The 115,343-nt window shown below is 58.7% G+C and carries 58 protein-coding genes (1 of these 58 running past the window's edge); 49 read left to right on the top strand and 9 right to left on the bottom strand.

The genetic code is table 11. The annotated features are described in order from the left end of the window. The 4 genes from Q6A51_RS08625 to Q6A51_RS08610 form a co-directional block, all read left to right on the top strand. Positions 1-8,221: the 3' portion of a non-ribosomal peptide synthetase gene (locus Q6A51_RS08625; RefSeq protein ID WP_304574562.1), read on the top strand. Its footprint begins 1,277 nt before the window's first position; 8,221 of the gene's 9,498 nt are visible here — the last part of the coding sequence; its start codon lies beyond the left edge, outside the window; the stop codon is at positions 8,219-8,221. Continuing rightward, positions 8,218-25,956 carry a non-ribosomal peptide synthetase gene (locus Q6A51_RS08620; RefSeq protein ID WP_304574561.1) on the top strand — a complete coding sequence of 5,913 codons (17,739 nt, stop codon included), beginning with the start codon at positions 8,218-8,220 and terminating at the stop codon, positions 25,954-25,956. The genes Q6A51_RS08625 and Q6A51_RS08620 overlap by 4 nt, the downstream gene beginning before the upstream one ends. A gap of 118 nt (positions 25,957-26,074) precedes the next feature. Next, a complete protein-coding gene (gene macA / locus Q6A51_RS08615) occupies positions 26,075-27,226 on the top strand; it encodes a macrolide transporter subunit MacA (RefSeq protein WP_201017069.1) in 1,152 nt (383 codons plus the stop codon). Positions 27,227-27,228: 2 nt separating this feature from the next. Next, complete coding sequence (locus tag Q6A51_RS08610; protein ID WP_201000536.1) at positions 27,229-29,235, top strand: MacB family efflux pump subunit; 2,007 nt, start codon at positions 27,229-27,231, stop codon at positions 29,233-29,235. A gap of 29 nt (positions 29,236-29,264) precedes the next feature. Here Q6A51_RS08610 and Q6A51_RS08605 read toward each other — a convergent pair whose 3' ends face one another. Together Q6A51_RS08605 and Q6A51_RS08600 are read right to left on the bottom strand one after the other, a co-directional pair. Then, on the bottom strand, positions 29,265-29,933 hold the full coding sequence (locus Q6A51_RS08605) for a LuxR C-terminal-related transcriptional regulator (RefSeq protein ID WP_304574560.1): 669 nt from the start codon (positions 29,931-29,933) through the stop codon (positions 29,265-29,267). 476 nt (positions 29,934-30,409) lie between these two features. After that, positions 30,410-30,997 carry a TetR/AcrR family transcriptional regulator gene (locus Q6A51_RS08600; RefSeq protein WP_201017071.1) on the bottom strand — a complete coding sequence of 196 codons (588 nt, stop codon included), beginning with the start codon at positions 30,995-30,997 and terminating at the stop codon, positions 30,410-30,412. Between the two features lie 96 nt (positions 30,998-31,093). Here Q6A51_RS08600 and Q6A51_RS08595 point away from each other — a divergent pair, with 96 nt between their 5' ends. Both Q6A51_RS08595 and Q6A51_RS08590 read left to right on the top strand, forming a co-directional pair. Continuing rightward, a complete protein-coding gene (locus Q6A51_RS08595) occupies positions 31,094-31,852 on the top strand; it encodes an SDR family oxidoreductase (protein WP_201017072.1) in 759 nt (252 codons plus the stop codon). Between the two features lie 175 nt (positions 31,853-32,027). Beyond that, positions 32,028-33,170 (top strand): alpha/beta hydrolase, encoded by a 1,143-nt coding sequence (locus Q6A51_RS08590; RefSeq protein ID WP_236250127.1) that lies wholly within the window; start codon positions 32,028-32,030, stop codon positions 33,168-33,170. Between the two features lie 136 nt (positions 33,171-33,306). On the opposite strand, the gene Q6A51_RS08585 is transcribed toward Q6A51_RS08590, so the two are convergent. Beyond that, positions 33,307-35,523 carry a TonB-dependent siderophore receptor gene (locus tag Q6A51_RS08585; RefSeq protein WP_304574559.1) on the bottom strand — a complete coding sequence of 739 codons (2,217 nt, stop codon included), beginning with the start codon at positions 35,521-35,523 and terminating at the stop codon, positions 33,307-33,309. A gap of 281 nt (positions 35,524-35,804) precedes the next feature. Between Q6A51_RS08585 and Q6A51_RS08580 the strand changes: the two genes are divergently transcribed. The 10 genes from Q6A51_RS08580 (at position 35,805) to Q6A51_RS08535 (ending at position 69,570) form a co-directional block, all read left to right on the top strand. After that, positions 35,805-36,608, top strand: coding sequence for an ABC transporter ATP-binding protein (locus Q6A51_RS08580; RefSeq protein WP_201000585.1), 804 nt, complete (start codon positions 35,805-35,807; stop codon positions 36,606-36,608). Continuing rightward, positions 36,605-37,588, top strand: coding sequence for a FecCD family ABC transporter permease (locus tag Q6A51_RS08575; protein WP_201017074.1), 984 nt, complete (start codon positions 36,605-36,607; stop codon positions 37,586-37,588). Before Q6A51_RS08580 ends, Q6A51_RS08575 begins: the two co-directional genes overlap by 4 nt. Beyond that, positions 37,585-38,634: a FecCD family ABC transporter permease gene (locus Q6A51_RS08570; RefSeq protein WP_304574558.1), complete on the top strand. Its 1,050-nt coding sequence runs from the start codon at positions 37,585-37,587 to the stop codon at positions 38,632-38,634. Before Q6A51_RS08575 ends, Q6A51_RS08570 begins: the two co-directional genes overlap by 4 nt. Positions 38,635-38,661: 27 nt before the next feature. Further along, the gene (locus Q6A51_RS08565; protein ID WP_304574557.1) at positions 38,662-39,600 is read left to right on the top strand and encodes an ABC transporter substrate-binding protein; all 939 of its coding nucleotides are present in this window, start codon (positions 38,662-38,664) and stop codon (positions 39,598-39,600) included. Positions 39,601-39,756: 156 nt separating this feature from the next. Next, on the top strand, positions 39,757-40,710 hold the full coding sequence (locus tag Q6A51_RS08560; RefSeq protein ID WP_374063357.1) for a TauD/TfdA family dioxygenase: 954 nt from the start codon (positions 39,757-39,759) through the stop codon (positions 40,708-40,710). Between the two features lie 66 nt (positions 40,711-40,776). Further along, positions 40,777-45,591, top strand: coding sequence for a non-ribosomal peptide synthetase (locus Q6A51_RS08555; protein WP_304574556.1), 4,815 nt, complete (start codon positions 40,777-40,779; stop codon positions 45,589-45,591). Between the two features lie 42 nt (positions 45,592-45,633). After that, positions 45,634-55,098, top strand: a complete 9,465-nt coding sequence (locus Q6A51_RS08550) for a non-ribosomal peptide synthetase (protein ID WP_304574555.1) — start codon at positions 45,634-45,636, stop codon at positions 55,096-55,098. A gap of 2 nt (positions 55,099-55,100) precedes the next feature. Continuing rightward, a complete protein-coding gene (locus Q6A51_RS08545) occupies positions 55,101-64,148 on the top strand; it encodes a non-ribosomal peptide synthetase (RefSeq protein ID WP_304574554.1) in 9,048 nt (3,015 codons plus the stop codon). Continuing rightward, positions 64,145-67,930: a non-ribosomal peptide synthetase gene (locus Q6A51_RS08540; RefSeq protein WP_304574553.1), complete on the top strand. Its 3,786-nt coding sequence runs from the start codon at positions 64,145-64,147 to the stop codon at positions 67,928-67,930. Before Q6A51_RS08545 ends, Q6A51_RS08540 begins: the two co-directional genes overlap by 4 nt. Then, positions 67,927-69,570, top strand: coding sequence for a cyclic peptide export ABC transporter (locus Q6A51_RS08535; protein WP_201017081.1), 1,644 nt, complete (start codon positions 67,927-67,929; stop codon positions 69,568-69,570). Before Q6A51_RS08540 ends, Q6A51_RS08535 begins: the two co-directional genes overlap by 4 nt. A gap of 9 nt (positions 69,571-69,579) precedes the next feature. Here Q6A51_RS08535 and fhuF read toward each other — a convergent pair whose 3' ends face one another. Further along, on the bottom strand, positions 69,580-70,308 hold the full coding sequence (fhuF, locus tag Q6A51_RS08530) for a siderophore-iron reductase FhuF (protein ID WP_304574552.1): 729 nt from the start codon (positions 70,306-70,308) through the stop codon (positions 69,580-69,582). Between the two features lie 204 nt (positions 70,309-70,512). Here fhuF and Q6A51_RS08525 point away from each other — a divergent pair, with 204 nt between their 5' ends. Both Q6A51_RS08525 and Q6A51_RS08520 read left to right on the top strand, forming a co-directional pair. Further along, positions 70,513-70,728: an MbtH family protein gene (locus Q6A51_RS08525; protein WP_201000603.1), complete on the top strand. Its 216-nt coding sequence runs from the start codon at positions 70,513-70,515 to the stop codon at positions 70,726-70,728. Positions 70,729-70,765: 37 nt separating this feature from the next. Next, positions 70,766-72,196, top strand: a complete 1,431-nt coding sequence (locus Q6A51_RS08520) for a diaminobutyrate--2-oxoglutarate transaminase (protein ID WP_304574551.1) — start codon at positions 70,766-70,768, stop codon at positions 72,194-72,196. Positions 72,197-72,208: 12 nt separating this feature from the next. On the opposite strand, the gene Q6A51_RS08515 is transcribed toward Q6A51_RS08520, so the two are convergent. Both Q6A51_RS08515 and Q6A51_RS08510 read right to left on the bottom strand, forming a co-directional pair. After that, complete coding sequence (locus tag Q6A51_RS08515; protein ID WP_304574550.1) at positions 72,209-73,519, bottom strand: ATP-binding protein; 1,311 nt, start codon at positions 73,517-73,519, stop codon at positions 72,209-72,211. A gap of 53 nt (positions 73,520-73,572) precedes the next feature. Then, positions 73,573-74,274 (bottom strand): response regulator, encoded by a 702-nt coding sequence (locus Q6A51_RS08510; RefSeq protein ID WP_304574549.1) that lies wholly within the window; start codon positions 74,272-74,274, stop codon positions 73,573-73,575. Between the two features lie 152 nt (positions 74,275-74,426). Between Q6A51_RS08510 and Q6A51_RS08505 the strand changes: the two genes are divergently transcribed. From Q6A51_RS08505 to Q6A51_RS08450, 12 genes are all read left to right on the top strand, one after another. After that, positions 74,427-75,590 carry an efflux RND transporter periplasmic adaptor subunit gene (locus Q6A51_RS08505; protein ID WP_304574548.1) on the top strand — a complete coding sequence of 388 codons (1,164 nt, stop codon included), beginning with the start codon at positions 74,427-74,429 and terminating at the stop codon, positions 75,588-75,590. Then, entirely contained in the window at positions 75,590-78,700 is a 3,111-nt protein-coding gene (locus Q6A51_RS08500) for an efflux RND transporter permease subunit (RefSeq protein ID WP_304574547.1), read from the top strand. The genes Q6A51_RS08505 and Q6A51_RS08500 overlap by 1 nt, the downstream gene beginning before the upstream one ends. Before the next feature lie 53 nt (positions 78,701-78,753). Further along, a complete protein-coding gene (locus Q6A51_RS08495; RefSeq protein WP_322791245.1) occupies positions 78,754-80,250 on the top strand; it encodes an MFS transporter in 1,497 nt (498 codons plus the stop codon). Between the two features lie 72 nt (positions 80,251-80,322). Next, positions 80,323-81,327, top strand: coding sequence for an SMP-30/gluconolactonase/LRE family protein (locus Q6A51_RS08490; protein ID WP_304574546.1), 1,005 nt, complete (start codon positions 80,323-80,325; stop codon positions 81,325-81,327). Positions 81,328-82,120: 793 nt separating this feature from the next. Beyond that, positions 82,121-83,677 carry a type VI secretion system protein TssA gene (gene tssA / locus Q6A51_RS08485; protein ID WP_304574545.1) on the top strand — a complete coding sequence of 519 codons (1,557 nt, stop codon included), beginning with the start codon at positions 82,121-82,123 and terminating at the stop codon, positions 83,675-83,677. Positions 83,678-83,709: 32 nt separating this feature from the next. Then, positions 83,710-84,213 (top strand): type VI secretion system contractile sheath small subunit, encoded by a 504-nt coding sequence (gene tssB / locus Q6A51_RS08480; protein WP_008073455.1) that lies wholly within the window; start codon positions 83,710-83,712, stop codon positions 84,211-84,213. Between the two features lie 28 nt (positions 84,214-84,241). Further along, positions 84,242-85,717: a type VI secretion system contractile sheath large subunit gene (gene tssC / locus Q6A51_RS08475; RefSeq protein ID WP_007934527.1), complete on the top strand. Its 1,476-nt coding sequence runs from the start codon at positions 84,242-84,244 to the stop codon at positions 85,715-85,717. 10 nt (positions 85,718-85,727) lie between these two features. Then, entirely contained in the window at positions 85,728-86,135 is a 408-nt protein-coding gene (gene tssE, locus Q6A51_RS08470) for a type VI secretion system baseplate subunit TssE (RefSeq protein WP_304574544.1), read from the top strand. A 10-nt stretch (positions 86,136-86,145) separates the two neighbouring features. Further along, positions 86,146-86,646, top strand: coding sequence for a PAAR domain-containing protein (locus Q6A51_RS08465; RefSeq protein ID WP_304574543.1), 501 nt, complete (start codon positions 86,146-86,148; stop codon positions 86,644-86,646). Between the two features lie 5 nt (positions 86,647-86,651). Then, a complete protein-coding gene (locus Q6A51_RS08460; RefSeq protein ID WP_304574542.1) occupies positions 86,652-87,401 on the top strand; it encodes an alpha/beta hydrolase family protein in 750 nt (249 codons plus the stop codon). Next, positions 87,401-87,844, top strand: coding sequence for a hypothetical protein (locus Q6A51_RS08455; RefSeq protein WP_304574541.1), 444 nt, complete (start codon positions 87,401-87,403; stop codon positions 87,842-87,844). The genes Q6A51_RS08460 and Q6A51_RS08455 overlap by 1 nt, the downstream gene beginning before the upstream one ends. Next, the gene (locus Q6A51_RS08450; protein ID WP_304574540.1) at positions 87,832-88,281 is read left to right on the top strand and encodes a hypothetical protein; all 450 of its coding nucleotides are present in this window, start codon (positions 87,832-87,834) and stop codon (positions 88,279-88,281) included. Before Q6A51_RS08455 ends, Q6A51_RS08450 begins: the two co-directional genes overlap by 13 nt. Positions 88,282-88,376: 95 nt before the next feature. Here Q6A51_RS08450 and Q6A51_RS08445 read toward each other — a convergent pair whose 3' ends face one another. Beyond that, positions 88,377-88,631: a hypothetical protein gene (locus tag Q6A51_RS08445; RefSeq protein ID WP_304574539.1), complete on the bottom strand. Its 255-nt coding sequence runs from the start codon at positions 88,629-88,631 to the stop codon at positions 88,377-88,379. A 26-nt stretch (positions 88,632-88,657) separates the two neighbouring features. Between Q6A51_RS08445 and tssF the strand changes: the two genes are divergently transcribed. The 19 genes from tssF (at position 88,658) to Q6A51_RS08350 (ending at position 114,643) form a co-directional block, all read left to right on the top strand. Continuing rightward, positions 88,658-90,445 (top strand): type VI secretion system baseplate subunit TssF, encoded by a 1,788-nt coding sequence (gene tssF / locus Q6A51_RS08440; RefSeq protein WP_304574538.1) that lies wholly within the window; start codon positions 88,658-88,660, stop codon positions 90,443-90,445. Continuing rightward, positions 90,409-91,416, top strand: a complete 1,008-nt coding sequence (gene tssG, locus Q6A51_RS08435) for a type VI secretion system baseplate subunit TssG (RefSeq protein WP_201000623.1) — start codon at positions 90,409-90,411, stop codon at positions 91,414-91,416. The genes tssF and tssG overlap by 37 nt, the downstream gene beginning before the upstream one ends. A gap of 13 nt (positions 91,417-91,429) precedes the next feature. Continuing rightward, positions 91,430-94,084: a type VI secretion system ATPase TssH gene (gene tssH, locus Q6A51_RS08430; protein WP_304574537.1), complete on the top strand. Its 2,655-nt coding sequence runs from the start codon at positions 91,430-91,432 to the stop codon at positions 94,082-94,084. Positions 94,085-94,094: 10 nt separating this feature from the next. Further along, positions 94,095-95,612, top strand: a complete 1,518-nt coding sequence (locus tag Q6A51_RS08425) for a sigma-54 interaction domain-containing protein (RefSeq protein WP_201017093.1) — start codon at positions 94,095-94,097, stop codon at positions 95,610-95,612. A gap of 87 nt (positions 95,613-95,699) precedes the next feature. After that, positions 95,700-95,840, top strand: a complete 141-nt coding sequence (locus tag Q6A51_RS08420; RefSeq protein ID WP_025260177.1) for a hypothetical protein — start codon at positions 95,700-95,702, stop codon at positions 95,838-95,840. Positions 95,841-95,857: 17 nt separating this feature from the next. Next, positions 95,858-97,054: a type VI secretion system-associated FHA domain protein TagH gene (gene tagH / locus Q6A51_RS08415; RefSeq protein ID WP_201000630.1), complete on the top strand. Its 1,197-nt coding sequence runs from the start codon at positions 95,858-95,860 to the stop codon at positions 97,052-97,054. A gap of 5 nt (positions 97,055-97,059) precedes the next feature. Then, positions 97,060-97,560: a type VI secretion system lipoprotein TssJ gene (gene tssJ, locus Q6A51_RS08410; protein WP_201017094.1), complete on the top strand. Its 501-nt coding sequence runs from the start codon at positions 97,060-97,062 to the stop codon at positions 97,558-97,560. A 2-nt stretch (positions 97,561-97,562) separates the two neighbouring features. Next, positions 97,563-98,894 (top strand): type VI secretion system baseplate subunit TssK, encoded by a 1,332-nt coding sequence (gene tssK / locus Q6A51_RS08405; protein ID WP_201000632.1) that lies wholly within the window; start codon positions 97,563-97,565, stop codon positions 98,892-98,894. Positions 98,895-98,899: 5 nt separating this feature from the next. After that, complete coding sequence (gene icmH, locus Q6A51_RS08400; protein WP_201000633.1) at positions 98,900-99,775, top strand: type IVB secretion system protein IcmH/DotU; 876 nt, start codon at positions 98,900-98,902, stop codon at positions 99,773-99,775. Between the two features lie 13 nt (positions 99,776-99,788). Then, complete coding sequence (gene tssM, locus Q6A51_RS08395) at positions 99,789-103,316, top strand: type VI secretion system membrane subunit TssM (RefSeq protein WP_304574536.1); 3,528 nt, start codon at positions 99,789-99,791, stop codon at positions 103,314-103,316. Then, positions 103,316-104,044 carry a PP2C family protein-serine/threonine phosphatase gene (locus Q6A51_RS08390; RefSeq protein ID WP_201017096.1) on the top strand — a complete coding sequence of 243 codons (729 nt, stop codon included), beginning with the start codon at positions 103,316-103,318 and terminating at the stop codon, positions 104,042-104,044. The genes tssM and Q6A51_RS08390 overlap by 1 nt, the downstream gene beginning before the upstream one ends. Continuing rightward, positions 104,041-105,048, top strand: a complete 1,008-nt coding sequence (locus Q6A51_RS08385) for a serine/threonine-protein kinase (RefSeq protein ID WP_201017097.1) — start codon at positions 104,041-104,043, stop codon at positions 105,046-105,048. Before Q6A51_RS08390 ends, Q6A51_RS08385 begins: the two co-directional genes overlap by 4 nt. A 21-nt stretch (positions 105,049-105,069) precedes the next feature. After that, positions 105,070-107,106: a type VI secretion system Vgr family protein gene (gene tssI, locus Q6A51_RS08380; protein ID WP_201017098.1), complete on the top strand. Its 2,037-nt coding sequence runs from the start codon at positions 105,070-105,072 to the stop codon at positions 107,104-107,106. A gap of 9 nt (positions 107,107-107,115) precedes the next feature. Next, a complete protein-coding gene (locus tag Q6A51_RS08375) occupies positions 107,116-107,586 on the top strand; it encodes a hypothetical protein (RefSeq protein ID WP_304574535.1) in 471 nt (156 codons plus the stop codon). Next, the gene (locus tag Q6A51_RS08370) at positions 107,579-110,680 is read left to right on the top strand and encodes an N-acetylmuramidase domain-containing protein (protein ID WP_304574534.1); all 3,102 of its coding nucleotides are present in this window, start codon (positions 107,579-107,581) and stop codon (positions 110,678-110,680) included. The genes Q6A51_RS08375 and Q6A51_RS08370 overlap by 8 nt, the downstream gene beginning before the upstream one ends. Continuing rightward, the gene (locus Q6A51_RS08365; protein WP_200992238.1) at positions 110,680-111,411 is read left to right on the top strand and encodes an SH3 domain-containing protein; all 732 of its coding nucleotides are present in this window, start codon (positions 110,680-110,682) and stop codon (positions 111,409-111,411) included. The genes Q6A51_RS08370 and Q6A51_RS08365 overlap by 1 nt, the downstream gene beginning before the upstream one ends. A gap of 207 nt (positions 111,412-111,618) precedes the next feature. Continuing rightward, positions 111,619-112,389: a hypothetical protein gene (locus Q6A51_RS08360; RefSeq protein WP_200992239.1), complete on the top strand. Its 771-nt coding sequence runs from the start codon at positions 111,619-111,621 to the stop codon at positions 112,387-112,389. Positions 112,390-112,460: 71 nt separating this feature from the next. Beyond that, positions 112,461-113,480: a tetratricopeptide repeat protein gene (locus Q6A51_RS08355; protein WP_304574533.1), complete on the top strand. Its 1,020-nt coding sequence runs from the start codon at positions 112,461-112,463 to the stop codon at positions 113,478-113,480. Continuing rightward, the gene (locus tag Q6A51_RS08350; protein ID WP_304574532.1) at positions 113,423-114,643 is read left to right on the top strand and encodes a lysozyme inhibitor LprI family protein; all 1,221 of its coding nucleotides are present in this window, start codon (positions 113,423-113,425) and stop codon (positions 114,641-114,643) included. The genes Q6A51_RS08355 and Q6A51_RS08350 overlap by 58 nt, the downstream gene beginning before the upstream one ends. A gap of 91 nt (positions 114,644-114,734) precedes the next feature. Here the strand turns inward: Q6A51_RS08350 and Q6A51_RS08345 are convergent, their stop codons facing one another. Both Q6A51_RS08345 and Q6A51_RS08340 read right to left on the bottom strand, forming a co-directional pair. After that, positions 114,735-114,944, bottom strand: a complete 210-nt coding sequence (locus tag Q6A51_RS08345; RefSeq protein WP_304574531.1) for a hypothetical protein — start codon at positions 114,942-114,944, stop codon at positions 114,735-114,737. Positions 114,945-115,234: 290 nt separating this feature from the next. Next, positions 115,235-115,343 (bottom strand): IS3 family transposase (locus Q6A51_RS08340; protein ID WP_304574666.1); only part of this gene is annotated, 109 nt, incomplete at its 5' end.

Below are 115,343 nucleotides of genomic sequence, written 5' to 3'. Positions count from 1 at the left end.
GGCCCTGGAAAACCCTGAGTTGCGGGTCGAGGATTTTGACCTGCTGACGCCTGGCGAACACCAGCAATTACAGCGCTGGAATGCTACCGATGCGGTGTCCAGCAGCGAGAAACTGATCCACAAGCGCATTGAAAATCAGGCCCGGACTCGTCCGGATGCAGTGGCAGCGGTCCATCAGGGACAACACCTGACTTACGCTCAGCTCAACCGCAAGGCCAATGGCCTGGCCCACCGCCTGATCGAACTGGGCGTGCGCCCGGATGATCGTGTCGCGGTGGTTGCCCGTCGCGGTCTGGAAACGTTGGTGGGCATGCTGGCGATTCTCAAGGCCGGCGCCGCCTATGTCCCCGTCGACCCGGCGCATCCACGCGAGCGCCTGTCCTACCTGTTGAGCGACAGCCAGCCGGTGGTGGTGCTGACCCAATCGAATCTGCTCGACCGCCTGCCAGTACTGAGCCTGCCGCTGATCGAGCTGGATGGTAGCGACTGGGGCCATGGCGCCCACGCCAACCCGCGGATCGCCAACCTGAGCAGCGACAATCTGGTCTATGTGATCTACACCTCGGGTTCCACCGGCCAGCCGAAAGGGGTCATGGTGGAGCATCGTACGCTCTCTCATCTGGTGGACTGGCACTGCGAGGCTTTCTCGCTGGGTGAGGGCGGACACGCTTCCAGTCTGGCCGGTTTCGGTTTCGATGCCATGGCCTGGGAAATCTGGCCGACGCTGTGCTCCGGTGCGACCTTGCACGTGGCTCCCAATCAGGATGGAGGCGAAGACATCGACGCCTTGCTGCAATGGTGGCGCGCCCAGCCGCTGGACGTCAGCTTCCTGCCTACACCCATTGCCGAATACGCCTTCAGCCAGAACGAAGATCATCCGACTCTGCGCACCCTGTTGATCGGCGGCGACCGCCTGCGTCAATTCAATCGCGATCCGGGTTTCGCCGTGATCAACAACTATGGCCCGACTGAAACCACCGTGGTTGCCACTTCCGGCCGGGTACTGGTCGGTGAAACACTGCACATCGGCGGCCCAATCGCCAATACCCGTACTTATGTGCTGGATGAGCGCTTGCAGCAGGTACCAATAGGCGTGACCGGTGAGCTGTACATCGGCGGCGCAGGTGTTGCCCGGGGTTACCTGAACCGTCCTGAAATGACCGAGGAACGCTTTATCGCCGACCCGTTCAGCCACGTTGCCCATGCGCGCATGTACCGCAGCGGCGACCTGGTGCGCTGGAACAGCGACGGCACTCTGGACTATCAGGGCCGCAACGACGATCAGGTGAAGATTCGCGGCATGCGTATCGAACTGGGCGAAATCGAAGCGGTTCTGGCCAGTCAGCCTGGTATAAAAGACGCCGTGGTGCTGGTGCGCGATCAGCAACTGCTGGCCTGGTTCACCGAAGCGTCGCCAGTGGACCCCGAAGCATTGCGTCAGGCCTTGCGTGCCCGCTTGCCGGGTTACATGGTGCCTCGCGCCTTCACTTATCTGGCAGCCTTGCCACTGACCAGCAACGGCAAGCTCGACCGCCGCGCCTTGCCGGACCCCGATCCTGCGGCCTTGCTCGGTCAGGCCTACGAGGCGCCGGTAGGTGCAGTCGAAGTCGCCATGGCCGACATCTGGGCGCAGGTTCTGGAGGTGGAGCGAGTAGGGCGTCATGATAACTTCTTCGAGCTGGGCGGCCATTCGCTGCTGGCCATCACTCTGGTGGATCGCCTGCGCAAGGCCGGGCTCAAGGCCGATGTGCATGTCTTGCTGGCCCAGCCGACCATTGCGGCCCTGGCGGCAGCCGACAGCAATCAACAACAAGCGATTACGGTGCCGGACAACCTTGTTCCGGAAGGTTGCACGCAGATCACGCCAGAGCTGTTGAGCCTGACCGATCTTGACCAGTCGGCTATCGACCGGATTGTCGCCACCGTGCCAGGTGGCGCCGCCAACGTGCAGGAAATCTACCCGCTCGCGCCTTTGCAGGAAGGCATTCTTTATCACCACATCACTGCCGAACAGGGCGACCCGTATCTGTTGCAATGGCGTCTGGCTTTCGACAGCCTGGATCGCTTGCAAGCCTGGGCCGGCGCTTTGCAGCAAGTGATTGATCGCCACGATATCCTGCGCACATCCGTGGTCTGGGAAGGACTGGAAAGCCCGCAGCAAGTGGTCTGGCGCAAGGCTGAACTGACAGTGCAGCCGGTCAGCTTCGATACCCCGGCCACAGACGTCAGCATCATTGAACGTCTGCAGCAGCAATTCGACGCCCGTCACCATCGCCTGGAACTGTCCCAGGCACCGCTGATGCGTCTGGTCCATGCCCATGATCCGGTCAATAACCAGGTCGTGGCGATCCTGTTGTTCCACCATCTGGTGCTGGACAACGCTGCGATGGAAGTGGTCAGCAACGAGATGCAGGCACTGCTATCCGGTCAGTTGGCGGATATGGCACCGCCAGTGCCTTACCGCAACTATGTGGCTCAGGTGCGCATCGGCAGTGACGACACCCGGCACGAGGCATTTTTCAGCGAAATGCTCGGTGATATCGAAGAGCCGACTCTGCCTTTCGGCTTGCAGGACGTGCGCACCGACGGCAGCGGCATCGAAGAGTCCCGTCTGGTACTCGACAATGCTCTTTCCCTGCGTCTGCGCGAGCAGGCTCGCCAACAGGGCGTCAGCGCCGCCAGCCTGATGCACCTGGCCTGGGCGCGAGTCCTGAGTGTGCTCGCCAACCGTCGCGATGTGGTATTCGGCACTGTATTGCTGGGCCGCATGCAGAGCGGTGAGGGCGCCGATCGGGCGCTCGGCGTATTCATCAACACCTTGCCGTTGCGTGTCGATACAGCCACGGGTGCGGGCGAAGCCTTGAAGAGCGTGCATTCGCGCCTGTCTGCCTTGCTCGCCCACGAACATGCCTCGCTGGTTCTTGCCCAGCGTTGCAGTGGCGTTGCGGCGGGCTCTCCGCTGTTCAGCGCCTTGCTCAACTACCGTCACAGCGCCAACGTGAAGCCCCTCGACGGCGAAGGTGCATGGCAGGGCGTGCGCGTGCTCGGCGGTGACGTACGCAGCAACTACCCGCTGACCTTGAGCGTCGACGACATGGGCGACAGTTTCGACCTGCATGTGCTGGCGCTGGAAGGCATTGGTGCCGAGCGCGTGGTCGGCTGGATGCATAACACGGTGGAGCAACTGGTTCAGGCTCTGGAGCAGGCATCGCCAGTGCCGCTGGATACGCTGTCGATCCTTGAGAGCGAGGAGCGTCGCAAACTGCTGGTCGACTTCAATGCCAGCGCGCAAGACTTCCCGCAAGGCCTGACCGTGCATGCACTGGTTGAAGCTCAGGCCTTCAACAGGCCGGACGCGCCTGCCGTGGTTCAGGGCGATGAAGTCTTGAGCTACGCCGAACTCAACCGTCGCGCCAACAGCCTGGCCCATCATCTGATCGGGCTTGGCGTGAAGCCGGACGAGCGTGTCGCCCTGTGCCTGCGCCGCAGCCCTGATCGTCTGGTCGGTCTGCTGGCCATTCTCAAGGCCGGTGCCGCCTATGTGCCGGTTGACCCGGCTTACCCTGCCGAGCGCATCAGCTACCTGCTGGAAGACAGCGCGCCACGAGTGGTACTGGTCGATGCTTCGACCCGTGATCTGGTCGGTGAGGTCGCGCAAGTGGATCTGGGCCAGGGAGCCAGGGATCAGGAGTTCCGCAACAACCCGCAAGTGGTGGGGCTGAGCGATGCAAACCTGGCCTACGTGATCTATACCTCTGGCTCAACCGGGCAGCCCAAAGGCGTGATGGTCGAGCACCGCACCTTGAACAACCTGGTTCACTGGCATTGCCAGGCCTTCAACCTGAATGCAGGCAGCCATACCGCCAGCGTTGCCGGTTTCGGCTTCGACGCCATGGTCTGGGAAATCTGGCCTGCGCTCTGTGTCGGTGCCGTGCTGCACCTGCCACCGGCTCATGTCGGCAACGAGCATGTGGATGAACTGCTCGACTGGTGGCTGGAGCAACCGCTGCAAGTGGGCTTCCTGCCGACTCCTGTGGCCGAGCAGGCTTTCCGCCGTCCCCGTCAGCACCAGACCCTGCGCACCTTGCTGATTGGTGGCGACCGCCTGCGTCAGTTCGACCGCGATCCGGGTTTCGCCGTGATCAACAACTACGGCCCGACCGAAACCACCGTGGTTGCCACTTCGGGTCAGGTACGGGTGGGCGAGTCGCTGCACATCGGCGGCCCGATCTCCAATACCAGCATTTATGTGCTGGATGAACAGCTTCAGCCAGTGCCGGTGGGCGTGAGCGGCGAGCTTTACATCGGTGGTTCGGGCGTTGCCCGTGGCTACCTGAACCGGCCTGACCTGACCGAAGAGCGCTTTATCGCCGACCCGTTCAGCGACGCGGCCCATGCCCGCATGTATCGCAGTGGTGACCTGGTGCGCTGGAATGCCAACGGCACTCTGGACTACCTGGGCCGCAACGACGATCAGGTGAAGATTCGCGGCATGCGCATCGAGCTGGGTGAGATCGAAGCGGTTCTTGCTGCTCAGCCAGGCGTGAAAGATTCTGTGGTCCTGGTGCGCGGTGAGCGTCTGCTGGCGTGGTTCACCGAAACCTCACCGGTGGAGACGGACGCACTGCGTCAGGCCTTGCAGGCCAGTCTGCCTGGCTACATGGTGCCGCTGGCCTTTATACGGCTGGAAGCCTTGCCACTGACCAGCCACGGCAAGCTCGACCGCCGTGCTCTGCCAGACCCGGACCATGCCGATCTGGCTGCAAAGGCCTACGAAGCGCCGCAAGGCGAAGTGGAAGTCGCGATTGCCGAACTCTGGGCCCAGGTGCTGGGTGTCGACCGGGTAGGGCGTCACGATAACTTCTTTGAACTGGGCGGCCATTCATTGCTGGCGGTCAGCCTGGTGGAGCGCATGCGCAACGCCGGTCTGAGTGCCGATGTGCGTGTCTTGCTGGGCCAGCCAACTGTGGCCGCATTGGCAGCTTCGGTTGGCAATGGCCGCGAAATCACTGTACCGGCCAATCTGGTACCGGCAGGCGCCACACGAATCACGCCGGACATGCTGAGCCTGTCGCGTCTGGATCAGCCGACCATCGACCGCATTGTCGAAACCGTTCCCGGTGGTGCTGCCAACGTGCAGGAAATCTACCCGCTGGCACCGTTGCAGGAAGGCATTCTCTATCACTACCTGACCGCCGATCAGGGCGATCCCTACTTGCTGCAATTGCGCATCAGCTTTGACAGTCTGGAACGCCTGCAGACAGTTGCCGATGGCCTGCGCAAGGTCATTGCCCGTCACGACAGCCTGCGTACCGCGATTGTCTGGGAAGGGCTGGAGGTGCCGCAGCAGGTGGTCTGGCGTCATGCCGATCTGCCGGTCGATGAAGTGCCTCTGGCGCAGATCGAAACCCAGGACAGCTCGGCACGGATCGACCTCAGTCAGGCCCCGCTGATCCGTCTGGTCTACAGCCACGACCCGGCCAGCTCGCGTTTGCAGGCCACGCTGTTGTTCCATCACATCGTGGTCGATGCCACGGCCTTGCAAGTGATGCGCGAGGAAATTCTTGCCCATCTGCGCGGCGAGCCACAACCCGCCGAGCCTTCGGTGCCGTACCGCAACTATGTGGCCCAGGCGCGCCTGGGTGTCAGCGAAGCGGAGCACGAAGCGTATTTCCGCGGGCAACTGGGCGATATCGACGAGCCGACCCTGCCGTTCGGCCTGCACGATGTTCAAGGTGATGGCAGCTCCATCGAAGAAGCTCAACAGACACTGCCCGATGATCTGACCCTGCGCCTGCGCAATCAGGCCCGGCAGATGGGCGTCAGCGTCGCCAGCCTGTTCCACCTGGCCTGGGGCCGGGTGCTGGCCACCGCTACGGGCAAGGACCGTGTGGTGTTCGGCACTGTGCTGCTCGGTCGTCTGCAAGGCGGTGCCGGTGCCGACCGTGGCATGGGCATGTTCATCAATACCTTGCCGTTGCGGATCGATCTGGCCGATATCGGCGTGAGTGAAGGGGCGCGTGACACTCACGCCCGTCTTGCCGCATTGCTGGGGCATGAGCACGCTTCCCTGGCTCAGGCCCAGCGCTGGAGCGGTGTTGCTGCGCCATTGCCGCTGTTCAGCGCGATTCTCAACTACCGCCATAGCGCCGGTCAGGCTAAACAGGATGCCCAGCGCGAAGCGTGGCGCGGCCTGGAAATCCTGGCCAGCGAGAAAAACACCAACTATCCGTTGAGCCTCAACGTCGACGACCTGGGCGACAGCCTGCGTCTGTCGGTCACTGTCACGCCTGACGTGGGTGCCCGCCGTATCTGCGGCTACGTGCAGCAGGCATTGACCGGTGTGGTCGAGGCCCTTGAGTCTCAGCCTGATCTGCCATTGCAACACCTGTCGGTACTGGACGCCGAGGAGCGTCAGCGTCTGGTGGTCGACTTCAACCAGACTGAGGTCGACTACGATCTGGAGCATACCCTTCACGGTCTGTTCGAGAGCCAGGTTGTCCGCAAACCACAGGCCATTGCGCTGCGTGGCGAAGGCGTACAACTGAGCTATCAGGCGCTCAACGAACAAGCCAACCGCCTGGCGCACCACCTGATCAGCCTGGGTGTGAAAACCGATGATCGAGTAGCCATCTGTCTTGAACGTGGCGTATCCATGGTGGTTGGTCTGCTGGCCATCCTCAAGACCGGTGCCGCCTATGTGCCGCTGGACCCGAGCTATCCGCGTGAGCGCATTCATTACATGCTCGAAGACAGCTCGCCGGCCGTGGTACTGGTCCAGACTGCCACCCGCAAGCTGCTGGACGAAGAGCGTACGTTGCGTGTCGACCTCGACAACAACATCTGGGGTGCCCAGAGCATCGACAATCCGCAAATCGTCGGCATGAACCCGGACCACCTGGCCTATGTGATCTACACCTCCGGTTCCACCGGTACGCCGAAGGGTGTGATGGTCGAGCACCGCAGCGTGGGTAACCTGGTTCACTGGAGTTCGCAGGTTATTCCGTTGAAACCCGAGACGGCGCTGCTGCACAAGACGCCCATCAGCTTCGATGCTTCGGTATGGGAACTGTTCTGGCCGCTGTGCGCCGGCTTGCCGCTGGTACTGGCGCGTCCTGATGGCCATCGCGATCCGGCTTACCTGATGCGCTTGATCCGCGATCAGAAGGCCAGCGTGGTCCAATTCGTACCGGCCTTGCTTCAGCAGTTCCTTGAACTGGAAGAAATCAGCCAGTGCACTTCACTGACCAACATCGTCTGCGGCGGTGGCGAACTGACCATCGCTCTGGCCGAGCGTGTACGCCAACGCCTGCCGTGGGCGCGTCTGCACAACGTCTATGGCCCGACCGAGACCACGGTGGATTCCAGCGCCTGGACCCTTGAGCCGCACGAGCCTGTACCGGACAGCGCCTTGCCGATCGGGCGACCGATCAGCAACACCCGCATGTATGTATTGGACGAATACGACCAACTGGTTCCACAGGGCGTGATCGGTCAGTTGCACATCGGTGGCTCAGGCGTCACCCGTGGTTACCTGAACCTGCCGCAGTTCCAGGCCGAGCGTTTCATCGACAGCCCGTTCGTGGCCGGCGACCGCCTGTATCGCACCGGCGACCTGGTGTCCCAGCGTGCGGACGGCAACCTCGACTTCCTGGGTCGTAACGACGATCAGGTCAAGCTGTATGGCCTGCGTATCGAACTGGGTGAAATCCAGGCGTGCCTGACCCGTTATCCGGGCATTCAACAGGCCGTGGTGCTGGCTCGCGACGAGCAACCGGGCGGTCAGCGACTGGTGGCTTATTACACCGGCACGCTGCTGCCGGTGGAAACCCTGCGCGAAGTGCTGCGTGCGCAATTGCCGGATTACATGGTGCCTGCGCTCTATGTACATCTGGATGCATTCCCTCTGACCCCTAACGGCAAAGTGGACCAGAAGGCCTTGCCTGCGCCGGGTGCCGATGCAGTACTGACCCGTCCCTACGAAGCGCCGGAGGGCGAAACCGAAGTCCTGCTGGCCGAGCTCTGGGCCGAACTGCTCGGCGTCGAGCGGGTGGGGCGACACGACAACTTCTTTGAACTGGGCGGTCACTCGCTCCTGGCGGTCAGTCTGACCGCGCGTCTGAGGCAGGAAGGCATTGAAGCCGATGTCCGGGCGTTGTTCGAACAACCTACGCTGGCCGGCTATGCAGCCATCACAGAGAGCATGGAGATTATCCTGTGAGCATCAACGAACTCCTGGCGACACTGAAGGCCAATGACATCAATCTGTCGGTCAAGGATGGACAACTGGTGGTGCAGGGCAATCGCCGTGCACTGACCGACAAGGGCCTGGTGGAACACCTGCGCGAGCACAAGCCGGCATTGATCGAGCTGATCGAACAGGGCGAGTATCTGGCAACCAAACGTGGTGCTCCGACCTTGCCGGAAAACGGCATTCCTGCGGGCTGCACCCATATCACTCCCGAAATGCTGACCCTGATCTCTCTGGATCAGGACAGCATCGACAGGCTGGTCGCGCATGTCCCTGGCGGCGCCGCGAATGTGCAGGACATCTACCCGCTGGCGCCCTTGCAGCAGGGCATTCTTTATCACCATGTTACCGCCAGCCACGGCGACCCCTATGTCATGCACGTGGAGTTCGCCTTTGCCGACCGTGCTCGTCTGGATGCCTTTGCCCTGGCCTTGCAGACAGTGATCGAACGGCACGACATCTTGCGCACTTCGATCCACTGGGACGGGCTGGAAACCCCGGTTCAGGTGGTCTGGCGTCACGCGGACCTCACGGTCGGTGCCTTGTCGGCGCAAGCCCAGACCATCATGGATCTCGGCCAGGCGCCACTGATTCGTCTGGTCTACGACGAGGCCGAGCACGGCCAGGGCGTGAAGGCAGCCTTGCAGTTCCATCACATCGCCATGGACCACAGCGCTCTGGAAGTGGTGCGCCATGAAATTCAGGCCTGCCTGAGTGGCCAGGCTGGTTTGCTGGGTACGCCGGTTCCGTTCCGCAACTATGTGGGTCAGGCCCTGTTGGGCGTCAGCGAGAAAGAACACGAGACGTTCTTCCGCGAGATGCTGGGCGACCTCGATGAGCCGACTCTGGCCTATGACCTGCAGGACCTCAGCGGCGACGGTGGCGACATCACCGAATACACCCTGTCTCTGGACCTCGAACTCTGCCGCCGCCTGCGCACTCAGGCGCGTACTCTGGGCATCAGCGTCGCCAGCCTGTTTCACCTGGGCTGGGCGCGGGTGCTGTCAGGCCTGACCGGCCGCCAGCGCGTGGTATTCGGCACCGTACTCATGGGCCGCCTTCTTGGCGCCGAGGCGACCGAACGTGCTTTGGGTATCTTCATCAACACCTTGCCGATCCGTATCAATCTGGATGCGCAGGACGTTCGCACAGCGGTCAAGGCCACCCATCAGCGCCTGACCACCCTGATGCGCCACGAACATGCGCCGCTGGCTCTGGCCCAGCGTTGCAGCGGCGTGGCCGCGCCGACGCCACTGTTCAATGCCTTGCTCAATTATCGACACAGCTCGGCACAGACCACAGGCGAAACCTGGCAGGGCATCGAAGTCCTGCATGCAGAGGAGCGCAGCAACTATCCGCTGGTGGTGAGCGTCGACGATCTGGGCGACGCCTTCAGCTTCACCGCACAAACCACGACCGGCATCGACCCGCAGCGCACCTGTGCTTATCTTGAACGTGCCATGGAGCATTTGCTGGAGGCTCTGGAACAGGCGCCGCAGACGCCGGTCGAGCGTGTGGAAATTCTGCCTGCCGATGAGCGCAAGCGGCTGCTGGAAAGTTTCAATGCCTATCATCTCGACAAGGAAACAGCGCTGACGATCCACCAGCGCATCGAGCGTCAGGCCCTCGATCAACCAGATGCCATCGCTTCGCAAGTGGGCGATCAGCACCTGAGCTACAGCGAACTGAACAGCAAGGCCAATGCCTTGGCTCATCACCTGATCAGCCAAGGTGTTCGCCCGGATGATCGTGTGGCCGTGGTCGCTCGTCGCGGGCTGGAAACACTGGTCGGCCTGCTGGCCGTGCTCAAGGCCGGCGCGGGTTATGTGCCGGTGGACCCGGCGCACCCGGATGAGCGTATCGCTTATCTATTGAGCGACAGCGCGCCAGTAGCGGTGCTGACTCAGCACGGTTTGCTGGCAGGCTTGCCGCCATTGTCTGTGCCGGTCATTGCTCTTGATCGTCCAGACTGGGCCGATCAGCAAGACAATCCGCTGGTGCAAGGCCTCACTGCTGCCAATCTGGCTTACGTCATCTACACCTCAGGTTCGACGGGTCAGCCAAAAGGCGTGATGGTTGAACACCGCACCCTGAGCAATCTGGTGCATTGGCATTGCGAAGCCTTTGATCTGCAAGCCGGCAGCCATACTGCCAGCGTTGCCGGTTTTGGTTTCGACGCCATGGCCTGGGAAGTCTGGCCGGCGCTGTGTGCCGGTGCGACCTTGCATGTGCCGCCTGCCGATGTAAGCAACGAACAGCTTGATTCGTTGCTCGACTGGTGGCTGGCTCAGCCGCTGCAAGTGTCGTTCCTGTCGACGCCAGTGGCCGAGTACGCTTTCAGCCGTGACCTGCGTCACCCGACCTTGCGCACCTTGCTGATCGGTGGCGACCGCTTGCGTCAGTTCCATCGTGATCCGGGCTTTGCGGTGATCAACAACTACGGCCCGACCGAGGCCACTGTTGTCGCCACCTCGGGTCAGTTGTTCCCCGACGGCAGCCTGGATATCGGCAAGCCAATTGCCAACACCCAGGTTTATCTGCTGGACGAACATCAACAACTGGTACCGTTTGGCGTGGCGGGTGAGTTGTATGTGGCAGGCGACGGCGTAGCCCGTGGTTACCTGAACCGCCCGGAAATGACTGCCGAGCGCTTCCTCGACGATCCATTCAGCGAGCAGCCGGGCGCGCGTATGTACCGCACGGGTGACCTTGCGCGCTGGAATGCTGATGGCACGCTGGAATATCTGGGTCGTAACGACGATCAGGTGAAGATCCGTGGCGTACGTATCGAGCTGGGCGAAATCGAAAGCCAGCTGGGCCAGTTGCCGGGCATCGAAGAAGCGTTGGTGCTGGCTCGCGAAGACGAACCGGGTCAGCCACGACTGGTGGGCTATTTCACCGAACGGGCTGACAGCACGCCACTGGTTGTGAATGACCTGCGTGCGGCCTTGCTGGAGCAGTTACCGGCCTACATGGTCCCCAGCGCGCTGGTGCGTCTGGACGCCTGGCCGCTGACGGCCAACGGCAAGGTCGACCGCCGCGCCTTGCCTGTCCCTGATCGCGATGCGCTGTTCACCGGCGAGTATCAGGCGCCGGAAGGCGAGCTGGAAATCGCTCTGGCGCAGATCTGGAGCGAATTGCTGCAAGTCGAGCGTGTCGGCCGTCATGACCGTTTCTTTGAACTGGGCGGTCACTCCCTGCTGGCGATGCGTATGGTTTCTCAGGTGCGTCAGCGCCTGTCGCTGGAGTTGTCGCTGGGCGACCTGTTCGCCGACAGCGCTCTGGCCGCTGTGGCGCAATGCCTGGGCAATGCCGACAAGAACGAACTGCCACCTATCGAAGTGCTGCCGCGCAGCGGGGCGGTTCCACTGTCTTTCGCCCAGCAGCGGATCTGGTTCCTGGCGCAGATGGAAGACGCCAACAGCGCCTATAACATCCCGTTGGGCCTGCAACTGACCGGGCAACTGGACACCCGTGCGTTGAAACGTGCGCTGGAGCGTATTGTTGCGCGCCACGACAGCCTGCGCAGTCGCTTCACTCAGGAAGAAGGCGAAGCCCGGGTACACGCTGCACCTGCAACCGTGGTTCCGGAGCTGAGCTGGCAGGACCTGCGCGGTCAGGATGATCAGGCCTTGCAGGACGTGGTCAAGGAGGAGGCGGAACAGGCTTTCGACCTGAATCACGAATTGCCGATCCGGGGTCGTCTGCTGTGTCTGGCCGAAGATCGCCATGTGTTGCTGCTGACCGTGCATCACATCGTTGCTGACGGCTGGTCGCTGGGAGTTCTGACCCGCGAACTCACCGCACTATACAAGGCGTTCAATCAGGGCCTGGATGACCCGTTGCCGCCACTGGCCTTGCAATACGCCGATTACGCCATCTGGCAACGCAACTGGCTGGACAGCGAAAGGTTGAGCAGCCAGGGCGATTACTGGCATCAGGCGCTTTCAGGCGCGCCAGTCTTGCTGACACTGCCGACCGACCGGCCTCGTCCGGCACGTCAGGACTACACGGGCGTCAGTCTTCCTGTGCGCTTCAACTCGCGTCTGAGCACCGAGATCAAAGCCTTCTGCCAGCGCCATGGTGTAACGCCGTTCATGCTGTTCATGGGAGCCTGGTCCGTGCTGCTGGCGCGCCTGTCCGGTCAGGACGAGGTGGTGATCGGTACGCCGGTTGCCAACCGCCGCCGCGCCGAAGTCGAGGGTTTGATCGGCCTGTTCGTCAACACTCTGGCCGTGCGTGTCGACACCTCGGGTGAGCCGGATGTCACTGAACTGCTGGCACGCATCAAGACTCGTGTACTGGAAGCCCAGGAGCATCAAGACCTGCCATTCGAGCAGGTTGTAGAGCGCTTGCGGCCGCCACGCAGCCTGGCCCATAGCCCGTTGTTCCAGACTTCGCTGGCCTGGGACGGCAGTCAGGGTCTGGAGCTTCATCTGGGTGATTTGCGCCTGGAGCCGCTGGGCGATCAACCGACCTTCGCCAAGTTCGACCTGACCTTGAGCATGGGCGAGACCGAGGAAGGCTTTGCCGGTGCTCTGGATTACGCAACGGCGCTGTTCGATGCAGCCACTGCCGAGCGTTATGTGTCCTATCTTGAGCCCTTGCTGTGGAGCATGGTCGGCAGCGACCAGTCTGTTCCGGCGCAGGTAGAACTGCTGGGCGCGCAGGAGCGCCGCCGTTTGCTGGTGGATTTCAACGCCAGCGAGCAGAGCTTTGTCCTCGACCAGCCTGTGCAGGCGTTGTTCGAGGCTCAGGTACTGCGCACTCCGGATGCCATTGCTCTGGAAAGCGAAGGTGTTCAGCTGAGTTATCGCCAGCTCAACGAGGCCGCCAACCGTCTGGCACATCACCTTATCGATCAAGGCGTGCAGGCCGACGATCGTGTGGCGGTGTGCCTGGAACGCGGCCCGAACCTGCTTGTCGGTTTGCTGGCTGTACTCAAGGCGGGTGGTGCCTACGTGCCGCTGGACCCAGGTTACCCGACCGAGCGTCTGGCCTACATGCTGGGGGACAGCGCAGCGCTGACCCTGCTGGTGGATGCCAGGACTCAGGACCGCTTCGCCGATAGCGCGCTGCAACTGTTGAACCTGGACGTCGGCACCTGGGCGGCACAATCCGCTGAAAACCCGGTGGTGCCTGGCCTGAGCGCAGACCATCTGGCTTACGTGATCTACACCTCCGGCTCCACCGGCACGCCAAAAGGCGTGATGGTCGAACACCGTGGCTTGTGCAACCTGGTGCAATGGAGTTCGCAGTTGTTTGTGCCGACTTCCCAAGGCGCTCTGTTGCACAAGACGCCAGTCAGTTTCGACGCTTCGGTATGGGAACTGTTCTGGCCGCTGTGTGCCGGCCTTCGCCTGGTACTGGCGCGTCCGGACGGACATCGCGACCCTGCCTATCTGGCGCAGTTGATCATCGAACGACAGGTCAGCGTGGTGCAGTTCGTACCGGCTTTGCTCCAGCAATTCCTGGAACTGGAAGAAAGCAGCCAGTGCGGCTCCCTGACCGATATCGTCTGTGGCGGTGGTGAGCTGACCGAGGCGCTGGCCCGTCAGGTACGCCAGCGTCTGCCAGGCGCACGCCTGCACAACGTTTATGGTCCGACCGAAACCACGGTGGATTGCAGCGTCTGGACCCTGGAACCTCAGGATGCAGTGCCAGACAGCGCATTGCCTATCGGCCGTCCTGTCAGCAACACCCGCCTGTATGTACTGGATGCCTACGATCAGCCTGTACCGCAAGGCGTGGTGGGCGAGTTGCACATCGGCGGTGCCGGTGTGGCCCGAGGCTACCTGAACCTGCCGCACATGCAGGCCGAGCGTTTCATCGACAGCCCGTTCGTTGCAGGTGACCGCCTGTACCGCAGTGGCGACCTGGTGCGTCAGCGTGCCGACGGTACTCTGGAGTTCCTGGGTCGTAATGACTTCCAGGTCAAACTGCATGGACTGCGTATCGAACTGGGCGAAATCGAAGCACGACTGGCCACCCATCCGGCCATTCGCGAAGCGGCAGTCCTGCTGCATAACGAACGTCTGGTGGCCTGGTTCAGTTGCCATGAAGGCCAGGAAACGCCGAGCATCGAAGTCCTGCGTGAATACGTGCTGGCCGGGTTGCCGGACTACATGGTGCCTTCGGCCTATGTCGCGCTGCCAACCTTGCCCCTGAGCCCCAACGGCAAGCTCGACCGCGCAGCCTTGCCGGAGCCGGGCGCGCAGGCGGTGTTGAGCCGCAACTACGAAGCACCGCAGGGCGAGACAGAAACACAGCTGGCCGCACTCTGGGCCGAGTTGCTGCACGTGGAAACAGTCGGTCGTCAGGACAACTTCTTTGAACTGGGCGGGCATTCGTTGCTGGCTGTGACCCTGATTGCCCGCATGCGCCGTCTGGGCATGACCGCCGATATCCGCGTGTTGTTCGCCCAGCCGACCCTGGCTGCGCTGGCCAACTCCGCCGACAACAGCATCGGCAGCGAACTGCAAGTGCCAGCCAACCGGATTGGTGCAGATTGCCAGCACATCACCCCGGATCTGCTGCCTCTGGTAGCGCTGGAGCAGGACGCCATCGACCGTATCGTCGCCAGCGTTCCCGGCGGCGCAGCCAACGTGCAGGACATCTACCCGCTGGGGCCGTTGCAGGCGGGGATTCTTTACCATCACCTGGCAGCAGGCGACAACGATCCGTATTTGCTGCAACCGCAGTTCGCCTTTGCTGACGAATCACGCCTCGAAGCGTTCAGCAATGCATTGCAGCGGGTCATCGAGCGTAACGACATCCTGCGCACGGCACTGCTCTGGGAAGGCTTGCAGGCACCGGTGCAAGTCGTCTGGCGCCAGGCTCGTCTGAAGGTCGAAGAGATTGCACTGCAAGACCTGGCGAATGCGCCACGCATGGACCTGACCCAGGCACCGCTGCTGCATCTGGTGCATGCCGTTGATCCGGCCACCCAGCGAATCTCTGCTGTATTACGCTTCCATCACGTGGTCATGGACCACGTGGCCCTTGAAGTGCTGGGCCACGAATTGCAGGCCATGCTCCTCGATGAAGAAGCACAGCTGGCGGCCCCTGTGCCGTATCGCAACTACGTCGCTCAGGTTCTGCAAGGTCCTGGCGATGACGCCCATGAAACCTTCTTCCGCGAACAACTGGGCGATATCGATGAGCCGACCTTGCCTTACGGTCTGCCTGTAGCGGCTGGCGAGGGCGAACTCAGCGAAGCGCGACTGCCACTGGACGTCGTCTTGTGCGGCAAGGTCCGCGATCAGGCCCGACAACTGGGTGTCAGTGCCGCAAGCCTGATGCACCTTGCCTGGGCTCAGGTGCTGGGCCAGTTGTCCGGTCGCGACAGCGTAGTGTTCGGCACGGTATTGCTCGGGCGTCTGCAAGGCGGTGAGGGCGTGGAACGTGCTCTTGGCGTCTTCATCAACACCTTGCCACTGCGTATCGATCTGGGCAGCCAGCCTGTACGCGATGCGGTACTGGATACCCATCGCCGCTTGACCGGCCTGCTTGCCCACGAGCATGCACAACTGGCCCTTGCCCAGCGTTGCAGTGCCTTGCCGGCTGGCGCGCCATTGTTCAGCACGCTGCTCAATTACCGCCACAGTGCGGCACCTCAGGTCAGAGACGAAGCGGCCAGCACTGCCTGGCAAGGCATCGACGTGCTGAATGCCGAAGAGCGCAGCAACTATCCGTTGACCCTGAGCATCGACGATCTGGGCGAAACCTTCAGCCTGACCGCCCAGGCGGCACAGGGCATCGATGCCCAGCGAGTCTGCGGTTACCTACAGGAAGCCGTGGCCAATCTGGTCGAGGCGCTGGAGCAGCAGCCTGAAAACGGCATGCAGCAGTTGTCGGTGCTGCCAGCGGCAGAGCGTCAGCGCCTGCTGGTCGGCTTCAATATCACCCGTCGCGATTACCCACGCGAGTTGCCGGTGCATCGTCTGTTCGAGCAGCGTGCGGCCGCTCATCCGCAAGCCGTGGCCGCCGTACATGGCAGCCTCTCGCTGAGCTATGGAGAACTGAACGAGCGCGCCAACCGCCTGGCTCATTATCTGATCGGGCAGGGCGTCAAGCCGAATGATCATGTGGCGATCCTGCTGCCACGCTCCATTGAACTGCTGGTCGGCCAACTGGCCATCGGCAAATGTGCTGCGACCTATGTGCCGCTGGACATCAATGCACCCGCCGAGCGTCAGGTCTACATGATCGAGGACTGCAAGGCTGTATTCGTGCTGGCCCAAAGTGCGGCTTCGATTGACTCTGCCACTCCGCGCATCGATCTGGATAAGCTCGTTCTGGACGATCAGCCAGCCCATGATCCGGCTCTGGTGCAGAACTCCAACAGCGTGGCGTACGTCATGTACACCTCCGGTTCCACGGGTGCACCGAAAGGCGTGTGCGTGCTGCACCGCGGTATTGCCCGTCTGGTGTTGAACAATGGCTTCGCCGACTTCAACGAACAGGACCGGGTGGCCTTCGCCTCCAACCCTGCGTTCGATGCCAGCACCATGGAAGTCTGGGGCGCCTTGCTCAATGGCGGGCAATTGCTGGTCATCGACCACCAGACCCTGATCGACCCGGCACGCCTCAGCGATGCCTTGCGCAATGTCAGCGTGCTGTTCCTCACCACCGCGCTGTTCAACCAGTATGTGCAACTGATCCCCGAAGCACTCAAGGGCCTGCGCTACCTGATGTCCGGCGGCGAGCGTGCCGATCCGGCCAGCTTCCGCGCCATGTTGGAACATGCGCCGGGCTTGCGTCTGGTGAACGGCTATGGCCCGACCGAAACCACCACCTTTGCGACCACCAACGAAGTGCGTGAAGTGGCCGAAGGTGCCGAGTCGGTATCGATTGGCCGACCTATCGGCAATACCAGCATCTATGTGCTGGATGCCCATCAGCGCCTGGTGCCGCAGGGTGTTATCGGCGAGCTGTACATTGGCGGCGACGGCGTGGCGCAGGGTTACCTGAACCGTCCGGACCTGACGGCCGAGAAATTCCTCACCGACCCGTTTAGCGATGAGCCGGGTGCCACGATGTACCGTACCGGCGACCTGGGTCGCTGGCTGGAAGATGGCCAGCTGGAATGCCTGGGCCGTAACGACGATCAGGTCAAGATCCGTGGCTTCCGTATCGAGCTGGGCGAAATCGTCAGCCGTCTCCACGAACTGCCCAGTGTCCGTGACGCCGTGGTACTGGCCCGTGAAGACGAGCCGGGACGTGTGCGTCTGGTTGCCTACTTCACCCAGCATCAGGACGTCGAAGCCCTCACGTCCGAGCAGATGCGTGCGGCCTTGCAGGCCAACCTGCCGGAATACATGGTTCCCGCCGCGTTCGTCGAGCTGGAAACCCTGCCGTTGACCGCCAACGGCAAGCTCGATAGCCGTGCGCTGCCCAAGCCGGATCGTTCGGCGCTGTTCGGCCAGACCTACGAAGCGCCGCAAGGCGAGATCGAAATCGCTCTGGCACAGATCTGGGCCGACGTGCTGCAGGTTGAGCAAGTGGGTCGCCACGATCACTTCTTCGATCTCGGCGGGCATTCCCTGTTGGCCATGCGCATGGTTTCCCAGGTTCGTCAGCAATTGGGGGTCGAGTTGCCATTGGGTGAACTCTTTGCCCTGGGCGAACTGGCTGCCGTGGCAGCGGCTGTGTCTGGCATCGGGCGTAGCGAGCAGACGCAGATTCTGCCGGCGGCTCGTGACCAGTCGCTGCCGTTGTCCTTTGCCCAGCAGCGCCTGTGGTTCCTGGCGCAGATGGAAGGTGGCAACGAGGCGTACAACATCCCCATGGCCCTGAGCCTGCAAGGCGCTCTTGATGTACCTGCGCTGTCCCGTGCCCTGGCTCGTGTCATCGAACGTCACGAAACCTTGCGCAGCCGCTTTATCGCTCTGGAAGACGGTGCAGAAGTGCTGTTTGCGCCAGTGTCCGGTGAAGTCGTGCTGCCGCTGGAAGACCTGCGCCATAACCCTGAAGCTTTGGCTGAGCGGGTTCGCACAGAAGCTGCGGCACCTTTCGACCTGACCCGTGGCCCGGTGATCCGTGGTCGCCTGTTGCAGGTGGCCGACGATAATCACGTGTTGTTGCTGACCGTGCACCATATCGTCGCCGACGGCTGGTCCATGGGCGTGCTGACCCGCGAACTGCTGGCCTTGTACCCGGCCTTGCGTGTGGGTGAGGCTGATCCTTTGCCGGCACTGGCGATCCAGTACGCCGACTATGCCGTCTGGCAGCGTCAATGGCTGACGGGCGAGCGTCTGCAACAGCAGTCCACCTACTGGCGTGAAGCACTGGGCGGCGCACCGACGCTGTTGATGTTGCCAACTGACCGTCCACGTCCGGCGCAGCAGGACTTCGCGGGCGGTAGCCTTGCGGTGCATCTGGACGCAAACCTGAGCACGGGTCTGCGGAATCTGGCTCAGCGTCAGGGCGTGACGCTGTACATGACACTGATGACGGCCTGGGCGAGTCTGCTGGCGCGCCTGTCCGGACAGAACGATGTGGTGATCGGCAGCCCGATGGCAGGCCGTGGTCGCACCGAACTGGAAGGGTTGGTCGGCCTGTTCGTCAACACCCTGGCCGTGCGTATCGATACCTCGGGCGCACCAACCGGCAAAGCCTTGCTGGCACAGGTCAAGAAACGTGTTCTGGAAGCTCAGGATCATCAGGACCTGCCATTCGAGCAGGTAGTGGAAATCGTGCGTCCGGAGCGCAGCCTGGCTCATGCTCCATTGTTCCAGACCACCCTGAACTGGCTGGCTGGCGAAGGCTCGGCCCCGCAACTGGACGGCCTTGTTGTCTCGCCGGTCGAGCAGGCCAGCCAGGTGTCCAAGTTCGACCTGTCGCTGAACCTGGGCGAGCAGGGCGAAACATTGGTCGGCACGCTGGACTATGCGCTGGCGCTGTTCGACGAAGCCACCGTGGGTCGTTACGTCCATTACTTCGAGCAACTGCTGCAAGCGCTGGTGGCCAACGAACAGGCGGTGCTGGATCAGGTCGCGCTGGTGGGCGAGCAAGAGCGTCAATACTTGCTGGAAGAACTCAACGCTACAGGTCTGGAGGTCCCGCAAGGTCAGACTATCCATGGCTTGATCGAAGCCCGGGCCGTTCAGCAACCCGATGCCATCGCTTCACAAGTGGGCGATCAGCGTCTGAGCTACAGCGAACTGAACAGCAAGGCCAATGCCTTGGCTCATCATTTGATCAGCCTGGGTGTTCGCCCGGATGATCGTGTGGCCGTGGTCGCTCGTCGTGGCCTGGAAACACTGGTCGGCCTGCTGGCCGTGCTCAAGGCGGGCGCGGGCTATGTGCCTGTAGACCCGGCTCACCCGGACGAGCGTATTGCTTACCTGCTGAGCGACAGCGCGCCAGTGGCCGTATTGACCCAGCACGCGCTGATTGCAGGCTTGCCGCCATTGTCTGTGCCGGTCATTGCCCTTGATCGTCCAGACTGGGCCGATCAACAAGACAATCCGCTGGTGCAAGGCCTCAGCGCCGCCAATCTGGCTTACGTGATCTACACCTCAGGTTCCACCGGCCAGCCGAAAGGCGTGATGGTCGAGCACCGCACCTTGAGCAATCTGGTTCACTGGCATTGCGAAGCTTTCGACCTGCGCGCCGGCAGCCACACCGCCAGCGTCGCCGGTTTTGGCTTCGATGCCATGGCCTGGGAAGTCTGGCCGGCGTTGTGTGCCGGTGCGACCTTGCATGTGCCACCTGCCGATGTAAGCAACGAACAGCTGGATTCGCTGCTGGACTGGTGGCTGGCTCAGCCGCTGCAAGTGTCGTTCCTGTCGACGCCCGTGGCTGAATACGCTTTCAGTCGTGAGTTGCGTCACCCGACCCTGCGTACCTTGCTGATCGGTGGCGACCGCCTGCGTCAGTTCCATCGTGATCCGGGCTTTGCCGTGATCAACAACTACGGCCCGACCGAGGCCACTGTTGTTGCTACGTCTGGTCAATTATTTCCCGACGGCAGCCTGGATATCGGCAAGCCGATTGCCAACACCCAGGTTTATCTGCTGGACGAACATCAGCAACTGGTGCCGTTTGGTGTGGCCGGTGAACTGTATGTGGCAGGCGACGGCGTGGCCCGTGGCTACCTCAACCGTCCGGAAATGACCGCCGAGCGCTTCCTCGACGATCCATTCAGCGAGCAGCCGGGCGCGCGGATGTATCGCACCGGCGACCTGGCGCGCTGGAATGCTGATGGCACGCTGGAATATCTGGGTCGTAACGACGATCAGGTGAAGATCCGTGGAGTACGTATCGAGCTGGGCGAAATCGAAAGCCAGCTGGGTCAGTTGCCGGGCATCGAAGAAGCGTTGGTGCTGGCTCGCGAAGACGAACCGGGCCAGACGCGACTGGTGGCCTATTTCATCCAGCAGGCCAATACAACGCCGACTTCTGTCACCGAATTGCGTGCCGAACTGTTGACTGTCTTGCCGGGCTATATGGTGCCCAGCGCCTTTGTGCGTCTGGACGCCTGGCCGCTGACGGCCAACGGCAAGGTCGACCGTCGCGCCTTGCCTGCGCCGGACCGCGAAGCGCTGCCGGGTCGTGACTACGAGGCACCGCAAGGTCAACTGGAAACCGATCTGGCCGAAATCTGGAGCGAGTTGCTGCAGGTTGACCGGGTAGGGCGTCACGACAACTTCTTTGAACTGGGCGGGCATTCGTTGCTGGCCGTCACCCTGGTGGCGCGCATTCGTCGTCTCGGTCTGGAAGCCGATATCCGCGTGCTGTTTGCCCAGCCGACGCTGGCCGCCTTGGCCTGCGGTATCGGCAGCAGCCATGGTGTGCAAGTGCCGGCCAACCTGATCACGGCGGATTGCTCACGCATCACGCCGGATCTGTTGCCGCTGGTGACGCTGGATCAGCCTGCCATCGACCGTATCGTCGCCAGCATTCCTGGCGGTGCTGCGAACGTGCAGGACATTTACTCGCTGGGGCCGTTGCAGGCCGGTATTTTCTACCATTACCTGACTTCGGTTGAGGACGACCCTTACCGCTTGCAGGCACGTTTCGCCTTTGCCGACCGCGAACGTCTGGACGCTTTCTGCTCGGCCTTGCAGCGTGTCATCGCCCGTAACGATGTGCTGCGCACTTCGCTGAGCTGGGAAGGTCTGGAAACGCCGGTTCAGGTGGTCTGGCGCAATGCCGAACTGCCGGTGGTCGAGGTGCCGCTGGCTGCCTTGACCGACGCAGAGCCGCTGAATCTGGACGCGGCACCGCTGCTGCGTCTGGTGCATGCCGATGACCCGGACAACCAGCGCATCGTCGCCGTACTGCTGTTCCATCACCTGATCATGGACCACATGGCGCTGGAGCTGTTGAGCCACGAGTTGCAAGCCGTGCTGCTGGGTCTTGAGGCGCAACTGCCTGAGCCTGTGCCGTATCGCAACTACATCGCCCAGGCTCTGCTGGGGCCGGGTGATGAGGCTCATGAAGCGTTCTTCCGCGAGCAACTGGGTGACCTCGACGAACCGACCTTGCCGTATGGTCAGGCAACTTTGCCGGGCGCGGATGTGCCAGGCGAAGCCCGTCAGCGTCTGGATGCGGCCTTGTCCCGTCGAGTCCGCGATCAGTCCCGTCAGTTGGGTGTCAGCGCCGCAAGCCTGATGCACCTGGCCTGGGCTCAGGTGCTGGGGCACTTGTCCGGTCGTGAAAAAGTAGTGTTCGGCACTGTTCTGCTTGGACGTTTGCAGGGCGGCGAAGGGGTTGAGCGTACTCTGGGAGTGTTCATCAACACCTTGCCGCTGCGTATCGACCTGGGCAATCAGCCCGTGCGCGATGTGGTTCTGCAAACCCATCGGCGTCTGACCGGGCTGTTTGCCCACGAACATGCGCCACTGGCACTGGCCCAGCGTTGCAGCGCCTTGCCAGCGGGTGCTCCGTTGTTCAGCGCGCTGTTCAACTATCGTCACAGCGCAGCACCGCAAGCCGCCGATGAAGCAGCCAGCACCGCCTGGCAGGGCATCGAGTTGTTGCAGGCCGATGAGCGCAGCAACTATCCGTTGACCCTGAGCGTCGATGATCTTGGCGAAGACTTCGAGCTGAGCGCACTGACTTCGGCAGGTATCGATGCGCGGCGTATCTGCGCGTACCTGATCAACGCCGTGGAAGGTTTGATGGTCGCTCTGGAGCAGGCGCCGCAGACGCCGGTCGAGGCGTTGGGCATCCTGCCGGTTGCCGAGCGTGTCGAATTGCTGGAAGGCTTCAACGACCATCTGGCCGAGCATGAAACCGCACTGACAGTTCATCAGCGCATCGAGCAGCAGGCTGTCCTGCAACCCGACGCCGTTGCTGCGCAAGTGGGTGGCCATCACTTGAGCTACAGCGAGTTGAATCGCCGTGCCAATGCGTTGGCCCATCACTTGATCGGCCAAGGCGTGCGTGCGGATGATCGGGTGGCAGTGGTTGCCCGTCGCGGCCTGGAAACGCTGGTCGGTTTGCTGGCTGTGCTCAAGGCTGGCGCAGGTTATGTGCCGGTAGATCCGGGGCATCCGGACGACCGCATCAGCTATCTGCTGGAAAACAGCGAGCCGGTGGTGGTGCTGACCCAGCTCGATCTGCTGGCGCGTCTGCCGGAACTGCCTGTGCCGGTGATCGCTCTGGATCGTCCGGACTGGGCGGCCAACCCGGAAAACCCAGTGGTTGCGGAGTTGACCTCGGCCAATCTGGCCTATGTGATCTACACCTCGGGCTCTACTGGCCTGCCAAAGGGCGTGATGGTCGAACACCACACCCTGAACAATCTGGTGGACTGGCATTGCCAGGCTTTCGACCTGCAAGCTGGCAGTCACACCGCCAGCGTGGCCGGCTTTGGCTTCGACGCCACGGCCTGGGAAATCTGGCCAGCCCTGTGCGCCGGTGCCGTGCTGCACATTCCGCCGGCCGAGGTGGAAAACGAGCAGCTCGATACGCTGCTGGACTGGTGGCTGGCTCAGCCGCTGCAAGTGTCCTTCCTGCCGACTCCGGTGGCCGAGTACGCTTTCAGCCGCGAGCTTCGTCATCCGACCCTGCGCACCTTGCTGATCGGTGGCGACCGTCTGCGTAACTTCAACCGCGATCCGGGCTTTGCCGTGGTCAACAACTACGGCCCGACTGAAGCCACGGTCGTGGCCAGTTCCGGGACCATGGAAGTGGGTGGCGTGCTGCATATCGGCAAGCCGGTGACCAATGCCCGTCTCTATGTCCTGAACGAACGTCAGCAGCCGGTGCCGCTGGGCGTGCCGGGCGAGTTGTACATCGGCGGTGCCGGTGTTGCCCGTGGCTACCTGAACCGTCCGGACCTGACGGCCGAGCGTTTCCTCGACGATCCGTTCACCGGGCAGCCGGGCGCACGTATGTACCGCACTGGCGACCTGGTGCGCTGGCTGGTCGACGGAACCCTGGAATACCTGGGCCGTAACGACGATCAGGTGAAGATCCGTGGTGTGCGTATCGAACTGGGCGAGATCGAGCAGCAACTGGCTCTGTGCCCAGGCATCGGCGAAGTGGTGGTCACGACTCAGCGTCTGGAACAGGGTGCGTTGCGTCTGGTGGCGTACTTCACCCGTCTGGACCCTGAACTCGACGGCAGCACCCTGCGCACCCATCTGTTGGGCCGCTTGCCGGAATACATGGTGCCAGCCGCTTATGTCGGCCTCGATGCACTGCCACTGACCCAGAACGGCAAGGTTGATCGCCGTGCGCTGCCGGTGCCGAGCCTGGATGCCATGGCGACTGCCACTTATCAGGCACCTGCCACGCCGCTGGAAGAGCGTCTGGCCGAGCTGTGGGCCGAAGTGCTGGAAGTCGAGCGAGTAGGGCGACACGACAGCTTCTTCGAGCTAGGCGGTCATTCCCTGTCGGCGATCCGTCTGGTCAGCCTGATCCAGAAGTCCGGTGTGCCGCTGACTCTGGCCGAGCTGTTCCAGCATTCCAGTATCACTGCGCTGGCCGGTCTGCTTGAGCAGCGTCCAGCCGGGCCGACAGAAGCTGAAGAGGTTATTACCGTGCGTGCGGACGGCAAACAGCCGCCGTTGTTCCTGGTCCATGACTTCACCGGCCTGGATGCCTACTTCCCGGTGCTGGGCCGTCATCTGGAAGGCGACTTCCCGATCTACGGATTACCGGGCATCGGCCTGGGGCAACCACAGCTGCGTACCATGGAATGCCTGGCGGCACGTCTGGTCGATCTGATTCGCGAAGTGCAGCCCCATGGCCCGTACCGTCTGGCTGGCTGGTCGTTCGGCGGGGTGCTCGCCTATGAAGTTGCCACGCAACTGCTGGGCATGGACGAGAAGGTCGGTTTCCTGGGCCTGATCGACACTTACGTGCCGCGTCTGACCGATCAGGGCAAGGCGCGCTGGCAAGGGCCGAACCTGCTGGAGCGGCAACTGCTGTCTCACTGCACCGCGCACTGGAAGGCCCAGGGCGAAGCGGGTGTTGCACCACTGGCGCGTCTGGCTTCGATTCTGGAGCAGCCGGCCATGCCGGGCTTCGAGGACCTGCTGTTGCTGTGCCGCGAAGAGCACCTGCTGCATCCGGAATTGGCTCAGGCCAGCGATCAGCAACTGCAGCACTTCCTTGAGCGGGAAGTGGCCCATGGTCACGCCCTGGCCCATTACCGACTGGAACCCATCAGCCTGCCGGTACACCAGTTCCGCGCCGAGGAGCGTCCGATGGTGCCGGCCGGAACCAGTGCGACCCTGGGTTGGGCCGAAGCCTTGCAGCCGGAGCAGTTGCACAGCATCGACGTGCCGGGTGATCACCAGAGCATGATGCAGGCACCTCATGTGCAGGTGCTCGGTCAGGCCATCGCTCAGGTGCTGGCGGCGGAACCGGCCAAGGCTCCGGCAGCGCCTGCCTATCAGGCCTTGCTGGCCATCCAGAGCGGCAAGAACGGCAAGGCTCCGCTGTTCTGTGTGCCGGGCGCCGGTGACAGCGTCACCAGCTTTATCGGCCTGGTCGAGGCGTTTGGCCCGGACTGGCCGATCTATGGCCTGCAACCGCGAGGGCTGGACGGACGCAGCGTTCCCCATAGCCGGGTCGAGGCGGCGGCAGAGCGTTACATGCAGGAGATCGAGGACTTCTATCCTCAGGGGCCGTTGCATCTGGTCGGCCATTCCTTTGGCGGCTGGGCGGCTCATGCCATGGCGATAAAGCTTCAGGAGCGCGGCCGCGAAGTGGCTTCCCTGACGCTGATCGACAGCGAAGCGCCTGGCGGTGAAGGCGTGCTCAGCAAGCCTTACACCACCACGGCGGCGTTGAAGGAACTGATCGAGGCGCTGCAGATTTCCAGTGGCAAGCGTCTTGATCTGGACCTGCAAAGCTTCACCGATGGTGATGACGCCACCCAGTTGCGCCTGTTGCAGGAAGCCATGGTCCGTGTCGGTCTGCTGCCGCCACGTCTGGCACCGCAGGCGCTGCACGGGATCTTCCGCACCTTCTCCAGTGCCTTGCGCACCGTGTACCGACCAGGCCAGGGCTACACCGGCCCGGCCAGTCTGGTGCGGGTGACGGACACGCGCCTGGACGCCGAAGCCAACCTGGTCGAACAGGCCGCCATGGCGGTCGGCTGGCAGCATCTGTTGCCACAACTGGCGATATGGGACGGGCCGGGTAACCACTTCAGCATCCTCAAGGCCCCAGACGTCTACAGCCTTGCGGCCTGGTGGTACGACAGGCTGACAGTCGGAGTCGAGGAAACGCTGTCATGAGGCCATGAAGAAAGCAGCTTCCCGCCGATGAACGCGGGAAGCTGCGCTGTACAGAACACCGAAAAGTCAGTTACCGCCCCGTTTGGTGGGCGCGATCTTCAAGTATCAGTGGGCATCTATGAACAAGTCGAAATTGCGTAAGGTTGGATTGGGTACTGCCCTGGTATTGGTCTTGGGTGCCGTGTTGTATGCCATCGAAGCCCCGGCCAAGCCGCCGACCTATATCACCGCCAGGGTCGAGCGAAGCGACATCGAAAACGCCGTGCTGGCCACAGGTGTACTGGAGGGCATCAAGCAGGTGGATGTTGGCGCCCAGGTTTCGGGGCAGTTGAAGTCGCTCAAGGTCAAGCTGGGCGATAAGGTCAAGAAGGGCCAGTGGCTGGCTGAAATCGACCCGTTAGTACTGCGTAACACCTTGCGTCAGGCCGAAGTGGACGAGGAAAAGCTACAGGCTGACCGGCTCTCGGCAAGGGCTCAGATGAAACAGGCCAAGCGCCTTTATGATCGCTACAAGGAATTACAGACCGATCAGTCTATTTCCCGTCAGGACTTCGAGAATGCCGAGTCCGACTATGAAGTTCAGCAGGCCAACGTCAGTGCGCTGGATGCACAGATCAAAAGCGCCCAGGTGCAGATCGACACGGCCAAGGTCAATCTGGGCTATACCCGCATCGTCGCGCCGATTGATGGCGACGTGGTAGGTATCGTGACCCAGGAAGGCCAGACCGTTATCGCCCAGCAACTTGCGCCGGTACTGCTCAAGCTGGCGGACCTTGACACCATGACCATCAAGGCCCAGGTGTCCGAGGCTGACGTGATTCATATCAGCACGGGTCAGGAGGTCTACTTCACGATTCTGGGTGAAGAGAAACGCTACTACGCCACGCTGCGCGGCACCGAGCCTGCGCCGCAGGACTACCTGGAAACCGAAGGCAGTGGTTCGTCATCCAAGCAGAACTCTGCGGTGTTCTATAACGCGCTGTTTGAAGTGCCGAACCTCGATCATCGCCTGCGCATCTCCATGACCGCCCAGGTGCGTATCGTCCTCGACACCGCCAAGAATGCCCTGAGCATGCCGGTGGCCGCGCTGGGCAATCGTGATGCCGAGGGTGCCTACACCGTGCGCGTTCTGGACAAGAGCGGCTTCGCCCAGGAGCGCAAGGTTCAGACCGGGATCAACAATAACGTTCAGGTGGAGATCAAGAACGGGCTCGCCGAAGGTGATCAGGTTGTCATCGCCGATCCGTCAGCGACCGTGGCGGGGTCTTGAGCATGAACCAGAAGGTAGAGGTTGCAGCTCTTCACGAGACGACGATCGATACGGGCAGCCCGATCCTGCACCTGCAAGGTGTGAGCCGCAGTTTCATGGCCGGAGACCGCGAGTTTCTGGCGCTCAAGCACATCGACCTGGCGATTCACGCTGGCGAACTGGTGGCGATCATCGGTGCATCGGGTTCGGGCAAGTCGACCCTGATGAATATCCTCGGCTGTCTGGACCATGCCAGTGGCGGCAGCTACAAGGTCAACGGTCAGGAAACCTGTGACCTCGACGACGAAGAACTGGCCGCGCTGCGCCGTGACCATTTCGGCTTCATTTTCCAGCGTTATCACTTGCTGCCGCACCTGGATGCCGTGCGCAACGTCGAGATTCCGGCTGTTTATGCCGGTAAATCCCAGATTCAACGGCACCAGCGCGCCGAAGAGTTGCTGACGCGCCTTGGGCTCGGCGGGCACCTGTCGCACAGGCCGAGCCAGATGTCCGGTGGTCAGCAGCAGCGGGTGAGTATTGCCCGGGCACTGATGAACGGTGGCCAGGTGATTCTGGCCGACGAACCGACCGGTGCTCTGGATACTGCCAGTGGCAAGGAGGTGATGAACATCCTTCTGGAGTTGCATGCCCTGGGCCATACGGTGATTCTGGTCACCCACGACCCCAAGGTCGCCGCCAACGCCGAGCGGATCATCGAAGTCAGTGACGGCGAGATCATCAGCGACCAGCGCACGGTGCAGAAAGCACAGGCGGCGCCTGAACCCGAGCCGCAATTGCAGCACGGTGCCGCGCCCCGGCGCCTGGGTGTCAGCCTCGGTCTGTTTCGCGAAGCCTTCAACATGGCCTGGATCGCTCTGATCTCGCACCGCATGCGTACCTTGCTGACCATGCTCGGGATCATCATCGGCATCACTTCGGTCGTGTCCATCTCGGCCATTGGCGAAGGGGCCAAGCGCTACGTGCTCAAGGACATCCAGGCCATCGGCAGCAACACCATCGATATCTATGCCGGCAGCAACTTCGGTGACAGCCGGGCCAAGTCCATCGAAACCCTGTTGCCGTCCGACGTCGCGGCGCTCAACCGGATGTATTACATCGACAGCGCTACGCCGGTGGTCGGTCGCAGCATGCTGGTGCGCTATCGCAACATTGACGTCGATGCCCAGCTCAACGGCGTCAGCAACCGGTACTTCCAGGTACGCAATATCCAGTTGGCGGCAGGCATCACCTTCAACGAACAGGATGCACGGCGTCAGGCCCAGGTGGTGGTGCTCGATCACAACACCGCGCAGCGGCTGTTCGGGCCGGGTGTGAATCCGTTGGGGAAGGTGATCCTGATCGGCAATCTGCCGTGCACAGTGATTGGCGTGACCAGCGACCACAAGAACCTGTTCATCGCCGGCAATACCCTCAATATCTGGATGCCTTACGAGACGGCAGCCGGTCGTGTGCTGGGCCAGCGCCATCTGGACAGCATCAGCGTGCGGGTCAAGGACGGCATGCCGAGCAAGCAGGTGGAAGAAGAGATCAAGGCTCTGATGCTACAGCGTCACGGCACCAAGGACTTCTTCACCAACAACCTGGACAGCGTCATGCAGACGGTTCAGAAGACCAGCCGCTCGCTGACCTTGCTGCTGTCGCTGATTGCGGTGATTTCCCTGGTGGTCGGTGGTATCGGGGTGATGAACATCATGCTGGTGTCGGTGACCGAGCGGACTCGTGAGATCGGTATCCGCATGGCCGTCGGCGCTCGCCAGTCGGATATCCGCCAGCAGTTTCTGGTGGAGGCTGTGATGGTTTGTCTGATTGGCGGGGTAATCGGTATCGCGTTGTCGTACGGGATCGGCTACCTGTTCACGCTGTTCGTCAAACAATGGGAAATGGTGTTCTCACCGGCCTCGATCGTCACCGCCTTTGCCTGTTCGACACTGATTGGCGTGCTGTTCGGCTTTGTACCGGCACGCAATGCGGCAAGGCTTGATCCTATCGAGGCGTTGGCGCGGGATTGATACCCGCGCCCCGGGGTGTTTCCAGGGCCTCAGTTGGCCATGGAAACACCCTCGGATGACGCATACATCCAGCGCATCAGGGAATTGCGTCCGCTGATCCCCAGCTTGACGGCGGCGCGGCGCTGATAGCTGCCCACGGTATTGACCTTGAGCGTCAAACGCTCGGCCTGCTCCAGAGCGGTATGCCCGGCCAGCAGTCCAAGACAGACCTGTGTTTCACGCTCGGAAAGCTTCAGGCCGGTTTCGCGCAGGCGTTCGTGGAAACGGTCTTCGAGGCTTTCAGTCTTGTTCGATTCTGCCCTGGAGATAGCGGTCTGCAAGGCATCCACATGCTTGTCCAGAATCGAGAACAGAAATGGCGAAATGTCCTTCAGTCGACGGCGCTCGGCAGCAGAGAAGCAAGGAGAGGGAGGTGCGCGAAAGACGGTGATTCTGCAGCAGTAGCCATCCGACTCCTGCGTTGGGTACAGGTGAACCGAATCGGTGAAAAGTGCGAGGTTTCGCGGTGCGGCTACCGTGTCGTTAAAAACGGCCCGGGTTGGAGAAGGCTGGGATTGCCAAGGTTGTGGCAGCGCGTGGAGATGCACGGCATCGACGGTGAGCTGGGTATTGATCAGTTCATGGAACGCGCTTGAGAAGTTGCGCGTGCCAATGCAGGCCATGACTCTGCCAATTTTCGGAAATAGTGTATGGGGCATTTTGTCATCCATGATGATGTAGCAGGGACCCGTTTTCGACGCCAATAAAGAGACCTTGGTCACGAATATGTACATGCGCGATTGCCTGTATATACATTTTCAGGTAGTGCCATGTCATTTTTTTCTGTTACACCAGATGTAATGAAATGGCTTAAATCGATGAACTCTATTCCTTTTAAATCAATGTTTTGAAGAAGATATCTAAGAGCGTATAGAGATTTTTACGAGCAGGCTTTAGGTTCTATTTTGTACGCATCCTGTTACATATTCTCGACTTTTGCAGGGTATACGTGAGGATATGCAGGCCGGATAAAAAACGGCGCACAAAGGGTTGGGCGCCGATTGCCAATTGGGTGACCAGCTTCAGATTTACAGCGATTCCCTGGTCAGATGGCGGGGATCTGGCCAATGCCTATGGTGCCCATGAAAAGGATCCAGGACAGGGCAAGCCATGTCCCCGGCAGGACCTTTATGCCTCAGATGTCCTGCTCGTTTGCGCGTCCGGCACGAAGGCCATCCATCACCAGGTCCATCAATCTTGCCAAGCGTACACGCCATTCGCCACGTGAATCGATTTGCCATATGCCGGCGATTGCTAAAAAGAAGTCATCGGTAGTCACGCCTGCCCGGATCGTACCGGCCTCTGTATTGGCGCGCAGCAGCAGGTCCGCTGCGGCTTCTACCGTGGCATACCCCGATTTTCCCTGACATGCCAAAGCTGCGGAGGCTTGCTGCAATGCTGTCGCCAGCCCGGCCTTGGTCATCGCATATTCGGCCAGGCAATCCATCCACTCTCTGAGAGCCTGTGCCGGAGGTTTTTCGGCAAGTAGCTGCTCAGCCAGAGAAGCTACTTGCTGCATTTCGTGCTGATACACCTCAAATACCAGGTCTTCTCTGGTGGGAAAGTGGCGATAAAAAGTGGCTTGCCCAACTCCGGCCTTTTTAGCGATGGCGGTAAGCGGAACAGTTGGGGAGAGCGTCAGCTCTACAACGGCAATCTTCAGTATGCGTTCTCGGTTTTGCTTCGCGTCGGCACGCTTGGGCAGTTCGGCTTCAGGGGCCACTGATTAATCCTTCATGTTGTTGCAAAGCGGACAACTGTCCGGTAGCTTGCATTAATCGGACAGTTGTCCGATTGCGTAATGACTCTGGAGCTTACTATGAATAGTACGGGTAACACGATTCTGATCACGGGCGGTACCTCTGGCATAGGCCTTGGCCTGGCTCTCGGGCTTCACAATGCAGGTAACAAAGTGATCATTGCCGGGCGGCGCAAGGAGTTGCTGGACGAGGTCGTGCTGCAAAACCCGGGGATCGAGGCCATTGTGCTGGATGTTACCGATCCGGACTCCATTTTAAGCGCAGCCGAAGCTCTGGCGACCAGCCATCCTGATCTTAATGTTCTTATCAACAACGCAGGGGTCATGTACTGGGAAGACATTACCAACCCGCAAGACCTGAGCATCGCTGAAAATATTGTCGTCACCAATTTGCTGGGCACCATCAGGATGGTGTACGCACTGCTTGCGCAACTGACCCAGCGACCTGAGGCGACTATCGTTAATGTCAGTTCAGCCCTGGCGTTTGTGCCACTGCCTGCAACACCTACTTATAGTGCGACAAAAGCTGCCATTCACTCATTCACCCAAAGTCTGCGGGTGCAACTGGCAGATACGGCAGTCGAAGTACTCGAACTGGCACCGCCAGGTGTACGGACCACATTGCTTGGGCAGGAAAACGATGAGCGCGCCATGCCGCTGGATGAGTTCCTGAACGAGGCATTCGATTTGCTTGGCAGAACCCCGACTCCCCCGGAAATCATTGTCGAGCGCGCCATGCCTCTGCGCCTTGCCGAAGCGAACGGCTCTTTCGATGACGTGCTGAAAATGCTCTCCCATATCAAATCACCGGCAGAATAAACTACCCGATTGAATGGAAGGGTGCGATGGCAGCCCTCGCTTGTGAGGAGGGCTGACTGTCGAGTCTATCGATCAGTTGAGAAGTGATGCGAAGGAATGATCGTTGATGTTTTCAGTACGGATCGGGGGTAGGACAGTGGTGCGGCAGTCAATCATGGTCAGGATCGTGGCAAGCATGGCGTTTCTGGCTCTGGCTACAGGATGCACCCGTCAGCCAGAGGCTGAAACGGCCATGACGCACCACGCGAGTTTTCAGGCGTATCTGCAAGACACCCGGCAGGAGATTAGCGAGCGGCGTCTCTTCCAGACCGAAAGCCGCGACAATGAACTGGTATGGAACGCGCCTTTCGAGATTCGCCCAGCTACACCGTCCGGCAAGGCGTTGCTTCTGCTGCACGGATTGGGTGATTCACCCTGGTCATTCGTGGATGTTGCCCAGGATTTCGCCGATCAGGGATATGTCGTGCGGGTTGCGTTGCTGCCCGGGCATGGCACCCGGCCTGAAGACCTGATCGATATTCATCTGGAAGAATGGCAGCAACTGGTGCAGGAACAGGTCGCATTGCTGCGACAGGAGTTCCCGGAAGTCTACCTGGGAGGGTTCTCGACCGGCGCCAATCTGGCACTCGCCTATGCCATGAAGGATCCCGGCATCAGTGGTCTGGTGCTGTTCTCACCGGCTATCCGCTCCAGTGCCACCTTCGATTGGGTGACGCCATGGCTGGCCCATGTCAGAACCTGGCTCGTCGCGCCTGACGAGACGCGCCCGCAGCAATCACCGGTACGCTATTACAACGTGCCCACCAACGGCTTCGCTCAGTTCTACCGCAGCAGCGTGGCGGTTCGCAGCCTTATAGAGCATGAAAACTTCGACCGGCCTGTTGCGATTGTCCTGACTGAAAAGGATTCGGTAGTCGATGTGCAGTATGTTCGAGAACTGTTCAGTAGCCGCTTTACAAACCCTGCCAGCCGGTTGATCTGGTATGGCCAGGAAAAGGCAGGCGCACCGGACTCATCACGCATCCTGACCCGCACGGACCGACTTGTAGATGAACGTATCAGCCAGTTTTCACACATGGGCATCCTGTTCTCGCCGCAAAACGCGCTTTACGGCCGATCAGGAAAACTGCGTTTCTGCTGGAACAGCCTGAATACCAGGGATGTTGCGCGCTGTGAGGCAGGAGAGGAGGTGTGGTATTCCGAGTGGGGCTATCGTGAGCCGGGCAAGGTGCATGCACGGCTGACTTACAACCCGTACTTTGCGTGGCAATCGCAGGTTATCCGAGGTGTGCTGGAGGCCGCGAAGCCGAAGGGGTAGGAGCTTGCCGGGTTAAGGTGCATACAATTCGTAGGAGGCAGCTTGCTGGCGAAAAGGCCTGAAACCGGCAGATATTCTGCGTCTGTACGCTGAAGTCGCCAGCAAGCTGCCTCCCACAAAGTGATTTATGGGTTTTTTACCACCTGAAATTGACGGAAGTCACCAGTTCGCGCTCATCGCCGTAGCGGCAAATCGCAAACTCGCAGTAGGTGTACTTTTTATTGGTCACGTTGTTTGCACTGAGGGAAACGTCCCAGTTCTTGTCGATCTGGTAGCTGGCCATGGCGTCGAACAGGAAGTAAGCCGGCATCTGCGATTCGATACCCGAAGCCTGGGTTGTGCCCTTGTAGCGCGCACCACCGCCAATCTTCAGTTGCGGAATGCCGAACAAGGCGAAGTTGTAGTCGGTCCACAATGCTGCCTGATGATAAGGCGTATCTTCGCTGCGCTGGCCAACTTCCCCCGGGACCGAGCTTTCGGTAATGCGTGCATCGGTGTAGGCATAGGTGGCAATGACGCTGAGTTGCGGCGTCACATCGGCCTTGGCTTCCAGCTCCAGTCCGCGGGAACGCTGTTCGCCCGTCTGCGAAGAAACGTTATTGACAGTCTTCAGCACGTTTTTCTGGGTCAGCTCATAAACAGCGGCACTCAACAGGATATTGCTGCCAGGGGGCTGATAGCGAATACCGATCTCATACTGCTTGCCTTCGGTCGGCTCGAAGCTCTGGGTAGGAGCATCCGCCACCGCTACCGGGAAGAACGACTCGCTGTAGCTGATGTATGGAGCCAGGCCGTTATCTGCCTGGTACACCAGGCCGGCGCGCCATGTGGTTGATTCGTCTGACTGGTGCCGTTTCTGGCCGTTGGCAAAAGCTTTCTGGTCCTGGTTGGCCCAGTCGTGGCGACCACCGAGTAGCAGCAGCCAGTGATCGTCAAACTTGATCTGGTCTTGCAGATAGACTCCGGTCTGCAGGGTATCGATCTGTGAGCCACGTTCAAGGGCCAGCGCCTTGTTCACTACCACCGGCTGCCCATAGTTGTAGGTGGCGAGATTCAAAGAGGGCGCGTTGCCCCTGAAGTTATGCGAGTCATAAGATGCATCATAGGTGTCGGCACCAATCAGAAAGGTGTTTTCCACACCGCCGATGTTCCAGCGTGCTTCGACGTTGGTATCGCTGGCCAAGGCTCTGGAGCGCTCGTGACGGTCGCTGTACTGGCGAGTCAGCAAGCCATTTCTGGCAGCAGAATTGACCGCCGCTATTGCTGCGGCGTTATTGTTCGGGACCTGCAAGTACTTCCACTTCATCTCCGCTTCGTAATAACGCAGCTTGTTGCTGATGCGGATGTTGTCGTTGAAGTTATGCTCGAACTCATAACCGATGGCGGACATTTCGCCATTCATGTCGTCGTAGCCGGGCTCGCCGATGAAGTCGTGACGGCCAATGGTAAAGGGGCCGTTGCCGAGGCCTTTGACGAGCTGGTAAGGCAGTGGCGCGGAGAAGCGCGTGTCGCTTTTCTGGTGGAAAGCCAGCAAGGTCAGCGACGTGTCTTCATTGGGACGCCAGGTCAGGGCCGGAGCAATGTAGAGCTTGTCGTCATTGATATGGTCCTGCTGAGTGCCACTGTCGCGTTGCAACAGGGTCAGGCGATAGCTGAGGGTATCGCTGTCGCCAAGCGGGCCGCTGAAGTCGGCTGTCAGTTGCTTGCGATCATTGTTGCCGTATTGCAGGCCCAACTCATGAAGCGGGGTATCGGTCGGGCGCTTGCTGACACCGTTGACGAATCCGCCTGGTGACAACTGGCCGTACAGGACCGAGGCCGCGCCACGGATCACTTCCACACGCTCAAGGCCGTAGGGTTCCTGGACGCCGTCGTAGGAGTTGTTCTGCAGGCGCATGCCGTCACGCAGCGAACCGCCAGTAGCAGACTCTACGTCGAAACCGCGAATACGGAAGCGGTCGGACGTGCGGTTGAAGCTCGATGGCTGGCTGGTGAACCCCGGCGTATAGCTCAGCACATCGGCCAGGGTGTCGGATTTGCGGTCGCGGATTTCATCGGCAGTCACCACGGACAACGACTGCGGTGTTTCGGTAATAGCCGCATTGGTCTTGGTGGCGCTGGTATTGCGCAGGGCAACCTTGCCGGCCAGCGGAGCCGTCGGGTTCTCCTGGGTGTCGGCGTTGATATTGATATTGGTGAGCTGAACTGCGTTGCTGTCGGAGGTTTCATCCGCCGCGATTGCCTGCGCCGAGATGACGCTGCTCAAAGCCAATGCCAGGGTAGTCAGGTGAAACACAGGAGGGCGTCGTGTGTAATGTTTTTCGGTGCTAGCTGTTGTTTTTCTTTCGAGCATCGAGAGAGTCCTTGGATTTGCAGTGTGGCTTGTGGAATAGCTATATATGCCCTGGATCCTGTGTTGTCAGGCGCTCAACCGGGCTGGTGTCAACTGGCCGTACTTTATCTGTAAATGATAAGGTTTTGCATTAAGATTGTTACAAAGACACAGATTTATTTCATTTTCGATACATTATGTGGCCCACTTATGCCCCTCATAGCCTGACGGGACAAAAAAACGATGCAGGGCATTGCTCGATGAGTGATTCGATTAGCCCTCTCCCGAGTGGAGGGAAGGCCATGCTGAAAGCCACCGGAGTGCGGTTGAGCTATGGTGAGCAGCAGATTCTCAACGGCGTCAGCCTGGACATCCCCGAAGGCCGTTTCACGGCGCTGATCGGTGCCAATGGATGTGGCAAGACCACCTTGCTCAATGTACTGGCGCATATGCTGCGCCCGAGCGCTGGCGAGGTTCAGGTGTCCGGCAAACCGCTGCGCCAGTACTCACGTCGGGCGCTGGCACAACAGATGGCATTGCTGCCCCAGCGTGCAACATCACCCGCGGGCATGAGTGTGCGTGAACTGGTCATGCAAGGCCGTTTCCCCTGGCAGAGCTGGTGGCGCCAATGGTCCGAGCAGGATCAGCAGGCCATTGACCGCGCCATTGAACTGACTGGTATCAAGCCTTTGCTTGATCGCTCGCTGGCAACCCTGTCGGGCGGACAGTTGCAGCGTTGCTGGATTGCCATGACCCTGGCCCAGGACACTCCGGTGATTCTGCTGGACGAGCCGACCACCTTCCTCGATATCGCGCACCAGATCACGCTGCTTGAGCTGCTGGTGGACCTTCGCGAGCAAGGCAAGACCATCGTGGCCGTGCTGCATGACCTGAACCAGGCTGCGCGTTACGCCGATCATCTGGTGATGATGCGTGAAGGTCACTTGCTGGCCCAGGGCGCGCCTGCCGAGGTGTTCACCCGGGAAAACCTCAAGGCGGTCTTCGATCTGGATGCACATATCATCACCGACCCTTATTCCGGTGACCTGTTGTGCGTTCCGCAATCGAGCCGAAGCAAGCCGCTGACTGTGCGGGAGGCGATGTGAGTCACGGCTTGCGATTGCCTGTCTGGCTGGGTTTGTTGATGGCAATTGCCCTTGCAGCGCTGCTTCATCTGGCGGTCGGCGCAAAAAGCATTCCCTGGCACGAGACCTGGCAGGCACTGGTTGCCTATGCGCCGGGCAACCCGGACCACAGCGTCATTCGTGGCAGCCGTCTGCCGCGTTTGCTGGTCGCGCTGTTGGTGGGCGCCAGTCTTGGACTTGCCGGCACCATCATGCAGGCGGTCGGCGATAACCCGTTGGCCGACCCCGGGATTCTCGGTATCAATAGCGGTGCTGCGCTGTTCGTGGTGTTCGGGCTGCTGGTGATGCCGGGCAACGATTTGTCGATGATCCCGTTATTTGCCTTTGCCGGTGCGCTGACGGCTGCCATCGGCGTTCTGCTATTGGCGGGCAGGGGCCACAACCCGATTCGACTGACGCTGTCGGGGGCCATGATTGCGGCGCTGTTCAGTGCAGTCACTTCAATTCTGTTGCTGCTCGATCAGCAGGGCCTCGACAGTCTGCGCCGCTGGCTTACCGGTTCCATCGGCGTGACTGGCGGCACGATGCAGGCCTGGGTCTGGCCCTATGTCTTGCTGGGCATGTTCCTGTGCCTGATCAACGTGCGAGCCTTGAATGCTCATCGCCTGGGGCCGCAGGCTGCTGCGGGCATGGGCGTCAATCTATTGAAGATGCGCGTGTTCGGGCTGGCCTCGGTGGTCTTGTTGTCCGGGTGTGCCGTGGCGCTGGCAGGGCCTATCGGGTTTGTCGGGTTGGTAGTGCCGCATGCGGCACGCCTGCTGTTTGGCGATGACTATCGTCGGCTGCTACTGGCAGCACCTTTGCTTGGTGCGCTGCTGCTGATTCTGGCGGACATCGCAGCTCGCACCGTGGTCAGCCCGTTCGAGCTCAATACCGGCATCGTGACCGCGCTGATCGGCGGCCCCGTTTTTGTCATCCTGGTGTTGAGGAAGGTCAAATGAGGCGCGCCGGACTGACCCTGCCCAGAACCTTGCCGTTGCTGCCCTGGATTGCCCGGCCCATCGACCTGATTTCTGTGCTGGTGCTGACATGTGCCGTCATTGGGCTGGCGCTGTACGCACTGACCGTGGGCAGTTTTTCGCTGAGTGTCGCCCAGGCCTGGCAAGCATTGCTGGCACCCGAGGAGGCCAGCCCGACAGTACGCAATCTGCTCTGGGAGCTGCGATTGCCCCGTGTGGTACTGGCGATCCTGGCCGGTGCGGCCATGTCACTGGCCGGTCTGTTGATGCAATCGCTGACCCGCAACCCGCTGGCGGCACCCGGTCTGGTGGGTGTGGAGTCGGGTGCCAGCGTCACCATGCTGCTGATCATTGTGCTCTGGCCCGGGCTTCTGCCGCTGGAGCTGTATCCATTGGCAGCACTGGCAGGCGGTCTGGCCGTGGCGTTCTTTGTTGCGCTGCTGTCCTGGCGCCAGGGCATCTCGCCGTTGCGTCTGATTCTGGTTGGCGTGGGGCTTACAGCCATGCTCAGTGCCGTCGCCGATCTGCTGATCACTTACGGCAATATCGATCAGGTGGAGTCGGCCCTGATGTGGCTGGGTGGCAGTCTGCATCGGGCCGGTTGGGCGCAGGTCAACAGCCTTGGGCTCTGGTTATTGCTGGCGGGCGTGCCGTTGTTGTTCTGCCATCGGCAGTTGAACCTGCTGCAACTTGGGGAAAAGGTTGCGCTCAGCCGAGGCTTGAATGTCACGGGCGTCATGATTGCCTTGTTACTGTGCAGCGTCATGCTGACGGCGGCAGCAGTGGCGAATGTCGGCACCATGACGTTTGTCGGTCTGGTGGCTCCGCATCTGGCGCGGCAACTGGCAGGTGATCGCCATGGGGCATTGATGCCTTTGTCGGCGCTGTTCGGCGCGCTGCTGGTGCTGGCCGGCGACACACTGGGCAGGGGGATTTTTCCGCCCTTGCAGCTACCTGCCGGGCTGGTGGTGGCCATCATCGGTGCGCCGTACCTGATTGTTCTATTGGCGCGTCAGCGCAATCGCTAAAAACAAATACTCTGGGGGTAAGCGCGGGTGAAAGGATTTTTCCGAGGTGTGGTGGGCATGTTGTGTGTGCCTCTGGCATTGCTGGCTGTAGAGGCCGGCGCCGCTGAAACCAAGGTGTTCGAGAATAGCTTTGGGCGGGTCGAAGTGCCTGTGGCACCGCATTGCATCGTGTCGCTGCATGACTTCAGTCTGACCACGCAATTGCTGGAACTGGGGGTCAAACCCTGCGGCTCCACAGGCCGTAAAAAGCTGTTTTCCGATGTGCTGTTTCGCGGCACCCAGGAACGCTTCGATGTGACAGGCATTCAATATATCGGCTCGCATCAGGCACCCGATCTGGAAGCGATTGCTGCCTTGAAACCCGACCTGATCATCGGATTGTCATATCACGCGGATATCAAGGAGAAGCTCAGCAAGATTGCGCCGGTGGTGCTGTTGCCTGCACGTGAAAGCGATATCAAGACCTACGCCAGGGAACTCGCCGAACTGGTCGGCAAGCAGCAGCGCTACACCGAAATGCTGGGCGAGTACCAATGGGTCGTCAAAGAGTTCAAGAAACGGGTCAAGGACCCTTCGCGAATCACCGTCACGACGCTTGAGGTCTACACCGATGGTTTTCAGTTGATAGGCCGTGGAGGAATGGATGATGTCATCGCCGATTTTGGCCTCGGGCGTGTGCCGGCTTACAGCGCGGCAAGGCAGAACGTTCCCTACAGTCTGGAGCGAATTGGCGACTTCAACAGTGATTTCATTATTGATACATATGAGGAGCTGCTAGATTCGGAGACCAGCACAGCCGCCTTCCGCAAGTCCCCGCAATGGCAGAATCTGTTTGCGGTCAAAAACCGCCAGTTCCTGTATCTGAACCGCAGCCGCTATGCCGATACGATGCAAGGGCTGCTGGGATCTGCCTATCTGCTGATGTCGCATATCGGTGAGCGGGAGAGCGTACTGCAGGCTCAATAAAATGTGTCAATTTCGATACAAAAGTCATAAATGACAATCATTCTCTATTGATGTTGTTACTCGTTTGTATTAATTTGCGCTCTCCAAAAATACGCTTATCCGAATGGCGAGGGGTTTCAAATGGAAACGGGTTTGGCGCGTACGCAAGTTCAATCCATGGAGGTTTTCCCCGATAGCGAACAGACTCTGCCGTTCATATTTCAGGCTCCGGCTGCCGGTGATACCTGGCAAGCCCATCGCGAGCAGATTCAGCAGGTAGTCGAGACTGAACTGCCGCGTGCCGGTGGTGTTCTGTTTCGTGGTTTTGCCTTCAAGGGTGAGGCCGACTTCGAAGCGTTTGCCTGTAGTTTCGGCCATGAGCTGCTGACCTACGACTACGCTTCCACACCACGTACCAAGCTCAACAACCGGGTCTATACCTCCACCGAATACCCGGCTCACCAGATCATCCCTTTGCACAATGAACAGTCCTATTCGCTGAACTGGCCAATGAAGATCTGGTTTCATTGCGTGCAGGCGGCCCAGGTCGGTGGTGAAACCCCGATTGCCGACAGCCGTCTGGTCTACCAGCAACTGGACCCGGTCATCCGCCAGCGTTTTGCCGACAAGCGCCTGATGTATGTGCGCAACTACGGCAACGGTCTGGATCTGCCCTGGCAACAGGCTTTCAGCACTGAAGACCGTGAGCAGGTCGAGCGCTTCTGCCGGGCCAGCAATATCGAATTCGAATGGAATGACGATGGCGAGCTTTCCACTCGCCAGGTCTGTCAGGCCGTAGCCCAGCATCCGGTTACCGGTGAATGGGTATGGTTCAATCAGGCGCACCTGTTTCATATCTCCAACCTTGCACCAGCGGTACGCGAAACGCTGATTTCCATCGTTGGCGAAGAGGGTGTGCCACGTAACGTGTTTTACGGCGACGGTTCACCTATCGAGCTGGAAGCTCTTGAGCATGTGCGCGCTGTTCTCCAGCGTTGCCAGGTGAGTTTCCCCTGGCAGGCCGGTGACGTGCTGATGCTCGACAACATGCTGGTGGCCCACGGCCGCTCGACATTCCAGGGCGCACGCAAGGTCGTGGTCGCCATGGCGGAGCCTGCTTCGGCAAGCTGAGCACTCTCTTTCAGAAAGCCGTCGCAATGGGCGGCTTACTTTGAACAAGTAGAAAAAGGACATCAAATGGATCGCCTGATGCATCGCTGCTGGCTGCGCGGAATTCGCCTGTCTATAGCTGAAGGCCAGTTGGCCATTGCCCATGGATCGCCGGGCGACTTGAACGCTGAGCTGGTAGCCGAGTTGCAGGCCCAGGGCCCCGAAGTGCTGCAATGGCTGCAACAGCACCCCGATTATTTCGATGCCCGACCATTGACGGATAACGAGCAGGCGCTCTGGTTTCTCCAGCGTCTGGAGCCTGAAAGCTGCGCCTACAACATTGCTTATGCCGGTCGTCTCAAGGCGCAGTTCTTTACCGAGGATTTCCCCCAGCGCCTGCAAGATGCCTGGGCCAAGGTGCAGCAGCGCTACCCGATGCTGTGTACGGCTTATGCCGAACGCAATGGCGAGTTGCTGCAATGGAGTCATCGCGAGAAGGTCCAGCCGTTGCAGCGTGTTGCATTGCAGGCAGCAAACGCCGAAACCCTGCAACAGCGTATTACCGAGCTGGCCGATGCGCCGTTCAATCTGGAAGCCGGTGAAGTCAGTCGCGTCGTTCTTTTGAGTAATTCACAGGGTAGCGAGACCGAGTACAGCGTATTGCTGGTGATTCATCACATCGCTGCGGATCTGGCCACGTTCTACATTGTGCTCAATGAGTTGTTCGCATTGGTCAATGACCAGAAGCTGCCTCCTGTAAACCCCGATGCGTATCGCGATTATTGCAGTGATCTGCATATTCGCAGCGAAGCGGCCGAACCTGCTGAACTGGCATGGTGGCAGGCACAACTGGCCGAAGCCCCTGCACTGGAATTGCCGACTGACTTTCCGTATGGCAGCAATCAGGCATTCAAGGGCGGCGAGTTGTCTGTTCGCTTCGATCCGGCTGCTACGGCCAGAATCCGTGCCGTCGCCCGTGGTCTGGGCGTAACGCCTTATGTGCTCTGGTTCTCGCTGTTCCAGCAGTTTCTCGGCGTGCTGTCGGGGCAGGACGACTTCGTGCTCGGGACGCCCAGCGGCTGGCGCTTGCGGCGTGAACACCTCAATCTGCCGGGCTATCTGGTCAACCCGCTGCCGATCCGTTGCCGTCTGCGCCGCGACTTTTCCAGTGGCGAGTGGGCCAAACAGGTGGACGCCACCGTCAAACAGGCCCTGCAACACCGTCACTACCCGTTCTCGCGTGTGGTCAAACAGCTCGATTTGCCAAGGCAGATGGGCAGGGCGCCGCTGTTCCAGCATATGTTCACCCTCAACAAGGAGCGTATCGCGCCTTTCGAGCAATATGTCGACCGCTTGATCTCGGAACAGCGCGGTGCCGCACACGAACTGAACATGGTGGTCATCGACGAGGAAGAAGGCTTCCTGTGCCGGTGGCGCTACAGCAAGGCGTTGTACCTCCATCAAACCATCGAACGTTATCGGGACCAGTTCGTGGCCCTGGTACATGCAGTGCTCGAACAACCCGAAGTGCCTTTTGCCGAACTGGACTGGCTGGCTGCGCAGCAGCAATCCTTCCTGAAGGGCGAGGACGTGCCGCTGGCCATCGACAATGCCTGGCAGGCTTTCACTCAACAGTGCGCCCTGCAACCTCAAGCGATTGCGTTGCAGGATGAAGAGGGCGTTCTCGGTTATGCCGAACTCGGCCGTGCGGTGGTCGCCCGTGGCGAGCGTTTGCAGGACGGTTTGAGTCTGGCGGGCAAGCGGATTGCCTTGTGCCTGCCGCGCAGTCGCGAACTGGTGATGCATATGCTCGCGGCCTGGCAGTGTGGCGCGACTTATCTGGCCCTCGACCCGCAATGGCCGCAGTCGCGTTTGCAGGACATTTGCCTGGATGCCACGCCTGAGGTGCTGGTTGGCGAAGGGGCGCGCCCCGAATGGTTGTCGGAACAGGTGCGCTGGCTGCCAATACCTTCTGCGCCGCTATTCAGTGATTCGCCGTTGCGCGCCGCGCTGGCGGCAGACCTGACAGCTTACGTGGTGTACACCTCGGGCTCCAGTGGCAAGCCAAAAGGGGTGAAGGTCAGCCAGGGCAACCTGATTCATTACGTGACCGGTTGTCTTGAACGCCTGAACCTGAGCGCTGATGCCAGCCTGGCCAGCCTCGCCAGTTGCGCGACCGACCTTGGGCATACGGCCTTGTTCGGGGCCTTGCTCAGTGGCCGCCGTCTGCGCCTGCTGGGCGAGGAACTGGCCTTCGACGCCGAGGAACTGGCCGCCGTGCTGGAGCGTGAGCCCGTCGATCTGCTGAAGATCGTGCCGTCACATCTCAACGCCTTGCTGGTCGCCAGAGATCCGCAGCGCTTACTGCCGCGCCAGTGTCTGGTCACAGGCGGCGAAGCGCTGGGCCATGATCTGGTCAGCCGCTTGCGCACCTTGAAAACGGATCTGCGCATCGTCAACCACTACGGCCCCAGCGAAACCACGGTCGGCGTCCTGACCCATGAAGTCGATGACAGCGGTGCTGCACCGTTAGGGCGACCACTGGCCAATGTTCAGGTCAGCGTGCGTTCGCCTGATGGCGCATTGTTGCCGATTGGCGTCAGCGGCGAGCTGTACATTCAGGGCGCAACAGTCGCACCGGGCTATCTCAGCGCTCCAGATGCGGATCACGCCCGTTTTGGTGAGTACGGCTATCGCACCGGCGACCGGGTACGACTCAATCATCAGGGCCAGGTGGAATTTCTTGGCCGGCTCGATGAACAGGTCAAGATCCGCGGCTACAGGGTAGAACCGGCAGAAGTCGCGGCCCAATTGCGTGCCATGGCGCAGGTCAGTGATGTCCGGGTGCTGAACATCCCGACGCCGTTGACCGGCAACCGTCTGGTGGCCTTCCTGATTGCGCCGCCGCAGGCTCTGGCCGACATCCAGAGCGTTCTGCAAACGCAACTGCCGGACTATATGCAGCCAGCCCAGTGGCATTGCCTTGAGCGCTTTGCCTTACTGGCTAATGGCAAGGTCGATCGTCAGGCATTGAAACATCTGAGCGAGCAGGCGCCGGTTCAGTCGTCTTCGGCAGAGCCGACAGGCAATCAACCCCTGAATGCCGTTGAAAGCACCTTGCTGGATATCTGGCGGACACTGCTTGGCAAGCCCGAACTCGGGCCGGACGATAACTTCTTCGCCCATGGCGGTGACTCCATCCTCGGCCTGCAAATCATTGCTCTGGCGCGTCAGCAACAAATCCTGATGACGCCCAAGCAATTGTTTGCCGAGCAAAGCGTGCGGGCCTTGGCGCGAGTGGCGCAGACACCGCAGAGCAAACTCGAAAAACGCCTGCTGGAAATCGCTCGTGAGATTCTCGACAAGCCTGACTTGAGTGCCGACGACAACTTCTTCACGGCGGGTGGTGACTCGATTCTGAGTTTGCAGATCATCGCCAAGGCCAAGCAGCAACGCCTGCAACTCAAGCCCAAGCAAATCTTCGAGTTCCCCACCGTGCGCGGTTGGGCAGAGCAGGTGGTTGACCTTGGCGCGGCAAACGAAGGTGCAACACCAAAGGCCCAGGAACCCACCACAGCCTTTGCCTTGACACCGATTCAGGAATGGTTCTTCGCTCAGCAGCAAACCCGGCCCGGCTACTGGAACCAGTCGCTGTTGCTGGCACTGGACGAGCCACTGGATCAGGAACGCTTTACCCAGGCCGTTGGCGCATTGCTCAAGCGCCATGCCAGCCTGCGCCTGACCTTCGAGGCCTCGGAAAGCGGTTGGCAACAACGTTATCAGGCCTTTTCCGAAAGGCAGGCCGAAGCGCTGTTGCACGTGGAGCAGGAGCCTCTGAGCGAGGCCTTGCTGCAACGCTGGCAGCAGGGTTTCAGCCTCGATCAGGCACCCTTGATCCGCTGGGTGTATTTCTCCCACAGCCGGGAGCTGTTGTGTACGGCCCATCACCTGCTGGTGGATGCGGTGTCATGGCAAGTACTGCTGGAAGAACTGGAAAGCCTGTACCTGCAACCGAACCTGGCTCTGCCAGCCGTCTCGGCGGGTTTCCATGTGTGGAGCGAAGCCTTGCAGCGCCATCGCAGCGAACCCGAAGTACTGGCTCAGGTGGATTACTGGCATGAGCAACTGGTTGCTGAAGGCGTAACCCTGGAGCAGACCAATGAATACGGCGAAAGCCGCACTCTGGATACGCAACTTTCGGTTGAGCAGACGCAATTGTTGCAAGGCGATTGCCACTCAGCCTACGGCACTCAGGTCCAGGACCTGCTGGTGGCGGCACTGGCTGGCGTCATCGGTCAATGGCAAGGGCGCGAGCGAGTCACCCTTGAGCTGGAAAGCCATGGTCGCAGCGGCTGGGAACAAGGCCCTGACTTGTCCCGCTCTGTGGGCTGGCACACCAGTCGCTACCCTCTGGCAGTCAAGACTTCCTGGGACCTTGAGTCCTCGATCATTGCGGCCAAGGAAGCTCTGCGCCGGGTCCCCGAGCAAGGCATCGGCTACGGCCTGTTGCGCCTCGACCCGGCCAATGAGCTGAAAGCGGCCTCGCTGCTGACCTTCAACTATCTGGGCCGTGTCGATCAATGGCTTGGAGCGTCGCGTCTCTGGCGCCTGTCCCGGCCGATCTGTCCTGGCATGCGTGCGGACAATACCCGCCGCACCCACTGGCTGGATGTAACGGTGCTGGAGAACGAAGGACGACTGCATATCGAATGGCGCTATGCCCCGCACGTGCATGACCACGCGCTGGTAAATGGATTGGCGCAACAGTTTGTGCAGCAGATCGGCGCCTTGCTGGAGCACTGTCTGTCTCCAACGGCTGGCCGCGCCACGGCTTCGGACTTCGCTGACTCAGGCCTGTCCGACGATGAATTCCTGGGCCTGCTCGAACAGCTTGAGCAGTGACACCCCTGCGTCCCCTACATTAAAGGTTCGGATACCGTCAGCATGAACGACAAGGTCAAAGCACTTTCGCGCAATATCGAAGCGATTTACCCGTTGGCTCCCATGCAGCAAGGATTGCTGTTCCACAGCCTGCTGCACCCCGGCAAGGGGATGTACCTGCTGCAATATCGCCATGTCATGGTCATGCCCGACCTCGATCTGGAAGCTTTCCGCCAGGCCTGGGCGCAGGTGGTAGAGCGTCACGAGTTGCTACGCACTTCTTTTGTCTGGAAGCAGCAAAAGCGTCCGATGCAGGTGGTACACAAGCAGGTCGAACTGCCGATCACCTATGAAGACTGGTCGCACCTGAGTGACAGCGAGCAACAGGACCGTCTTGAGCAGTTGCTGAGCGAAGAACGCGCCCAGGGGCTGGACTTTACCAAGGCACCCTTGATGCGGGTCAGGCTGTACAAGATTGCACCCGACACCTATCAGTTCGTGCGCAGTTATCACCACATCCTGATGGATGCCTGGTGCTTCTCGATCATCATGATGGACTTCCTCAACGGCTACCGCGCTGCTCAGGAGGGCCGCCGCCTGAACCTGCCGGCACCGCGTCCGTACCGCGATTTCATTCGCTGGCTGGAAACCCAGAAACCGGAAGATCATCAGGACTTCTGGCAGCAACGCCTGGCTGGTTTCGATACGCCCAACGAGTTTGGCTTTGGCCATGTGGGGCGTATCCAGGATGTCGCCGAGCCCGTTGAAGACTGCGTCGAGCATCTGACTCTCGAACAGACCCAAAGCCTGCAAAACACCGCTGCCCGCCACGGCATTACCCTGAACACCCTGGTGCAGGGCGCCTGGGCTTTGTTGCTGGCGCGCTACAGCGGTGATCGCGATCTGGTGTTCGGTATCACTGTGGCCGGGCGTCCGGTTCACTTGCAGGGTATGGAAAGCATTGTCGGCCTGTTTATCAATAGCCTGCCGCTACGCTGGAGCTGGCAGCCGGACGATGCGCTGGGCCCATGGCTCAAAGCCTTGCAGACCGAAAACCTGAGCCTGCGGGAGCACGAAAGCGTTTCCCTGGCCGAGATCCAGCGCTGGAGTGAAGTGCAGCGTCAGGATCTGTTCCAGAGCCTGTTCGTGTTCGAGAACGCGCCGATTGCTTCCGACCTGCGTCAGAGCCAGCTGGATTATCTGATCAGCGACATGGCCAACCGCACCCATACGAACTACCCCGTGACGGTGGTGATTGTTCCGGGCGAACGTCTGCATTTGCAACTGACCTATCAGACCGACTGGTTCCTGCGCGACGAAATCGAGCAGATGCTGCGTCATTTCCGGACCTTGCTGCTGAATATGGGCGAAGCGCTGAGCGCGAAGCCCGAAACGCCTTTGCATCATCTGGCCATGCTCGATGAACGCGAAATTACCCTCCAGCATCAGGTCTGGGCCGGTGGTGGTCTGGCCGCTGATGAGCAACTGCTGCAACCTTTGTATATCGAGCGTTTACAGCAACAGGTTCGCCAGACGCCCGATCGCGTGGCCATTGTGCATGGCGAACAGAGCCTGACTTTCGACCAGGTGAACCGTGCGGCCAACCGTCTGGCCCGGCATCTGCGGGCCGTGGGTGTCAAATCCGACGACTTGATCGCAGTGTTCGACGAGCGTGGTCTGGATCTGGTGGTGATGATCGTCGCGACCCTCAAGGCCGGTGCAGGCTGGCTGCCACTCGATCCGCGCAACCCGCCACAACGTCTGGCCCAGGTGCTGCGCCAGAGCCGCACGCCCTTGCTGATCCACAGCGCAGGGCAGGGCGAGCTGGCGATGGAGGCCGTGGAACTCCTGGAGCAGCCACTCAAGTCGGTGCTCTACGACACGTCGGTATTGAGCAGTTACAGCGATGACGACCTGAACATTCCGGTTCATGACAACTCGCTGGCCTATTGCATCTTTACGTCCGGCTCCACCGGCACGCCCAAGGGCGCGATGGTGGCCCACGCGGGCATGCTCAACAATATTCTCGGTAAACTGCCGGGGCTTGGGCTCGATGCCAATGACGTGATTGCCCAGACAGCGCCGCAATGTTTCGACATCTCCGTCTGGCAAACCCTGGCCGGTATGGTGCTGGGTGCGCGGACCGTGATTCTTGGCGATTGCGTGGTGCAGAACCCCGACGATCTGGCGTCAGCCATCGAGCGGCATGGCATCAGCATTCTTGAAGCGGTGCCGTCGCTGATGCAGAGCCTGCTCGATGCTGGCCTGGACCGTTCGCGTCTGCGCTGGGTACTGGCCACCGGCGAAGCGCTGCCACCAGCCCTGGCGCGGCGCTGGTTCGAGCGTTATCCCGCGATCCCGTTGATGAACGCCTATGGCCCGGCCGAATGCTCCGATGACGTAGCGTTCCATCCGTTGCTTGAGCGTTTGCCCGAGCAACGCATCAACGTGCCCATTGGCCGCGCCACACTCAACAACCGTCTTTACCTGCTCAATGCCGACCTGCAACCCATTCCTGCCGGTGCAGTGGGGGAAATCTTCGTTGCCGGTGTGGGTGTCGGTCGCGGTTACATGGCCGACCCGGCACGCACGGCGGCGGTGTTTTTACCGGACCCGATTGCCAACGATGGCAGCCGTATCTACCGCACGGGCGACCTGGCGCGCTTCCTGCCCAATGGCGATCTGGAATACGTCGGTCGTACCGACCATCAGGTCAAGATCCGTGGACATCGTATCGAACTGGACGAAATCGAAGCCTGCCTGACCCGTTACCCAGGTGTCCGGGAAGCGGTGGTGGTGGCCCGCGATGATCAGCAGCGCTCCAAAGTGCTGGTGGCCTATGTGGTAGCCGATACCCAGCCGGGCATTGAAGCCCTGCGCGAGCATGTGCTGGGCAACCTGCCGCCGTACATGATTCCGAGCGCGTTCATGTTCCTGGAGCGTTTCCCGCTCAATGGCAACGGCAAGATTGACCGCAAATCCTTGCCCGCGCCGGATTTTGCCGCGCAAAGCCAGGCTCGCTATGTGGCGCCAAGCAGCGAACTGCAAGGCCAGATGGTCGAAGCCTGGCAAAGCGTGCTGGGCCTTGATCAGGTCGGTGTCGAAGACAACTTCTTCGAGCTGGGCGGCCATTCACTGCTGGCCACGCAACTGATCGGTCTGATCGGCAAGCTCAGCGGTAAAGATCTGCCACTGCGCGTGGTATTCGAGCGCCCAACCATCGCCGCCATGGCCGAGTGGCTGGAAAACCGTACCGATACCGCCAAGTCATCGCCGACGCTCTTGCCGCGTCCTGAAAAACTGCCGCTGTCCTTTGCCCAGCAACGGCTGTGGTTCCTGCAACAGCTAGACCCGCAAAGCCCGGCCTATAACCTGGCCGGCGCGGTGCGCCTGACCGGTGATCTGAGTATCGCCGACCTGCAGGCAGCCTTGCAGACCTTGCTCGACCGTCATGAAGTGTTGCGCACCGGCTTCATCAGCGGGGCCGAGGGGCCGAGCCAGGTGATTCTGCCCCGTAGCGAGCTTGAGCTGCCACTGATCGACGTACGCAGCGAAGAAGCACTGCACGACCTGCTGCGCCAGGATGCAATGACGCCGTTCGATCTGGAAGCCGCACCGTTGCTGCGTGCCAGGCTTTATCGTCTGGCGCCCGAAGCGTTTGTCCTGTCGCTGAACTGCCATCACATCGTTGCCGATGGCTGGTCCCTGCAACTGATCATCGATGGTTTGTGCAAGCAGTACCGCAATCTTCGTCAAGGCCTGGCCGCAGATGCCCCGGCAGTATCGATGCAATACGCCGATTACGCCCTGTGGCAGCATCAATGGATGAGCAGCAAGGCCTGCGAACAGGAACTGAGCTTCTGGCGCGGGCAACTGGCAGGTGAATTGCCGGTACTGGAACTGGCGGCAGATTTTCCGCGTCCCGTCCAGGCCAGCCAGAACGGCGGGCGCGTCGAGCAGCGCCTGCCTGAAGCGTTGACCGCACGCTTGCGGGCCTTCAGCGCCCGTCACGGCTGGAGCAATTTTGTCCCGATGCTGGCTGCATTCCAGTTGCTGTTGCGCAGCCGCAGCGGTGAAGACGACATCATTGTCGGGGTGCCGGCTGCCAACCGGCATCATGCAGCGTTGCAGCCTCTGGTCGGCTGCTTCGTCAATACGCTGGTGTACCGCAAGAAGCTGTCCGGCGAGCGCAGCCTGTTGCAATTGATGAGCGAGTTGCAGGCACTTTCCGTGTCGGTGCAGTCCCATCAGGATTTGCCGTTCGATTACCTGATCGAACAACTCGGAGTGGCGCGGCAAGTCAGTTACAACCCGCTGTTCCAGGTCATGTTCAACTACTTCCCGGGCAATGCGCTGGAGCGTTTCGAGCTGACCGATGTCATCGCCGAGCCACTGGACAACCGTCCGGACAGCGCCTTGTGCGACCTGCACCTGGATGTGCGTGACAGCGAGCATGGCATCAGCCTGAGCCTGCAATACAGCAGCGATCTGTTCCGCGAGCAGACCGTGCAAATCATGGCCGGTCAATATCTGGCACTGCTGGATGCCTTGCTCGACCAACCGGAAAAAGCCCTGGGTGAACTGGCCTGGCAACCTGCCGAACGTGCCTTGGCACGTCTCGACGGCCCTGAAGTCGATGGCCATCAGGACATTCTCCAGGCCTTTGACCTTCAGGTTGCCCGTCAGCCCGACGCCATTGCCGTCCTGTCAGGCAATCAGCGCCTTACCTATGCCGAACTGAATCAGGCAGCCGAACGACTGGCAGCAGTGTTGCAGGCCCATGGTGTCGGTATCGAAGATCGTGTGGCCTTCAGCTTGCCCCGCGATGCCCGTCTGCCTACGACCATGCTGGCCATCCTCAAGGCTGGCGCAGCCTATGTGCCGCTGGCCGAAGACACGCCACCGGAACGTGGTCGTTACATTCTGGAAGCTGCGCAACCCCGGATATGCCTGGGCACTGCCGCGAGCCTGGAAGCGTTGGCCGAGTGGAACAGCGGCGTGCCGTTGCTGGATATCGACACTCTGAACTCGACCGAAGCACTCCGGACACCGGCATGGACAGCGGATCAACTCGCCTACGTGCTGTACACCTCCGGCTCCACCGGCAAGCCCAAAGGGGTGGCGATCAGCCGTGGCAACCTGATGAACCTGATGCTGGCTGTCGAGCAAGTCCTGCCGCTGACCAGTCAGGACCGGGTGCTGGCATTGACTACCGCGACCTTCGACATTGCCATTGTCGAACTGCTGCTACCGCTAGCCCATGGCGCAAGCATCCTGCTGGCTGATCGTGAACAGGCGCGAGACCCGCAAGCCATCGATCAACTGCTGCTGGCTTCACAACCGACGGTCATGCAGGCCACGCCAGCGACCTGGCGGATGCTGGTGGCTCATACCTCGCGCAGTTGGCAAGGTGTGCGGGCCATTTCCGGTGGCGAAGCCTTGCCCTGTGCGCTGGCCGAAGCCATCGAGGGCAGGGGAGCCAGGGTCATCAACGGTTACGGGCCGACAGAAGCAACGGTCTACAGCACCTTCGAGATCCGCAATGGCAGTGAGACTGGCGTGGAAGTGCCTATCGGACAGCCTGTGGCCAATACCGCTGCCTATGTTCTGGATGCCGACCTGCAACCTGTGGCCGCAGGCGTTCCCGGTGAACTGTATCTGGCCGGTGCCAACCTGGGCCGTGGCTACTTCGCCGCGCCAAGACTGACCGCAGCGGCTTTCCTGCCCGACCCATTCGTGGCCGGTGCCCGCATGTACCGCACCGGTGACCGGGTACGCCGCAACAGCAATGGCAGCCTGGATTACCTGGGCCGTCTGGACTTCCAGGTCAAACTGCGCGGTTTCCGTATCGAACTGGGGGAAATCGAAGCATTACTGGCGCGTATCCCCGGCGTTCGCGAGGCGGCTGTCGTGCTGCTGGGCAACGGTGAAGCGGCGCGGCTAGTGGGTTATTACGCTGGCGATGTGCAGGATGAAACGCTGCTGCGCGAAACCCTTGGCGCACAACTGCCGGACTACATGCTGCCAAGTCAGTTTGTGCATCTGGACACCTTGCCGTTGAGCCCGAGCGGCAAGGTTGATCGCAAGGCGTTGCCGGAGCCGCTCCAGCGCGACGGCCAGCGCGGTGTGCTTTCCGGCGAGTGGGAGCAGGAACTGGCGCGGCTCTGGGAAGAGCTGTTGGGCAGCAACGACATTGGTGCCGAGGATAATTTCTTCGCCTTGGGCGGCCATTCGCTGCTGGCTGCGCGTCTGGTGGCGCGTATTGCCGAACAGCATGGTCGACGCCTGCCATTGCGCACGCTGTTCGAGCACCCGGTCCTGCGGGATCTGGCTGCGCAACTGGCGGCGATCAGTGTTGAGTCCGAAGGCATCCTGCGTCCTTTCAAGGAGCCTTTGGCACCGCTGCATTTCACCCAGCAGCGTCTGTGGTTCCTGGATCGTCTGCAAGGCGATACCCAGGCTTATCATCTGTCTCTGGCCTTGCGTCTGGATGCAGTTCTGCAACCGGCAGTGCTGGAGCAGGCCCTGACCCAACTGATCAGCCGTCAGCACAGCCTGCGCACGGTATTCAGCGACACCGCCGAAGGCGCACGCCAGCGTGTCGAGGATCAGGCAGCGGTGCAGGTAAGCATCGAGCCGCTGGAAGTCGACGAACATTCCCCGGCTTTCGCACAAAAACTGAGCCAGGAAGCACAGCGCACTTTCGATCTCACGGCATCGCCGCTGTTCAGAGTGCGCGTGTATCAAGGTCAAGGCCGAAGCGTGTTGCAGGTCACGCTGCATCACATCATCGCTGACGCCCGTTCGCTGGAGATCTTCTTCAATGAACTGCAACTGATCTATCAGGCCATTCTGGAAGGCCGCAACGCTTGCCTGCCGCAACTGCCGTTGCAGTTCTCCGACATTGCGGCCAGTTGGCAAGGCCCGGCCGGGCAGGCGCTGATCGAGTCACAGCTTGAATACTGGCGCAAGACCCTGGCAGGCGAGCCGCCGGTGTTGAACCTGCCTACCGACTTGCCTCGCCCTGCGGAGCAAGGCTACAACGGCCAGCGCCTGCGCTTCAGCCTGCCCGCCACGCTGGTCGGTCAGTTGCGGGAAACGGCACAAAGCCACGGCCTGACGGCATTCGCCCCCTTGCTGGCTGCCTGGAAAACCCTGTTGGTCAGACACTCCGGCCAGCGTGAAATCTGGATCGGCCTGCCTGTCGCTCATCGCCATCAAGCCCATACCGATAACCTGATCGGCTATTTCGCCACCACTCAGGTCTTGCGCAGCAGCATTGATCCGCTGCAATCGGTCGAGCAGTTCTGGCAGCAACTGCAAGCCACACATCTGGCGGCGCAACAGCATGGCGACGTGCCGTTCGAGCGTTTGGTGGAAGCCCTGCAAGTGCGCCGCGACCTGAGCCATACGCCGCTGTTCCAGGCACTGTTCAACCTGATCCAGCGCGATGTTGCCGTATCGGTGGAACACAATTTTGCCGGCGTGCCGGTGCAGCGCCTGAATGTCGAAAGCGACAGCGCACTGGTGGATATCGGTCTGCATATCGAGCAGCACGGTGAGGACTGGCAGTGCGTGCTGGAGTACAACACCGACCTGTTCCTGCCACGCACTGCACAACGCTATGCCGACGAATATCGCAATCTGCTCGAAGGCATGCTGAAACAACCTGAAGCACGCCTGTGGGATATCGATCTGGCCAATGCCGATCACGCGCTGGACGAGCGCCCATGGAACCTGCCAGCCCAGGCCCTGCAGCGCGAAGTGGACCTGATTGCCCGTTTCGAGCGGCAAGTGGAACTGACACCTGATGCGCTGGCTGTTGATTGCCAGGACCAGCAATGGACTTATGGGCAACTCAATGCCCGTAGCAACCGCCTGGCCCATTGGCTGCGCGCTCAAGGTGTCGGCACCGATGACCTGATTGCCGTCTGCCTGACACGCGGCCCATGGCTGTTGCCAACCCTGCTGGCCATTCACAAGGCCGGGGCGGCGTACCTGCCACTGGACCCGCAACATCCGGCAGACCGCCTGCGTTTCATCATCGAACATGCGCGTCCGGCACTGGTGCTTGGCGAAAGCCTGAGTGCCGAGGCATTGAGCGGCGTCGATAAGGCTCTGCTCGATCAACTGGCGCTGGATGACTACAGTGCCGACAACCTGAAACTGGCGGTCAACCCGCAGCAACGGGCCTATGTCATCTACACCTCGGGTTCGACCGGTACACCGAAAGGCGTGCAGGTCACACGCGACAACCTGAGCAACCTGCTGGCAGGCCTAGACCGGCAGTTGCCACTCGGCGCTGATGATGTCTGGCTCGCCAGCACCACCTACGCCTTCGATATGTGCAAGCCGGAGCTGTTCCTGCCGCTGGTCAATGGCGCAGCCATACTGCTTGCGCGTCGTGAGCAGGTTGTCGATGGGCACCAACTGTTTGCCTTGCTGCGTCGCGCCACAGTGTTCCAGGCAACACCGGCAGGCTGGCAGATTCTGCTGGAAACCGGGCAGGCCGACTGGCCTCCTGTACGCGGCCTGATCGGTGGCGAAGCGGTGCCGGGGGAACTGGTGACCGAGCTGCGCAGCCGTGGCGTGACGCTGATCAACGCCTATGGCCCGACGGAAACCACCGTCTGGTCGACGACTCAGGCGTTGCAGGAAGTGCCGAGCGGCGTTGCCGATATTGGCTCGCCGTTGCTCAACACCCGCTGCTATGTCCTCGACGAAATGCTGCGCCCGGTGCCACTGGGCACCACCGGTGAGCTGTATATCGCAGGTTCCGGTGTGACCCGTGGCTATCAGCATGCTGCTGCGATCACGGCTGCGGCCTATCTGCCCGATCCTTATGCCCGCGAGCCTGGCAGCCGCATGTATCGCACCGGCGATCTGGTGCGCCGCCGCAATGACGGTCGGCTGGCCTACGTGGGGCGCAGTGACTTCCAGGTCAAGGTGCGGGGTTTCCGCATCGAGCCGGGTGAGATCGAATCGCTGCTGCGCCGCTACCCTGGCGTGGAAGAAGCCGTGGTGATGATCGATGCGCGCAGTCAGAGCCTGTTCGCCTGGCTGCAAACGCCGAGCCCGGTGGATCAGGCGGCATTGCGTCGCCATCTGGAGGGCGTATTGCCGGGCTACATGATCCCCGCCGGTTTCATCGAGCAGCCGCGTTTTGCCCTGAACGCCAACGGCAAGATCGACCGCAAGAGCCTGCCTGCGCCGCAACCGGTCGCTACTCAGGGAGTGGCGCCGCGCAACGAACTGGAACAGCAACTGGCCGAAATCTGGCAGGAGCTGCTCGAAGTGCCGCAAGTCGGAGTGTTCACCAGCTTCTTTGAACTGGGCGGCCATTCATTGCTGGCGATGCGCTTGATGACCCGGGTCGAGAACCGATTCGGCATCAAGATCGAACTGCGCAGCCTGTTCCACAACCCGACGATTGCCGCGCTTGCCGAGCAGATCGAAAAACCCCAAGGGCCTTCCACGGATGAAGCCCTGGACGAAATGCAGCGTCTGCTATCAGAGATGGAAGAATAAGAATGAGTGGGATGACGCAACAAGCGTTCCTGGAGATTGCACAGCGACTGGCTTCCTTGCCTGCGGACAAGAAAAAGCTGTTCCGCCAGCGTCTGGCCGAGAAGGGCATCGATAGCTGGCGTCTGCCGATAGTGCCTGCCGTACTCGGCGAAGGCCAAAACCTGCCTCTGGCTCAGGCGCAACGGCGCTTTCTGTCGGCTGAAGCCCTGAGCAGTCGTGCGCTCTACAACCTGTGCTCGGTGCTGCGTTTCGACCGCGACCTGGATGGCCAGCGTCTGCAACAGGCCATGCAGCAGTTGAGCGACCGTCATCAGATCCTGCGCACACGCTACACGACCGATGCGCAAGGTCAGTTGCAGCCCCATTGCGAACCTTTGCAGGTGTCTCTGCCAAAGGTCGAACGCTTGACACTGGAGGCTGCCGACTACGAGCAATGGTGTGCCGACGAATACGCACGCCAGCTCGCCGAACCCTTCGATCTTGCCCAGTCTGCACCCTGGCGCTGGCAGGCCTTCAGCGATGTGCAGGGCCAGTCGACCTGGCTGTTTTTCACCATCCATCACGTGGCCTACGATGCCTGGTCGGCTCAGCAGCTCACTCTGGAACTGGCCGAGGCTTATCGGGCGCTCGCACGGAATGAACCTGCCCGGCAACCCGAGTTGAGCATTCAGTACGCCGATTACGCGGCCTGGGAACAGGAGTGGCTGGACAGCGACAGTTGCCAGCAGCACATCGAGTTCTGGCGCGCTCAACTGGCAGATGCTCCGGCGCCGCTGGCCTTGCCTCTGGACCGAGCACGCCCGGCAGCCAGCCAACGCCGGCATAGCGGTGCCGTGCTTGCCCGTGAGCTTTCGCAAGAACTGACGACAGCAGTCGAAGCAGCCATTCGCAAGCAGGGAGTGACGCTGTACATCTATGGCCTGACCGCTTTCAGTTGTCTGCTGTCCCGCTACAGCGGCGAAAACGATTTGTGTCTGGGTACTTCCGCCGCCCAGCGTGACCGGCCGGAACTGGTGCCCTTGATCGGCCCGTTGCTCAACACGTTGGTGATCCGCCAGCAGTTGCAGGACAACCCTGACTTCACCAGCGCACTGCTGCGCACCCGTGACACCGTCGCAGCCGCCTTCGATCATCAATTGCTGCCGTTCGAGAATGTGCTGGAAAGCCTTGAGCGCCCACGTTCAAGCCCGCTGTTCCAGGTCATGTTCGTACAGGTCGACTTGCCCGCAAGCCGTACTCTGGAACTGCCCGGTGTTGCGGTCGAAGTGCTTGACCCGCCGCAGCGCCATGCCCGTTTCGACCTGACGCTGCGCATGGTCCGCACCGCCGACTCGTGGCTGCGCTGCGAGCTGGAATACAGCGACGAATTGTTCGATGCCGCCACGGTCGAGCAGATGCTGGACGACCTGCTGGCAATTCTTGGGCAGGCTGCCAGCCATCCCCAGCGTCGTCTGTCCGAACTGCAACTGGTTTCGCCAGCGAGCGAACTGAGCGGTCCGGCATTGGGCTCGACGCCCTTGCCGCTGGACCGGCAAGTCCAGCACTGGGCGACCCATACACCGACCGCGCCGGCCTTGTGCAGCGCTGGGCAGAACATTGACTATGCAACGCTGGGTTCCGCCAGCCGGTCGTTGGCTGCAAAGCTGGCCGGGCAGGGCGTCGGGCCGGGTCATGTGGTTGCACTGTGCATGCCTCGTTGCGCCGAGCAGTTGCTGGCGACTCTGGCTTGCTGGCAGCGCGGTGCGGTCTGCCTGTTTCTCGATCCGGCCCAGCCGCCGCAGCGACTTGCGCAACTGTTGCAGGACAGTGGCGCAAGCCTGTGGCTGACCCTGGCCGAAGCGCCTGAAACCGGTGTCGACATTGCGCGCCTTGAGCTGAGTGCTGGCGACTGGTCGGCTGACGCGCCTGTGGGTTCGGGCCAAAGCCTGAGCCAGCCGCAACTGCCTGCTTACCTCATCTATACCTCGGGTTCGACCGGTCAGCCCAAAGGCGTGCTGGTCACCCATGCCAATGTGGCGCATTACGCGACGGCTGTTGGCCAACGTTTGCAGGCAAAGTCTGGCAGCCGTTGGGCGACCCTGGCCACCGTGGCTGCGGATCTGGGCCTGACGTGCGTATTCGCAGCCCTGAATGCCGGTGATCCTCTTGTTCTGCCGCCCGCATCCCTGACCTTCGACCCACCGGGCTGGGCCGACTTCCTCGACCAGCAGCCGGTGGACTGCCTGAAAATCGCACCCTCGCATTTGCGCGGTTTGCTGGCACTGGACGATGCCCGACGGGTGTTGCCAAGAGAGGTGCTGATTCTGGGTGGCGAAGGCTTCGATCAGGCGTTGTTCACGCAAGTACGCGAACTGGCACCGCAACTGCGCATCTTCAACCACTACGGGCCTTCGGAAACCACGGTCGGCGTGATCTGTGGCGAAATTTCGTCCATCGATTCACTGGAGTCGGGGCAGTATCTGCCCTTGGGTCAGCCATTGGCAGACTGTGAACTGCGCATTGTCGATGGCAATGACATTCCGGTTCCGCTGGGCGTGGCCGGTGAGCTGTTGATTGCAGGCCCACAGGTTGCACAGGGTTATCTCGGCCAGCCTGAACTGACTGCAAAGGCATTCGGTTCTACGGCTCAGGGTCATGGTCATAGCCAGCACCAGCGCTTTTACCGCAGCGGCGACCGGGTTCGCCTGGATCGCAACGGGCGTCTGGTATTCCTCGGTCGTCAGGACGATCAGGTCAAGATCCGTGGTTTCCGGGTCGAACCGGGCGAAGTCAGTGCCTGGCTCAATGCCCGGTCACAGGTTCGCGAAGGTGCGGTGCTGGCACAGGAAATCAAAGGCCGGACACAACTGGTGGCGTATATCAGCCCCGCGCTGAGCGCTGAGGAACTGGCTGCCGTGCAAGCCGAGGCCAGGCATCAATTGCCGGAGCATATGCTGCCTGCCCACTGGCTGGTGCTGGACACACTGCCGCTGACCGCCAATGGCAAACTGGATCGCCGCGCCTTGCCGGAGCCGCCTGAAACTGAAGCAGCAAGCGCAGTCGCTCAGCCACCGATGGGGGCCACGGAGCAGCATCTGGCGCAGTTGTGGTGCCAAGTGCTGGGTTGTGCGCAGGTCGGGCGAGAAGATGACTTTTTCGCCCTCGGTGGCGATTCGATTCTCAGTCTGCAACTGATCGGCCTCGCTTCCCGCGCCGGGCTCAAGTTGAAACCTCGGGACGTCCTGCAGCATTCCACGCTGGCGGGCATGGCCCTGTGCATCGATTGCCGCCAGCAGCCGGCCTTGTCCACGGTTCTTGACGCCTTTCGCGAGTTGCTTGAGCAACCGGGGCTGGGGCCTGATGCCGACTTCTTTGCCGCAGGTGGCGACTCGATCCTCAGCCTGCAATTGATTGCCCGCCTGCGTAAGGCCGAATTGCGCCTTATGCCTCGGCAACTGCTTGAAAACCCGACGCCTCGGCAATTGGCCGGTGTGCTGAAACCCGTCGCAGCATCCGCCGTTGCGCCGCAGGCAGTGGCCCAGGCAGCCAATCAACCTCAGCCCTTGTCCCACGCTCAGCAACGGGTGTGGTTCATGCAACAGCTCGATCCGGCGCAAACGGCTTATAACGTCACTCAGTTGCTGGCCTTGCGCGGCAATATGGATGTGCCACGACTGCAAGGCACTTGTCAGGCGCTGGTCCATCGGCATGAAGCGCTGCGCTGCCGTTTCTTTGAAGAGCAAGGGCAGGTCTGGCAGCGTCTGGAGGAGACAGGCACGCCGATCTTCAATGTGCATGACCTCAGCGGCCTGAGCGAGTCCGAGCAACAGGCAACCATCGCCAAGGCCGCCCGACGTGTCTTCGATCTGGTCAACGGACCGTTGCTGGCCATCGATGTATTCAGCGTGGCGCCGGATGATTACCGTCTGCTGTTCAATGTGCATCACATTGCCGTGGACGGTTGGTCCATGGGCTTGCTGGTTAAGGACTTTGCGCTGATCTATCAGGACCGGCCAACACCTGCAACAACCGGTTTGCTGCCGTTCATCAAAGAGCAGCGGCAACGTCTGGACGGCGAGCAAGGCCAGCAATTGCTGGGTTATTGGCAGCAGCGCCTGCAAGGTCTGGGCAATGAACCTCTTGAGCTGCCCGATCACTGTCTGCGGCCAGCGGTGCAGGCCTACGAAGGTGCCCGTGACGAATTTGTCTTGCCGGGTGTTCTGAGCGCGGCAGTCGATGCACAGGCCCGAGCGTTGGGCGTTACGCCTTTCGTGCTGTACTTTGCTGCTTACCAGCTTCTGCTGTGGCGTCATGCCGGGCGCACTGATTTCGCCATCGGCTTGCCGGTGGCAGGGCGTGAGTCGGCAGCGGGTCAGGCGTTGGTCGGCCTGTTCGTCAACACCCTGGCTCACCGTGTACAGATCGATGCCCGACAAAGCCTGCAATCGTTCATCAAGACCCTGAACGGGCAACTGGCCGATGACATGGCCCATCAGGAGTTGCCGTTCGAGCAACTGCTGGACAAGCTGGACTTCGAGCGCCACCTGGATCGCACGCCGGTGTTCCAGAACCTGTTCAACTACCAGATCGACCATGGCGACTCCCGCCGTTTCAGCCTGCCGGGCGTCAGCGTCGAATCACTGGCACTGCCGGACGGCGTGGTCAGTGCCAAGTTCGATCTGACGTTCAATCTGTTCACCCAAGGCCGTGGCATCGATGCCAATACCCGCCTGATTGTCGAGTACGCCACCGCGCTGCTGCGTCCTGAAACCGCTCAGCGTCTGGTCGAGGATTATCAGGGCCTGCTCGGCAGCCTGACCCGCCTCGATCTTCAGCAGAACCTGCTGGAAGTGCCGCTGGATTCGGTTGCAAGACTGGCCACCTCGGGCATGTCCATGGACGTGTACTGCGAAGCGGATTTTGTGACGCGCTTTGAAGTACAGGCGGCCCTGCATCCCGAGCGCGTCGCGGTATTCAGCGCAAACCGTCGCTTGAGCTACGCAGCGCTGGATGCTCAGGCCAACCGGCTGGCCCATTGGCTGCTGGCGCAGGGCGTCGGTCACGAATCGGCGGTTGCCTTTTGCCTGCCACGGGATGAAAGACTGCTGGTATGCATGCTGGGAATCCAGAAAGCCGGTGCGTCCTACCTGCCGCTCGATCCCGGTCATCCAGCGGCCCGTCAGGCGCAGATTCTCAATCGGGCGCAGCCACACTTGCTGCTCTGCGATGCGCGGGCTGCCGACTTTCCGGAGCAACTGCGCAGCTACCTCTGGGCCGATCTGCCGCTGGCGCAGTTCCCGGCACAGGCTCCGGCGCTGGGCAGAAACCTTCAGCAACTGGCGTATACCCTCTACACCTCGGGCTCCACCGGGCAGCCCAAGGGCGTGCAGATCAGTCGCGGCAACTTTGCCAACTTCCTGCTGGCCATGGAGCAAGCGTTGCCACTGGACAACGTGCAGCGTTACCTGGCCTTGACCACTGTCACCTTCGACATCTGCGGTCTGGAGCTGTGCCTGCCGCTGGTGCGCGGCGGTTCCGTGGTGCTGGCCGATGATGAAGAGCGTCAGGACCCTGTGTTGCTCGCCAGTCTGATCAAGAATCAGTCCGTGGAGCTGATTCAGGCAACACCTGCCACTTGGGCCATGCTGTTGCAGGGCGACCGCCAAGTGCTGGCCGGGCGTGTGGCACTGGCCGGTGGTGAAGCGCTATCGGCGGAAATGGCGACTGAGCTGCGGCAATCCGTGGCTCATCTGGTCAACGTCTATGGCCCGACAGAAACCACCGTATGGTCTACCCAGACCCCGATCGATGCGCTGCAATTACCTGTCGCGCCTATTGGCCGGCCATTGCTCAACACCCGCTGCCACGTGCTCGACGAGCATTTGTGCGAAGTGCCGCCTGGCTGCGTGGGTGAGCTGTATATCGCCGGTGATGGTCTGGCCCGTGGTTATGCAGGGCAACCGGGCCTGACAGCAGAGCGCTTCATTGCCGATCCGTTCAGCACCGATGGCAGTCGCCTGTACCGCACAGGCGATCTGGCGCGCTGGCAACCCGACGGGCAGTTGTATTACCTGGGCCGTACCGACGATCAGATCAAACTGCGCGGTTTCCGTATCGAACTGGGCGAGATCGAGGCGGTTCTGCTCAGTCACCCGAAACTGGTTCAGGCGGTCGTGGCGGTGCAGGGCGAGCATCTGGCTGCCTTCTGGGTTGCAGAGGCAGGCAGCCCGCCCGACGAAACCGAGATCCGCGACTATTTGCAGGCGCGCTTGCCGGTTTACATGCTGCCGACGCATATGCAGGCACTGGAACAGTTGCCTCTTAACACCAATGGCAAAGTGGATCGCAAGCAATTGCCACGCTTGCAACTGGAAACCTCTGCCAGCAGCGCCGTCCAGCGTCCGCTATCGGCCAGCGAAACCTTGCTGGCTGAAGTCTGGGGCGCAGTGTTGAAACGCCAGCAGATTCCAGTCGACGGCCATTTCTTCCAGTTGGGTGGGCATTCGCTGATGGCTGCCCAGGTGCGTGGGCGCTTGCGCGAGCAGGGTTTCAAAGTGCCGCTGCGCTGGCTGTTCGAGACCCCGGTACTGGCTGAACTGGCTGCGCGGCTCGAAGGCCTGGCGCGTGATCTGGATATCGGCTCGCTGGCGATTCCTCACGTCGATCAGCAAATCGAACAGCCCTTGTCTTCGGCGCAGCAGCGGGTCTGGCTGATGCAGCAACTGGATCTGGCCGACAGCAGTTTCAACATGAGCAGCAACGTGCGTTTGCGCGGAGAACTGGACGAGCAATCCCTGCAACGCTCATTGCTGCGACTGGTAAGTCGGCATGCCATCTTGCGCACCACTTATCACCAGCAGGGCGGCGAGTTGCGCCAGCGGATTCATGGGGATCTGTCGGTAGAGCTGCAAGTGATCGCCTCCAGTGACGCCCAATGGCCGGTCGAGGCCCGCGAGGTTGCGTTGCGACCTTTCGATCTGGGCAGCGAGGCGCCATTGCGTGCGGTGCTGTATCGCACTGGCGAGCAGGAACATGTGCTGCAACTGGTCATGCACCATATCGCTTCAGATGGATGGTCCGGCGCGGTGCTGGTGGATGAGCTGATTCAGGGCTACGAAGCCTACAGCGCAGGCCTGCAACCCGCGCAGGGCGAACTGCCGATCCAGTACGTCGACTATGCCGTGTGGCAAGGTTCGCCCGCAGTTCAGTTGCGTCAGCGTGAAGGTCTGGACTTCTGGCGACGTACCCTGGCGGGTATCCCGTCGCAAGTGCCATTGCCGTTCGACTTTCCGCGCCCGGAACGCGACACCGGTACTGGTGCAGCGCTGGACTTCCAGTTGTCAGCCGCAACGGTAGAGCGCCTGAAGGCCTTTGGCCAGGACAGCGGCACTTCACCGTTCATGCTGTTGCTGACCTGTTATGCCGCCGTGTTGCAGCGCGAGACTCAAGGCCGGGACCTGGTAATCGGCACCGATGTGGCGAATCGTGACCACCCGGATACCGAGTCGCTGATCGGCTTCTTCGTCAACCTGCTGGCCTTGCGTATCCGTCTGCAACCGGAACTGAGTTTCCGTGAGCAGGCGCAGCAGGTCAGAGAGGTTTGCCTGCAAGCGTTCGCCTGGCAGGACACGCCGTTCGAGCGTGTTGTTGAATGCCTGGAACTGCCGCGTGTGGCCAACCTGCATCCGTTGCTGCAAACGCTGTTTGTCCTGGACAACACGCCGCGTCAGCAACGCCAGTTGGGCAACCTGCAGGTCGAGCCGCTGACCGGCGAGCAGCATCATTCCAAGTTCGACATGGCGCTGTTTGCCAGTGAAGACGGGGATGCGATCAGCCTGCGCTGGGTGTATCGCACCAGCCTGTTCCGCCCAGCCACGATCGAACGCCTGCGAGACGCTTTCGAGTCGCTACTGGAAATGGCCCTCGGTGCGCCTGAAAACCCTATCGATACCTTGATTCCGACTGTAAAGGGAGCTGCTGCAATGTCCACGGACAACCCGGTGCAACGCAAGATGAGCAAATTGGGCAAGATGCGCCAGAGTGGCACCCCGGCCACCCGCGAGCCCATCGAGGCCCGGCCGTTGCGCGAAGGCTCGAAATTCCCCTTGCTGGTGACTCTGCGCGACCGTGAACTGGCGCCGGCCATCTGGGCCGAGGCCAACCGTGACAAGGTAGAAAACTGGCTGCGCGAGCATGGCGGCATTCTGTTCCGTGGTTTCGATCTGCCGACACCGGTCGATTTCGAGACCTTTTGCCAGGCCCTGTGCCCGCAGCTTTATGGCCAGTACGGTGACCTGCCGAAAAAAGAGGGCGGCAAGAACATCTACAAGTCCACGCCATACCCCAAGGACCGGATGATCCTGTTCCACAACGAAAGCGCGCATCAGCATCGCTGGCCGCGTCGGCAGTGGTTCTACTGCGAGATTCCGGCCACCACCGGTGGCGCGACGCCGATTGTCGACAGCCGCGAGGTCTATCGTGAACTGCCGGCCTGGTTGCAGGCGAAGCTGCGCAGCAAACAACTGATGTATGTGCGCAATTTCAGCACCAGCCTGGACGTCAGCTGGCAGCACTTCTTCCAGACCGAGGAACGTGCCGAAGTCGAGCGGATCTGCCGTGAAAGCAATATCGAATTCCAGTGGCGCGGCGCCAACGACCTGCACACTCGCCAGGTCTGCCCGGCCGTGATCCTGCATCCGCTGACCGGCGAGGAGAGCTTCTTCAACCAGATCCAGCTCTACCATCCGGCCTTTCTGGATGCCGATATCCGCGAGCAGTTCCTGCGCGACGGCGCGGCGACCATGCCGAGGCAGGTGTTCTACGGCGATGGATCGGAGCTTGAAGAAAGCGCCATCGAGGCCATTAACGCTGCCTACGACCGTTGTGCTGTGCGTTTTGACTGGCAGCAAGGCGATGTGGTCATGCTCGATAACATGCTGGCGGCCCACGCACGGGACCCGTTCGACGGAGAGCGAAAGATTGTGGTGGCCATGGGCGAGATCTATGGCCGTGATCAGGTAATGGCTGCCCCGGCGCAGACCGAAGAGACCCACGCAGAGTTGAACCCATGATGGATCTTGGATTAACGCTTTCACCGCAACAGAAACAGCTTGCCCAGACCAATCCACAGGCCTGGCGCTGGGTACGGATGCAACTGGCGGGCGTGCCCGCAGGCACGATCGAACAACGCCTGCGGGCCTGCCTGGAACAACATGAGGCCCTGCGCCTGCGCTATCAGCGTCCGGTCGGTGCCACTGCGCTGCGCCAGCGGGTTGCCGAACTCAGCGAGCTGCGCCTGGACTGGCGTCAGGCTCAGGCCAGCGATGGTCATGATGCACAAGGCTGGCTGGAGCAGGCCCGAAGCCATTGCCAGACAGAACAACCGGATGTACTGGCCTGGCTGCTGGACGACAGCCTGCTGTTGGCGGTTCCGGTCTATTCACTTGATCAGCGCAGCCTGATCCAGTTGCAGGACCAATTACTGGGCCGTAGTGCAGCGCTTGAAGCCGAACCCATGCAATACGGCGAATATGTCGAGTGGATCAACGGCCTGCAACTGGACGAAGATGCCGAGCAAGGCGCGCAGTTCTGGCGCAACCTCGCGTTACAGGATGTGCCGGGCATGCGCCTGATCGAACGCTATGGCATCGCCAGTGGCAGCCATGCGCGGGTCAGCCTGGAACTTGCCCGTACATTGCCAGTTGCACTGAATGCACTGGCCGAGCGCGAAGGCGTGGAAGTCGAGCAACTGGTACTTGCAGCCTGGGGGTCGCTGCTGGGCAGGCTCAATGGTCAGCAGCATGGCCAGCTTGGCTTGCAGCATGATCCTCGCGATGACTATGAAGAGTTGCAGGGCGCTTATGGGGTTTTCGAGCAGACCCTGCCGATGGTGGTGCAGCTTTCTGAACACAGCACCCTGGTCAATCTGGCCAGGCAACTGACCCGTCAGCTGGAAAACGCTGTCGAATGGCAGGAATATGCAGGCCAGGCCCAACTGCTGCCGGAATGGCGCGCCAGTTTCCAGACCGGGCTGAGAGTGCTGTACACGTCGCAACTGCAAGACCTGCACGTGTTGTCTTTTGATACGCCGGTCGAACTGCACGTGCAATTGACTCTCGATGCACAAGGCAGCGGTCAACTGGCGCTGGCCTATGACTGCGGTTTGTACCGTGGCGAACAGGCGCAGGTATTGCTGCAGCGTTTTGCCCATTGGCTGGAGCAACTGGTGCAGTCGCCCAACGGGTTGATCAATGGCTTCGACCTTCATTTGCCCGAGGAACTGCTGCTGGCACCGGCGCGTCCGGCTCTTGAGACCGATCTCGATATCATCGCGACCTTGCGTACTCACGCCCGGACCCAACCGGATCGGCCGGCATTACGCTATGCGGATCAAATATTCTCATACGCCGAACTCGATGCCCTGAGCGACCGTGTGGCCGGCAGCCTGCATCAGGCCGGTGTGGGACGCGAGCAACTGGTCGGTCTTTACCTGCCACGCGGCGCGCAAATGCTGGTGGCGATGCTGGCCTGCTTCAAAGTCGGTGCCGCATATCTGCCGCTGGACCCCAAGCAGCCACCGTTGCGTCTGGCCGGTATTCTCGACGACGCTCGACCGGCGCTGTTGCTGCATGTGGAAGACCTGCTGCCCGAAACGTCGCTCAGGACTTTGAGCTGGTCAGAAGCCAGCAATGGCCCGCTGTTCGGGACGCCGCAACCTGTGGCTGCCCAAGACCTGGCCTACGTGCTCTATACCTCGGGCACCAGTGGCAAGCCTAAAGGCGTGCAGATCGAACAGGCTCAACTGCGCCATTACGCCACGCAAGTGACCCGGGCGCTGCAATTGCCCGAGGGCGGGCATTATGGACTGGTATCGTCGTTACTCGCGGACCTGGGCAACACTGTGCTGTTCCCGGCCTGGCTGCAAGGCGGGTGCGTGCATGTGCTGGAGCAGTCCACCGTGACCGATGCCCGGGCGTTTGCCGAAGAACTTCAGCGTCATCCGCTGGATGTCCTCAAGATCGTCCCTTCGCATCTTGAAGCCCTGATGGGCGAGCACGCTGCCGACATTCTTCCTCGCAAGGTCCTGGTGCTGGGCGGGGAACCCGTCGGTGAGCATTTGCTGAGCCGTCTGGCCGAGGCTAAACCGGCCTGTCGCCTGTACAACCATTACGGCCCGACCGAAACCACGGTCGGAGTGCTATGGCGAGCGATTGATCTCGATCAGGGCGTGGCAGGCAGTGCATTGAGCCAGGTACTGGGAGATAACCGCATCCATCTGCTCGATGAACAGCAGCGACCAGTACCGCCGGGACAGGCCGGTGAGTTGTGCATCAGCGGTAGCAGTGTCGGACGCGGCTATGTGGGGGATGTGGGCGGCTCTGCCTTTGGTATCGATCCGCTCAGTGGCAGTCGCCTGTATCGCACCGGCGATCTGGCCTTGCGTCAGGCTGATGGCGCACTGCGCATTCTGGGCCGCAACGATCAACAAGTGAAAATTCGCGGTTTTCGCCTGGAGCTGGCGGAAGTCGAACAGGCACTGTTGGGCCAGCAAGGCGTTTTGCAGGCGGCTGTGCTGCTGGATGGCGAAGGCGATCATGCGCGTCTGCTGGCCTTTATCGTCAAGGACGAGTCCGGCTCTCAGACAACAGATCAACTGCGCGCCAGTCTGGCTCGCCAGTTGCCGGACTACATGCTGCCCAGCGGTATTCTGGAGCTCAAGGCACTGCCACTGAACAGCAACGGCAAGCTGGATCGCAAGAACCTGTTGGAGCGTGCCCGGCAACGCCTGCAAAACACGCGAGTGGCGCCGGTCGGTGAACTGGAAACCGCTATTCTTGCCATCTGGTGCGAAGTGCTGGGTGTCGACGACCTGGGCGTGACCGATAACTTCTTTACGGTCGGCGGGCATTCATTGGCGGCGATCAAGGTGGTGTCTCTGCTGCGCGAGCGTCTGTCGCTCAACCTGCCGACCAATCTGTTGTTCGAGCGCCATACCGTGCGTGACCTGGTGAGTGGCCTTGGCAATGGCGAGAGCAGCGGCCCCTGGAAAGTCTTGAAGAAAGCCGATGAACAGTCGCCAGCCTTGCTGCTGGTACACGGAGCCCAAGGGCATCTGCAGGCGTATCAGCCACTGGCGGACAATCTTGGCACCCAAGTCTCGGTCTTCGGCCTTGCAGCTCTGGAAAAAGGCTGGGACGAAAGCGATATGGATGCGCTGTTGCAGCAATATGTGGCGAGCATTCCTGTCGAGTTGAAACAGCGCCCGCTGGTGCTGCTGGGCTGGAGCCTGGCTTCGCGGCTGGCCTTGTTGCTGGTGCCGCATTTGCAGGCCAGCGGTTTTAACATCGCAGGGCTAGCCGTGCTCGATCACGATGCCCAGCGCAGTCTGGCAGGCGAGGGCGATGAGGCAGGGCAGTTGATTGCCGACTTTTCCTTCTATTGCCGCAGCCACGCGCAGCCGATTGGCGAATCGTTAAGAGAGCGTTTGACGGGGCTGCTGGCCGGTCATGACTATGCCGAAGGCGTTACGCTGTTGCTCAACGATCCTCAGGTACGCTCGCATCTGCAATGGGAAGCGGCCGACGCCGAACTGCTTGCGCTGCTGGGGCAATATCGCTCGATCAAGACGCGCCTGTATGAGCAGACCTTGCCCATCGTCGATGTGCCGCTCTGGCTCTGGCGCGGCAATGTCCATGGTGACTTGCGTACCCAGTGGCAAGCGCATACGCGGCACCCCGTTCGCCAGTGGGTGCTGGACGTTGGGCATCACGATATACCGGGCGAGCCTCGACTGGCCGAAAGCCTGTTGCCTCTATTGTTGCAAACCTCTGCCAAGGCGGTATCGGCATCATGATTCTATTGAAAGAACTGCTGCATAACGCTCGATGGCGCATCTTTCTTGCGGTGCTGAGCAGTGCCTTGAGTGCAGCGGCCAGTATCGGCCTGATCGGCTACATCAACCGCAGTCTGGAACAAGGCCCTGGCGATATCGGCCAGGCCTTGCTGATGTTCGGTGGCTTGTTGGTCCTGCTGTTTATCAGCGGTGTCACTTCGCAATGGTTGCTGGTACAGATTGGCCATCGTCTGGTTTACCAGTTGCGGCTGCGGCTGGTGGGCAAGGTGTTGGGCACTGCGCTGGAACGTATTGAACGGCTGGGCAGCCCGCGCATCTACAACGCCCTGACCAAGGACGTGACTACAGTCGCCACGGCATTCAAGCAACTGCCGATTTCCCTGTACAACGGCTTGCTGTTGCTGGCTGGGCTGGCGTACATGGCCTGGCTGAGCCTGCCGTTCTTTTTCCTGACACTGGTGGTTATTGCCTTCGGGGTCGGCCTGGATGTGTTGCTCGGGCGTAAGGTCAAGGCTCTGATGCAGGCGGTACGGCGCCAGGATGACCAGTTGACCGAGCAGTTCGAGGCGGCCATTCATGGTCGCTGCGAACTGGGCCTGAGCCGCGAGCGCCGGCATCAGCTCTATCAGCACAAGCTGGAGCCCATCGCACGGGCGTCGCTGGATGCCTCGGTGCGCGCCGATACCTTGTGGGCGATCAACCTCAACTGGACGACTCTGCTGGTATTCGTGCTGATCGGTACGCTGTTCTTTCTTGGCCAGGGGCTTGGCTGGCTGAACCAGCAGGTGGTGGTGGGCTACGTACTGGCAATCATGTTCCTGCGCACGCCGATCTCGATGATCCTCGATGCCATTCCGGCAGTCATTCGCGGTCATGTGGCTTTGCAGGCCATCGATGCTCTGGCCCTGGGCGAAACGGTGCAGTTCACGGCGCCCGCACAGGCGTCGCAACCCTTTGAGGAGCTGCGCCTGTCGAACGTGCGTTATCGCTATCCCGGCCAGAGTGACGAGTTTGCCTTTGAGTTGGGGCCGATCGACCTGTCGATTCGCCGTGGCGAGCTGATTTTCATTGTCGGCGGCAATGGCAGTGGCAAATCGACCCTGGCCAAGTTGCTGACAGGGCTCTACGTACCCACTTCGGGCCAGGTTTCACTCAATGATGTGGTGCTCGATATCAGCACCAGCGAGTGGCATCGCGAGCATTTCGCCGCCATCTTTGCCGACTTCTATCTGTTCGCCGATGTGCTGGGCGAAGCAGGTAATCATGAAGGGCTTGAGGCTCGGGTGGATCATTATCTGGAGCGTCTGGGGCTGGCCCATAAAGTCGAGTTCGCGGCCGGGCGCCTGTCCACCACATCCTTGTCCATGGGCCAGCGCAAACGCCTGGCGCTGTTGATGCTGATGATGGAAGGCCGGGAAGTCTTCCTGCTGGACGAATGGGCGGCGGATCAGGACCCGGTATTCCGGCATGTGTTCTACAACGATCTGCTGCCCGAGTTGAAGGCTGCCGGCAAGACGGTAATCGCCATTACCCATGACGACCGCTATTTCGATGTTGCCGACCGGGTCTATCGCCTCGACTACGGCCATCTGGTGGATTACGACCGCGAGACCGAAAACCCTTTCCAACTGGTGAAATGAGGGCGGCAGTCAGTCCTGCTGCCTGCATTCATCCAGAGGGCAACTGCTGCAATAGCCGACACCGGGAAGACGGTAGCGAATGCAGCAGATGCGCCTCAGGCGCAGGGGCTCGTTCTCGCCGGTGTCGTGATAGCGCACGGGGGCGAACAGCGGATTGCGTCGGCCGTCAGGGCGCAGTCGGGCAGTGAGGATCTCCCTGGCCGGTGCGGTGCTCTGGGGGCTGGCCAGCGGGTGCAGGTCGAGACGGCTGGTGACGAACTCGAAGGTGTTGCCGGCATTGCTCCAGAACAGCCGGGGCGATGCGCGGGTGACTTTGACCAGCGCTTCGATGACGGGGGTCAGATGACCGTCGATCAGGCCATGAAAGCGCTCGAAGGCAGAGCAGGGAGGCAGAGGATTGCCAGCATGGGCCAGATGCAGCGCCTTGGGTCTGGAATCGTCACCCAGTTGCAAGCCGGTATCGGCCAGGGCCAGCGGCAGTTCGCATTGTTGCAGCAGGCTGGTGGCCATGACCGGAGCCATGAACGTGCTGAAGTACCACTTGGACCACAGTGACACCAGGGCCAGGCGTTCATCGGTCTTGTAGCGCAGCAGCAGGCCATCGACGAAGGCACTGAAATGCTCGTGCTCGAAAAACAGGTCACCCGGCACGTCTACCCGTGGAAGGCTGCGCAGTTGCAGTTTCTCACCGTAGTCAGCGAGAGGACCGGTGAACAGCGGAGCAAGGCTGGGAATCATCGACTCATCCGTGGACCGCTTGTTGAGAGCAGTTATCGTTCAGAGGGGGCTGGAAGTATAAACAGGGTGTCAGCGTCTTGCGACTGTTCATCCTGGCTATCGACGACTGAAAACGCTGCATCGGCAATAAAATATTAATGAGAATTGCTACCATTCGTAGTAATGTATCGAGAATGTATCAAGAACCTACCAAGGAGAAAAACAATGAGTCTGGACAGTCCGGATACGCGCTTTCTGGTTGTAGTCAATGGTGAGGAACAGTACTCGATCTGGCCGGATTACCGCAGTGTGCCTGAAGGCTGGCGCACCCTCGATGTTCAGGGCAGCAAGGAAGAATGCCTGAGCTATATCGAGAAAGTCTGGACCGACATGCGCCCGCTGAGCCTGCGCCAGGCCATGCAGGTACAAGGGCAGGGCTGATCGCCTGCGACCGTATTTTCAACTTCAGGGATTCAATATGGAAAGCGTCCAGCCCCGCCAGGCGTCCAGTGCTGCCTTCACACTGGAACAGTTTCGTCAGCAAGCCCCACGTGAACTGAACACCAATGAGTACTTGCAGCGCCAGGCTGCACGGGAGTCGAATGCCCGTTCTTACCCGCGACGCATTCCCTTGGCCCTGCAAGAAGCGCATGGCCTTTATGTACGCGACACCCAAGGCCAATTGTTCATGGACTGCCTGGCGGGTGCGGGGACTCTGGCTCTGGGCCATAACCACCCGGTCACCATCGAAGCCATGCGCCAGACACTGGACTCCGGTTTGCCACTGCATACGCTGGACCTGACGACACCGGTCAAGGATCGTTTTGTCGAAGACCTGTTCAACGCGCTGCCGGAAAACTTTGCCCGCCATGCGCGTATCCAGTTCTGTGGCCCGACCGGTGCCGATGGCATCGAAGCAGCATTGAAACTGGCGCGTATTGCCACCGGGCGTAAACCGATCCTGTCGTTCTCCGGCGGCTACCACGGCATGACCCTGGGCACCTTGAGCCTGATGGGTAATCTTGGGCCAAAACAGGCGCTGGGTTCGCTGATGGCCGACGTGCAGTTTCTGCCGTACCCCTACGACTACCGCTGCCCGTTCGGCATCGGCGGTGAAGCGGGTATCGATGCCGGGCTGCATTTCATCGAGCAGTTCTTGGGCGATCCGGAGTCAGGCGTGTTGCCTCCGGCGGCCATCGTGGTCGAAGTCGTGCAGGGCGAGGGCGGGGTGATTCCCGCGCCGGTACGCTGGCTTCAAGGCCTGCGCCAGTTGACCCGCAAGCATGGCGTGGCACTGATCATCGATGAAGTGCAGACCGGCATAGGTCGTACTGGCAAACTCTTCGCTTTCGAGCATGCGGGCATTGAACCCGACATTCTCGTGCTTTCCAAAGCCATAGGCGGTGGCCTGCCATTGTCGGTAGTGGTTTACCGGGAAGAACTGGACACCTGGAAACCCGGCTCCCATGCCGGCACGTTCCGAGGCAATCAGATGGCCATGGCGGCGGGCGCTGCGACCCTGCGCCATATCATCAGCGAAGACCTGCCGGGGCATACCGACGTCATGGGCCAACGCCTGATGAGCTCGTTGCGCCAGTTGCAGAGCGACTATCCATGCCTGGGCCAGGTTCGCGGTCGCGGCCTGATGGTCGGCGTGGAAATCGTCAGCGATACACCGGGCGACAGCCGTGTGCCAGCAGCGGATACCGCACTGGCCCAGGCCATTCAACGTCAATGCCTGCACCTGGGCGTGATCCTGGAACTGGGCGGACGCCACGGTGCCGTGGTGCGCTTCCTGCCTCCATTGATTATTCAGGCCGAAGAAGTTGATGTGCTGGTCGGGGTGTTTCAGGTTGCCTTGGAGAAGGCGATTGCGCAGGTTAAAGGAAAAGTCTTGCGCAGCGCGTGAGTCGCCAGTGATTTAGCCAGCCTTTGAGGCTGGCAAGAATATCTCAAACCTTGCGCCTCCCAGTGGCGATGAGTCGACGGCTATCCTGCCACCCTGGCATTCAATGGCCTGTCGACTGATCGCCAGCCCCAGGCCGAACCCGCCTGTAATGCGATCACGACTTCGATCCAGGCGATAGAACGGCTCGAAAATGTGTGTCTGCTCGGCGACGGGGATGCCAATGCCGTCATCCTCAACGCTGATCCAGAAACCGTTGCCTGCCTCCAGACGGGCACTTACGCGCACGACTTTCTCGCAATACCGAATGGCGTTGCTGACCAGGTTCTGTATTGCGCGTGCAGTGAGGCGAGGGTCCAGGGCAAAGTCTGCGTCCGCCTTTTCAAAACACAGCAGCAAAGTAAAACCCTTGCTGTCCTGTTCCTCGATAAAGCCTCCCAGAACACTGTCCAGATACGCCTGCATGGGGATTTCATCCTGCGCAGGGCGCTGGTTCGGCGATTTCAGCCGGGTATAGGAAAGCAACTCATCAATCAGAGTGTCCAGCTCCCGGACATGACCAAGCATCTGCTCGATCCGTCGACGGGTCTCGGGTTCCAGAGGGTCGGCCATGACCAGTGCCATGCCGAACTCCAGCCTCGACAACGGAGTACGCAATTCGTGGGATACCGCGTTCAAAAGCTCCTGCTGCTGATTGAGCAGGCCTTCGATATCCTGAGCCATCTTGTCGAACACCTGAGCCAGATCGCCAATGTTGGAGCGCGGCGAAATTTGCGTTCGCTCCGCCAGATTGCCGCTTCCCAGGATCATTGCAGTGCGCTTGAGGCGTTGCAGGTCGCGCCAGTGAGGCCAGACCCATACCAGCAGGCAGGCCAGCAATGCGGCACCGATCAGAATATTGATCATCCAGTACATGATGTTGATATCGACAGGCGCATCGGGCGCTACCAGCTCGACCACCGTATCCGGATCGATCAGGGCGAGTGCGGTGCCCAGTTCGCCATAATTATCCGAACGCACGGCATTCTGGCCCTGCCTGAGTGCCCTGCGTTCAGGCTCCGTCAGGCCGGGATCGGTTATCGAGACAAGCCTTAAGCGAGACGGAGCAAAATCTGCCCTGAGTTCGCTTTCAAGGGCTGGCCAGTCTGCTCGCGGTGTCTGATTGAAACGTTTCCTTATCAGGCTCAGCGTACCTTTGGCCTGATCCTGGTTGTAGGTGATGGTCTGCTGGTTGAACCACTTCAGCACCACTTCAGGAATCGCAAACAGCGCGACGCCATAGGTCACCAGCATGATCAGGTAAAGCCGAGCGAGCATCTTGAACATGGCGATCCATTATTTTTGTCAGGAGTGCGGGGTGAACTCGTGAAACCAGACGGTCACTCGTCCCACTCGGAGCGACTCAACAAGTAGCCCTTACCCCATACAGTCTTGATCCTGCGGGGCTCGGCAGGATTGTCTTCGAATTTGCGCCGCAATTTGGAAATCGCCACATCGACCGAGCGGTCGATACCGTTGAATTCAATGCCGCGCAACTGCTGGATCAACTGATCGCGACTCAAGACTTCACCCGCGTGACTGGCCAGCACCAGTAACAGATTGTATTCCCCGGAGGATAGCTCGACGTCCTGGTGGCGCCATTGCACTTGGCGTTCGCTCAGATCGATCAGCAGTTGCCCCAGGACGATCTGCTGGGCGTCGTGGCGAGTCTCGGCAGACAGGCTGCGGCGCAGCAGCGTGCGAATCCGTGCCAGAAGCACTCGGGGTTCGCAGGGTTTGGCAACGTAGTCATCGGCGCCGGTTTCCAGGCCGAGAATCTGGTCGTCGCTCTTGTCCCTGGCCGTCAGCATGATGATGGGCAAGGCAGGGCTTTCATCCCTTAGTTGCCTGCACACGTGTAAACCGTCGAGCCCCGGCAGCATCAGGTCGAGGATGACCAGGTCGGGACGCAACCGGTGCATGCCTTCAAGCGCGCGATCACCGCGGTTGATTACCGTGACGTCGTACTCAAAGCGCTGGAGATAGCTGGCAATCAGCTCCGCCAGCGCGCTGTCGTCCTCGACGAGCATAATTCTGGGCATTGTTCAGGCCATTTCTGCGAAGGGGACAGCATAACCAAGGCCTGCCGGATACGCGCAATGCCTTAACACTTCTTCACATCTTTCCAACACTTGTTTACATTCGTTCTGGACGCAGTCTTTAGCATGGCGCGATCTTCACGGGGAACGCCACAATGCCGTCTTTATTGCGTCTCGATCCAAACCGATTGATGTTGTGTGCCGGACTTGCTGCGCTGGCTGCCTGCGGCAAACCCACTGCGCAGCAAGAGGTGCCGCCACCGCATGTGAGTGTGGAAACGGTCAGGACGCAACCTCTGACCATCACGACAGAACTCAATGGGCGTCTGGTTTCGCCGCGTATTGCCGAGGTCCGTGCGCGGGTAGCCGGGATCGTGCTGCAACGGGTTTATCGCGAGGGTACGGAAGTCCGGCAGGGCGATGTTCTTTTTCGCATTGATCCGGCGCCTTTTCAGGCGGATGTCGAAAGCGCCGAAGCGGCCTTGCGCAAGGCACAAGCGACGGAGTATCAGGCTCGCTTGCAAGCCGAACGCTATACAGAGCTGACAAAGATCAGCGCCGTCAGTCGTCAGGACGCCGAAAACGCTCGCGCCAGCTTCCTGCAGGCCCAGGCCGATGTGGCATCGACCCGGGCGGCACTCAAGCGCGCCCGTCTCAACCTGGATTACGCAACAGTCACTGCGCCCATTTCGGGACGCATCGGCAAGGCTCAGGTCACCGAAGGCGCATTGGTCGGGCAGGGTGATGCCACCGCATTGGCAACCATCCAGCAGTTGCAGCCCCTTTATGCCGATATCAACCAGTCCACACGACAGATCAGTGACCTGCGCCGCTCGCTGCTGCAAGGGCAGTTGCAGCAGCTTGAAGCGGGACAGATTACCGCGACACTCATTCAGGAAGATGGCAGCCAGTATCCGTACAAAGGGAAGTTGCTGTTTTCCGACCTGACGGTGGATCAAGGCACTGGCCAGGTCACCCTGCGCAGCGAGTTTCCCAACCCGCAAAACGAGCTATTGCCTGGCAGTTTCATCACTGTGCAGCTTGATCAGGCTCGCGTGGCACAAGGTATTACGGTGCCACAGCGTGCAGTGCAACGCGACGCAGCAGGCAAGGCACTGGTATTGATTGTCGATGCGCAAGGCAAGGTACAGGAGCGGGCAATTGAACCGGGAGTTGTGCAGCACAACCGCTGGATCGTGAAGAGCGGCCTCGATGCCGGTGATCGAGTCATCGTTTCCGGCCTGCAACACGTGCAGCCGGGTATCACAGTGACGGCAGAAGAAGAGGGCTCTCAAGCCCTGGCTCGGGAGAAGAAGTAATGGCGCCGTTTTTTATCGATCGGCCTGTGTTTGCCTGGGTCATTGCGCTGTTCATTGTGCTGGCCGGCTTGCTTGCCATCCCTAAGCTGCCTGTGGCCCAGTACCCCAGCGTTGCGCCACCGCAAATCGAGTTGACCGCCACTTATCCCGGCGCGTCTGCCAATACCATCGATGAAAGCGTGGTGAGCCTGATCGAGCAAGAACTGAACGGTGTCAATCACTTGCTGTATTTCAGCTCCAGCAGCAGCCAGGGCACGGCAACCATGACCATTACGTTCCAGCCGGGCACCAATCCCGAGCTGGCCAAGGTCGATGTGCAGAACCGGCTGAAAGTCATCGAGCCGCGTCTGCCGCGGGCGGTGAGCCAGCAAGGCCTTCAGCTTGAAGAGATCTCTGCCGGATTCCTGATGATCGCCACGCTGACTTCAACGGACGGTCGTCTCGACGAAATTGCGCTTAGCGATTACTTGACGCGCAACGTGGTCAACGAACTGAAGCGCTTGAATGGTGTGGGCAAGGCCCAGTTGTTCGGTTCAGAACGTGCCATGCGGATCTGGATCGATCCGCAGAAACTGGTCGCTTTCAATCTGACTCCATCCGATGTCAGCCAGGCCATTGCCGAGCAGAACGTTCAGGTCGCGGCTGGCAGTATTGGCGACTTGCCGTCATCGGCGGATCAGGAAATGACCGCAACCGTCATGGTCAAGGGGCAATTGAGTACGCAGCAGGAGTTTGCCGCCATTGTTCTCAAGGCGAACGCCAACGGCTCCAGCGTGACTGTTGGCGATGTGGCACGGGTCGAGGTTGGAGCCCAGAGCTACAATTTCGCCACCCGCCTGGATGGTAAGGCGTCAGTTGCCGTGGGCGTACAACTGGCGCCGGCAGCCAACGCGATGAGTACTGCGAACCTGGTAAGGGAAAAGCTCGACGAGCTTTCGCGTTATTTTCCGGCCGGGGTGAAATACGACGTTCCTTACGACACGTCGCCTTTCGTCAAGGTATCGATCACCAAGGTCATTCACACCTTGATCGAAGCCATGGTGCTGGTGTTCATCGTGATGTTCGTGTTCCTGCAGAACATCCGCTACACCCTGATCCCTGCTCTTGTAGTGCCCGTCGCCTTGATGGGGACATTCGCCGTGATGTTCTTGCTCGGCTTTTCAATCAATGTGCTGACGCTGTTCGGCATGGTCCTGGCAATCGGCATTCTGGTGGACGATGCCATTGTGGTGGTGGAAAACGTCGAGCGGCTGATGGCCCAGGAAGGATTGTCACCCAGGCAGGCTACTCGCAAAGCCATGGAGGAAATCAGTAGCGCCATCATCGGAATAACCCTGGTACTGACAGCCGTATTCATTCCCATGGCATTCATGCCGGGCTCGGTCGGAGTGATCTATCAGCAGTTCTCGATTTCCATGGCCGTTGCCATCGTGTTTTCAGCGTTTCTGGCCCTGAGCCTGACACCGGCTCTGTGCGCCACGATGCTCAAGCCGATACCTGCGAACTCACATCACGAGAAGAACGGGTTTTTCGGCTGGTTCAACCGGCGCTTCGAGCAAGCCAGTCAGGGCTACGAAAATCTGGTAAGCAAAGCGGTAGGCCGCATTGGACGCTATATGGTCATCTTTCTGTTGCTGACAGGCATCATGGGATTGCTGTTTGTCCGCCTGCCATCCTCGTTCCTGCCAGTGGAGGATCAGGGCTATACCATCACCGATATTCAATTGCCGCCAGGGGCCAGCCAGCAACGTACCATTGAAGTGGCCAGACAGATCGAAGCACACAATGCGCAGGAAACAGGCATTACCAATACCGTGATGATTCTCGGCTTCAGCTTTTCCGGGAGCGGGCAGAATGCCGCACTTGCTTTTACCACTTTGAAAGACTGGTCGCAGCGGGCTGCACAGGACTCTGCTCAATCCATTGCCGACCGGGCCAGTGCCGTGTTTTCCGGTTTCAAGGACGCCATGGTATTCAGTCTGCTGCCGCCGCCTGTCGAAGGGCTGGGCACATCTGGTGGTTTTGAAGTGTGGCTGCAGGATCGTGGCTCACAAGGCCATGACGCATTGCGGCAAGCCCGTGATGAACTGCTGAGCAAAGCCAGCGAAAGTCCGATCCTGCAAAACGTGCGCGAAGCGTCCCTGGCGGAAACCCCGCAGGTCAATATCGAAGTGGACCGCCAGCAAGCTCATGCCATGGGCATTTCGTTCTCGGATATCGCCAGCGTGCTGTCGACCTCGCTGGGTTCAGCCTACGTCAATGACTTCCCGAATCTTGGGCGTATGCAGCAAGTGATCGTGCAGAGCCAGGGCGACCGCCGGCAACAGGTTGAAGACCTCTTGCGCCTTGAAGTCAAAAACCGTCAGGGACGCATGGTGCCTGTTTCGGCATTCGCCAGCATCCACTGGACACGAGGGCCGGCTCAGCTCACTCGATACAACGGCTATCAAGCGGTCAGCCTGTCCGGTGAGCCTTCGCCGGGGCACAGTACCGGTGAGGCGATGGAGGAAATGGAGCGTCTGGCTTCGGGGCTGTCCACAGGCTTTGCCTTGCAGTGGACAGGGCTTTCATTGCAGGAGCGCATATCCGGCGGCCAGGTGCCGCTGCTGCTCGGGCTTTCGATGCTGGTGGTGTTTCTGTGCCTGGCGGCGCTTTATGAAAGCTGGGCGATTCCTGCGGCAGTCTTGATGGTAGTGCCTCTTGGCATTATCGGCGCAGTGTTGGCGGTCACTTTACGCGGCATGCCCAATGACGTGTTCTTCAAGGTCGGGCTGATCACCATCATCGGGCTCTCTGCAAAGAACGCCATCCTGATCATTGAGTTCGCTACCAGTCTGCATGCTCAAGGCATGAGCAGGGTCGAGGCGAGTGTTCGTGCTGCTCGTCTGCGTCTGCGCCCCATCGTAATGACGTCCCTGGCGTTCATTTTCGGTGTTGTCCCGCTGGTGTTCGCCTCGGGGGCCAGCTCGGCAAGTCAGCAGGCAATAGGGACCGGCGTAATGGGCGGCATGGTCACCGCAACGCTGGCAGTACTTTTCGTACCCGTGTTTTTCGTTCTGATCATGGGGATGCGCGAGAGAAGCCGGCGAGGTTCGGCTTGCGAAGAGTAACGGGGCGACAGGGTGTTTTTTCGTGGTTCTGTATTGAAAAAGGATGATCCGTCTTGCCTGGTAGAACTTTAAATCGCTGGCTGGTACTGCTGGCGGTCATGATGGCTTTTCTGCCGATCGTACTGGATCTGACCATTCTTCATGTGGCAGTCCCCTCGCTGTCCATGGCCTTGCAGGCAACCGGTACAGAGGTCCTGTGGATCATCGACATTTATCCGCTGTTGATGGCCAGCCTGCTGATTCCCATGGGCACGCTTGCCGACAGAGTCGGTCATCGGCGCATGTTGATACTGGGGCTTGGCATCTTTTGTACAGGGTCGGTTCTTGCGGCCTTTGCTCCGAGCGCCGAGGCCCTGATCGGGGCGCGTGCCTTCATGGCCTTTGGAGCTGCCATGGTCATGCCATGCACCCTTGCTATCGTTCGACAGACTTTCGAGGATGAAGGCGAGCGTGCCATGGCGCTGGGCATCTGGGGCGCGGTTGCTTCTGCAGGGGCTGCCCTGGGACCGCTGGCTGGCGGGGCGCTGCTTGAGCATTTCTGGTGGGGCGCGGTATTTCTGATAAACGTGCCAGTGATGCTTTTTGTCATTCCTCTGGTAAAGGCCTATATCCCTGTGCGTCTGCTATCGGCAGGTGGTCCCGGAAAGTGGCCGATAGAGCAGGCCCTGATTCTTATCCTCGGCATCATGGCAACGGTATATGGCCTGAAATCGGGCTTCAGGACAGGCAGTTCCCTGCCGATGACGATCATCTTTATTGCATTTGGCATCCTGATGCTGCTTTGGTTTGCACATAAGCAGCTTCGTTCGCCCGATCCGATGCTCGATTTGAGCCTGTTTTCTGTCCCGCAGATCAGCGCAGGCGTTGTCATGTCACTGGTAGTCATGGGAGCGCTTGCCGGGGTAGAGCTGATGCTTGCTCAGGAACTGCAATTCGTCCTTGGGCAAACGCCACTGGAGGCCGGTATTTTCATGCTGCCCCTGATGATCGGTTCCGCTATCGGTGGGCCGCTTGCGGGCATGCTGCTTCAGGCGATCGGGTTGAGGCAGGTGGCGAGTTTGTCTCTGTTGATTTCTGCTGTATCTCTGGTGGGGCTGGCGCTTGCCAACCTGGGCAGCGGCGGGGTGGTTGTCGTTTTTACACTGGTGGCACTCGGGCTGGCACTCAGCGTTGGCATGACGGCTTCCTCAGTCGCAATCATGAGTCACACACCGGTCGAGAAAGCCGGCTCAGCCGGAGCTCTGGAGGCCACAAGTTATGACCTGGGCTCAGGCCTGGGGATCACTGTGTTCGGGATTCTCCTGACGTCCAGCTACGAACGATCGATTCGTCTGCCGGATGACCTGCCCTTGAATATCGCTGAAACGGCAGGGCGCTCGATAGGCGAAACGATGATGGCGGCGAAGGCGGTGGGCGTGCATCAGGCACAGCAACTCGTTCTGGCTGGTCAGGAAGCTTTCAGTGCGTCACACAGCCTGGTTCTGCTCGCGGCTGCCGCCCTGATCGGTCTGGTGAGCATCGTGGTCTGGAACCTGTTACGCAATCAGTGAGTATCGCGAATAAACTTCGGCTGCCGATTACCGTCAAACCCGTCTCGTACGTATCTTCATATAGGACGGAATATGCGGCAATTACGAAAGAAAGCATCCCTGTTGCTATTGGGCAGCTCACTCCTGACAGCCAACCATATCCTTGCAGCGGACGCAGCTTCGCCCATCACGGTAGTCGCCACTAACCCTGCGTTTTCCACACTTGTTGCGCCCGATGCGAAGGTAGAAACACTCACCGATGGTGCAAAGTGGGCAGAAGGTCCGCTATGCCTGCCCGACGGTGGCCTGCTATGGAGTGACGTCAAGGCGAACAAGGTCATGAGCTGGGACGAGAAAAACGGCGTCACGACCTTGCTGGATCCTGCCCATTATCAGAATGGCCGTGCTCTGGATGCCGAGGGCCGCGTGGTTGCTGCCTCCCACGGCGAGCGTGCAATCGTGCGCCAGGAAAAGGATGGCAAGTGGCATACCCTGATCCAGAGATATCGGGGTAAACGCCTGAACAGTCCGAACGATGTCGTCGTCGACAAGAGCGGCCATATCTGGTTCAGCGATCCGACCTTTGGCGTGTTGAACAAGGCAGAGAGTTACGGAGGAAAACCGGAGCAGGGCGGCGAGTACCTGTATCGCTACAACCCGCAGCTCAAGGAACTGACCCGGCTCAAGACACCTGGCCTTCATTCACCCAATGGCCTGGCCTTTTCGCCTGACCAAAGCCTGCTGTATGTGGCCGACTCGCAACTGGCCCATGACTTCAAGAACCCAAAACTGGCCCATAAGGTGCTGGTCTATCAGGTTCACAATGGCGCACTGAGCAATGGCCGGACATTTACCGAAATCACGCCGGGCATCCCCGACGGCCTCAAGGTCGACGCCAAGGGCAATGTCTGGAGCAGCAGTAAAGAAGGCATTCAGGTGTATTCGCCAAAAGGCGAGTTGCTCGGGAAACTGCGGGTGGCGGCCGAGGATACCGGCAACCTTGCATTCTGCTCTACGGGTTCACAGCACTGGGCTTACGTGACGGCGGGCAACAAGGTCTTGAGGGTGCAGACGCTGATTGGAGGAGGTCAGGAGTAACCCTGGTTCGTCGACGGGCAGGGTTTGACTCTTTGCCTTGCCGTTGACGGACTTTGGATAAAACATTGTTCTGCGTCGGGGCAAGCACCATCCTCTACCCGCAATCCCGGATGAATATCGAGTTCTGGAATGTATTACGCGCCAAGTGATGGCTATATGACATATACTAGTGACTATCGCGCAGACTATAAGCAGATGCACTTCGCAAATCCCTTACAGATCCGCGGGTAACTCCTGTTGTGATCTTTTCATTACCATCCATTCTTATGTAGTCGCTAGGGGTTCCCCTTAGAGATACATGTTACCCCTTATTTCAGCAGCTCTTCGATCAGGCGATTTGTGCGCCAAGACAGTATGTTCACATCAATAGTTCCCACGGACATGAATAATAATTACACGCAACGAGACAGCCTCTTTCCATGCAGTCACATGATTGCTCATTGCCATCACTTTAGATGCAATCCCCCCCTAAAGGCTTGATTTTGCTACATGTCAGCAGCATGACATCCCTGGCTACGCACAGCTCTATCTCGCGTGTTCCTGCCTGAACAACCGATTTAAGACATCATATTGATATCATTAGTTCTCGCAATTTAAGAAAATTCCTACAAAAACTAAAGAAGTTTCGTCTTAGTGTTTAAGTACTTGCTAGTGGCCATCACCGTGAGTAAGATCCACGCCCTCGGAGGGTGCGATTCTCAATTAGAACAGGGGTTCGCCACCACTTCGTATTGTCTTATGCCATTGCAATACTGATGGCCATACTGGATGTGATCGTAATTGAAGGTCATGGATGTCCTACTCAAGTAAGCTTTCAGCTCATTACCTTGAACTCGCAAAAGCCCCGGTCTCGGCCGAAAGTTTTGCGGGAGAGGACGTTCGCTTTTCGAGCGAGTATGAGGCTTTGGAAAGTGAGCTGAACAAAGCCCAGTCCATGCACGAAAGCGGTCAGATCGACTGGCTGAAAATTCGCGAAAACAGTGAAGCTCTCCTTCGTACCCAGTCCAAGGATCTGCGGGTGGGTGCCTGGCTGACATGGGCTCTTTACCAGCGTGAGTCCTTCCAGGGTTTGTTGGCCGGGCTTGGGCTTTTACACCATCTTTGTGAGAGTCATTGGGCCGAGGTTTATCCGAGCAAGGCCCGGACCCGTTCTGCTGCAATCAGTTGGCTGGTGTCACGCCTTGAGCAGGTACTGAACGAAAACGTCGCCATCAAGGAACAGCTGCCGCTGTTCCGCCGCCTGGTCGAGCACCTTGAAGGCCTTGACGCTGCATGCACCCAGCATCTGGGCGACGATGCTCCGCTGCTGCTACCACTTTCCCGCCGCCTGAAAGGCATGGTCCAGCGCGCCGCCGACAACCAGCCAGAGCCTGGCGTTGTGGGGGCCGCGGTGGCTCAGGTCAAGCAGGCGGCTACGCAACTGTTTACTCCTGGCGCGCCGATTGACAACGAGAAAGAGGCGCACAAGGCCCTGCGTGCCCAGCAGGAAAACGCACGTCCGCTGTGTGCCTGGTGGCTCAAGCAGAAAGCCAGCGATCTGCGCGCCTTGCGCCTCAGCCGCACACTGCTTTGGTTGCCGATCGACGCGGTTCCTGAACGTAATGCCGAGCAGATCACAGCCCTGCGAGGCCTGCCTGCCGACAAGCTCAAGGCCTATCAGGATCGTTACGATCAGGGCAAATACGCAGACCTGCTGGTGGAGCTGGAGGCGAGCCTGACCAAGGCACCATTCTGGTTCGATGGCCAGCGGATGGTCTGGGAATGTTTGCAGGCGTTGAACGCCGAACTGGCAATGCGCGAAGTGGAAATCCATTTCGCACTGTTGATTCAGCGCCTGCCCGGCATTATCGAGTTGCGTTTCCACGATGGCGCACCGTTTGCCGACCCGAGCACTCGCGCCTGGATTAACGCCAACGTCATGCCGCACCTGCAGACTGCCAGTGCGCCGCGCAAGGTTGAAGTTGCCGATACCCAGCCGGCCTGGGAACTGGCCCTCGAAGAAGTCATGCCGGTTTTGCGCAAGGAAGGCCTCAAGGCCGCTGTACAGATTCTCAAACAGGGTTTGCAAAGCGCCAATGGCGGACGTGTCCGGTTTTTCTGGCAGTTCGCGCTCGCCCGGTTGTGTTTCATGGCCAAGAAATACGAGCTGGCCAGGACTCAACTCGAAACTCTGGACCAGACATTACAGGACTCAGGCCTGAACGCCTGGGAGCCCGATCTTGCGCTGGAAGTGCTGCATTTGCTGCATAGCTGCTGCGAGTTGTTACCGCAGAACCATGCCGTACGTGAACGCAAGGAAGAGATTTATCGCAGGCTGTGCCACCTCGACCTCGAAGTGGTACTCGAATAGGCCCCAGGGCCACAACCGCACGGAGAAAAGCCATGGCCAAAGAAGGCTCGGTAGCCCCCAAGGAACGTATCAACGTCACTTTCAAACCTGCCACCGGTGGTGCACAGGAAGAGATCGAACTGCCGTTGAAACTGCTTGCAATCGGTGACTACACCCACCGCAAGGACGAACGCAAGATCGAAGATCGCAAGCCGATCAGCATCGACAAAATGACGTTTGACGAAGTGCTGGCCAAGCAAGAGCTGAGTCTGACATTGAGCGTGCCGAACCGTCTTCAGGAAGAAAGCGACACTGAAGAGCTGGCCGTGAAACTGCGCGTCAATTCGATGAAGGATTTCAACCCTGCCAGCCTGGTCGAGCAAGTGCCTGAGCTGAAAAAACTGATGGAACTGCGCGACGCGCTGGTGGCCCTCAAAGGCCCGCTGGGTAATGCGCCTGCGTTCCGCAAAGCCATCGAAGGCGTTCTCGCCGACGACGAATCCCGCGGTCGTGTACTGGGTGAGCTGGGCTTGAACGCCGCAGCACCTGACGCCTGAGTCCCTATCAGCCAAGGAAGCCAACACAATGAGCACTAGCGCAGCACAGCAAAAGAGCAACGAGAGCGGCGAATACAGCATTCTCGACAGCATCATCGCTGAAACCCGTCTGACACCGGACGACGAAGCCTACGACATCGCCAAGCGCGGCGTATCGGCCTTCATCGAAGAACTGCTCAAGCCGCAGAACAACGGCGAGCCGGTCAAGAAGGCCATGGTCGACCGCATGATCGCCGAGATCGATGCCAAGCTCAGCCGCCAGATGGACGAAATCCTGCACCACCCTGACTTCCAGTCCCTGGAGTCGTCGTGGCGTGGTCTGCAACTGTTGGTCGACCGCACCAACTTCCGCGAAAACATCAAGATCGAAATCCTCAACGTCTCCAAGGACGACCTGCTGGACGACTTCGAAGATTCGCCGGAAGTGATGCAGTCGGGCCTGTACAAGCACATCTACACCGCTGAATACGGCCAGTTCGGTGGTCAGCCGGTTGGTGCGATCATCGCCAACTACTACATGTCCCCAAGCTCGCCGGACGTGAAACTGATGCAGTACGTGTCCAGCGTAGCCTGCATGTCCCACGCACCGTTCATTGCTGCTGCCGGCCCGAAATTCTTCGGCCTGGAAAGCTTCACCGGTCTGCCGGACCTGAAGGATCTGAAAGATCACTTCGAGGGCCCGCAATTCGCCAAATGGCAGAGCTTCCGCCAGTCGGAAGACTCCCGTTACGTTGGCCTGACCGTGCCGCGCTTCCTGCTGCGTAACCCGTACGACCCGGAAGAAAACCCGGTCAAGTCGTTCGTGTACAAGGAAACCGTCGCCAACAGCCACGAGCATTACCTGTGGGGCAACACGGCCTACGCATTCGGCACCAAACTGACCGACAGCTTCGCCAAATTCCGCTGGTGCCCGAACATCATCGGCCCACAGAGCGGTGGTGCTGTTGAAGACCTGCCGTTGCACCATTTCGAGAGCATGGGCGAAATCGAGACCAAGATTCCTACCGAGGTTCTGGTCAGCGACCGTCGTGAATACGAACTGGCCGAGGAAGGCTTCATCTCCCTGACCATGCGCAAAGGCTCCGACAACGCGGCGTTCTTCTCCGCAAGCTCGGTACAGAAGCCGAAATTCTTCGGCATCAGCGCTGAAGGCAAGGCTGCAGAGCTGAACTACAAGCTCGGCACCCAACTGCCGTACATGATGATCGTCAACCGCCTGGCTCACTACCTGAAAGTGCTGCAGCGCGAGCAACTCGGTTCGTGGAAAGAGCGCACCGACCTCGAGCTGGAACTCAACAAGTGGATCCGCCAGTACGTGGCCGACCAGGAAAACCCGAGCGCCGAAGTGCGTGGCCGTCGTCCTCTGCGCGCTGCCCAGATCATCGTCAGCGATGTAGAAGGCGAGCCAGGCTGGTACCGCGTCAGCCTGAACGTGCGCCCGCACTTCAAGTACATGGGTGCAGATTTCACCCTGTCGCTGGTTGGCAAGCTGGACAAAGAGTAAGGAGCGATTCATGACTGGATACGGCAGCCTTTTTGAACGCCTTGGTGGCGACGCAGATCAGCGCGTCGGATGGAGCCGCGAGGTTTCTGCCATGTCGTCCGTGGCTGCCCATCTGGCCAAGATGCTCAGCACCCGTGCGGGCAGCGTGCAAACGCTGTCCGATTACGGGCTACCCGATCTCAATGACATGCGCCTGAGCCTGCACGACTCATTGAGTCAGGCACGCCTGGCCATCGAGGGCTTCATCGAAGCCTACGAGCCGCGCCTGAGCAACGTGCGTGTCATTTCCCTGCCGCGTGACAACGATCAGCTTCGCCTGTCCTTCAGCATCGAAGGCCTGCTGGAAGTTGATGGTTTCAAGCGCCAGGTCAGTTTCGCCGCTCGCCTGGATGGCAGTGGTCAAGTGAAGGTCAACTAAGGAGGCTCCGATGTCCGGTAAACCCGCAGCACGTGTATCCGACCCGACTGCTTGCCCTGTATCCGGCCACGGCACAAACCCGATTGCCGCCGGTTCCGGCGACGTATTCTTCGACGGCCTCCCGGCCGCCCGCCAGGGCGATGCCTCGGCCTGTGGCGGTGCGTTGGTGGGTGATCTTGCAACGACCGTTCTGATCAACGGCAAACCGGCTGCGACCGTAGGCTCCGTCGGTAGTCATGGCAACAAGGTAACGGCCGGGTCCGGGACGGTGATTATCGGGAATTCGCATACGCCGGTGCCGTTTGTGCCGCCGTTGCCTTTGCCTGGTTTTGATGAGCAGTTTGTGTTGACTGACGAAAGCGGAGCGGTCTTGGCGAACCGTCGGTATATGTTGGTCCGGGAAAACGGTATGCAAGAAGAGGGAGTTACCAGTGAGAAAGGTCTGACTCATCGATTGGCGCGTCACCAGAGCGCGGAAAAAATCGATATCTACATTGCATCAGAGGATTGATGCAAATGACTGAGGTACTGGAAACTCCGACAGGAATTTATAAGAAAATCGCTTCGACCAGCAGCACCGCTACGGCCGATAAAACACCGAAAAATATTATGGTGAAGGAAGGCTTGACGGTTTATTTGGGTGGAGCGGGTATGGCCGGGGGATATATCGAGGATCAGGTAAAGTCGCTAAGAAAGGTTGGGATCAGTGGTGCAGTAGTAGGGCGGAATACAGCTGGGCAGTATGTTGATGCTGTAGCGGGTGTAAACAAGCACCGCTATCGCCTTAAAAAAATCAACGGCATATCAGACTCCGGTCCTTACAGTATCGAAGCTGATTGGAGTCTGGAATCGCTAGGTGTGAATAAACCTATTCCTGCCGGAGGCCAGTTCAATCTTATTGGCTATTCTTTTGGATCGCTCGTTGCTGCTCAGTCGGCTCTTTATTATGCAGATAAAGGGCAGCCTGTTGATTACTTGGTCTTGATCGGCTCACCCATTTCTGAGGAAATGCTGGCGGAGACAAGGCAGAACGCACTCATCAAGAATGTTGTCGTACTGGACCTGAAGGCTCATGGCGATCCCATACATGCAGGTATGTCTTTTGTAGACTTGGCGGTGAATGCTCCTTTACTTGGCTGGCAAATGACAGAGTCTGCCAGTAATGGCGAAGGCATGGGACACTTTTACTACGGCATCGATGGTGCTTCGGGGGAGCAGCGTCGGCTTGAACTGGCAAAATCTCTGTACGCCGAGGGCTTGCGTTGATGAGCAGTGCTCGTAAAGTCAAAGCGATGATTGTTATTGCACTCGCAATGGTTTTCCCTTTTGCATTGTTTGAAGCTTATTTGGTTTTCAGATTTGGCGTTGCTGAACCATACAGTTATTTTGTTTCTGCTCCCTTGTCCGTTGTTTCTTTTGTTATTTTGCAGCTCGCCATAGGGTATGGTTTCTTTAAAGGCTGGACTGCATGCGAGATGCGAAGTAATTATGCTTATCTTGCATTATGGCTTTTGAGTTTGCTGACTTTGATTCTGCTGCCGCAGTTCTTTTCAAACGTGCCATTTGATCAATCGGGCCTGAATCTTGGAGCATCTGACAGATTATTTTTTGCCGATGTAACAAAAGTCGACATGAGCCATTTTCAAGTAAAAAATGCCAGTGTGGTTTGTAGCATTGATAGCCTAGGAGGTGCAGCGTGGAGGTGCTGAGACTGGAGACGATGCCTGCGACCAAGTTTACGGTTCTGGAAAAAATGATGACTCGAGTAATCACAGGGTTGGTCATCCATTTTTTTGCGTGCGTGGCCTACGTGGTTGTTAATTATTATGGTGTATCACTCTATAAGTATGTTTTTGACGGGCTGACTGCCCGGGGTGCATCCATTGGGATGGCCATGTATTTGATTTTTTATGTTTTCGTTGCGGTGAATTTTATTGTGGCTCTGATACCGAGGCTTACAATAAAATTGGCTATTTTGTTTTTTATGGTGGGAGCCATATTGACTTATCTGCTTCCTCTCTACCCTGTGCGCGCCTTGGCTTACAGTGTTTTGACAGGAGGGTTGACTGTTGTTGCAATATTTGTCTCGGGCAAAGTAACCGGAGTGGTATCAGCGAGGCGTGCAGGGCGTGGTGTTGATATATGAAGATTTCCTATTATCTGATTCTGGCAGTTTTTATGACTTTTTCATTCACTACCCCAAAAACCGAGTGGCTAGTAAACTTTGAGTCTTTAGGGGTTTCAGAGAGTATCGATATCTATAAGGGTCTGTTTCTTCTTTGTTTGATCCTTTATGTTCCGATGATGCTGCTTGTGTTTTGTTGCTTTGCAAGGGCGCTTGTTATTTTTATAAGGTCCAAGAGCTTTCAGGATAGCTTTTCTCTTTTGATTGCTCCAGTTACAGGTCTTGTAGCACTTCATCGATTCAATAAATGGGTGTTCAGTGAAATTTTCTAATTGCTCGGCGCAGATCATCCAGCAGAACAGTTTTTCCATGAGCACAACTACCAGGCAGGTAATCCGTGTCCTTTAACCACTACTACCAAAGCGAACTCACCGCACTGCGTCAGTTGGGCCGCCGTTTCGCCGAGCGTAGCCCGGCATTGGCGCCTTTTCTGGGGCAGGCCGGGCGTGATCCGGATGTGGAGCGGTTGCTGGAAGGTTTTGCATTCCTGACCGGGCGCCTGCGCCAGAAGCTCGATGACGAATTGCCGGAGCTCAGCCATTCGCTGATGCAGTTGCTGTGGCCCAACTATATGCGGCCGCTGCCGGCGTTCAGCATTTTGCAGTTCGATCCGCTCAAGCGTTCCGGGCCTGCGTTGATGGTGGAGCGTGATACGCCCGTCGAGAGCGTGCCCAAGGATGACGTGCGCTGCCGTTTCCGTACCTGCTACCCGACCGAAGTGTTGCCGCTGGATCTGGCGGCGCTGAATTACTCGGTGAAGGGCGACGGTTCGCTGTTGAGCCTGCGTCTGGAGATGAGTGCTGACGGTCACCTTGGCGAACTGGAACTGAGCCGTCTGCGCCTGCACTTCGCCGGTGAACGCTATATCAGCCAGATGCTTTATCTCAGCCTGCTGCGCAATCTGGAAGGCATCGAACTGATTCCGCTGGATGGTGCCGGCAAACCTATCAAAGGCGTCAACGATATTCCGATGGCATTCAAGATGCCGGGCGATCGCGTGCAGCCGGTGGGTTTTGCCGAAGAGGAGGCGTTGATTCCTTATCCGCTGAACACTTTCCGCGGTTACCGCTACCTGCAGGAATACTTCGCTTTCCAGGACAAGTTCCTGTTCGTCGACATCAACGGCCTGGATATTCTCAAAGCGCTGCCGCAAGACACCCTCAAGCAGATGCGTGGTCTGGAGCTGCGTTTCGATATCCGTAAAAGCGGTATCCAGCGCCTGCGTCCGACCCTGGATAACGTGAAACTGTTCTGCACGCCCATCGTCAATCTGTTTCCGCACGATGCGCTGCCGATTCGCCTTGATGGCAAACAGGACGAGTACCTGCTGTTGCCAGCGGAATACGATCTGGAAAACTGCGGCGTGTTCTCGGTAGAAACCGTGACCGGCTGGAAGCCCGGCGGCCTCGGTTATCAGGAATACGTGCCGTTCGAGTCCTTCGAGCACGACCCGAGTTTCGACGTACCCAACAGCCGCCCGCATTACAGCATCCGCCAGCGTTCATCCTTGCTGCATGACGGCCTCGACACCTACCTGAGCTTCGGCATCCGCCATACCGAAGCCCACGAAACCCTGTCCATCGAGCTGATGTGTACCAACCAGAACCTGCCGCGCAAGCTCAAGCTCGGTGATATCTGCATGGCGTGCGAAGAGACGCCGGAGTTCCTGAGTTTCCGCAATATCACGCCGGCCACTTCGAGTTTTGCGCCGCCGCTGAACCGTGACTTCCTGTGGAAGCTGATCAGCAACATGTCGCTTAACTATTTGTCCCTGGCCGACGTCAATGCACTGAAGGTGATTCTCGAAACCTACGACCTGCCGCGCTATTACGACCAGCATGCGGAAAAGGTCAGCAAGCGCCTGCTGGGCGGGCTCAAGTCGATCAGGCATCAACACGTGGATCGGTTGCACCGTGGTCTGCCGGTACGCGGTTTGCGCACCGAACTGACCATCGACCCGGAAGGGTATATCGGCGAAGGCGACCTGTTCGTGTTCGCTTCGGTTCTCAACGAGTTTTTCGCGCTTTACGCCAGTCTCAATTCGTACCATGAGCTGCGGGTAAAAAGCACACAGGGAGAGGTGTACCAATGGACACCACGTATGGGCCTGCAGCCCCTGCTTTAAGCGGGCTGACCCGAGGTATACGCGAGTACTCGCTGTTTCAGGCCGTGTTGCTGGTAATCGACCGGCTGCGCGATGCGCACCCGTACCTGAGCGAAGACGACCTTTATGACCAGCTTGAATTCCAGGCCAACCCGAGCCTGGGTTTCCCTGGCAGTGACGTTGATCGCGTGGAGTTTTTTGAAGAACACGGGCAGATGCGTGCGCGCATGCGTTTCAACCTGATCGGCCTGGTAGGTTCCGGTTCGCCGCTGCCTGCGTTTTACGGCGAACAGGCTCTGGGCGACAGCGAGGACGGCAACCCGACCCGTAACTTCCTTGACCTGTTTCACCATCGCCTGCAACGGCTGATGCTGCCGATCTGGAAGAAGTACCGCTATCGCGCCAGCTTTGAGAGCGGTGCAATCGATCCGTTTTCTTCGCATCTTTTTGCCTTGATCGGCCTTGGCAGTGAAGAGATCCGACGCGCCAAGGAACTGAACTGGAAGCGCTTGTTACCGTACCTGGGCTTGCTCAGCCTGCGCGCTCACTCGGCCGCGCTGATCGAAGCGGTGCTGCGTTACTACTTCAAGCACGCTGAACTGACCATCGAGCAGTGCATTGAGCGGCGTGTGGAAATTCTCGAAGAGCAGCGCAATCGTCTGGGCCGTGCCAACAGCATGCTTGGGGAAGACCTTGTGCTGGGCGAACACGTACGTGATCGCAGCGGCAAGTTTCGCATTCACATCCGCGAGCTCGACTGGCAACGCTTTCACGAATTCCTGCCGATCGGTTTCGGTTATCAGCCGCTCTGCGCGCTGGTGCGGTTCACCTTGCGTGACCCGCTTGATTACGACATTCGCCTGGTATTGCGCCAGGAAGAAATCCGCGAACTGCGCATCGGTGAACAAAACGCCTGTCGCCTGGGATGGACCAGTTGGCTCGGCCGCGAAAAAGCGGACGGTGTGGTAACCCTGGGCAGCAAAATTCATTAAGGACAGATGACCCATGATCAACGTAGACCTGCAACAACTTATTCAGGCACTGGACGCCGAAACCCGCCGTGATCTGGAGCGTTCAGCCGAGCGCTGCGTTGCCCGTGGCGGTAGCAAAATCCTTGTCGAAGACTTGTTGCTGGGCCTGCTGGAGCGCCCGCAAGGCCTGCTCACTCGCGCATTGCAGGATGCCGAAGTGGATGCAGGTGAGCTAAGCGCCGCGTTGCAATCGCGTGTCGAGCACAGCGCCTCACGCAACCCGGTGTTCGCGCCAGAGTTAGTCCAATGGCTGCAAGACGCACTGTTGGTGGCCAACCTTGAACTGGGCCAGAGTCAGGTCGAGCAAGCCGCGCTGATCCTTGCACTGCTGCGCAATCCGATGCGCTACGCTGGCAGCCGTTACCAGCCATTGCTGGCAAAACTGAATGTCGAACGCCTGAAAGAGTTCGCTCTGTCCCAGAAAGAGCAACCGGCCAGCGGCAAACCGGCAGTGCAGGGTGAATTGCTGCTGGAGCGCTTTACTCATAACCTGACCCAACAGGCCCGCGACGGCAAACTCGATCCTGTGCTGTGCCGCGACGGCGCAATCCGTCAGATGGTCGATATCCTTGCACGTCGCCGCAAGAACAACCCGATTGTGGTCGGTGAAGCCGGCGTGGGTAAAACCGCTATCGTTGAAGGCCTGGCCTCGCGTATTGCCGCCGGTGAAGTACCACAAGTCCTCAAGGGCGTAGAGCTTCTGTCCCTGGACATGGGGCTGCTTCAGGCCGGTGCCAGCGTCAAAGGTGAGTTCGAGCGACGTCTCAAAGGCGTGATCGACGAAGTCAAGGCCTCGCCAAAACCTATCATCCTGTTCATCGACGAAGCCCACACCCTGATCGGTGCGGGCGGCAATGCCGGTGGCTCCGATGCCGCCAACCTGCTCAAGCCGGCCCTGGCCCGTGGCGAGTTGCGCACCATCGCCGCGACCACCTGGGCGGAGTACAAGAAGTACTTTGAAAAAGACCCGGCCCTGGCCCGTCGTTTCCAGCCAGTGCAACTGCACGAACCGACCGTCAGCGAGGCAGTGACCATTCTTCGTGGCCTGGCTCAGGTCTATGAAAAGAGCCATGGTATCTATCTGCGTGATGACGCGGTGGTTTCCGCCGCCGAGTTGTCTGCCCGTTATCTGGCAGGCCGTCAGTTGCCGGACAAGGCTGTCGACGTTCTCGATACCGCGTGTGCCCGTGTGCGCATCAGCCTTGCTGCTGCACCGGAAAGCCTTGAACGCCTGCGCGGTGAACTGGCTGAAGGTGGCCGTCAGCGCCAGGCACTGCGTCGTGATGCCGAGGCCGGTCTGCTGATTGACCACGAAGCGCTGGATGCGCTGGAAGCTCGGCTGGAAGAAGCCCAAAGCGAAATGACCGCTCTGGAAACCCAGTGGACCGAGCAGAAACAACTGGCCGAGCGCCTGCTGGAACTGCGTCAGCAATTGGCCAAGGCCCGCGAAGCTGCGGCGGTCGAACCGACCATCAGCGTCGAAGAAGACGCCGAAGGCACGGTGATTGAAACCCTGACCAACGAAACCGACGAGGTCTTGAGCGTCGAGGCTCTGGAAGCCGAGCTGAACCAGACCCACAGCGCTCTGACCGCCGCCCAGACCAAAGAGCGTCTGGTGAGTTTTGAAGTCTGCCCGCGTCTGGTGGCTGAAGTGATCAGTGCCTGGACCGGCGTACCTCTGGCGCAACTGGCCCGTGAACACAACGCCAAGGTTGCCAGTTTCGCCGTTGACCTGCGCACACGCATTCGTGGCCAGGAACAGGCCGTACATGCACTGGATCGTTCGATGCGTGCCACGGCTGCCGGCCTGAACAAGCCCGATGCACCGGTGGGCGTGTTCCTGCTGGTCGGTCCTAGCGGTGTCGGCAAGACCGAAACCGCGCTGGCGCTTGCGGATTTGCTGTACGGCGGTGATCGTTTCATCACCACGATCAACATGTCCGAATTCCAGGAGAAGCACACTGTTTCCCGCCTGATCGGTGCTCCACCGGGCTATGTCGGTTACGGCGAAGGCGGCATGCTCACCGAAGCCGTGCGCCAGAAGCCTTACTCCGTGGTGCTGCTGGATGAGGTAGAGAAGGCTGACCCGGATGTGCTCAACCTGTTTTACCAGATCTTCGACAAAGGCGTGGCCAACGACGGGGAAGGGCGCGAGATCGACTTCCGCAATACCCTGATCCTGATGACCTCGAACCTGGGCAGCGACCGCATCGCCGAACTGTGCGAAAACGGCGAGCGTCCATCCGCTGAAGTGCTTGAAGAAACCATTCGCCCGGTTCTCAGCAAGCACTTCAAACCGGCGCTGCTGGCACGCATGCGCGTTGTGCCGTACTACCCGGTAGGTGGCCCGGTGCTGCGCGAACTGATCGAAATCAAACTCGGTCGTCTGGGCGAGCGTCTGAATCGTCGTCAGCTGGAGTTCACCTGGTGCCAGAACCTTGTGGATCACCTGTCCGAGCGCTGCACTCAAAGCGAAAGCGGTGCACGCCTGATCGATCATCTGCTGGATCAGCACGTTCTGCCGCTGGTGGCCGACCGCCTGCTCGACGCAATGGCCACCGGTGAAAGCCTCAAGCGGGTTCACGCCACGCTCGACGGCAACGCCAGCGTGACCTGCGAGTTCGCCTGAGGTGGGTGTGATGTTCACTCAGGTGCCACAGCCGCTGGCCTATGCCGAAGCCTTGCTCGCGCAGTTCTCTGAACTGTCGCGAGCGGCCAACGGTGCCGATCTGCTGAGTGGTTTTGTGCGTGGGCTGGCCGAGCTCAGCGGGTGCGAGCTGACTCAGGTTTACCTGATGGATGCCACCCACACCTGCCTGGGCATGAATGCCGAATGCCTTGACGGCATCCTGCAACCCCGGGAGGCAGCGAGCTTGCCGGTGGATTACAACGGCGAACAGCTGTTGCAGTTCGCCCTGTGCCAGAACCGCGTGATATTTCTCAGTGAACTGAGCGGTAGCCTGCACGAAACCAGTTTCCTGCCGGCACAGGCCACCCCATGGCAGTCGCTGCTCTGTGTGCCGATGGTCAATCATCAAAAAGCCGTTGAAGGCGTGTTGTTATGCGCGAGCCGCCAGCATGTCGACCTGCAAGGCTTTGCTGATTCCCTCGGGCAGCTTGGCTCGTTCGTGCTTGGCCAACTGCATCTGCTGCAACGTCTGCGTCAACCCGCCGATGAGCTACCCACTGCATTGGCCCGTGTGCCCAATGCCAGCGATTACGGTTTGATCGGGAAGAGCGCCAGCATGCGCCGTACCTATTCGATGATCAGTAAAGTCCTGCACAGCCCGTACACAGTGCTGTTGCGCGGCGAGACCGGCACCGGCAAGGAAGTGGTCGCACGGGCAATTCACGACTTCGGGCCACGTCGCTCAAAGGCATTCATCGTGCAGAACTGTGCAGCCTTCCCGGAAAACCTGCTCGAAAGCGAGCTGTTCGGTTATCGCAAAGGTGCATTCACCGGTGCTGACGTTGACCGTGAGGGTCTTTTCGACGCAGCCAATGGTGGCACTCTGTTGCTCGACGAAATCGGCGACATGCCACTGGCTCTGCAAGCCAAGCTGCTGCGCGTGTTGCAGGAAGGCGAGATCCGCCCGCTGGGTTCCAACGACACACACAAGATCGACGTACGCATCATCGCCGCCACGCACCGAGACTTGTCGGTGATGGTCAATGAAGGCACGTTCCGCGAGGACTTGTACTACCGTCTCGCGCAATTCCCCATTGAGCTGCCGGCCCTGCGTCATCGCGAAGGCGACATTCTCGACCTGGCCCGGCACTTTGCCGACAAGACCTGTGCGTTCCTGCAACGTGACCCGTTGCGCTGGTCGGATTCGGCCCTGACTCACCTGTCCAGTTATGCGTTCCCGGGCAACGTGCGGGAACTCAAAGGGCTGGTCGAACGTGCCGTTTTGCTGTGCGAAGGCGGCGAGTTGCTGGCCGAGCATTTTTCCCTTCGTGCAGAAACCGTTCCCATGGACAGCAGTCTGAATCTGCGTGAACGGCTGGAGCAGGTGGAACGCTGCCTGCTCCTCGATTGCCTGCGCAAGAACGACGGCAACCAGACCCTTTCCGCCCGTGAACTCGGCCTGCCGAGACGCACGCTGCTTTACCGCCTTGAGCGCCTGAATATCAATCTGGGTGAATTCAATGGGTAGGCAAAAAGATTCGCTTTTCCCTTGTCCGCTTCTAACAGCGCCACCCGAAAGGTTCGGCGCTTTGTGCTTACTTCTGGAGACCCTCTGATGTCTGTTCGTCACTGGCAAGCCTTCCTGCTGACACTTGTCGTTCTATGTGGCCTTGGCGGCTGCAGCGGCAATTACAAATTCAATGACAACACCTATCGCCCATTGGGTGATCCGCAGGCGGTCAACCGCGGCAAGTGACCGCAAGGAGCATCATCATGGAACTGGTTTTCGAAATGCTTAACACCAAGCAGTTCGTGCCCACGGAGTTGTGCCAGAAGACCTTCAAGCAGGCTGGTGGCGTGATTGGTCGGGGAGAGGACTGCGACTGGATCATCCCGGACCGCAAGCGGCACCTGTCCAACCACCACGCGCTGATCAGCTACCGTGAAGGCACGTTTTTCCTGACCGATACCAGCAGCAACGGTATCCAGGACAGCGCCAACGGTGCGCGCCTGCGCAAAGGTGAGGCCGTACGTATAGAACACGGCAGCGTGTATGTCCTGGGTGACTTCGAGATTCGTGCACGTCTGGTTCGCGACCCGGCGACGTTCGACGTGGAAGTCGGTCGGCCACAGGCAGCCGGCAGCATCATTCCTGACGATGCTTTCCTCGACCTGGACCCGCTCAACGCCCTTGATCAGCAGGAGCGTGTCTATTCGGAAATCGAGGAACTGATTTCTCCGAACACAAGCATCGATGACGGCCGCCAGCGCGCCGACTATGCCCGCATCGACATGGAAAGCCTGTTGGTACCGGAGCTGATCGAGGTCGCGAAAAAGCCTGAACCTGCGCCGGCACCAATACCGGTCGAGCGTCAGCCCGACAGTTTCTGGGACAAGTTTTCTGCTGCTCTGGGCGTGGACCTGAACGGTCTCGACCATGATGCCAAAGAAGCACTGGCGTTGAACGCCGCCCGCTTGCTCAAGCAAAGCGTCGGCGGTCTGCAACAGAGCCTGCGCACGCGCAGCGAGCTGAAAAACGAATTGCGCCTTGCACAGACCACAGTGCAAGGCACTCAGAAGAACCCGTTGAAGTTTGCCGTCGACACCAGCGAAGCACTGGGCATTCTGTTGCAACCGAACAAGCCCGGGCAGCTACCGGCCGAGCAGGCGATATCCCGTGCGTTCCGCGACCTGCAGGCACATCAGGTTGCGTTGCTGACGGCCAGCCGTGCCGCCGTTCGCGGCACTCTGGAACACTTCTCGCCGCAACAGCTCACCCTGCGTTTCGAGCGCGATAACAAACCGCTGCTCGCTACCTCCGGCAGTCGCTGGAGAGCTTACGGGCGTTATCACCAGGCCTTGCGTCAGGATGATGACTGGAGCGAGCGTTTGTTGGCCCGTGACTTCGCCCAGGCTTACGAAGAACAGATTCGCCTGATTTCCACCCTCCACACCGACCACCAAGGATGATGCGCATGTTTCGCAGTACGACTGCTTTCTCTAAAACGCTGGCTGCGCTGACCGCCTTGGTGCTGCTGGCCGGCTGCTCAACGCTCTCGCCGTATTCGCATATCACCAAGCTCAACCTGAAGCTGACGGCCAGCGATCAGTTGAACCCGGACCTCAACGGTCGCCCGTCACCGATCGTGGTGCGCCTGTTTGAGCTCAAGCACCCGGTCGCATTCGAGAACGCAGACTTCTTCAGCCTGTACGAGCGCGCCAAGGAGTCCCTGGCTCCGGACATGGTAGCAAGCGAGGAACTGGAGCTGCGCCCGGGCGAGACCGTCGAGCTCAAGCTCAGCGTGGGTGAGGGTAGCCGCTACGTCGGTGTCCTCGCCGCCTATCGTGACCTGCCGGAAACCAGATGGCGCTACACGCTGCAAGTGACCCCTCTGGCCCTCACCAACGCCGAACTGACCCTCGATCAGAACGGCATTCGCAGCCCCAATGAATCCCTCGCCAAGGCAGTTGACTGACCATGAACTCTCATAAAGTCATTTGGCAGGAAGGCATGCTGTTGCGTCCGCAGCACTTCCAGCACAACGATCGTTACTACGATCATCAGATGAAGACCCGAACCCAGTTGCTGGGTAGTTACACCTGGGGCTTTCTCAACCTGGATATCGACTTGCAGTTCCTGAACATGGGCAAGCTGGTGGTTAGCCAGGCCTCTGGTGTTCTGCCGGACGGCAGCCTGTTCGAGCTGGGCGGCAACACTGAACCGCTGGCTCTCGACGTGCCGCCCAATACCGGTAACACGCCGATCTATCTGGCGCTGCCGCTGGTTACCGGCAACCACATCGAGGCGCGCCGTCCGGAGCAGTCCGACGTCCTGGCGCGTTATACCGCGTACGATGCGGAAGTGGCCGACTCCAATGCCGGAGACGACTCCTCAAGCCAGGTCAGTTGTGGTCGTCCCGACTTCAAACTGTTGCTCGGCGAGCAGCAGAGCGATCAGGCGTACGTGAAACTGAAGATCTGCGAAGTGCTCGACACCACGCCGGACGGCGTCATCAGCCTCGACCCGGACTTTGTACCGACCTACATCCAGGCGCACGCTTCCAGCTACTTGCTGTCGTGCCTCAAGGAAGTCATCAGCATGCTCAGCCACCGGGGCGACACCATCGCCGACCGGATCCGTTCTAACGGCAAGGTGGGCGGCGCGGAAGTCGGCGATTTCATGATGCTGCAACTGATCAACCGCACCGAACTGCTGCTGCGTCATTACCTCGGCCTGGAGCAGGTACACCCGGAAGAACTGTACCGCACGCTGCTGACCATGCTCGGCGATCTGGCGACTTTTTCCAGCGACAGCAAACGCCCGCGTCTGGACAGCCGTTATCAGCACAGCGATCAGGGCGCGAGCTTCCGCAAACTGATGGAAGCGATCCGTCAGGTGTTGTCGATGGTGCTGGAACAGCACGCCATCGAGTTGATCCTGCAAGCGCGTCAGTACGGCATCATCGTATCCCCGCTGCACGACCACACATTGCTGGGATCGGCCTCGTTCGTACTGGCAGCCAGTGCCAACTGCGACTCCGAAGAGCTGCGTCACCGCTTGCCGGCACACCTCAAGGTCGGCCCGGTGGAGCGTATCCGCCAACTGGTCAACCTGCACCTGCCAGGCATCAAGGTCAAACCCTTGCCGGTGGCCCCGCGGCAGATCGCGTTCCACTCCAACAAAACCTATTTCATCCTTGAACTCAGTTCCGAAGACCTGGCGCAACTTGAACGCTCCGGCGGCTTTGCGTTCCACGTATCCGGCGAATTCGCCGAGCTTGAACTGAAATTCTGGGCCATAAGGAACTGATCGACATGATCAAGGACACGGAATACAACCAGGACGACAAGACCGTCCTGCTCGACCGTCAGGGCCAGGGCCCTGCATCGAGCCCGCTGACTGACTTCGCTGCGCCGCCACGTTTTGAACAACTGGAAGAGCGCATGATCTATGCCGCACGCCTGCGCCCGGCCGAAGCATTCAATATCAGCCTCAACTCACTGGTGGCGGCGGGTTCCGAGCTGCTGTCCGAAGTGGTGCGGCTCAAGCACAGCGATACACGTGAAGACCTGTATGCGCTCAACGAGCGACTGACTGCCGGTCTGAAACTGTTTGAAGTGCGCGCTCTGCACAACGGCGCCGAAAGCAGCCAGGTGATGGCGGCCCGTTACGTGCTGTGTACCGTGGTAGACGAAGCGGTTGTGACCACGCCCTGGGGCAACGAAAGCGAATGGTCGCAGATGAGCCTGCTCAGCAGCTTCCACAACGAGACCTTCGGTGGCGAGAAGTTTTTCCAGTTGCTGGATCGACTCTCGAAAAACCCGGTCAAGCACCTGCCGATGCTGGAGTTGATGTACCTGTGCCTGTCCCTGGGTTTTGAGGGCAAGTACCGGGTGCAAGCACGCGGCATGCTCGAACTCGAAGGCATCCGCGACGCTTTGTATCGCCAGATCCGTCAATTGCGCGGTGACGTGCCACGTGAACTGTCGCCCCACTGGGAAGGCCTGAACGATCAGCGCCGCAGCCTGGTGCGTATCGTGCCGGTGTGGATGGTGGTGCTGTTTACTTTCGTCTGTCTGGTCGTGATGTATTCCGGCTTCGCCTGGGTATTGAGCGAACAACGCGACACCGTTCTGCAACCTTATCAGCCGTTTGAACAGACCGCGGTCCAACCGCAGTCGCAGCCGTAATCAGGGACGTGTGATGAAGAATTTTTTCAAGAAGGTCGGCGCATTCCTGCGCAAGACATGGGTCTGGACGCTGCTGCTGGTGCTGTTTGTTGCATTATTGGTGTGGTTCGTCGGGCCATTGCTGGCCGTGAATGACTACAAGTTCTGGGAAGGCTCGACTTCTCGCTTGCTGACCATCAGTGTGCTGTTCCTGATCTGGGGCCTGACCATGGTCTTCGTCAGCTGGCGCGCCGGTATTCGCAAGAAAGCCGTGGAGGAAAGCGAAGACGGCCAGGACCGTCTCCGCCGTGAAGAACAGATCGACGAAGAACAGAAAGAACTGAAGGCGCGCTTCAAGGACGCATTGAAAACCCTGAAGACTTCGAGCCTGTATCGCGGCCGCAGCGAACGCTGGCGCAGTGATCTGCCGTGGTACCTGCTGATTGGTCCACAGAGCAGTGGCAAAACCAGCCTGCTGGACTTTTCGGGCCTTGAGTTTCCGATCAACAAGATCGAACGCAAACTGACCCGCGACACCCTTGGCACCCGTCACTGCGACTGGTACTTCGCCGATCATGGCGTGCTGATCGACACCGCTGGCCGTTACCTGACCCAGCCAGACGTCGAGGTCGATGGCAGTGCCTGGAGCACATTGCTGGACCTGCTGCGCAAACGTCGCCGCAATCGTCCGCTCAATGGTGTGTTGGTGACCATTCCGGTGGAAACCCTGCTTCAGGGCAGCGAACAGCAGCTCGAAACCCTGGCCCGCCAGGTGCGTGCGCGCTTGCAGGACGTGCATCAGAAACTGCATGTCGACGTGCCGGTTTATCTGGTCTTGAGCAAGGCTGACAGCCTGTTGGGCTTTGACGAGTTCTTTGACCAGCTGACCCGCGAAGAAAGCGATCAGGTTCTCGGCACCAGCTTCCGCAAAGATCAGGTCGGCACCGATGTGGCTGTGCTGCGCAACGAGTTTGAAGAGCTGCTGCGTCGCCTCAACAGTCAGGTGATCATGCGCATGCACCAGGAGCGTGATACCCAGCGCCGTGGCCGCATCCTCGACTTCCCGCATCAACTGGGGCAGATCGGCGAGCGCCTGTGCCTGTTCGTTGACATGGCATTCACTGGCAACCGCTACCAGCGTGCCAGCCAGTTGCGCGGTTTTTACCTGACCAGCGCGCCGCACCTGACTACGGAAATGGACGCTACCACAGCGGGTATCGGAGCCAACCTTGGCCTGAACGCCGGCATACTGCCGACCCTGCGCAGTGGTCGTTCGCGCTTCATTCACCACTTGCTCAGCCGGGTGATTTTCCCTGAAGCCGATCTTGCGGGTCTGGACAAGCGTGAGCGCAGCCGCATTCATTGGGGCCAGCGTGCGCTTTACGTGGGCGCTCTGGCAGCACTGGCACTCTTCGGTGTGCTTTGGGCTGGCGGTTTCTCTGCCAACTACGAGCGTCTGGAAAACCTGCGCAATCTGGCGCAGACCTGGACTCAACAGCGTTCGGCTCTGACGACCCGCGATGACTCCATGGCGGCGCTCAAGAGCCTCGATACCAGCTACGCGGCGACGCAGGTCTTCCCGCAAAAAGGCGACGTGGGTTACCACGAGCGTGTTGGCCTGTATCAGGGTGAAGAGGTCAATCCGGTCGTCAAGGCGGCTTACGAGCGTCAGCTTGAGGAACAACTGCTGCCACGGGTCGCAACCCTGCTGGAAGGGCAGGTTCGTGCCAATACCAAGGACCGTGATCGCCTGCTCAACAGCCTGCGTGCGTACCTGATGCTGAACATGAAGGATCGCCGCGACGAACAGTGGCTCAAGGATTGGGTCGCAGCCGAATGGTCCCAGCGTTACAGCGGTAACACCGCAGTGCAGAACGGTCTGAACAGCCACTTCGAGCGCTTGCTCAAGCAGCCGTTCATCTATCCGCTTAACGACCAACTGGTTGCTCAGGCGCGTCAGATCCTGCGCAGCGAGTCTCTGGCCAACGTGGTCTACCGGATGCTGCGCGAGCAGGCCCGCAACTTGCCGGAATACCGTCTGGACCAGCACCTCGGCCCACAGGGCTCGCTGTTTGTTGGCACCGACTATGTGATCCCCGGGTTCTACACCCAGCAGGGCTACCAACAGTACTTCTCGGTGCAGGGCTCGATGCTGGTCACCGATATCCTGCGCGACAACTGGGTACTGGGTGAAGGCACAGGCCTTAGCAGCATGGACTTGCGCCGCCTGATGGTTGAACTGGAGCAATTGTATTTCCGCGACTACGCCAACTATTGGGGCGAAGCGGTCGGTCAGGTTCAGTTGCCGGCGATCAACGATTTTGGCGAGGGTGCCGAGCAACTGGCAGGCCTGACTTCGGCCAATTCACCAATCCTCCAGATGCTGGTGGAAGTACGCGAAAACACCCGGTTCCCGGTGGTCGCGGAAACGGCGGAAGAAGCTTCCGATGCAGCAGCTCAACTGGCAGAAAAGGGTGGGAAACTCGGCCAGGTAGCGGCCGCTGCGGCCGGCAAGGCATCTGATGCACTGGCGAAAAAACTGCCAGACACTGCGCGCAAATCCCTGCAAAGCCGCTTCGAGCCGCTGCACCGTTTGCTGGATGACAACAACGGCCCGACTGCTGACCTGACGCCAGCCCTGTCGGCGCTCAACGAACTGCAAATGCAGATGGCCAGTCTGGCGCGCTCCAGCTCGCCAGATCAGGCCGCATTTGAACTGGCCAAGACCCGCATGGGTGGCCAGCGCGATGCGCTGAGCAACCTGCGCACGGCATCCAACCGCCTGCCACGTCCGGTAGGCGTGTGGTTTAACGTGTTGGCTGAAGACACCTGGCGTCTGGTACTGCGTGATTCCTATCAGTACCTGAACCAGCGCTATCAGAATGAGCTGTACAGCTTCTACGGCAAAGCAATCAACCAGCGTTATCCGTTCAATGCCCATAGCGCCAGCGACGTGGCGATCAGTGACTTCCGTGAGTTCTTCAAGGCTCAGGGCATTGCCGATCGTTTCTTCGACAGCTACATGCGTCCGTTCGTCAGTGGTGATCCGGGTAACTACCGCATGCGCACTGTCGACGGCTACAGCCTGCCGGTCTCCAAGGTCTACCTCGACCAGATGGCCTCTGCACTGGTCATCCGTCAGAGCTTCTTCGCTGACAACCCGGCCGAGCCGCAGGTGCAATTCAAGCTGGAGCCTTACACCCTGGACCCGGCAGTCAGCCGTTCCGAGTTCAAACTGGGTAACAAGACCATCGAATATCGCCACGGCCCGATCGTACCGGTAGCGTTCAAGTGGCCAACCGATGCTGAAGACGGTCGTACCAGTCTGGTACTCGACAGAATGGTCGGCCGCCCGCTGGGTATCGAGAAGAACACTGGCCCATGGTCGCTGTTCCGTCTGTTCGACCTGATGCAGACCGAATACCTGACCGGGCGCGATGTGTTGGTGCTCAAGGCTGACGTGGGTGGCCTGCGCGCCAACTACTTGCTGACCAGCCAGCGTACGCCGAACCCGTTCGACATGGGTGTACTGCGCACCTTCCGTATGCCGGTGCAGCTCTGATGCTGGTAGCCAGCCCATGGCGCAGTGCTGCGCGCACCGATGCCGGCAAGGTTCGGGCGCGCAACGAAGATGCTTTCCTGGACTCCCCACAGCATGGGCTGTGGGTGGTCGCGGACGGCATGGGCGGTCATCAGGGTGGCGATATAGCCAGCCAGTTGATCGTCGCCAGCCTGGCAGAATTGCCGGTGCAGAATGATTTCAACGAACGACTCAAGGGCATTCGCCAGTGCCTGCACTGGCTCAACCGCCGTTTGGGGCAAGAGTTGACTGTCACCGCCGGACACCACGACAGCATCATGGGCAGCACCGTGGTGGCGTTGCTGGTGGAAGGTAATCGTGCAGCCTGCATCTGGGCGGGCGATAGCCGCTGCTATCTGTGGCGCGGTCAACGTTTGTATCAGCTGTCCAGGGACCATTCACTGCAACAACAACTGATCGACGAACAGAAAATGAGCGTTGAACAGGCCAGGGCCTATCCCGGCGCACATGCTTTGACCCGTGCGGTCGGGGCTGCCGAGCAGTTGACTCTGGATGTGCTGGAGCTTGAGGTGTATCCCGGCGATACCTTTCTGCTTTGCAGCGATGGCTTGTATCAAGGGCTCAGCAGTGATGCACTCGGCAATGCCTTGAGCCTGACTGCGCCACAGATTGCGCTGGAGCGCCTGTTCGATGGTGCCCTGCGTGGTTCGGCACGGGACAACCTGACGGCCGTGGTAATCCGCCAATGACTGAACTCATGCGCCCGATCGATGACTTGCTGGTGAGCGAGGAGCAGGACAGCAATCTGACCTACTTTGCCTTCGCCCAGTCGCACAAGGCAGAAGCTGCGCCGGCACCGACCCGTGCCAGCATCTCGGAGATGCCCGATCTGCTGGCAGGTCGTTACCGTATCGAGCGTTTGCTCGGTGCCGGTGGCATGGGCCTGGTCTACCGCGCACGGGATTTGCTGAGCGAGCAGTTCGGCGATCCCGATCCTTATATAGCGCTGAAAGTCCTCAGCGAAGAATTCGCCGAGTCGCCGGATGCCAGCGCCTTGCTTTACAGCGAGTACGCCCTGACCCGACGCTTGCGCCACGACAACGTACTGCGCCTGCATAACTTTGAAGTGGACACTGACTGTCAGCGGGCCTTCATCACCATGGAACTCATGCGTGGGCTGACCCTGGACAAATTACTCTGCGAGCGGCCTCTGGGCCTGCCGTGGAAAGAATTACGCGACATCACGCTGCCGCTGCTCGACGCATTGGCCTATTCCCATGCTCACGGCGTGCTGCATGGTGATATGAAACCGAGCAATGTCATGGTCAGCGAAGAGGGCGTACGCCTGTTCGACTTTGGCCTTGGCCAAGCAGAGGAGGGTATCCTTCCCGGCCTGCCGCACCTGAGCCGCGAGCGCTTCCATGCCTGGACCCCAGGCTACGCTGCCCCAGAATTGCTCGAAGGCCAGCCACTGTCAGCCCGTGCCGATGTTTATGGTGTGGCCTGTGTGATCTTCGAGCTGGCGGGAGGCAAACACCCGTTTCGCCGTTTGCCCTCGACCCAGGCCCGTGACGAGCGTCTTGACCGGGGGCTGCAAGCACCAAAGAACCTGCCGAAACACTGCTGGCCAGCCTTGCGCTCAGCGCTGGCTTTCGATGTCGGAGATCGAACGATCACCGCCAGACAATTGCGTGACGCTTTCGCTGCCACCTCGTCCTGGAAGCAGCGCCTGATGCATTGGCGTAACGGATGACTACCGAACAGGGAGCAAACAATGTTCAACCCTTCTAACGAAACGCACTTCAGCCTGACCATCGAAGATTACGAAGGCGATCTGCAAGTGCTGTCGTTTACTGGTACCGAAGGCATCAGCCAGGCCTTTCGTTTCGACCTGGAACTTGTCAGCGAAAACCCTGATCTGGACCTGGAGAAACTCCTGCACAAGCAGGCATTCCTGGCGCTCGATCCGCAAGGCAGTGGCATCCATGGCCAGATCTACCGCGCAGCCCAAGGCGATGCTGGCAAGCGCTTGACTCGTTACACCGTTTCTCTGGTACCGCAACTGCAATATCTGCATCACCGCACCAATCAGCGTATCTACCAGCAAATGTCAGCGCCGAAAATCATCGCGCTGATCCTGGAAGAGCACGGCATAAAGGGCAACGCCTACAGTTTCCAGCTCAGCCAGCCATGCCCGGACCGCGAGTATTGCGTGCAGTACGACGAAACCGACCTGCACTTTATCCAGCGTCTGTGCGAAGAGGAGGGTATTCATTACCACTTCCAGCACAGCAAACAGGCTCATCTGCTGGTATTCGGTGACGACCAGACCGTATTCCCCAAGCTTGGCCAGCCTACCGCCTATGTTCAAGGCAGCGGCATGGTTGCTGACGAGCCGGTGATCAAGGGCTTCAAACTGCGTCTGGAAACCCGCACCAGTCGTGTTACCAGACGTGACTACGATTTCGAGAAACCCGGCTTTCAACTCGAAGCCGCCTACAAGCCCTCCGAAGAAAGCACTGAGCCGGATCTGGAAGACTACGACTATCCAGGTCGTTTCCTGGACCGCGCACGGGGTAAATTCCTCAGTCAGCGCGCACTTGAACGTCATCGCACCGACTATCAGCAAGCCGAAGGCTGGGGCGACCAGACAACCCTCACCAGCGGTCACTTCCTGGAAATCTCCGATCACCCTCGTACCGAGTGGAATGACCTGTGGCTGCTGACTGAGATCTTCCACGAAGGCAAACAGCCGCAAGTGTTGGAAGAGTCGGTAACCAGCGACACCACCGACAACAAGGATGATTTCCACCAGGGCTACCGCAACCGCTTTCTCGCGACCCCGTGGGCCGTGTTCTATCGCCCGGCGCTGGAACACCCCAAACCCCGCGTCCTTGGCACCCAGACCGCCATGGTCACCGGCCCCAAAGGTGAAGAAATCCACTGCGACCAGTACGGTCGGGTGAAAGTGCAATTCCACTGGGATCGAGAAGGCCAGGCTGACGACAAAACCAGCTGCTGGCTGCGTGTTTCAAGTGCATGGGCCGGTGACCGCTATGGTGCCATCTCCATACCGCGCATTGGCATGGAAGTCCTCGTCACCTTTTTGGAAGGTGACCCCGACCAACCGTTGGTGAGCGGCTGCCTGTATCACAAGGAAAATCAGGTTCCCTACGCGCTGCCTGCCAATAAAACCCGCACCGTCTTCAAGACTCTCAGTTCTCCGGGTGGTGGCGGATACAACGAGTTGCGCATCGAAGACAAGAAAGGCGCCGAACAGATCTACATCCATGCCCAGCGCAACTGGGATGAAAACATCGAGCATGACCAGAAAATTCGCGTCGGCAACGAACGCCACGACACTGTAGAGAAGAATACCTACACCGAACTCAAGGCCGAAGAACACCGCACCACCCTGAGCGACCGCAAGGTGGAAGCACGGATGGACGATCACCTGACCATCGGCCAGAACCAGCATGTGAAGCTCGGCACGGCGCAGTTGACCAGTGCAGGCCGAGAGATCCACCTCAAGGCTGGCGACAAGATCGTCATCGAAGCCGGCACGGAGCTGACCGCGCTGGGAGGAGGGAGCTTTATCAAGCTCGATGGCGGCGGCATCACGGTGGTTGGGCCAGTGGTGAAGATCAATGCCGGCGGCTCGGCAGGCTCGGGCACCGGGATCGGAATCAAGCCGCCTGTGCTGCCGGGGGCGGCGGATAAGGACAAGGCGGGGAGTCTGATGGATCAGGCATTGGTGAATGCGCCGCCTGAGAAGGTTAAGCCGAAGGCTTTTTTTGTGTTTTCTGAGTAAGGGAAAGTAATGTTCAACATCAAGTTGCCTTTTGTGCGATATAAATTTATAGCGCTTTTCTTCCTTGCTCCTTTAGCAGCTTTAGATGCTTGCGCGAGCACGTCTCTGGAAGAACAATTCAATGGCATTGAGGCCTGCCAGATTAAAAACATCTTCCTTGACCCAGTGACAAAAAAAGCCAGCGGTCAATATTTCGCTGAGCGTCAACTTGAGCCGTGTCGTATCGATGAAGTAGCGTTCTACTGTGTAAATGATACTTTTTATGGCTTGGCCGTAAGTGAAGTTGCGATTCCCTATCATGGTCCTTTCAGTGTTCATGCTATCTATTTAAAGGATAGCCCTGCGACCGTTGAAGCAAGATTGCGTACGCAGTTTCCAGATATAAAGCTAAATCAAAATGACGGTGTTTCACCTATTTTGATTGCAAACCCCAAGCAACGGGGAAGTTCTGTTTTCTACTGTGATGAGTACAGTGAGTAATAACATGGAATTGTATAACCCAGGTGCACCTTTTGTTTACACGAGCGCGTGGAACCCCACGCGTACTCATCCAGTGACAGGTGAAGTCCGTCCGCATCGAGGAGAGGACTGGGCGGCACCTAGTGGTACGTCGATCCCAGCCGCGGGCGCAGGAAAGGTTGTCTATAAAGGCACCATGTCCGGGTATGGAAATCTGGTAGTACTTGAGCACGCCAATGGGACAGAGATTGTTCATACATTGTATGCGCACATGAGATCTGCTTCCCCTCTGGCTATAGGGAGCTCCGTGGCTAAAGGGGCGTCTGTTGGCCCATGCGGGAATACAGGCATTGGCACGGGCGCACACTTGCACTTTGAGGTGCTTCGCAATGGCACGAAAGGCCATCCGAACCTGGTTCAGGGTCATGCTACGGTCAATCCTCGCGAGTTCGATATTTCCAATCTGACGCATCCAGATGGAGATAACAGTGGTGCGCCAGCACCAGCACCAGCACCTGCGGAGACTGTAAAGGTTAGTAGCCCATGGCAATTTCCGATACGCAAGGCTGGAGGTGCACCGTATAAAGATGCAGATGAGTTGTTCTCTGCGCTAGAGGCAGAGACGTCTGGCAACTATCTCTTAGGCAGCCATAATTTTTGGCATGGTGGAATTCATATTAGTAATGCGAGTGCGCCACAGTGCATCCGTGATGAGCCTGTTCGCTGTATTGGAGATGGAGTCGTTGTGGCGTACCGTCTTAATAAGGATTATCTGGCAAGTGAGTTTATAGGTGCGAACGCTACTGAAACACTTAAGTATTCAAATTCTTTCTGCCTTGTAAGGCATGACTACAAGTCACCTGTCAACACAGAGGTGACGCCTGGAGTATGTAATGAACTGATTTTTTATAGTCTTTACATGCATTTACTGCCATTTGACCGGTATCCTGCTGCACCTGATGAAGTTAAATTGCCACGAATCAAGATGATTGCAAGTGGCTTTAAGGCTCGAAGTGATATAGCGGGTGCTGCCAACTGTCAGGAGTATGGGGGTATTTCGGCTGGTGCGGAAATAGAAATTTTAGAAGAACACCCTGACCATGTTCATGCCAAAGGCAAGCTGTTAAAAGGTACAGTCACTGGTCGTACCGAGGGGCAAGAGTTCTGGTTTGCCTACAAGAAAAATGGTGCTGCATATCCTAGAACTAATGGCGACCCTAGCTGGAATGAAATAATTCCTCCTGAGCGAACCAAGCCAGGTTACTGGAAGGGAAAGGTGAGAGCAGTCGTTACAGGATCCGGACTTACTCTCCGCCAGCCTCCAGCCGCTCTTGCTCATGGCGCTCAGGCAGGGTTGCCTATCAGTGCAGCAACTCAAAGCGGAAGTGAAGGTTTAGTTTTATGCACAAACAGCACGATTGAATTTGATAGTGCTAAAGTTCTCAATCTTAAACTGGGTAATCAAACCCTTCGAATGGCAGAGTGTACATTTATACCTAGTACATCAGGTCCGCCCACCGGATTGAAAAACAGCACAATGGTTGTGCCCACTTCGTTTTGGGCTTGTGTAGAAGATATATCCCCCAATCGTTTTGTTCAGTGGCAAGAACTCATTCCGTCGACTTTTGACGAAGTTGTATCCGTTGAAACCGCAATTAAAGCTGGTGACCCGATCGGCTACTTGGGACTCAATGAAAACATTTCCGGCCCTACCGGCGGGATATCAGGAAAGCATCAGATTCATGTAGAGGTTTTTTCGGCGGATCCTCGAATAGAAGATTTTCTTAAGAATAAAGCGGGTATAAAGGACGGTAAAAAATATATACACTTGCCTGCCGCAACGGTATTGAATAAAAAAACGCCGCTGGTAGGAGAGATAGAGCTATCAAGTGAGCACTTTGTAGACTTAGCTAAGGCGATACCTTTCAAAGATACGGTTGATTGGTATGAGATCACTGTTGTCGACAGCGGAGAAAGCAAAACTGGTTTGCTGAAGAAAGAGTCGGCCAAGCTGATCACTCAGCATGACTGGGAAACGTTGGGCTTCAAAATCGTCAAAGAAAATAACCAAAATGCTGACGGCTTTCTGGATGTTAATGACCTGCCTGCGTTTTTCAAAGATATCTACAACGATTTGGATAAGTACGGGAATAATGACAATAAGATAACAGTCGAAGACCTGCCAACTGCCTTAAAGAACTTAGAATTTAGAGGGCGTTGGTCGAAATTGGTTGCGGATCATCCGACAGAGTGGAAATCTAAATCAGATACTTCTAAATGGTCCCGTTTAGACGTTTTGTTAGAGGCCTATCCTGCTGTGCTGAAACACGAGAAAGATCGAATAGATAAATTGGTTTTTTGGGATGAACTGACAGGTACAGCTAAAATAGGTGACGGTACAGGTGTCGTTAAACATTTTCATCCGGTAGCAATGATCGGTAATATGCTATCCAATAATAAATGCTTTTGCTTTGATCAAGGCATTGTAGACTCTCCTTGTCAAACAGGTATCAGGGATGTGACGAAAGAGCATTTTGAATTATTGGCGACTCAGCTTGGCGTCGAGAAAGAAGTGCTTCGTGCGATAGCAGTTGCAGAAACAGGAGATAAGGTACCATTCAAAGAATTTGTTCCTGGCCAGCAACACGCGGCAATACTTTATGAACGTCACTATATGTACCGCTTTCTTAAAAATAAAGGATATACCGATCAGCAATTAAATGCTTTAGCTACTAGCGAGCCTAAAATTGTCCATACCTACCAAGCTGGTTATTCCTATGGTAGTGAGCAATCACAGTATGAACGACTTCAGCGCGCGCGCGAACTAGATCGTGATGCTGCAAATAAGTCATGCTCCTGGGGGAAATTCCAGGTTATGGGAGCGTATTATGCTCGCTTGTATAAAAGCACAGATGAATTGGTAGAGGCGCAGAACTACTGCGCATTGCAGCACTTGCAATACTTTAAGATATTTCTTACCAAAGAGAAAAATATGCTTGAACCGATGAAGCAAAAAAACTGGCTGACCATTGCTAAGAAATATAATGGCGAAAATCAAGTCGGTTATGATACGAAAATTTCAAATGCTTATAACAATCTAAAGGCTAACTGGTAATGAAAAGTTTTACTGTATTAGCAGCGTTTTTATTTTTTTTCTCAAGTGTGCAAGCAGCAGAGGAATGTGAGAAATCGATCCCTCGCGACGCTGTTCTATATCAGCAATTTAATATGGGGGCAGATTTTGCTTGCATATATGAAGCGCCCGAAAGCTCTGATAATGCAGTGCTTAGCTTTTACTCAAGAAGCGGTGACAAGGTCATATTACTGTCCTCCAATAAAAATTTTGTAAGCCTAGATAGCGTCAGAGATGGGACGAACCAACCAGATATTACAAAAACAGAAAGTGGCGCATATCAGATATTGTGGAACTATCCGAATGGCGTGGACGCAATTGAGTTGGCTCCAGCAAAGGATGGTATCTATTTGAAGGGTGCAACAAAAGAGATGCGTCTTCCATCATTTGATACTTCTGAGAAAGTAAAATCTATAACCTTAGTGAGTAATCTTAAAAATCTGGAAAAATTGAATTTTTCAGACATGCACATTTCAGAGGTTTTCAATAAGGATGCTCTGATGCTCGCGGGCGGCGAGATTACTACAAGCGTCAGCTCAGAAAAAATTTTTTTATACTCTGAGCCATCGGAGTCGTCTAAAACTAAGGGTTATTTAATCTCTGGAGATGAGGTCAGGATTTTAGAATACAAGAATGGCTTTCTTAAAATTTCGTACAAGATGAAAAATGGAAACTATTTGATACGATGGATTAGTATTTCTTCTGTGATTTAGTGGCTGGCCAAAGTATGCAGGCTACTGGGGGGGGGATAAATCCCCCTTCAGACTACTCCTTGGCAAGAGTGGTGGCGTGAGGGGGCGATAGTTAATGCTACTTACGTTATTTATGCTTTTTACCTTGCTCTTGGTAGCATACGTTTTGAGTTTACTGTGTTCGCATCAGGCAGTGTAAAATCACGGATTAGCATCCATGGGACCCATATGAACCTACTCAAAAAATTCTTGGTTACTCTATGTATCTTTTATCCATTTAGTGTATTTTCCTGTGAGGTGCTTGAAGGTAAAGCATTTCGGTCAATATCTGTTGAAAACGGAATCATTACTTTTGATCTCGTCCCCATTGATGAGGATGCGAGAGATACCAGCGGGGGTGAGCAGTTAGGGATCGATATCAATTTCTTTAACTGCAACACAGGTGACAGAAGCCTGATTGGGCAGTTGCCTTTTTTAGCAGACACCGGTGAAGTCAAAGCCGCTTTTTTAGCTAACGCAGAGCAAGGTCGTGAAAAAGAGCTTTTTGTGATACATGGTGTTGAGATCAGGTCCGATACGGGACTCAAATACTCGGGAGAGTACTATTCTGTTCATGCTTACAAAAAGAGCTCTAATGGTTACACCAAGGATGATAAGCTTTCCAAGTACTTTGGTGAGGGTGGCGATATTTTAGCAGATGACTATAAAGAAGTTGCCTATCTATTTCCGTACAAGAGTAAGGATGCGGTTACTTCCAGGCTTCAATCAGAATTTTACAAAAAGTGGAGTTCCGGTACACCTGTGACTTTGGTCGTCAATAAGAAATCTTCTTTATACAATTCACCTGTACTGGCTGACATGAGTCGCAAGTATCTTGTTGCAGGAGACAAGGTCACACAAGAAGCCGTTGAGGCCGGATGGATTTCGGTTGTATATAAGACTGCCAAGGGGAAGTTGATTCGTGGCTGGATTCAGTGCGGTAACGTAGACGGCTGTTGAGAAGAATCAAAAAATAGAGGCGTGTTTTAGGTAAGATATCACGCCTCACAAAAGTAATAGAGTATGATGAGATGGCCCTTAATCTAAAGAAAAAACGCTTTTTGGCGTTAATTGCTTTTACTGCCTCAGGGCTTAGCTTGTTTCATGGTAATGCGAACGCACATGAGTGCCCCAATGACAAGTTTGACTTATTCCTCAAGGTGTTTTCAACCGCTCCAGAGGTGCAACAACGCCTTGCAAAAAACACAATAAAAATTCTAGAGCTGAAATCTACATCGCCGTCGGGAAAACTTGAGCCTCACACCATTGAGGTCGCGAATGCAGATTTAACGCTTCCACTCATGGCACCTATATATTTTGATAGAGCGGAAGGTGTTACCATTGAAGAGAAGGATAATAGTCACGTCAATATCATTGATAAGCGCGCAGGTAATAGCAATATAAAGATTTTTAGCTTTACTCGCGAATCATGCTGGATGCTTGCAAAGATAGAGGATTGGTCAATCAGGGATAACTATCTTTCGGTCACAGAAACACCAACAATGAATCGCATCGAAAGCCTCTGTTATCAACGGGCCAAATCCTTCCTTAATCTGGGGGAGGGTCAGCTATATCCGCTCACTGCGGAGTTCTTTGAGGCGGCCTTGGAAAACTATCTATGCTCTGCAGCTTCGGGCGATCCTCAGGCTAGCCTGGATGCAGCGGGTCTGAGCCTGTCCGGTATGGCGCCACAATTGGAAACCTCCAAGGTCGAGGCACTTTTTAAAACAGCCGCTACTACTCTCGCCGAAGGCGCCTTAGGGTTATCGACCTTTTACTGTTACGGTAATAATACAGGCGCAGATGGCACATGCCAGCATCCAGCACTGGCAGAAAAGGAACTTATACGTGCGGCCACGATGGGTTCCGTCAATGCAATTAATTATTTGGGATACTCTTTTGAAACGGGTGAGTTAGCCACTAAAGACGTGCCCAGAGCAATGGCTTGCTATCGTTTGGCTGCTGAGCAGGGTGATCAAGTCGCATCCAGTAATTGGCAGCGCTTGAAAATGCAGGTTTCGGACGCTCCAGCGTCCAGAAAGTGCTACTAATTTTTATCAGTTTTACGCTTTTTGGGACTGTAATAATGGGAAAAAATCACATTGCAACCACAGCCATGCTTTTGTCATTGATGGCAGTTTTTCCTTATGCTCACTCCGCTAGCTTTGACTGTCGCAAGGCATCGACAGACGTAGAACATAAGATCTGTGACAATCCTTCATTATCAAAGCTGGATGAGGATTTGAGTGTAGCTTTCAGGCCGTTGAAGAATAGCTATTTCATACAGATGGCACAACGAGAGTGGCTAGAGTCCGCTCGTGATGCCTGTGAATCTATAGAGTGCCTGGAAAATACTTACTCACAGCAGATCGATTTTTTAACCCCTCCATCTGAAAACGTTAAAGACAGTGAAGCTGTAACTGCTTTGCCAGCAGATAAAAGTTATTTTATTAGTGATCAACTCTGGAAGAACTGGACCCTGACGCAGCTTCCGTATAGCAAGAAATATAGACAGCAGTACATTGTGGCAACTGAAACGCTATCAGGAAAATTACATGTTATTGTATTTGATGGAGAATACAATTCTGAAATGCGTTGCTATAAAGGTGCGCTCTATGAGTTCGTTGATCAATATCCCATCGTTCAACCAATGTTGTACCCTATAGCTAGAGACATCTGCTTCGATGGGACGGAAGACCCTGATAGCAATGACGAAGGTAGAAGATTGGCGGGTGTACTGAGTGGAGTTTTTTATTATAGGATCAAAGTGGCGCCCAATCATTTTATAAGCATGTCTTATAAGCTGGGATCTCGCCTGCCCCCTACGGAGAGTAGCACTCTATTTCAAGGAGCATCCACCACTACAGAGAATCAAAAGGGCTCTCTGTTTTTTAGCCGAAGCAGCTCCTACAATAAAATGGAAATTTATCATCCGCACATAGACAAATCGGAATTTATAGCTTCCCCGAACGACCCAGAACACGACTGGAACATATTCATTCCGGTATGGAGCAAACCTCGTCCGATTCTTTATTTTAAAAATGGCGAATCAATATGGCGAGCCAATATAGTTGACAAAACACTTTTCAAAATATCACAAGCTGAAGATGATGGCAGAATCAAGAGTCCTATGCCAATTGAAATCAACGGTCGTGAAGCTGTTTTATATTTAGAGAATGATGGCCTTAAGGTTGCCATTTCTCCTGCCCCTTGATCTCTTAATGCAGTAATCTCTGATAAAGTTGAGGTTATGCCTATGGCCTAACCTCATTGCCTTTGAACTTTAGCCCTATTACCGCAACAAATTAAACCACTTCATCGATCAGCGTGGTTTTCTCCGGCGTGGCCGTAACCGGAGGGTTGGTCGGGTTTTGCAACTGATCCCTGAGCTTTTCCAATGCTGCTTTTTGCTCATCGGTCAGTGGCGGCGGCGGAGTAGGGGAAGCGGGTAGGGGAGTGGACGGGCGAGTACCACCAGGGGTCAGTACGGGCAAAGGACTGTTGGTTATTTGCATGTCACTGCTTCCGTGAGTGAGGGTTGAATACAGGGTAACGGCCGTTTTTCGGTGAGCTTTAGGGCTGATTTTCCAGGAGATCGATACGGCACTCGAATTTGGGGATTGGCTGCCTGTGAACTACAACGCATGCGTTGGTACTTTGTTATATTCACCAGCTCAAAGGCCATGTAGGCCAATACAAGGATATGGCTGAGCCGACGGGGAGTCATTGCACTAGCTGTGAATAAAGCCGTCGACGGGGCTATGCGCATTGACCCAGAGCCTCAACCTGAATCGCCCCGGATTCTCTAGACACCTTGCAAGCTCATTGTGTAACGTTTTTCAAACTCTACCGGTGAGAGCTGATTGTTGAAACCATGGCGGCGTTTTGCGTTGTAGAACATCTCGATGTAATCA

This window comes from Pseudomonas serbiensis (assembly GCF_030580745.1).
GTDB classification, from domain to species: domain Bacteria; phylum Pseudomonadota; class Gammaproteobacteria; order Pseudomonadales; family Pseudomonadaceae; genus Aquipseudomonas; species Aquipseudomonas serbiensis.
This window is presented reverse-complemented; position numbering and strand designations above follow the sequence as displayed.

Excerpts from the sequence above, each read along its gene's own strand:
- Q6A51_RS08610 (WP_201000536.1), top strand. The coding sequence starts at position 27,229 with ATGAACCAGAAGGTAGAGGTTGCAGCTCTTCACGAGACGACGATCGAT.
- Q6A51_RS08390 (WP_201017096.1), top strand. The coding sequence starts at position 103,316 with ATGCTGGTAGCCAGCCCATGGCGCAGTGCTGCGCGCACCGATGCCGGC.
- Q6A51_RS08540 (WP_304574553.1), top strand. The coding sequence starts at position 64,145 with ATGATGGATCTTGGATTAACGCTTTCACCGCAACAGAAACAGCTTGCC.
- Q6A51_RS08490 (WP_304574546.1), top strand. The coding sequence starts at position 80,323 with ATGCGGCAATTACGAAAGAAAGCATCCCTGTTGCTATTGGGCAGCTCA.
- Q6A51_RS08505 (WP_304574548.1), top strand. The coding sequence starts at position 74,427 with ATGCCGTCTTTATTGCGTCTCGATCCAAACCGATTGATGTTGTGTGCC.
- Q6A51_RS08425 (WP_201017093.1), top strand. The coding sequence starts at position 94,095 with ATGTTCACTCAGGTGCCACAGCCGCTGGCCTATGCCGAAGCCTTGCTC.
- tssI (WP_201017098.1), top strand. The coding sequence starts at position 105,070 with ATGTTCAACCCTTCTAACGAAACGCACTTCAGCCTGACCATCGAAGAT.
- Q6A51_RS08525 (WP_201000603.1), top strand. The coding sequence starts at position 70,513 with ATGAGTCTGGACAGTCCGGATACGCGCTTTCTGGTTGTAGTCAATGGT.
- Q6A51_RS08420 (WP_025260177.1), top strand. The coding sequence starts at position 95,700 with ATGTCTGTTCGTCACTGGCAAGCCTTCCTGCTGACACTTGTCGTTCTA.
- Q6A51_RS08515 (WP_304574550.1), bottom strand. The coding sequence starts at position 73,519 with ATGTTCAAGATGCTCGCTCGGCTTTACCTGATCATGCTGGTGACCTAT.
- Q6A51_RS08355 (WP_304574533.1), top strand. The coding sequence starts at position 112,461 with ATGGCCCTTAATCTAAAGAAAAAACGCTTTTTGGCGTTAATTGCTTTT.
- macA (WP_201017069.1), top strand. The coding sequence starts at position 26,075 with ATGAACAAGTCGAAATTGCGTAAGGTTGGATTGGGTACTGCCCTGGTA.
- icmH (WP_201000633.1), top strand. The coding sequence starts at position 98,900 with ATGATCAAGGACACGGAATACAACCAGGACGACAAGACCGTCCTGCTC.
- Q6A51_RS08595 (WP_201017072.1), top strand. The coding sequence starts at position 31,094 with ATGAATAGTACGGGTAACACGATTCTGATCACGGGCGGTACCTCTGGC.
- Q6A51_RS08385 (WP_201017097.1), top strand. The coding sequence starts at position 104,041 with ATGACTGAACTCATGCGCCCGATCGATGACTTGCTGGTGAGCGAGGAG.
- Q6A51_RS08535 (WP_201017081.1), top strand. The coding sequence starts at position 67,927 with ATGATTCTATTGAAAGAACTGCTGCATAACGCTCGATGGCGCATCTTT.
- tssA (WP_304574545.1), top strand. The coding sequence starts at position 82,121 with ATGTCCTACTCAAGTAAGCTTTCAGCTCATTACCTTGAACTCGCAAAA.
- tssC (WP_007934527.1), top strand. The coding sequence starts at position 84,242 with ATGAGCACTAGCGCAGCACAGCAAAAGAGCAACGAGAGCGGCGAATAC.
- Q6A51_RS08605 (WP_304574560.1), bottom strand. The coding sequence starts at position 29,933 with ATGCCCCATACACTATTTCCGAAAATTGGCAGAGTCATGGCCTGCATT.
- Q6A51_RS08510 (WP_304574549.1), bottom strand. The coding sequence starts at position 74,274 with ATGCCCAGAATTATGCTCGTCGAGGACGACAGCGCGCTGGCGGAGCTG.
- Q6A51_RS08500 (WP_304574547.1), top strand. The coding sequence starts at position 75,590 with ATGGCGCCGTTTTTTATCGATCGGCCTGTGTTTGCCTGGGTCATTGCG.
- Q6A51_RS08375 (WP_304574535.1), top strand. The coding sequence starts at position 107,116 with ATGTTCAACATCAAGTTGCCTTTTGTGCGATATAAATTTATAGCGCTT.
- Q6A51_RS08590 (WP_236250127.1), top strand. The coding sequence starts at position 32,028 with ATGGCGTTTCTGGCTCTGGCTACAGGATGCACCCGTCAGCCAGAGGCT.
- Q6A51_RS08345 (WP_304574531.1), bottom strand. The coding sequence starts at position 114,944 with ATGCAAATAACCAACAGTCCTTTGCCCGTACTGACCCCTGGTGGTACT.
- Q6A51_RS08520 (WP_304574551.1), top strand. The coding sequence starts at position 70,766 with ATGGAAAGCGTCCAGCCCCGCCAGGCGTCCAGTGCTGCCTTCACACTG.
- Q6A51_RS08555 (WP_304574556.1), top strand. The coding sequence starts at position 40,777 with ATGGATCGCCTGATGCATCGCTGCTGGCTGCGCGGAATTCGCCTGTCT.
- Q6A51_RS08460 (WP_304574542.1), top strand. The coding sequence starts at position 86,652 with ATGACTGAGGTACTGGAAACTCCGACAGGAATTTATAAGAAAATCGCT.
- Q6A51_RS08445 (WP_304574539.1), bottom strand. The coding sequence starts at position 88,631 with ATGGAAAAACTGTTCTGCTGGATGATCTGCGCCGAGCAATTAGAAAAT.
- tssK (WP_201000632.1), top strand. The coding sequence starts at position 97,563 with ATGAACTCTCATAAAGTCATTTGGCAGGAAGGCATGCTGTTGCGTCCG.
- Q6A51_RS08465 (WP_304574543.1), top strand. The coding sequence starts at position 86,146 with ATGTCCGGTAAACCCGCAGCACGTGTATCCGACCCGACTGCTTGCCCT.
- tagH (WP_201000630.1), top strand. The coding sequence starts at position 95,858 with ATGGAACTGGTTTTCGAAATGCTTAACACCAAGCAGTTCGTGCCCACG.
- Q6A51_RS08580 (WP_201000585.1), top strand. The coding sequence starts at position 35,805 with ATGCTGAAAGCCACCGGAGTGCGGTTGAGCTATGGTGAGCAGCAGATT.
- Q6A51_RS08365 (WP_200992238.1), top strand. The coding sequence starts at position 110,680 with ATGAAAAGTTTTACTGTATTAGCAGCGTTTTTATTTTTTTTCTCAAGT.
- Q6A51_RS08560 (WP_374063357.1), top strand. The coding sequence starts at position 39,757 with ATGGAGGTTTTCCCCGATAGCGAACAGACTCTGCCGTTCATATTTCAG.
- tssG (WP_201000623.1), top strand. The coding sequence starts at position 90,409 with ATGGACACCACGTATGGGCCTGCAGCCCCTGCTTTAAGCGGGCTGACC.
- Q6A51_RS08585 (WP_304574559.1), bottom strand. The coding sequence starts at position 35,523 with ATGCTCGAAAGAAAAACAACAGCTAGCACCGAAAAACATTACACACGA.
- tssE (WP_304574544.1), top strand. The coding sequence starts at position 85,728 with ATGACTGGATACGGCAGCCTTTTTGAACGCCTTGGTGGCGACGCAGAT.
- tssB (WP_008073455.1), top strand. The coding sequence starts at position 83,710 with ATGGCCAAAGAAGGCTCGGTAGCCCCCAAGGAACGTATCAACGTCACT.
- Q6A51_RS08545 (WP_304574554.1), top strand. The coding sequence starts at position 55,101 with ATGAGTGGGATGACGCAACAAGCGTTCCTGGAGATTGCACAGCGACTG.
- tssJ (WP_201017094.1), top strand. The coding sequence starts at position 97,060 with ATGTTTCGCAGTACGACTGCTTTCTCTAAAACGCTGGCTGCGCTGACC.
- fhuF (WP_304574552.1), bottom strand. The coding sequence starts at position 70,308 with ATGATTCCCAGCCTTGCTCCGCTGTTCACCGGTCCTCTCGCTGACTAC.
- Q6A51_RS08550 (WP_304574555.1), top strand. The coding sequence starts at position 45,634 with ATGAACGACAAGGTCAAAGCACTTTCGCGCAATATCGAAGCGATTTAC.
- tssH (WP_304574537.1), top strand. The coding sequence starts at position 91,430 with ATGATCAACGTAGACCTGCAACAACTTATTCAGGCACTGGACGCCGAA.
- tssM (WP_304574536.1), top strand. The coding sequence starts at position 99,789 with ATGAAGAATTTTTTCAAGAAGGTCGGCGCATTCCTGCGCAAGACATGG.
- Q6A51_RS08360 (WP_200992239.1), top strand. The coding sequence starts at position 111,619 with ATGAACCTACTCAAAAAATTCTTGGTTACTCTATGTATCTTTTATCCA.
- Q6A51_RS08570 (WP_304574558.1), top strand. The coding sequence starts at position 37,585 with ATGAGGCGCGCCGGACTGACCCTGCCCAGAACCTTGCCGTTGCTGCCC.
- Q6A51_RS08455 (WP_304574541.1), top strand. The coding sequence starts at position 87,401 with ATGAGCAGTGCTCGTAAAGTCAAAGCGATGATTGTTATTGCACTCGCA.